We start from the raw sequence: 87,363 nt of genomic DNA on the forward strand, positions 1-87,363 counted from the left end.
GACATCAAGGTTGTCGTTGACCCGCGGATCATCCCCGCTCGCGCGGGGTTTACGTCTGGGTGAAGAAGAATCCACGGCCGGGTGAGGGATCATCCCCGCTCGCGCGGGGTTTACTCAGACAGGTGTGACGGACTGCTCGGGGTTCTGGGATCATCCCCGCTCGCGCGGGGTTTACGCAGGCCCAGACCGCGACCGACATGACGAATGCGGATCATCCCCGCTCGCGCGGGGTTTACTACCTGCCCGATGAGGTCACCAGGTTCCTTGACGGATCATCCCCGCTCGCGCGGGGTTTACCCAATACGCGTCATAGAACCAATATCCAGAACCGGATCATCCCCGCTCGCGCGGGGTTTACACCCAAGGGAGGGCCTACGACCTCCTCTCCAAGGGATCATCCCCGCTCGCGCGGGGTTTACTCGCCGTCGATGCCGTCGGCGCCTTTTTCGCCCGGATCATCCCCGCTCGCGCGGGGTTTACGGTTCATCACGGCGCTGGTGATGGAGCGGGCGAGGATCATCCCCGCTCGCGCGGGGTTTACCGCCGGCAGGATTCTGTCCCGCGACGCCATGCCGGATCATCCCCGCTCGCGCGGGGTTTACCACTTCCTGTCCCCTTTCACGCGCTTAACCGCCGGATCATCCCCGCTCGCGCGGGGTTTACCAGTCTCCGGACTCCGACAGCGAGTGAGTGATAGGATCATCCCCGCTCGCGCGGGGTTTACTCCTGGATGGCCTTGAGGCGCTCTGCGTTCTGGGGATCATCCCCGCTCGCGCGGGGTTTACTTGTGCCGATTAATGGTGAACATAATCCTTGGGGGATCATCCCCGCTCGCGCGGGGTTTACAGGTCAGCGCAGTGCTCGTGCCAGAAGCCTCCGGGATCATCCCCGCTCGCGCGGGGTTTACCCCTCAGGGCACGTCAGGTACTTCTGGCCGTAAGGATCATCCCCGCTCGCGCGGGGTTTACTTGGTGGTACGCCTGTGCCGGGTATGGGTGATAGGATCATCCCCGCTCGCGCGGGGTTTACGTATTCGGCCACTGAGCGGCAGCAGCCTTGTCAGGATCATCCCCGCTCGCGCGGGGTTTACTCCTCTTGACACTACTCCACTATTCTCCTACTCGGATCATCCCCGCTCGCGCGGGGTTTACACGAGAAGAAGTGACTTTATATGGGTAATGAGGGGATCATCCCCGCTCGCGCGGGGTTTACGGGACGCAATTATTGGGCATGAGGTTGTGGAAGGGATCATCCCCGCTCGCGCGGGGTTTACGTGGCTCCACTGCGTCACCTCAAGGTTATTGTCGGATCATCCCCGCTCGCGCGGGGTTTACCATGAATAATCGACATCAGATGGGCGCCCATGGGATCATCCCCGCTCGCGCGGGGTTTACGTGCGAGGGGTCCATGTGGGTGCGCGGATTTCCGGATCATCCCCGCTCGCGCGGGGTTTACCATGAATAATCGACATCAGATGGGCGCCCATGGGATCATCCCCGCTCGCGCGGGGTTTACGTGCGAGGGGTCCATGTGGGTGCGCGGATATCCGGATCATCCCCGCTCGCGCGGGGTTTACCCCGAATGGCTGGAATGATGCGAGTTCCCATTGGGATCATCCCCGCTCGCGCGGGGTTTACAGGTAGCGGTACATAGAGTTCCGACGCGTCGCCGGATCATCCCCGCTCGCGCGGGGTTTACATATGGAGACCTACGCGAACCCAGACGATCTCGGGATCATCCCCGCTCGCGCGGGGTTTACCGTCCATAAAAACCAGAGCCGCTCATCATTAAGGGATCATCCCCGCTCGCGCGGGGTTTACCTGTACCCGTTATAAGCGGCCGCCATCGCCCGCGGATCATCCCCGCTCGCGCGGGGTTTACTTGTTGACGGCGGCATCTTGGAGGTGCTGGTCGGGATCATCCCCGCTCGCGCGGGGTTTACACTTGGCGATCCTTGGAATCCCAACGATCGTCCACCCTACCAGACGGCTTCCGCCTTCACTGCTGACCTAGCGCCCGCTCGGAGGCGTTGCGGTAGCGCCGCCGTCGAGCGGCGATCGACCATGACTCCTTCGGCGGCTTGACGGCACCGGGGATCGCCCGTGATCCTTCGATCTGCCGGTATGGCGTGCGCATGACCAGGCAGCCCTCAACGTCGACCGGCTCGCGCTCATGCCCCAGCGACGCGATCGCGAAGCGCTGCTCGGAGCGCACCGACCAGATCAGCAGGGCGCGCCCCTCGCCGATGTAGGCGCGGACCAGCTCCCACAGTTGCTCGCGCACGCGGGCCGAAAGGCGCCCGACGAAGACTCCGGGGGAGACCTCGAGCAGCCAGCGGGTCATGGAGCCGCGCAAGGAGGCTGGGGCGGCCGAAAGGATCAGCACTACCATCCTCCCACGTCCTCTCCGGCGTAGTTCGAGCCACCGGCAACAGCGTTCCGCTGGTAGTCCCACAGGGAGACCACATTGACACCCAGGTCCTCTGCGTCCTCGACCTCGAACAGCCGGTAGATGTCCCTGACCGTCCGCTCGATGATCTTCAGCTCGAAGACCTTGTCCCTCACGCGCCGCCTGGTCGTCCCGGTGAGGTCGTCCATCCTCTCGGCGACCACGTCGAAGGCGATCGGGATCGTGGTCTCGGCCTTGTACAGGTCCGCGACGTCGTACACGAAGGAGCGCTCGTGTCCGGTGTGGACGAAACCGAGGCCCGGCGAGCAGCCCAGGGAGACGATCACGCCGTGGACGATCCCGTACAGTGCGGCATGCGCGGCTGACAGCGCCTGGTTGATCGGGTCCGAGGCCTCGAAGTTGTCGGGGCGGTAGTCCCGCCGCGTCCACGGGACGCCGGTGCGCCGGGAGTTCTCCCGGTACACCTGGCGAACCCGGGCGCCCTCCCGGCCTCTGAGCTGCTGCATGGTCAGCCCGTCGACGTCCTCGCCGCTGAACCGCATGCAGTACATCTCGCGCGCCACGCGCAGACGCTTCTGAGGCGAGGAGACACGGGTCGCCTGCTCCACAAGCAGCCGGGTGGAGGTCGCCAGCGACCGGCCGTGCGCGTAGTAGCGCACGCCGCGCTCACCGACCCAGACCGCCGTCGTCCCGCACTCACCGAGCAGACTCATCGCCTGGTGGCTCACTGACGTCCCCGGCCCGAGGAAGACCGCCACTAGCGACGCCGCCGGGACGTGGACGGTGCCCTTGTCATCGCGGGCGGTCAGGGCACCATCCTGCCGGTGGACGACGCAGTGCTCCAGGTAGAGGAAGGACATCCGGTCCTGGACGCGGGGGAGCGCCGTCACGGGGACCGGCAGCATCCTGGCCATCGTCAGTCCTGCCTCACCCGAGCCAGCGTCATGAGCCCGCAGCCGTAGGCCTTGGACCGGCCGATCCCGGCCACGAGCGCGCGACGCAGCGCCTCGGCGTCGGTGACGCGCAGAACGCCCTCGTAGACGGTCCGGTTGATCGTGACGCGGTCGCGCGCGCGACGGGTCGGATTCTCCCGCCTGAAGACGGGCCGCTCCCGGCGGACGACGACGACCGAGGTGTCGGCGCCCTCGTCATCGACCGGCGCGAGCTCGAATCCGTACCCCGGGGCACGGGCGACCAGCCACTGCCGCTGCTGCTCGACCGTGACGTGTCCGAACCGCTTCCCGCGTGCGCCCGGCCCTCGGGAGGCCGAGTAGGAGGGGTTGGCCGCCAGGCGGAAGGCCCACTGCTGCCCGGCTCCCAGCCGCTCCAGGAACGGCGAGTAGTCGAGGGTGCGCGCTTGCTCGCCGGCGGTCCCCGCCTCCTGGATGATCTGGGAGCAGTCGGGCTCCGACGGCGAGAGCAGGTACAGCGACGCCGTCGTGCCCCGGGCCCTTCCGTCCACCCTCCACAGGACGCGTCCGGGCCCGTCCCCGTCGTCGCCCCCGGTGGCCTTCAGGACGACGGCGTGCATGACCTGGGGCGAGCCCAGGTACTTGCGTGCGAGGCGGCGAGCCGGATCGAGCTCGATCTTCGTCAGAAACACAGGCCCGCCTCCTCCAGCTCAGCCATGGGATCGTGCGCGTCCGGCTCGGGGGCTCCGACCCGCACCATGAGCCGTTCGACCTCCCGGAAGCCGTAGTCGCGACGCCGGGGGTCGAAGGACAGCGGGACGTCCCGACTGCCCCGGGCGTCACCCGCCCGCTCCTCGACGGGCACGGCCTCCTGGTCGATGAGGATCTCCGCGTTGAGGCCCTCGCGGCGCCGACGACGGAACCACTCTGAGGCGAGCCACGGCTCGGCCCGCAGAGCGTCGAGCAGCGCCGCCTCCCGCAGCCCCAGGGACACCGGGTGCGTCGGCGGGCAGGAGCGCCTGCCGAGGTACAGCGGGAAGGCCGGGTGCCGCAGGGCCTCGTCAATGCCCTCCAGGAGCGCCCGGTCGCCCTCGATGCCGGCGAGGAAGACGGCGTCGGCCAGGTAGTAGCGGTTGGACAGCGGCATGGGCTTGCGGCCGTCGGTGGGCACGGCGGTGTGGAAGTCCCGGATGACGCTGCCGGGCTGGTCCTTGCGCACGCCGAAGCGCAGGGCGAGGAGGTCCTCGATCGGATCGATTCTGCGCCGCCCGACGGCGGAGGCCAGCATGCCGATGACGCCGCTCTTGGTCGGTGCGAGCTCGGTGGCCCTCACTGTGAACCGGGACTTCACCCCCCACGCCTGCATGGGGCCCGCGAGCCGCAGGAGGAGGACAGCCATCAGGCCTGCTCCTGACCGGGCAGGCGCGGAGCCACGACCTCGCGGACCCGCTCCGGCAGGTCGGTGAAGGACACCCGCTCCCCGAGCGAGGCGACGGCGTTGCTGTCGGTGAGCGCGACGACGAAGCTGCGCAGCGGCTCCAGGCCGTAGTTGTCCTCGATCGTTGCCGCGTGCCGGGCCAGCGCCTCCACCGAGCGGGCCACGTATCCGTGGGCCGCGTCCGCGGGGACCGCCTCCTCGAAGGCCCCTGCGAGGGAGACGGGCTGGTCCTCGCGCACAGCGACGACGACGGCCTCCGGCACCGTGCGGTTGGCGAAGGTGTTCTGCTTGCCGGTGGGCATGGACAGGCAGAAGCCCCTGATGAAGACCTCCAGCGCCCGCAGCGCGGCCTGCCCGTCCCCGAGGTTGTGCCGCAGCATGTCGACATTGACGGTGGCGTACCGGTACATGGTCGCCGAGGAGAACTCGACCGTGCCCATCATGCCGGCGCCGGCGTCCTCCTCCTCGGAGCGGCTCTTCTCGTCGTCGACGGCGGTGAAGAAGTCGTACTCGTTCTGCGCGGCGTGCGTGGAGATGGCGTGGGCCACCTGGCAGGCGGCGTCGATATTGAGGTCGGTGTTGTCGGCGACCATGCGGCCGAACAGGGCGATATCGACGGCGTGCGCCTCCTTGAAGATCTTCTTGACCGCCTTGGCGTCGAGCGCCTCGCCACTGCGCGCGGCGGCGATGGCGAGCTCGGCCAGGCGTGCGATCTGGCTGGTGGACAGGAACAGGAGGTAGCCGGACTCCAGCGGCCCGTCCTTCTTACGTGGGGCCGAGAGCTTGATCTTGGCCAGCTTGAAAACTTCTCCGACCAGGTCGGGGGCGCTCTCCGCGAGGTCGGGGGCGTCCTCAGCGATCTGGGCGGCGAGCAGCTCGGCAACCCGCTTGGTGCGCACGCCGACGTCGGAGGCGTCCAGGAGGTTGTTGAAGTACAGGCGGGCGGCCCGCTTCCAGGACTGGCTGGAGACCCGCAGGCGCCGCACGCCCCCGTAGACGGCGGACTTGGGGGAGCCCGAGTCGTCCCGGTTGACGCAGGAGGGGGGAAGGCTCTGGATGACGTGGATATCGACGTAGGTGCTCATAATCAGTTCTCCGGGGTCGGTGTGGTGGTGTTGTGGTCGGTGCGGGGCGCCGCGTCGGCGTCGTCGGCTGGGGACAGGGAGTAGTACTGGCGGGCCCAGGCGAGGCGGACCTGTTTGGCCCCGTTCGGACGCTGGAAGCGGACGATGCTGTCGGCGAGCATGGCGTGGTCCAGGGCGATGTCCCGGGCCCTCAGCAGCGAGACGAAACCCCGCAGGTGGTGGCGCAGCTCGGCGACGGTGGTCGAGGTGACCAGGGCGTTGAAGCGCTTCTGGGCGGACGGGTTCTCCTCGTCCCATCCCACCAGCTCTCGAGCGGCCCGGCCCAGCCCGACGCCGGGGCGGAACATGGGTATGGTCCGGGACTGCTGGTGCACGGCGTAGAGGGTCATGGCGGTGTGGACGGCGATCTCCTCCCGGGTGGGGGCGTCGCCCGCATAGTCCGGGACCTCCACCTGGGTGAGCTCCCAGGTATCGGGCACCTCGCCGGGCTCTCTGGCCACGGCGCCGCGCAGCGCTGCCAGCTCCCCGCGGGCCCGGGCCTCGTTGTGAAGGTAGCGGTTCTGCAGGCCGCTCTCGCCGCTGAGGCGGCTGTCCACGAGGCGGCCAGTATCTTCCAGGCGGGGCCGCCGGGGCCTGGGCGGTGCGGCGCCCGCAGTGTCTGGGGGCGTGCTGGTGTCCGGCGTCGTCATGCTGATGTCCTTTCTCCGTTCTCGACGGCTGCGTCCTGCGGTTCGGGTGGCGGCACCGCCTTATTGAGGGCGGCGCGGAAGTAGAGCAGAGCGCGACCGATGTCCATGCGCCCCTTGCCCTCCCCTCGCCCGGCGAAGGCGGTGTCGGAGGCGGCGGAGGCGAGCGCCTCCTGCTGCCTCCAGGCCTCGGAGCGCAGCAGGGTGCGCCACTGGTCGCGGGCCACAGCGGGGTCGGCGCCGTCGAGGGAGGCCAGCCAGGTGGGGAAGCTCTCGTCAATGACCTGGTAGAAGGCGGCCCCGGCGCGACCCCGTGCGGCCGAGGCCGTGTCCGGGCTCCCGCCCCGCGCCCTGTCCAGGTTCGCGGCCAGGTTCCGCAGCGCGGAGGCGACGCCCTCCGTCTCCTCCATGGCGTCGTGGACAACCCCGACCAGCCGCCTGCTGCCCGGATCCAGCAGGCCGGCCGGCAGCGAGAGAGCGTCATCGACGAGCTCGGTGACGACCGCTTCCTGGGCGCCATACTCCATGCCGACGGCGTGCAGGGGGATGAGGCCGGTCAGCGGCACAATGCCTTGGAGCATGAGCTCCTGGTAGAAGGAGACGACACCGGGGGAGCGGTACCGGGGCACGTCCCCGGCGCCCTTGACCGTGACCCGGGGGCTCAGCTGGGCGACGAGCGTGGACAGCCCTCGCCAGAAGGCCCGGTCCGTCGGCAGCTTACGGGGCATGTAGACGGTGGCCTTGAGCTTCCTGGTCTGCGGCTCGGAGTAGCGCCATGCGGTCATGGGCTCGACCAGGTAGCGGTTCTGGGGGGTCGCCTTGTCCCCGTTGCCCAGGAACAGGCTGGTGACACGGGTATCGCCGTGGAGGAGGACGCGGCGTGTCTGCCACGTGTAGCAGGACACCGGACCGGTGGGCCCCAGGGTGAGCGAGCCCGCGGGGGTGTCCGGCTCACACTCCCACGGAGGCAGGTCCGTGGCCGGGTCCACGTCGAGGCCGTCGGCCACCTCGCAGACGACGGTATTGAGCAGCAGGGTGCGCTCCAGATCCTGCCCGGTCACGGACACGACACCGATCTGCCCCGTCCAGCCGGGACCAATGGGGTAGGTCCTGCCGCCCTTGGTCTGTGGGTTGCCAACAGCGCCTGTGCGTATGCCGGAGGGATCGAAGGCGTGGACGTGCACCAGCCACCGGGCCGCTTCCGCCCAGTTGACGGACTCCAGGCCCTGGGCGATCCGGGTGGTGAAGAAGGGGTCCCCGTTGGGGACGTCCGCAATGAGGGACTCCAGGCCGGAGGTCTTCCCCGAGGCGGCGTGGATCCCCGCCACCTGGAAGAAGGGGCGCTCCGGGTCGCGCAGGTCGAAGCGGTCCCGGTAGCTCTCGAGGTAGGCGACGGCGTCGCGCCCGAGCCTGCCGGGGTCGTTCCAGTACTCCTCCCAGGTGTCCATGTTCTCCGGCCCGCCCATGGTGCGGTGGCAGATGGCCAGGAGCAGGCGCAGGATGGCCACGTCCTGGCTGGCGATCTCGCCGTGGATGCCGGAGATGTCCGCCGCCTCGCGGAAGACGGCCAGCAGCGAGACCTCGTCGGACGCGCCGTCGAGCCGGGTCACCCGTATCCAGGGCTCGTCCAGAAGATTGAAGCTGGGCCTCATGGGTGTCATTGGGAACGGACCTCCTTCAGTCCGGTGAATGGGGAGTACTCGAGCGTGGTGCCGGCCAGCTGTGCCCGGCCGTCCTCCAGGAGAAGGAACAGCTGCCCCTGAAGGTCGCGGTCATCCTGCCAGGCGGGTACGACACGAATCTCGAGCTCTTGGATGACCTTGTCGATGGCGCGCGCGTTGGACAGGCTCGCGGGCAGCCTCACCGCGGACATCACCATGGCTCGCACGACCTTCGGGTCCGGGACGCGGTCGGTCGGGATAATGAGCCCCGGTTCGCCAGACCGGCGCGGCAGGGTGCGCAGCTCCTCCTGGCCGCCCACCCGGCGCAGCTCCAGGAGGATGACCTCCAGGGAGTCCTCGCCGTCGCGGACCTGAGCACGCCCCTTGTCCTCACTGTCGGAGGCGGTCGTGTGCAGCCAGCCGATCAGCGAGGTGCTCCTCCCCGCTTGCTCCGGCTCGTTCAGGAGGAAGCCCTGAGCGGCGTCGTGCTTCTTCCGCCCCTCCTCGGCATGGGCCTCCCGGGCCCGGGCGACGGCCCCCTGCCAGCGCGGCGGCACCGGGGCGTCGGCTCCGTAGACGGCCTCGATGAGGTCGTGGACGTCGTCGGGCACGGTCACGACGCCGGGGCCGCCGAGCACCCGGTCCAGGGCGGCCGCGCTCATGAGCATGTCCTGCTCCCCGTAGATCGCCTTGGCGCCAGCCTCCACGACCGGGTCGTCCGAGGCGGTGGCGGGCAGCCAGTCCACGTAGCAGGTCGGCGTGGTGAGCCGGACGGGCCGCTGCCGCTCATGGCGGTGAAGGCGCCCCATGCGCTGGAGGACCAGGTCAATGGGGGCCAGGTCACTCACCAGCAGGTCGAAGTCGACGTCGAGGGACTGCTCCACCACCTGCGTGGCCACAACGATCGCCCGGCGCGGCCGGCTGGGGCGGGCGCGCGGCGGCCCGAAGCGGCGGAGGAGGTCGTCGTCCTTGGCGAGGCGGTCGCGGATGGTGAAGCGGGCGTGGTTGAGGCTCACGTCCTCGCCGAAGGTCTCGCGCAGCACCTCGTAGGTCTCCTGGGCGCGCCGCACCGTGTTGCGGACCACGAGCGCGCACCCGCCGTCGGCGAGCGACTCCGTCAGGAGCGGGACCAGGGCGTCCCTCGTGAGTCGCCTGACGCGCACCGTGCTGCGACGTCCCGACGCCGACGTCGGGACGACCTCGGTGCGCTCGCGCCCCGCGGCGACCAGGCAGGGGAAGGGGGTGCGCACGGTCTCGGGGGCGGGCCGCCTGGGCACCCGCTCGCCCGCGGCCAGGCGCAGGCCGCGCCGGTAGGCGTCGACCAGGGCGGTGCAGCGCGCCTCGGACAGGGTGGCCGACAGGAGCACCACGGGCACCCCGTAGGAGGCGAGCCAGGTCAGGACCCGGTCCAGGTAGACGTTCATGTAGGTGGAGTAGGAGTGCACCTCATCGACGACGACCACCTTGCGGCTCAGCCCCAGGTGCCGCATGGCCAGGTGCGGGGAGCGCATGGCCCCGAAGAGCAGGTGGTCCACCGTGGTGACGACGAAGTCGGAGAGCATCGCCTTCTTGCGCCCGTTGAACCAGGACAGGATGGCCAGGTCGGCGCGACGGTGCCTCTCGGCGCCGGCTGCCTGACCACTGCGAGCCTCCTCCTCGTCCCAGCCGATTCCGGTGGGGCGCGGGACGTCGTAGTCCTGGCCGCCCAGCGCCCCCAGGAGCCGGTCTCGGATCTCGTAGCCGCGCCGCCGCAGCGGTCGGGTCTCCTCGTTGAGCCGGGCGCGGCCGTGCAGGAGCTGGACTGCGAAGTCCGACGGCGCGCCCCCGGCGGCGTAGGCCTCCTCGATCCGTTCCAGCCAGGACAGCTCTCGGGAGAACATGGCGTCCGTCGTCGCCTGGGTGGGCAGGGCGAAGAGCACCCCGGCCCGGCCGGTCCGGGCGGCGAGCACCTCGGCGGCCATGAGGGCGGCCTCGGTCTTGCCCCCTCCCGTGGACTCCTCGACGACGAGCAGCCCCGGCAGCTCCATGGCGCGGGCCGCCGCCAGGGTGCGCGCCTGCACGTCGGTGGCGCGGGCGCCGGCGGGCAGGTCGAAGCGCTGGGCGAGCAGCGAGTCGGGGTCGGCGCCGTCGTCCCGGGGCCGCCACGGCGCGGGAATCTCCAGGCGGGACAGGCCGGCGTCCGCGCGTCGGGCGTGGGCGTCGGGGTCGAGCAGGTGCGCGCCGTCGTCGTCCAGGGGAAGAAGAGGGAAGTACGCCTCCGTGGAGGCGATCCAGTCCGCCACGATGACCAGGCCCGAGAGCTCGACGAGGAAGGGCTGGGACCACCGCCGCTGCGCCCAGCCGGGCAGCAGGGGCCCCGCACCGGTGCGGGCGGTGACCAGGTCGAGGAGCTCGCGCTGGGCGGCGGCCCACGCCTCGCCGCCCAGGAGGTGCTCGTGCCCGCTGAGTTCGTTGGTGAGGGCCGCCCTCGTGGGCGGGATGCCGTGGTGGGCGCCGACGACGGATGCCAGCGCGTTGGCGGGTCCGTGCCCCCAGCCGTGCTCGCCTGTCAGCCAGGACCTCAGGATCAGGTGGCCCGCCAGGGCGTGCGGGACCTTGCGGCGCTCGAGGGGGTCGATCTGCTCGTGCCTCAGTCCCGCCTCCTTCATGCGGTCATCCAGCTTCCCGACCTGGCAGGAGAAGGCCGGGGTGCACTTGCCGATGTCGTGGACGCCGGCGACCCAGGAAGCGAGGAGGCGGAACTCCTCCGTTGGGCTCAGGTCTGAGGCGGAGTCCGCGAGCTCGCGCTCAATGAGGTCCCGGGTGGTGGGCGCCAGCCAGCGCCCGGCGAGGTGCTCGGCGAGAGCGGCGGCGTCGAGCAGGTGCAGCCAGAGCGGGAGCCAGTGGTCGCTCTCCGGGTCGTAGCCGAATTTGGCCCATACGGACCGCGCGCGTGCTGAGAGCGCCACGGGGGCTCCTCTCTGGGAGTTTCCTTGGGATGGGGACCGGGCAAGATTATTACTTGGGTCACACCCGCGTACATACTGTGACTGAATCGTTACGTGGAGGTGCGGACGCGGACCGATCTCGACGCGGAACCGGACCGATCTCGGCGAGAGGAGGAGGACGGAGGGGTCCGGACAGGCGGGGCGGTCAGCTGGACTGGAGGACGGCCTTGAGCGGGGCGTAGTGCTCCTTGACCGCCGCGCGGTAGGCGTCGCGGTCGCCCGCGCGGGCGGCCTCGAGCATGGCGCGGTGCGCGCTGGCCGTGCGCATGATGTCCTCGGGGCGCGGCGCGTCCAGCATTGGCACCGTCAGCGTGTGCACGGCCCAGAACGCGTCCGTGAGGTGGCCGAAGAGGTGGTTGGGCAGGGCCTTCAGGAGCATGGAGTGGAAACGGTGATCCTGCTCGGTGAAGGTCTTGCCCGCGGCGGCGAGCTGCTCCATCTGCTCGACGACGGCGTCGATCGCGCGGTTCCTGCGCCCCTTCCAGACCCTGATCACCTGCTCGGCGAGCGAGTCGTCCAGGGTGGCGCGCACCTCGACGACCTCGCGCAGGGCCTGGTAGTCGTCCCCGGGCTTGAGCAGGCCGCGGAAGACGAGCGACTCCACCATGGGGCGCATCGATATCTGGCCGACGAACATCCCGTGCCCGTGGCGCACCTCGACGATGTCGAGCGCCACCAGCGTGCGGACGGCCTCGCGGACGGACGAGCGGGACATGCCCAGATCGGTGCACAGCTGTGACTCGGTGGGCAGCGGGTCCCCGGGGTGGAGGTGGGACTGGAGGATGTAGTCCTTGATGGCGTTGATCGCGGTCGAGGCCTGCGTCGTTGCAGTCCCGTTCATGGAGGCGTAGGCGCCTCGCTTCGTTTTCATGGCAGTCATTGTGGCCAGAATTCCATCGTTGTGCTCGCTTGTCCTGTGTCCGGACCCTGGGCCGGGCCTCCGCCCGGAGGGTGTCACGACACGAAAGCGTAAACGATGTGGTCAGATGTCCTCCGAGCTGCTACAGTCAGCCTATCAACGTCAGACAACAGACGTCAGACTTCAGGAGAACATCAATGGCGATCTCAACTCCGCGTACTTCCCGCCGCGACTTCATCCGCCTCACGTCCACCATGGGGATGGCCGCGGGTTTCGCCGCAGCCCTGGCCGCGTGCGGCGGCTCGTCCGGCGGCTCGGGCTCAGGCTCCGGGAGCGTCAACCCCGACGGCACCATCACGGCGGGCATCTCCTACGAGCTGGGGACGAGCGGCTACGACCCGATGACCACGACGGCCGGTCTGACCGTCGCCGCCAACTGGCACACCATGGAGGGGCTGACCGAGCTCGACGCGGTCAGCCGCGAGGCCTACGCCGCCCTCGGCAAGGACCTGCCCGCAAAGGTCGATGACACGACCTATGAGGTTACCCTGCGTGAGGGCGCCAAGTTCTCCGACGGCAGTGACGTGACCGTCGATGACGTCGTCTTCTCCTTCGAGCGCGTTCTCGACCCGGCGAACAACTCGCTCTACAGCCAGTTCCTCACCTTCCTGGACTCGGTGAAGGCCAAGGACGACGCCACGGTCACCATCAAGACCAAGCACCCCTACTCCCTGGTCGCGGAGCGGCTCAGCACCGTCAAGATCGTTCCCAGGGCGGCGGTCGAGGCCGACCCCAAGGCCTTCGACATGAACCCGATCGGCTCCGGGCCGTACAAGATGACCGACAACAGCGCCGCGTCCCAGACCGTCGTCTTCGAGCGCAACGACAGCTACAACGGCTCCCACCCCGCGCTCGCCAAGAAGATGACATGGCAGGTCCTCGCCGACGACACCACGCGCACCAACGCGATCACCTCCGGCACCGTTCAGGCCATTGACACCGTGCCGGCGACGAACCTCGGCGCGATGACGGAGCCGATCACGGTCTCCGCGGACAAGGGGTTCAGCCTCGTGTTCGTCATGTTCAACCACCAGGGCGCCTTCGCCGACGTCAAGGCGCGCCAGGCCATCATGTACGCCCTGGACTACGAGAAGATCTGCTCCACGGGTATGGGCACGCTGGCCACCGCGGCCACGTGCTTCGTGCAGGAGGACCACCCCGCCTACAAGCAGGCCTCGACGGTCTACACCTACGACGCCGCCAAGGCCAAGTCGCTGCTGGCGGAGGCCGGCATCACCTCCATCGAGGCCATTGCCACGGACCACGGCTTCTTCTCCGGGGCTCGTCCGATTATCAAGGAGAACCTTGAGGCGCTCGGCGTGTCCGCGACCTTCACCGAGAAGAAGTCCAAGGAGCTGTACGACTACATCAAGGCCGGGGACAAGTGGGACATCGCCATCGCGCCCGGCGACCCCTCGGTCTTCGGCAACGACGCGGACCTCCTCATGCGGTGGTGGTACAGCGCCGACCTGTGGGCCAACGACCGCATGCACTGGAAGGGCACAGAGGCCTACACCAAGCTGCAGACGATCCTCGACGCCGCCGTCCAGGTCGAGGGTGAGGCGCAGATCTCCAAGTGGCAGGAGGCGTTCGACCTCATCTCGCAGAACGTGCCGCTCTACCCGATCTTCCACCGCACGACGCCGACGGCCTACAACAGCCAGACCCTCGTGTCGTTCCGCAGCGTCAACTACCCCGGCCTGTCCTTCGTGGACGTCGGCTCAACGCAGGCCTGACCGGTCGTCCCCATCCCTTCAACCGTCTTCCTCACCCGGCCGCGCGCCTCAGGGACGCCGCGGCCGGGCGCAAGGACAAAGGAGCACTACAGTGTCCAACCTCCTCCGCCTGATCGGACGGCGCCTGCTCGCGCTACCGATCATGGTGCTGGGCGTGACGCTGCTCGTCTTCGTCGTCATGTCGTTCTCCACCGCGGACCCCGCGGTCCTCGCACTCGGAGAATCGGCCACGCCGGAGGCCCTCGAGCAGTATCGCGAAGCCCACCATCTCAACGACCCGCTGCTCACACGTTTCTGGGACTATCTCGTCGGCCTGGCCCACGGCGACCTCGGCACGTCCTTCACCGGCGTGAGGATCTCCGACATGGTGTCGACCGCCTTCCCGATCACCCTCCAGCTGACATTCATCGGCATCCTCGTCGCAGTCGTGGCCGCCACCGTCCTGGGCGTTGTCGCCGCCCTGTACCGGGACAGGACGCCGGACCAGGTCATCCGCGTCATCTCCATCCTGTGCCTGGCCACGCCCTCGTTCTGGCTGGCGCTCCTGCTCATCCAGTGGTTCGGCGACATCCCCGGCGCAGCGGGCGCCTTCCCCTCGGTGGTGACCAGGTGGACTCCCTTCAGCGACGACCCGGCCGCCTACGTGCGCCAGATCTTCCTGCCCGCTGTCGCCATCGCCGTGCCGAACACCGGGACGCTGACCCGTGTGGTGCGCACGGCCATGGTCGAGGAGCTCGACCGCGACTACGTGCGCACGGCCATCGGCGCCGGCATCCCCAAGCGGGTCGTCGTGGCCCGCAACGTGCTGCGCAACGCCCTCATCACTCCGCTGACGGTGCTCGGCCTGCGTCTGGGCTACGCCATGGGCGGGGCGGTCGTCATCGAGATGATCTTCAACATCCAGGGCATGGGGCAGCTCATCTTCCAGGGCGTCACCCGCAACGACGTCAACATCGTCCAGGGCGTGTCCATCACCGTGGCGCTGGCATTCATCATTATCAACATCGTCGTTGACATGCTCTATGTGCTGGTCAACCCGAGGATCAGGAGCGTCTGATGCTGCACAGCCGCACACTCGACAAGGTCTCCAGGCCCGGAATGCGCTTCCAGGGCTGGAGGAACCTGCCCATCGGCAGCAAGATCGCCGTCGTCGTCCTGCTCGTGATCGTCGCCATGGCGGTCTTCGCCCCGATCGTGGCTCCCTACGACCCCGGCGCCACCGGCCTGGCGACCGCGGAGACGACCGTCCACGTGCAGGGCGGCCCGGACATCGTCACCTACGACCCCGCCGTGCGCCCCTCGCCGGACCACCTCTTCGGGACCGACAAGCCCAGCCGCGACATCTTCTCCCGCGCCGTCTACGGCGCCAGGGTCTCACTCGTCGTCGGCCTGAGCGCCACGGGCATCGCCCTGGCCCTGGCCTCCGTCCTCGGAGCCATCGCCGCCACCAGCCGCAAGTGGATCGGCGAGCTCGTCATGCGCGTTCTCGACGTCCTCATGTCCTTCCCCGGCATCGCCCTGGCCGCCGTCCTGGTCCTGGCCATGTCCTCCCGCCTGCCGATCGTGCCCGTCATCATCCTGGCGACCGCCGTCGTCTACACCCCGCAGCTCACGCGCGTGGTCCGTGCGAACATCCTGGCCCAGTTCGGTGAGGACTACGTCGCCGCCTCCAAGGTCATGGGCGCGCGCGTGCCCTGGATCCTGGCCAAGCACGTGGTGCGCAACTGCATCGCCCCGATCATGGTCTACGCCACGGTGCTCGTGGCCGACGCGATCGTCTTCGAGGCCTCGCTGTCCTTCATCGGCGCCGGCATCACGTCGGTCAACACCCCCACCTGGGGCAATATGCTCTCCGAGGGCAAGGAGCTCCTGCTGTCGGGCCACTGGTGGCCGACCTTCTTCCCCGGCCTGATGATCCTCATCACGACCCTGTGCCTCAACGTCCTGGCCGAGGGGCTGACCGACGCCATGGCCTCCCCGCGCATCCGCGCCCGCGTCGACGTCGAGGCCGACGAGGAGGCCATGAGCACCGAGAAGGCGTGGGACGACGCGGACTCGGCCGTGCGCGACAACGCCGACGACGCCGACTCCGCGATCCCCGGGGGCCAGAAGAGCGCGCTGACCGGCCTGATCGAGCCGGCCGCCGAGGAGGTCCCGCTGGTCGAGCGCCTGGCCGCCCTGCGCGCCGCCGAGCTCGCCCGGGACGACCGGCTCGTCTACGCTGATGCGCAGGCCGAGCCCGTCCTGGAGGTCAGGAACCTGTCCATCGCCTTCCCGGTCCAGCACGGCGACGTCAACATCGTCGACAACGTCTCCTTCTCGGTGCGCCCGGGCGAGACCATGGGCCTGGTGGGAGAGTCCGGCTGCGGCAAGTCGATCACCTCCATGGCCGTCATGGGGCTGCTGCCCCCGACGGCGCGCATCACCGGCGAGATCCTGTTCAAGGGCAAGAACATCCTCCAGATGACTCCCGAGGAGCACAACGCCCTGCGCGGCCACGAGATGAGCATGATCTACCAGGACGCCCTGAGCTCCCTGAACCCCTCCATGCTCATCCGCTCCCAGATGAAGCAGCTCACCTCCCGCGGCGGGACCCGCAGCGCCGAGGAGCTCCTCGAGCTCGTCGGCCTGGATCCGGTGCGCACCCTGAAGAGCTACCCGCACGAGCTCTCCGGCGGCCAGCGCCAGCGCGTGCTCATCGCCATGGCCCTGACCCGCGACCCGGGCCTGGTCATCGCTGACGAGCCCACCACGGCCCTGGACGTGACCGTCCAGAAGCAGGTTGTGGACCTCCTCAACGAGCTGCGCGAGAGGCTCGGCTTCGCCATGGTCTTCGTCAGCCACGACCTGGCCCTGGTCGCCAAGGTCGCCCACCGCGTCACCGTCATGTACGCCGGACAGGTCGTCGAGCAGGCCGGGACCTCCGAGCTGCTGACCAACCCCGTCCACGAGTACACCCGCGGCCTGCTGGGAGCGGTCCTGTCCATCGAGGCGGGCTCCAAGCGCCTGCACCAGGTGCGCGGCACCGTCCCGAGCCCGAAGGAGTTCGTCAAGGGCGACCGCTTCGCCCCCAGGTCCTCCCACCCCGAGGTCGGTCTGGAGAGCCGGCCCGTCCTCAAGCCGGTGGCCGGAAGCACCGAGCACTACTACGCCATCACGCCCGAGCTCGAGGCGGTCCTCGAGAAGGAGGCCCACTGATGCCCGACGACACCGCCAGCACCTGGAACCCCGAGACCGACCCGGTCATCGAGCTGCGCCATGCGCACGTCATTCACAAGTCCCGCACCGGCAGGCTCTTGCGCCCCGACACGGTCCACGCCGTCAACGACGTCTCGCTGAGCGTCAGACGCGGCGAGACCCTCGGCCTGGTGGGGGAGTCCGGCTGCGGGAAGTCGACCACCGCCCGCGTCATGGTCGGCCTGCAGCCCCTGACCCGCGGCGAGGTCTACTTCAAGGGGCGCGCTCTGGGGCGCACCGCCGCGGACCGCAGGACCCTGGGGCGCTCCGTCTCGGTCGTCTTCCAGGACCCGGCCACGGCGCTGAACCCCCGCATGATCGTGCACGACACCCTCATCGACCCGCTCAACGTCCACGGCATCGGCTCGCCCAGGGAGCGCGAGGCCAAGGTCAAGGACCTCCTCCACCTGGTCGGCCTGCCTCCCAGCGCCCTGGACGTCCTGCCCAGGCAGATCTCGGGCGGCCAGCGCCAGCGCGTGGCCATCGCCCGCTCCCTGGCGCTGGATCCCGACATCATCGTCGCCGACGAGCCCACCAGCGCCCTGGACGTGTCGGTGCGCGCCCAGGTGCTCAACCTCCTCCAGGATCTCAAGGCCGCCCTCGGCCTGGGGCTAGTGTTCATCAGTCACGACATCAACACCGTGCGCTACGTCTCCGACCGGATCGCCGTCATGTACCTCGGAGAGATCCTCGAGCTGGGCGCTGCCGAGGAGATCTTCAACAACCCCCGGCAGGAGTACACGCGCACCCTGCTCGGCGCCGTTCCCTCGCTCCTCGAGGCCTGAGCCCCGCACCGACCCGCCCGCACCGAACTCAGGGAAATACTTAAGGGAACTCAAAGGAAAACCGCACATGGATACTCGTTTCACCGGAGTCATTCCACCGCTCATCACTCCGTTCACCCGGGACGGCGCCGTCGATCTCGATGGCCTCGACCGCGTTATCGAGCACCTGATCGCAGGAGGGGTCAACGGGCTGTTCGTCCTGGGCTCCTCCGGTGAGACTGCCTACCTCACCGACGCCGAGCGCGGCGCCGTCGTCGAGCGCGCCGTCGCCACGACGGCCGGTCGCGTGCAGGTCCTGGCCGGGGTGATCGACACCACGGCGCGCCGCGTCATCGAGCAGGCCCGCCGAGCCCAGGGCCTGGGGGCGGACGCGGTCGTCGCCGCGTGCCCCTTCTACGCCATCAACGACGCCGCCGAGATCGCCGACCACTTCCGCGCCATCGCCGCCGCCGTCGACGTCCCGCTGTTCGCCTACGACGTCCCGGTCCGTCTCAACGGCGTCAAGCTCGGCTGCGACATGCTCGTCCGGCTCGGCGTCGAGGGCGTCCTGGCCGGGGTCAAGGACTCCTCGGGCGACGACGTCGGCTTCCGCCGCCTGGTCGCCGCCAACGAGGCCGCCGGCCACCCGCTGGCCCTGCTGACCGGGCACGAGTGCGTCGTGGACGGCATGCTCCTGCTGGGCGCCGACGGGGCCGTGCCCGGGTACGCCAATGTCGAACCGCGGCCCTACACCGACATGTGGCAGGCCGCCCGCAACGGCGACTGGGCCGAGGCCCGCCGCATCCAGGACCGGATCTGCGCCGGCTTCGAGGTCGTCCACGTTCCCCAGGGGCGCTCCGGGGACGCCAGCGGCATCGGAGCCTTCAAGACCGCCATGCAGGCCATCGGCGTCATCGGCACCAACACCATGGCCTTCCCCGTCAAGGCGCTCCAGGGCGAGACCAGGGACAGGATCGTGGCGATCGTGCGCGAGCAGGGTCTGGTCTGAGATGGCGGCACCGACTGACGCGGCCCCGGTCGTCGGCGTCGACCTGGGCGGCACGAAGATCGCGACCGCCCTCGTGGCCGCCGACGGCGCCCTGCTCGGTCCCGTCCTGGAGGCTCCCACCCCGGCGCGCGAGGGGCCGCGGGCCGTGCTGGACGCCGTCGCCTCCCTGGTGGCCGACCTCGTCGATGCCGGCGCCCATACGGCGTCCGGGGCGCTCCCGGCGCCGACGGCGGTCGGGATCGGCTCGGCGGGTGTCATCGACTCGGGCCGAGGCGTGGTCGTCTCGGCCACCGACGCCATCGCCGACTGGCCCGGCACCGACATCGCCTCCGCAGTGGCCGGACGGCTCCTGGCCGCGGGCACTGCGCCGCAGGGCGTGCTCGTGCACGTCGACAACGACGTCAACGCCTACGCCGCGGGCGAGGCCTGGATCGGCGCCGGTGCCGGCGCGGCCGGCGTCCTCGTGGTCGCTGTGGGCACGGGTGTCGGCGGAGCGGTCGTCCTGGACGGCCGCGTCCACCACGGCGCCCACTTCCTGGCCGGGGAGATGGGGCACATGCCCTCCGGCCCGGCGGGCGCCGAGCCCTGCACCTGCGGGCGCACCGGCCACCTGGAGGCTGTCGCGGCCGGGCCCCAGATAGCCCGCCGCTACCGCGAGGCCACCGGTGCCGGCGTCACTGGCGCCCAGGAGGTCGAGAGGCTCGCCGACGCCGGCGACGCCGTCGCCCGACGCGTCTACCGCGAGGCCGCTGTGGCCCTGGGCGAGGCGATCGCCGCCGTCGTCACCGTCCTGGACCCCGAGCGCGTCATCGTCTCCGGCGGCCTGGCCCGCTCCGGCGAGCTGTGGTGGGGGCCGCTGCGCGAGACGGTGCGCGCCGAGGTCCTCGATCTCGTGGCCGGGGACCTCGAGATCGTCCCCGCCGCCCTGGGCGCCGCCGCCCCGATCGTGGGCGCCGCCCACCAGGCCCGACTGCGCCTGGCGGCGCATCTCGCCGCGGGCGCCTGAGGCCGTGGCGGCCCGGGCGCCGGTCCACCCACCCGACCATTGGAGGAAGCACCCATGACCGCACTCGACCCCGTGCTCGAAAAGCTGCGCGGCGGCCTTATCGCCTCCGCCCAAGCCTACCCGGGAGAGCCCATGCGCGACCCGCGCACCATGGACCAGGTCGCTCAGGCCTGCGTCGCCGGGGGCGCCGTCGGCATCCGCGCCCAGGGGCTGGCCGATCTCGCCCTGATCAACCAGCACGTTGAGGTCCCCGTGATCGGCCTGTGGAAGGACGGCCATGACGGCGTCTTCATCACCCCGACCCTCACTCACGCCATCGCCGTGGCCGCCACCGGCTCGCCCATTGTCGCCATCGACGCCACGCGCCGCCCCCGGCCGGACGGCCTCACCTTCGCGCGGACGGTGGCCGGTCTCAAGGAGGCGTTCCCCGGCGTCCTGGTCATGGCCGACTGCGGATCCCTGGACGACGCCCGCACGGCGCAGGATGCCGGCGCCGACGTGCTCGGAACCACGCTCGCCGGCTACACCGGGGAGCGCCCCAGGACCGAGGGCCCCGACATCGAGCTCATCGACCAGGTGGCGGCCATCGCCGAGGTCCCGCTCGTCGTCGAGGGCCGCGTGCACACCCCGGCCCAGGCGGCCCTGGCCGTGGACCACGGGGCCTTCGCCGTCGTCGTCGGCACCGCCATCACCCATCCCACGACCATCACGTGCTGGTTCGTCCGGGCCGTCAGTGCCGGCTCCCGCTGAGCGCCTGCCGACGGCCCGGTGCCCTGTTCCCGGGCGCCGTGGTGACTGTGACTCGTGTGACCAACGAGGTGGCGAAAGATCACAAAGTGGCGCGCCACGCCGAGAAAGCACCGTCATATCTGACAAAACGACCCATTTATGCATAGCGTTGCCGTCAGCGGCACCGCATCCCGGTGCCCACCAACGACCGAGAGGCAGATATATGTCCGTCAACCGTACCGAGCTCATCGCCGCCATCGCCGAGGAGGCCGAACTCACCAAGGTCCAGGCTGATGCTTTCCTTGCTGCTTTCCAGAAGGTTCTCGTGGAGAACATCGCCAAGGGTGAGGCCGTCAAGATCACCGGCCTGATGGGTGTTGAGCGTGTCGAGCGTGCTGCTCGTACCGGCCGTAACCCCCGCACCGGTGAGGAGATCCAGATTCCCGCCGGCTACGGTGTCAAGCTGACGGTCGGCTCGGCCTTGAAGAAGGCCGTTGCCAAGTGACCTCAGCGTGAGGACCCGGTGCCGCTGAGTGCGGCCGGACCGCAGACGTCAAGGCGCGTCGCCTCTGGGGGTGCCGCGCCTTCGTCATGCCCGTCGTTCGGCGCCTCGGCCGGGCGGGGGCCCGGCCCCGCGTGTGGCTCGTTCCCGGGGAGGATGGTCGCGCGGGCCGACCCGCATAGCCTCGGTCGCATGGACTCCTCACCTTCTCCCCGGGCCGGAGGCGCCACAGCTCCGGCGCTGGCTCTGGACGGACTGTGCAAGGCCTTCGGGCAGAAGGTCGCCGTCAACATGCTCTCCCTGGCCGTCCCGGCCAGCTCCATCTACGGCGTGGTCGGCCCCAACGGGGCTGGCAAGACCACGACCCTGTCCATGGCCACGGGACTGCTGCCGCCCGACGCCGGCCGCGCCGTCGTCCACGGCATCGACGTGTGGGGTCGGCCGGCCGACGCCAAGGCGCGGCTCGGCGTCCTGCCCGACGGCCTGCGCACCTTCGACCGCCTGACCGGGCTGGAGCTGGTCACCTACGCCGGGCTGCTGCGCGGCCTGGAGCGCGACGTCGTGGTCGCCCGCGCGAGCCAGCTCCTCGATGTCCTGGACCTCAGGAGCGCGGGCCGTACGCTCGTGACCGACTACTCCGCCGGCATGCGCAAGAAGATCAACCTCGCCTGCGCCCTCGTCCACGCGCCCGCCATCCTCGTCCTGGACGAGCCCTTCGAGGCCGTGGACCCGGTGTCCGCCCAGACGATCCAGTCGATCCTGGCCGCCTTCGCCGCCGACGGCGGCACCGTCATCATCTCCAGCCACGTCATGGCGACCGTGCAGCGCTTCTGCACCCACGTGGCCATTATCGCCGCTGGCCGGGTCGTGGCGGCGGGCACCACCGCGCAGGTGGCCGCGGGCGGGGACCTGGAGGACCGCTTCACCGAGCTGGTCGGGGCCCCGGAAGCAAGGGAGGACCTGTCGTGGTTGCGACCCTCGTCCGCCTGAGGTGGAGGCTCACCCTCAACGCCCTGAGCCGCAGCGTGTGGATCCTGCTGGCCTCCCTGCTCGGCGCCGCCTGGGCGCTCGGCACCATTATCTCGGTGGCCGCCGGCGCCGTGGCACTCGGTCTGCGAGCCCCGGTGCCGCTCACCGCCACCCTCATCGGCGCCCTGGGGGCGCTGACCACCCTGGGCTGGGTCCTGGTGCCGCTGCTGCTCACGGGCGTGGATTCCACGCTCGACCCTCGGGCGCTCGCGCCGTGGATCGCGCCCTCGCGGTCCCTGTCGGCGGGGCTCGCAGTGGCCGGGGCGGCGGGGGTCCCCGGCCTCGCCACCGGCGTCTGCCTCGCCCTGCCCGCCCTGGCGTGGGCTGCGGGCGGCCACTGGGGCGCCGCCGGTCTCGCCCTGCTCCTGGCCCCGGTCGCCCTGGCGACCTGTGTTCTCGTCTCGCGCGTCGTCGTGATCGGTCTCGGCGCCTCGACCACGCGCCGGGGGCGGGACCTCGTCGGCGTCATCGGGGGACTGGCCCTCATCGGGGTCGCCCTCCTGCCGAGCCTGCTCAACCTGGTCGCGGCGCGCTCGGCGGGGCTCGGCGGCTCCGCGCTCATGACGCTCATGAGACTCGGCAGGGTGCTGTCGCTGAGCCCCTTCGGGTGGGCCTTCGCGGCCCCCGGCTACCTGGCGCAGGGACGGGCCGGGGCGGCGCTGGCCCTGGCGGTCGGGGCGCTGGCGCTCCCGGTCGCGCTGGCGCCGCTGTGGAACAGGATCGTGCGGCGCGTCATGTCCGGCGGCCGGGCGGCCGGGCGGCGCTCACGCCCGGAGCGGGCGGCCGCGCTCGGACGGACGCGGGCTGCCGCCGCCGACGCGGACGCTGCGGACGCTGCGACGGCTGCGCTCCTGCCGTGGCACCGCCGGCTGTCACGGGTCATCCCCTCGCCGGCCGCCGCGATCGCGGCGCGGTGCCTGCGCTACTGGCGGACCGACCCGCGCTATCTGGTGCTCGGGGTCTCCACCGTGCTCGTCATGCTCGTCGTGGGCGTCGTGACGGTGCTGGGCTTCCGGCAGGGGGTCGAGGAGAACGTGGCCTTCGAGACGGCTCCGGCCGGCGCGGCGCTCGGCCGGGCCCCGGCGGCGCTGCTCGGGGTGCCGGTCGCGATCGCTCTGATGTCCGGCTGGGTGCTGCACGACGACCTGGGCTACGACTCCACCGCCCAGTGGATGCATCTGAGCGCCGGGGTGCGCGGTCTCGACGACCGCCTGGGGCGCGTGGTCGCAGCCGCCCTGTGGCAGCTGCCCGTCCTGGCGGTCGTCACCCTCGCCCTCGGCGTGTGGACAGGGCGCTGGGAGATCGTTCCCGCCGTCGTCGGGGCCCAGCTCGGCCTGTACGGCGCCGCCGCGGCCTGGTCGAGCGTGATGAGCGCGGTCCTGCCCTATGAGGTCAACGCGCCGGGGGAGAGCCCACTGAGGTCGCGGTCCTCGGGAATGATCCTGGTCGCCTCCTTGGTGCAGATGGCCGGCCTGGCGGTGATCGCCGGGCTCGCGCTGCCGGTCGCCGTCGGGCTCGGCGCCCTGATGGCCACCGGTGCCTGGCAGTGGGGCTGGGCGCTCCTGGCAGGTGGAGCGCTCTGGGGCGCGGGGCTCGCCCGGGCCGGCATCGTCGTCGGCGGGCGGGTGCTGGACCGGCACTGGGTCCGGGTCCTCGCCGTCGTGCGCACCTGGTCCGGGCACGCCGAGACCCGTTAGGTGAGTGGTTCCGATGGGGCGCGGGCCGGGCCCGCGGCGCCCCTTCACCGATCTCGGCGCGGAGGTGAGCCGATTCCGAGCCGGAGTACGACCGATCTCGGCGAAGGGTGACAAGGCGTTAGCCGCTGTCTTAAGGTTCTGGGGCCGGAGCGCGCCCTCGTGCCGCCCGGCGCCGAGGGCCCGCTCGGGCCGAGATCGTCCCGCACCGCCGAAGAGGAACAACCTATGAAGCTCGTCATCCTGGACACCGCCGAGGCCATCGCTGAGCGCGCCGCCGACGCGATCGAGGACCTTCTGACCTCCAAGCCCGCCGCTGTCCTGGGAACCGCCACGGGATCGAGCCCGCTGCCCCTCTACGACGAGCTCGCCCGCCGCTGCGAGGCCGGGCGCATCTCCTTCAAGGAGGTCACCGGCTTCATGCTCGACGAGTACGTCGGCCTGCCCGAGGGCCACCCCGAGCGCTACGCCACCTTCATGGAGCGCAACCTGCGCTCCCGCGTGGACATGCGCCCCGGCGCCCTGCACGGTCCCGACGCCCTGAGCGAGGACCTCCAGGCCGCCTGCGACGCCTACGAGGCCGCCATGGCGGCCGCCGGCTACTGCGACCTGCAGATCCTGGGCATCGGCGCCGACGGTCACATCGGCTTCAACGAGCCGGGCGGCCCGCTGGACTCCACCACGCACATCGACGAGCTCACCGAGCAGACCCGCCGTGACAACGCCCGTTTCTTCGACGGCGACATCGACGCCGTCCCCACCCGCTGCATCACCCAGGGGCTGGGCACGATCATGAGGGCGCGCAGACTCGTGCTCATCGCCACCGGCGAGAACAAGGCCGAGGCCATTGCTCACCTCGTCGAGGGAGACATCGACGCCCAGTGGCCCGCCTCCGTCATGCAGAACCATGCCGACGCCCTCGTGCTCGTCGACCACGCTGCCGCGAGCCTGCTCAAGAAGCAGCACTGAGTGCCTGAAGCCCTCTGCGCCCGTCCGACCGTGGCGCGGTTCACAACGGCATCCGCTGTCATCGGATGCCGTGGGACCGTCGTGGGCCGCGGGCGCCCGACTTAGACTGACCCCATGAGCGAGATCTCTGCATCCACGGGCGGAGTCCCCAGCGACCCGGAGGAGCGGCCGAGCCAGTCGGCCGGGACGGCAGTCCTCGAGCGCGAGGAGCTCCAGTCCACCGACGACGGCGACGCCGACCGCTTCGCCCACTACGTGCGCAAGGACAAGATCGCCGCGGCCTCCGCCACCGGGCGCCCGGTCGTCGCCCTGTGCGGCAAGGTGTGGACTCCCGGGCGGGACCCCTCGAAGTACCCGGTGTGCCCGACCTGCAAGCAGATCTACGAGCAGATGAGGCCCGGCGGCGGCAATGGCGACGGCCCCCGCTTCCCGCGCTTCCCCTTCTCCAGAGGCGGTCGGTGACTCCCGCACGGGGTCCCCGGGCGCGGCACCGCCCGACCCAGCCGTCCATCTTCGCCGCCGAGAACCTTCCGCCCGCCTACCCGCAGCGCGCCGCCTGGGGCACCTCGCGGCCGCTGCGGGCCTGGCAGGAGGCCGCGCTGAAGAAGTACCTGGCCGACCTGCCCGAGGACTTCCTGGCCGTGGCCACGCCCGGGGCGGGCAAGACCACCTTCGCCCTGCGCATCGCCACCGAGCTGCTCGCCGCCGGCGACGTTCACCGGGTCACCGTCGTGTGCCCCACCGAGCACCTGAAGTACCAGTGGGCCGAGGCCGCCGCCCGCGTGGGAATCCGCCTGGACCCCTCGTACACGAACTCCCAGGGGGCGCTGGGCTCGCGCTTCGACGGCGCGGCCCTGACCTACGCCCAGGTCGCCGCCAACGTCAGCCTTCACCGCAGTCGCACCGACTCGATCCGCACCCTGGTGGTTCTCGACGAGATCCACCACGGCGGGGACGCGCGGAGCTGGGGCGACGCCATCCGCGAGGCCTTCACGCCGGCGCGCCGCCGTCTGGCCCTGACCGGCACGCCCTTCCGCTCCGACGAGTCGGCCATCCCGTTCGTGCGCTACGTCGAGGAGACCGGCGGCGCCAGGCGGTCCCGGGCCGACTACTCCTACGACTACGCCGACGCCCTGCGCGACGGGGTCGTGCGCCCGGTCATGTTCATGACCTACTCCGGCCAGATGCGCTGGCGCACCAGGGCCGGCGACGAGGTGGCCGCACGGCTGGGGGAGCCGCTGACCAAGGACCTGGAGGCCCAGGCCTGGCGCACGGCCCTGGACCCCGCAGGGGAGTGGATCCCCGCGGTCCTGGCGGCCGCCGACCAGCGGCTGAGCGAGGTGCGCCGCCAGGTGCCCGACGCCGGCGGGCTCGTCATCGCCTCGGACCAGGGCTCGGCCCGCGCCTATGCGGGGCGGCTCCGCGCCATCACCGGACAGGCCCCCACCGTGGTCCTGTCCGACGACGCCGGCGCCTCCAGCCGCATCGAGACCTTCGCCGCGAGCCAGGACCGCTGGATGGTGGCGGTGCGCATGGTCTCCGAGGGCGTGGACGTGCCGCGCCTGGCGGTGGGGGTGTACGCGACCTCCGCCTCGACCCCGTTGTTCTTCGCCCAAGCCGTCGGGCGCTTCGTCCGTTCGCGCGCCCGCGGCGAGACCGCCTCGGTGTTCCTGCCCTCCGTCACGCCCCTGCTGGGGTTGGCGGGTGAGATCGAGGTCGCCCGCGACCACGTCCTGGGCGGGGCCGGGCGCGCCGACGAGGACGCGCTCTTCGCCCCCGAGGAGCGTCTCCTGGCCGAGGCCAACAAGGCGGAGAAGGCCTCGGACGACCTGCTGGGCTCCTTCGAGGCCATGGACTCCACCGCCGAGTTCGACCGGGTCCTGTTCGACGGCGGGGAGTTCGGCACCGGTGCTGTGGTCGGCAGCGTCGAGGAGCAGGAGTACCTGGGTCTGCCCGGCCTGCTCGAGCCCGAGCAGGTGACGGCCCTGCTGCGTCAGCGACAGGACAAGCAGATCGAGGCCCAGAAGAAGCAGGCGGCCGCGGCCGCCAAGCGCCGGGCCGACTCCGGCGTCGACGACGCCCGGCGCCGGGCCGCCGCCCGCAAGGAGCTGAGCCGACTCGTTGCCGCATGGGCGCGTCGCTCCGGCCAGCCCCACGGCGTCATCCACAACGACCTGCGGCGCGTGTGCGGCGGTCCTGAGGTGGCCCAGGCCTCCACCGAGGAGATCGTCAGGCGCGTGGAGACCCTGCGCCGCTGGTTCGTCGGCAAGCGGTGAGAGGGCTGAGAGGGCTGAGAGGGCTCGGTCTTCGGCTCACCGGCTCCGCGCGGGCCGCCCTCGGTGCGCTGCGCGCTCAGCCCCTCAGGGGCCGGCGGCCGTCGAGGTCCACGTGGCGCGTGGGCACCGCCGGCTCTCCCTCGCTCAGGCGCCAGGCGTCGTAGGGCAGCTCGGCGCGCGAGGCCCGGTGCCGCTCGGCGGCGGCGGCCAGTGCGTGTGGGCCGCGGTGCTCCTCGACGACGACGCCGTCGTGCACCAGCTGGACCTGCAGCGGGCGGGCCCCGGCCTCGGCCAGGGCCGCCAGCGCCTCGTCCTGGTCCTGGGCCGACACGACGAGCTCCTCGGTGGCGGAGCCGGTGCCGTCCATCACGCGGCCGGCCCACTTGCGCCCGCCGACGGTCGCCTTGCCGCCCTCGGAGAACTTGGCGACCTCGTGCATCTCGCCGTCGGCGCCCGCCCGCTCGACGAGCTTGTAGATCAGGGCGGCGGTCGGTCGGCCGGAGCCGGTGACCAGCTTGGTGCCCACGCCGTAGGAGTCCACCGGCGCGGCCCCCAGGCCCGCGATCGCGTACTCGTCCAGGTCGTTGGTCACTGTGATCCTCGTCGTCGTCGCCCCCAGGGCGTCGAGCTGGGCGCGTACCTTGAACGCCTCGGCGACCAGGTCGCCGGAGTCGAGGCGCACCGCGCCGAGCTCGCCGCCGCCGTCGCGGGCCGCCCTGACGGCCCGCTCCACGCCGCGGGCGATGTCGTAGGTGTCGACCAGGATCGTGGTGCCCGGCCCGAGGCTGACCACCTGGGCCGCGAAGGCCTCCTCCTCCGAGTCGTGCAGCAGGGTGAAGGAGTGCGCGGCGGTGCCGACCGTGGGGATCCCGTAGCGCATGCCGGCCTCCAGGTCGCTGGTGCCCACGAAGCCGCCGACGACGGAGGCGCGGGCCGCCGCCACCGCCGCCTGCTCGTGGGCCCGCCTGGCCCCGAAGTCCACGCAGGGCCGGCCGTGCGCGGCGATCGTCATGCGGGAGGCCGCCGAGGCGACGGCGCAGTCGTAGTTGTAGATCGACAGGGCCAGGGTCTCCAGGATGCAGGCCTCGGCGAAGGTGCCCTCGACGGTGAGCAGCGGTGAGCCCTCGAAGTAGCACTCGCCCTCGGCGTAGCCGCGGATGGTGCCGGAGAAGTGGTACTCGCGCAGGTAGTCCAGGGTGGCGTCGTCGACCACCTGCGTGCGGTGCAGGAAGTCGATCTGCCTGCCGGTGAAGGCGAAGGCCTCCACGGCGTCCAGGAGGCGGCCCGTGCCGGCCACGACGCCGAAGCGCCGGGAGGCGGGCAGCCGCCGACCGAACAGCTCGAAGACACTGGCCCGCTCGGCGGTCCCCGAGCGAAGCGCCCCCTGGAGCATGGTGAGCTCGTACATGTCGGTGAGCAGGGACGTGGTGGGAGCGGTCGGGTCTGCGATGCGCTGCGTGGGTGTCATGACTCTTAACCTATCCCGAAACTCGGATTGCGGTGCAGCGTGTCTGCCCCAGTCTTCTCCCGGCCGCTACGCTGGTGGTCATGTCCAACGCACTGCACGTCGTCGAGCCCGACGTCCAGGAGCGTGCACGCAGCGCCGCCCAGTCCCAGTGGCGCACGGTCGTCCACGACGACCCGATCAACACCATGGACTACGTCACCTGGGTCTTCCGCACCTACTTCGGCTTCCCGCTGCAGCTGGCGCGCCGTCGCATGCTGGAGGTCCACACCCGCGGGCGCGCCACGGTGTCCACCGGGGCGCGCGAGCGCATGGAGGTCGACGTCACCGCCATGCACTCCTACGGCCTGCGCGCCACTCTCGAGCCGGTGGGGGACGACGCCGCGGACCGGGGCGGGGCCTGATGCGCGGCTTCGCCAAGGCGGTCGGCGGCTGGGAGAGCCGCCTGGAGGCCTGGGAGCGGGAGTACCTCGCGGGCCTGCTCGAGCAGGTCGCCGTGCTGCTGGCGGCCGATGACCCCGGCGGCCGTCAGGACGGCGGGACGACGCCCCCGCAGCCCGAGCTGCGACAGGGGGAGAGCACTCATGACGGTGACGTCCTCGCGGCGCTGGACTTCGACCCGGACCCGCAGGAGCCCCCGGCCCCGCTACCGCCGACGTCGGCCCCGCCAGCGCTCGCACCCGTGATCGATGTGCTCCTGCCCGACGCCTCCGAGGACCCCGAGGTCGCGCTCGAGGTGGCGGACCTGACCCGTGCGCGCCTGCGCGGCCTCAAGCACGAGCGCCTCAAGGCCGCCATCGTCGAGCTGCTGGAGCCCACGGGCGCCGACGGCGCCGTCCGCGTCGTCCGCGGGCACGAGCAGGAGTGGCTCGGCGCGCTCAACGACGTGCGCCTTGTGCTCGCGCAGCGGCTTGACATCGACGGGCCGCAGGCCGCCGAGGCGACCCACGCCATCGCCCGGCAGGAGGCCCCCCGGGACGAGGACGACGACGCCCGCTGGCGCCGCGGACTCGCCCTGTCCTACGACATGCTCACCTGGTGGCAGGAATCACTGGTGACCGTGCTGCTTTACGGCTGAGCCGCCGCCTAGTCTCGGATGCGTGAACGACGCGCCGATTGGGATGTTCGACTCCGGGGTCGGAGGCCTGACCGTTGCGAGGGCCGTACTCAACCAGCTGCCCGGCGAGCAGATCCTCTACATCGGGGACACCGCTCACACCCCGTACGGCCCCAAGTCCATCGACGAGGTCCGCTCCCTGGCGCTCGGAGTCATGGACGAGCTCGTCGAGGCCGGCGTCAAGATGCTCGTCATCGCCTGCAACACCGCCTCGGCGGCGGTTCTGCACGACGCCCGGCGCCGCTACACCCAGGGCCGGGGCGTCCCCGTGATCGAGGTCATCCACCCCGCCGCCCGGGCGGCCGCCCGCGTCACCCGCAACGGCCGTATCGGCCTAATCGCCACCCAGGGAACCGTCGACTCGCACGCCTACGACGACGCCCTGGGGGCCGTGCCCGGCGTCGAGCTGTTCTCCGAGGCGTGCCCGCGCTTCGTCGACCTGGCCGAGCGCGGCGTGACCACCGGCCCCGAGGCGCTCACCACCGCCGAGGACTACCTCGCCCCGGTCAAGGCCGCCGGCGTGGACACCCTCATCCTGGGCTGCACCCACTACCCGCTGCTCATCGGCCCGATCTCCTACGTCATGGGGGAGGATGTCACTCTGGTCACCTCGAGCCTGGAGACCGCCAAGGACGTCTACCGCGAGCTCGCCCGGCGCGACCTGCTGCGCGATCCCGGCGCCGCCGCGCCGCAGCACGAGTTCCGCTCCACCGGGGACCCCGAGTCCTTCGTGGTGCTGGCCCGGCGCTTCCTGGGCCCCGAGGTCAGGCGCGTCCTGCGGGCCGGCCCGGCGTCAGGGGCGGGGACGGCGCCCCCGCCCGGCGACGCCGTCCCCGGCGCCGTCGCCCACGTCCCCCTGCCCCCACAGATCTGACCCCACAGGACTGAGTCAAGGATCCCGTATGAAGCTCACGATCATCGGCTGCACCGGAAGCATGTCCGGTCCCGACTCCGCCGCCTCCTCCTACCTGGTGCAGGCCGATGGCGCGGACCCCGGCGGCGAGGTGCGGACGTGGTCGGTGGTGCTGGACCTGGGGCCGGGCGCGATGGGGCAGATGCTGCACTATCTCGACCCGGCCGACCTGGATGCGATCGCGATCTCCCACTGTCACGCGGACCACATTGTCGACCTCGTGGGGATGCACGTCTTCCGCCGGTGGAACCCGACCGGGGCGCTGGGGCCCGTGCTCGCGCTGGGGCCCGGCGAGCTGCCGAGCCGCCTCAACGGCGTGGACGGCACACCGCCGGAGGAGACCTACGCCTCCGAGTTCACCTTCCGCACCGCCGTCGTCGGCGAGACGGTGCAGGTCGGGCCGATGACGATCACGCCCTACGAGGCGCTCCACCCGGTCGAGGCCTACGGCTACCGCGTGGAGGGGCCCGGGAGGGACGGCCAGAGGCGCGTCAGCCTCGCCTTCACCGGCGACACGGACCTGTGCGACGGCGTGGAGGCCATGGCCGACGGCGTCGACCTGCTGCTGTCCGAGGCCGCCTTCCTGGAGGGGCGCGACACCTACCGCGGGATGCACCTGACCGGCAGACGCGCCGGCGAGCTCGCCGCGGGCACGAGCGGCAAGGGCGGTCGGATACCCGCGGGCCGCCTCGTGCTGACCCACATCCAGCCGTGGACCGACCCCGCCGACACCCTCAAGGAGGCCGCCGAGGCCTACTCCGGCCCCCTCGAGGCCGCCACCGCGGGCGCGAGCTGGGAGATCTGAGCGAGACCGGCACCGGCCGTCCGCGCCCTGCCGGCCTGCGCGGCCCGGAGCGGCGGTAGGCTGAGCCGGTGGCTGCGCAGCGCGGGGACCGTCGACCGGGGCTGACCTACAGCCCGTCGGTCCCTGACGGGCCGGATCGCCCCTGGACCCGGGGGCGCCGCACCCGGTGGTGGCTCGTCGTGCCGGCAGACCTGGCCGCGGCGCTGCTCGTGGCCCTCTTCGCCGCCGCCTCGCTGCACGACGCCTCTCAGGCCCCGGCGCTGGCGGCGCGCACCGCGGGCGCCACCGCCCTGGCGTGGGCGGTCGCATGGGGCGCGCGGCGCGGACGCGACCACCTGGAGGTCCTGTGGCCCGAGGGGGCGATTATCGTCGGCGTCACCTGGGGCGCGTGCGCGGCGACGCGCGGCCTGACCGGTGGGGAGATCGTCTCCTTCTCCTTCATGACGCTGGCCTTCCTGGTCGTGTTCCAGGGCGGGTGGCGCTGCCTGTACGGCTTCGCCAAGGCCCACGACTCGCTCGTGCCCAAGGCGGTGCAGCGCCGGCTCGATGCCCAGGAGGCCCGGGGCGGGCCGGGCGGGCCCGTAGCTGCATCGGCGGCGGACGTACCCCTCCCTCTCGAGCGCGGTCAGCTGCTTGGACAGGGCCGAGTCGGGCGTCCCGACGGCCTCGCGGAGCTCGGCGAAGCGCATCTGGGCCCGGCCCTGCACCGCCCCGACGGATCGCAGCGCGGCGCAGACCCGCAGCCTGCCCAGCGGGTGGATGACGGGGTCAAGCACGGGGACGAGCCGCGCCGAGAAGCGTCCAGGCGCACAGGGCGCCCGCCGCGGGCGCGATCACGGCTGCGGCCGCGGGCAGCCACGAGGCGGGAAGGGCGTCACGAGCTGCGATGACGACCAGAGGCAGGGCCCCGGCGGCCAGCACCCTGACCCAGTGGCTGCGGGGCTGCGCGAGCGGATCAGCCCACGGATCCTGGCGGAGGCCGGGACGGGTCAGGCGGGACCGCAGCATGACGCCGAGGACGAGCGTCAGTGCCCGCCTGCTCCCTCCGCCCGCGCCGGGCCGCCGCTCATCGCGCGATGCTGCCCGCATTCGGCGACGACGGCACGAGCAGGGCGGCGAGCACCGGCGCCAGGGCGCGCAGAGCCCGGCCGCGGTGGGAGATCGCGTTCTTCTCCGCCGGGTTCATCTGCGCCGTCGTCCGCCCCGCGCCGCCCGGCGCGTCCTCCTGGACGGGCACGAAGACCGGGTCGTAGCCGAAGCCGCCCTCGCCCCGGGGCTCGCCCAGGAGGCGGCCCTCCATCGAGCGCTCGATCCTCGTGACCGTCGGCCGGTTATCCGGGCCGGGGGCGGCCAGTACCGCCGCGCAGGTGAAGCGGGCGGTGCGGTGGGGGTCCGTCACGTCGGCGATCTGGTCCAGCAGGAGGCGCAGGTTCGCCGCGTCGTCACCGTGGCGGCCGCACCAGCGGGCGGAGAAGATGCCGGGTGCGCCGCCGAGCACGTCCACGCACAGGCCCGAGTCGTCGGCGACGGCGGGCAGGCCGGTGACCCGCACCAGGGCGCGGGCCTTGATCTCCGCGTTGGCCGCGAAGCTGAGCCCGTTCTCCACGGGCTCGGGCGCGCCCAGGGAGCCGGCCGAGACGATCGAGCGCGGGTCCAGCCCGGGCACGAGCGGCGCGAGGACCGCCCGCAGCTCGGAGAGCTTGCCGGGGTTGTGGGTGGCCAGGACCAGCACGGCCCCGTCGGGCGCGGTCACGGCCGACGCCGACACGCTCACGGGGTCTCCTGACCGGCGTCGTCGCTGGTCGAGACCGTGAACGGCTGCCGCCCCGGACCGGCCAGCGCCCGGGCCTGCAGCGCCGTCAGCTCGGCATTGCCCTTGGCGGCCAGGTCCAGAAGGGCGCACAGCTCGTCGCGGTTGAAGGGGACGTGCTCGGCCGTGCCCTGCACCTCGACGAAGTGCCCGTCTCCGGTCTGGACGACATTCATGTCGGTGTGGGCGCGCACGTCCTCCTCATAGGGCAGGTCCAGGCAGGGGACGCCATCGACAATGCCGACACTGACGGCCGACAGGGAGTCCGACAGAACCGGCCTGACCGCCCGCGGCCTGATGTGCCCCTTGTCGGCGCCCCAGGCGACGGCGTCGGCCAGCGCCACGTAGGCGCCGGTGATGGCGGCGGTGCGGGTGCCGCCATCGGCCTGGAGGACGTCGCAGTCCAGGGCGATGGTGTTCTCGCCCAGCGCGGCGACGTCGATAATGCCGCGCAGGGAGCGCCCGATGAGGCGGGAGATCTCGTGGGTGCGCCCGCCCACCCTGCCGCGCACCGACTCCCGGCTGCTGCGCTCGGAGCCGGCGCGGGGGAGCATGGCGTACTCGGCGGTCACCCAGCCCTCGCCGCCGCCCTTGCGCCAGCGCGGCACTCCCTCGGTGAAGGAGGCCACGCACAGCACCCGGGTGCGGCCGAACTCGATGAGCGCCGAGCCCTCCCCGTGGTCCAGCCAGTTGCGGGTGATGGTCACGGGGCGCAGCTCGTCGGCCGCGCGCCCGTCCTTGCGGGTCGTCTCGGGGGACTCGGTGTCTGTCACGGCGTCAGGCTACCGCTGCGCGGGCGCGCGGAGCGCCCCGATCCGGCCCCCTTCCGGCGGCTTCGGGAGCCGGGGCGGTCCCGCTGGCCGCGGAGGGTCACAGTATGGTCAAGAATGCGGATCTCCGGCCGCTTCCGCGGGCCGCGGGGGTATACCGGAGGGGTCCTTGCACACTTCCCACCCCCGAGGATCCCGTCATTATGATCGTCTCCCAGATCGGTTCGCGTCGCCCGAGCAGGCTGCTGTCCGCCGGCGGCTGGCTCATCGCCCTGGTCATCGTCCTCGCCCCGGCGGCTGCCGGGTGCGACGACTCCGCCGCGCATGAGGCCGCCCCGGCCAGCGCCGCCGCCACGACCCCGGCCGCGGTCGAGGTCCCGGACGTCGTCGGCATGAAGGGCGACGACGCGGCCGATGCCCTCAAGAAGGCGGGGCTCTCCAAGGGCCCGAGCTATACGGACACCGATGGCGAGGAGTCCGTGTGGGATCCGGGAAACTGGTCCGTGACCGCGCAGAACCCGGCGGCGGGCGAGCAGGTCCCGGCCGACCAGGTGATCACGCTCACGGTCAACCACGACTCCGCCGATGCGGCGGCCTCGGCATCCGCGTCCGCGTCCGCGGCGGCGGCGTCCGCTGCGGCTGAGGCGGCGGCGTCCGCTGCGGCGGAGCAGCCCGCCCAGGAGCAGCCTGCCCAGGAGCCCCAGTCGGAGCCGGAGGAGCAGGCCCGCACGTACTACGCGAACTGCACGGAGGCGAAGGCCGCCGGCGCGGCACCGCTGTACCGGGGCGAGCCCGGCTATCGGGATAAGCTGGACCGCGACCACGACGGGATCGCCTGCGAGAAGTGAGCCGTCGTCGGTCCTGTGCGCAAGAAGGGACTCGAACCCTCACGCCCGAAGGCACCAGAACCTAAATCTGGCGCGTCTACCAGTTCCGCCACTCGCGCTTGTGCGACTCACCCTACCGCCTCGAGGTCCGCAGTGCTCACGCGCAGCCCGCGCCTTCAGGGAGTCCCGGAAGTCGCAGGCCTCCCTGGTGCAGCCGGGCGCGGAGGCCCTGGGGCAGAAGCGGACGACGACGCCGTGCTCGGCTGCGTCTGAGATCGGCCAGGGAGGCCTCGGCGCCGGCCGCGTCGGGAAGGGCGAAGTCGGGGGCCTCGTCGCCGATGGCGAGCTGGGGCACAGCGTCCTCCTCTGCTGGTGCGACGGGCGCTGAACGGACTTGCGGACAGAGCGGGACCGCTCGGCGCGCCGGGCGGTCCCGCTCATTGCCATAATCCGGGACCGGACTTCCGATTGCGACTCGTCCTAGGCCGCCGGCGCCAGCGCCTCCTGCGCGGCCTGGACGCGTTCGAGAGCGCGCTCGAAGCGCGAGGGCGACACGGCGGCGCTCAGCGAGCTCAGCTCGGCGCGCGCGGCCGTGAGCTCGCGCTCGGCGGCCTCTCGGCGAGCCGGGGCGGTCGTGGTGCTGTGCGTACTCATCTGCGTACTCATCTGTTCTCCTTCTCCTCATAGCCCCCGCGGGGGCTCCTCGACGCCGGGCGGAGTGCAGGTGGATCCTGCGGCCCGGCGGTGCTGTGGCTGCGGGGCGCCGCCGCATGAGTCGGGCGGCGGCGATCCCCCGGTGGTCGGGGCCGCAGAGAATCGCTGCGGCGCCCACGACCGACGCACGGATGAGCGATGTCGCGAGCTGCGGTCGATGAGGGCATCCTCCGGACCGTCGACGAACTACGATGCCGTAGAGGGCCAGCGGCCTCCGGGCCGCGCGAACTGCCCGCCCACCAGGTGCGAGACCGCAGGTGCACTCCTGCGACCTCCGCCCGGCCCGTGCGTGGTACCCCCTCAGGGACTCGAACCCTGGACACCCTGATTAAGAGTCAGGTGCTCTGACCAGCTGAGCTAAGGGGGAATGCCTTGTTGTCTGATGATCACCGCCGCGCCCGTGCAGGAGCCCGGTAGTGGTACCCCCTCAGGGACTCGAACCCTGGACACCCTGATTAAGAGTCAGGTGCTCTGACCAACTGAGCTAAGGAGGCGCGCACCAGACTGCATGTGCCTGGCGACGGTGGAACACTTTACTTCCCGACGGCGGGGCTGTCCAATCCCGAAAGCGCTGAATCGCCCCATTGTGCGGGAAGTCTCAGGGACGGTCGTGGCGTCCGCGGGGTCCGAGCTCGACCGCGAAGCGGTCGGTGGCGGTGATGAGCGCGGACAGGGTCTCCGGCTCGCTGTAGGAGTGCCCCGACGCCGGCGAGATGCGCAGCTCGGCCTCCGGCCAGGCGCGGTGCAGGGCCCAGGCCGTTCCGATGGGGCAGCACATGTCGTAGCGGCCCTGGACAATCACCCCGGGGATGCCGTGATCGGCCAGCACGCGGGCGCCGTGGAGGAGCCGGTCCTCCTCAAGCCATCCGCGATGGATGAAGAAGTGGTTCTCGATGCGGGCGAAGGCGAGGGCGAAGGCCGGGTCCTGAACCTCGTCGATATGGGCCTGGTCGCGCAGGAGCGTGGAGGTCGCCGCCTCCCAGGTCGTCCAGGCGACGGCCGCCGGGCCGTGGACGGCGGGGTCGGGGTCGGCCAGCAGCTCGTGATAGCGCTCGATGTAGCCGCCCGGCCCCACGTCCCGGCCGGCGGCGGCGACGTAGCGCTCCCACTCGTCGGGCCAGACCATGTCGGCGCCGCCCGCCTCGTAGTACCAGTCGAGCTCGCGCTTGCGCAGGGTGAACACGCCGCGCAGCACCAGGGCCAGCACCCGCCCCGGGTGGGCCTGGGCGTAGGCGAGCCCCAGGGTGGATCCCCACGACCCGCCGAAGACGAGCCAGCGCTCGACCCCCAGGTGCTCCCGCAGTGCCTCCATGTCCGCCACCAGGTGCCAGGTCGTGTTCGTTGACAGGTCGGCGTCCGGCTCCCAGGCGTGGGGCAGGGAGCGCCCGCACCCGCGCTGGTCGAACAGGATGATGCGGTAGCGCTCGGGGTCGAAGACCCGGCGGTAGTCCGCCGAGCAGCCCGCGCCAGGCCCTCCGTGGACGAAGACCGCCGGAACTCCTTCAGGGTTGCCGCAGGTCTCCCAGTACACCCGCTGGCCGTCGCCGACGTCGAGCAGGCCCGAGGCCGTCGGCTCGATGGGCGGGTAGAAGCCGCGCGGCGATGGCGGGGCCGGGGACGCGGGGGCTGCGGGAGATTCCGAGGGTCCGGTCGTGTCTGCCATGGGCGCATTGTGGCACCGATGGCGCGGGCTGGGGGGACGACCGGCATCACGGTCCCCTCCGGCGTCGAGGACCTACCGATGGCTCGGGCTGGGGGAGACGACCGCGGGGCTGGGCCCGGCCGAGCCGCGGCTGATTCACGCCGGCAGGATGCGCCGCGGTACCGTGGGGCCCGTGACCACCCCCATCGTGACGCTCGCGACCTGCGCCGACTATCCCATGCTCGACGACGACGACCGCGGTCTGCCCGACGCCCTGCGGGAGCGGGGCATCGAACCGCGGGTGGCCGTGTGGAACGACCCGTCTGTCAGCTGGGACGACGCCGGCGTCGTCGTGCTGCGCTCGGTGCGCGACTACGCCAAGAGGCGCAATTACTCCAAGTTCCTGTCCTGGTCCCGGTCGGTGCCGTGCCTGGCCAACCACCCCGACGTCGTGAAGTGGAACTCCGACAAGCACTACCTGTCCCGCCTGGCCGAGCTCGGGGTCCCCATGATCCCGACCACCTGGCTCGAGCCGAGCGCCGGCTACTCCAAGCATCAGGTCCACACGCGCTTCCCGGCGCACGGCGACTTCGTCGTCAAGCCCGCCGTCTCCTCCGGCGGGCGGGGGACCGGCCGCTACACCGCGACGAACGCGCGGTCGCGCGCCGAGGCGATCAACGACACCATGCACCACATCGGACGAGGCCGGTCGGTCATGGTCCAGCGCTACCTGGAGGAGGTGGACCGCAAGGGCGAGTTCTCCCTGGTCTACTTCAACGGCGTCCTGTCCCACGCGGTGGAGAAGGCGCCCATGCTCCACCCGTCCTTCCGCTCCGTCGACGAGGTGCACGAGGAGATCGTCACTGCCCGGGAGCCCAGCGAGCAGGAGTGGCTGTGGGGCGAGCGGGTGCGCAAGGCCATTCACGGCCTGATCAAGGAGCGCTCGGGGCGCGACATCCAGCTCCTGTTCAACCGCGTCGACGTCGTCGCAGACGGTCAGGGGAGCTTCTACCTCATGGAGGTCTCGCTCATTGACGCGGGCCTCTACCTCGGCTCCACGCCGGGCGCCCTGGACAACTTCGCCGACGCCATCGCCCAGCGCGTCTTCTGGTGAGTCGCGAGGGGGCGCGATGACGCCATCGCGCCACGTACGTGCTCACCATCAACCAGGTGCACAGCCGTCGCTCCCCGGACCGAGTCCCCGAGCTGCTCGTCGCGCTTGCCGATGTCGGCGTCTTAGCGCCTTTTGAGCGCACCGTGGGGGACAAGGTGCAGGGCGTGCCCGCTGATGCGGCGGCAGCGCTGGCGGCCGGCTGCTCTCATCGAGGCCCTGAGTCATGGGCCGGAAGGAGTCCCGTCGTCCCGTCATGAGCCTGTCCTCGCTCGGCACGGCCCTGTGGGCGCTGCTGATCTCGCGCGGGCCTCCGGGAGGCTCCCCCCGCAGGATGAGGACGTCGGGCGTGCCGTGGTGTAGACAGTCCCCATGCGCACACTGCTCAACCTCATCTGGGTGGTCCTCGGCGGCTTCTGGCTCTGGCTGGGGTACGTCTTCTTCGGCATCATCGCCTGCGTCTTCATCATCACGATCCCGGCGGGGGTCGCCTCCTTCCGCATCGCCGGCTACGCCCTGTGGCCCTTCGGGCGCACCGTCGTCACCAAGCCCGGGGCGGGTGCCGTGAGCTGCCTGAGCAACGTGATCTGGTTCCTGGTCGCCGGCGTCTGGCTGGCGATCGGCCACCTGACGACGGCGGCCGCGCAGGCCGTCACCATTATCGGGATCCCGCTGGCGATCGCCAATGTCAAGATGATCCCCGTGACCTGCTTCCCCTTCGGCAAGGAGGTCGTCCCGGGCGACGGCCTCCTGTGAGGCTCCGACCGGCGAGACGGGCCCGCACGGGCCCCGGACCGTCAGGCGGTCAACGGTGCGAACGCGGCGCCCGTGACCGCCGCGAGGCGGTCCGGGGCGAGCGCCACGCTCATGCCCCGCTTTCCGCCGGAGACCAGCACGCGGTCGAGCGCCTCGGCCGAGTCGTCGATGACCGTCGGCAGGCGCCTCCTCTGGCCGAGCGGTGAGATGCCGCCGACGACGTAGCCGGTGATCCGCTCGGCGGCGGACGGCTCGATGAGAGCCGCCCGCTTCATCCCCAGCGCGTGCGCGGCCGCCTTGAGGTCCAGGCGATGGTCGGCGGGGATGACGCACACGCCGACGTCGCGGCCCTCACCCACCAGCAGCGTCTTGAGCACGACGGCGGGGTCCTCGCCGAGCGCCCGGGCCGCCTCGAGCCCGAAGCCGAGCCCGGAGCGCTCGTCGTGAGCGTAGGTCACCATCTCGTAGGGCACGCAGGCCTCCTCGAGCGCCCTGATCGCCGGAGTCGCCCCCGCGTGCCTGCTCCTGGTCTTCCTGCTCATGACGGCGACCCTACTCGCGCCGGGGAGGGGCGGGCGGCCCCGACCGGCGGGGCGAGTCCCTCAGGGGACGGCCGTGAGAGGGAGGCCATCGATGCCCGGTGCGGGCTTCGGTTAGCGTGTCGCCATGCGAACTCATTCGACTAAAACCGGCCCCCCGCGCGATCACGTCGGCCTGTCCGGGCTGCTGACCGGCGGCCCCGTGGTCCTGGACGGCGCCATGGGGACCGAGCTCGGCGCCCGGGGGGTCCGCACGGCTCAGGAGCTGTGGTCCGCCGTCGCCCTGACCGAGGCGCCCGAGGCCGTCACCGCCGTTCACACGGACTATCTCTTCGCCGGCGCCCGGGTCATCTGCACCAACTCCTACCAGGCCACCGTCCCCGCCCTCATGCGCACCGGGCTCACCGAGGCGGAGGCCCGCGGAGCCATCGCGACATCCGCGCGCCTGGCCCTCGACGCCCGAGACCTGCACGTGAGCGCCCACCCGCGGGAGACCGTGCTGGTGGCGGGCAGCCTCGGCCCCTACGGCGCCTACCTGGCGGACGGGGCCGAGTACACCGGCGCCTACACCACCAGCGACAGCGACTTCGAGGCGGTCCACATCCCTCGCCTTCAGGTCCTGGCCGAGGCGGGGCTGCATCTCTTCGCCATCGAGACCCAGCCGCGCCTGGACGAGGCCCGCTGGCTCGTCGCGCGGCTCCGGCACATCGCCCCCGAGGCGGAGTGCTGGGTGTCCTTCCAGGTCCGCCCCGACGGCGAGCACCTGGCCGACGGTACCCCGCTGGCGCGCGCCGTGGCGTGGGCCGACGCCGAGGACGCCGTCGTCGCCGTCGGCCTGAACTGCGTGGCCCCGGCGGTCGTGGACCGGGCCCTGCCGGTGCTGCGCTCGGCGACCGGCAAGCCCCTGGTCGCCTACCCGAACTCCGGGGACGCCTACGACCCGGCCGCCAAGACCTGGCACTGTGTCCGCGGGCCGGAGCGGTTCACGCGGTTCACGGCGTCGGCCCCCGCATGGCTCGACGCCGGCGTGCGGCTCATCGGCGGCTGCTGCCGCACGACGCCGGTGGACACGGCGGTGCTCCACGACCTCGTCGTCGGCGACTGAGGAGGAGCCGTCCGGGGCGTCAAGAGCCCTCCAGGGACCGGGCAGTGCGCAGAAGCCCGCGCAGGGCGCGCAGGACGGCGTCGCGGTGCTTGCGACTGAGGATCCAGGCGGGCAGCCGGTGGCCCAGCTCGCGTCCCGCCGGCCGCAGGCGGGCCCCTACAAAGCCGAGGAGGTACTCGGCGTGCTCGCTGTTGGCGACCCACAGCGTGTGCCCGGCGCACGGGACGCTGAGGTAGAAGGGCAGGCCGTACAGGGCGTCGACGCCGTCGGAGACCCTCACCAGGCTCGTGCGCCCGGTCAGGACCATGGGCCTCCCGCACGGGCAGCGCCGTGCGGGACGCGAGCCCAGGGACAGGTGCAGTACCACCGCCTGGCGACGGCCGCAGGCGGGGCAGCGCCACGTCGTGCGGACCTGGACGGGCCGTGCGGGACGGGGGCGGTCGCCCTCCCACCTCCAGCAGCACCCGCAGAAGTAGCCCGACCCGGCTCCGTGGGCGCTCCAGGTGCAGCGGGTGCAGAACACCCCGCGCCTCACCACGTGCGCGGGGCCCGAGCAGGCCGGGCACACCACCCACGTGTCGAGGCGCGGCACCGCATAGAGGACCGCTGAACGTACTGGACTCGCTGGACGTGCCGGGCTCATCGCGCCAATCCTCTCACCATGCGCCGCGGACCCGCGCTCAGTCCTGCGGACCGACCGACAGCAGGTGCACCACGGCCCGCTCCTCCCGGTCGCACTCGGCCAGGTCCACCAGGGCCACAAGACGCCAGTCGTGGTCGCCGTCGGGGTCCTCGACGACCTGGGTCGCCAACCAGACCTTCCGGCCAGCGGCCTCGAGCGCCTCGATGAGCCGTTCGGAGACGCCCGCGGCGGCCAGGGCCACGGCGTCGGGGGCCTCGTCCAGCGGCGCCAGGGAGGACGCCCGGGCGGCGGTGTCGGTGCCGATCCAGTCGTACTCGTCCCAGTACCGGGCGAGTACGCCGTCCCAGCGCCCCTCGCCCCAGCCGGAGGGGGCGTCGAGCCGCCCCAGGCCCTCAACGTCATCGCGCGCCATGAGCTCGACCCGCCGGAACATCTCGCGGCGCACCGCCACCCGGAAGGCGTGGAGGTTGCGGGTCAGGGCCACCCTGCCGTCGGCGCCGGCCCCGAAGGCGCGCTCGACGCCCACTGAGTCCCCTGAGCCCGTCGAGTCGTCCGTCTTCGGGCGGTTGCCCTCCATCAGGTCGGCGGCCTCCTCGGTCCGACCGGACTGCGCCGCTCCCAGGGCCTCCCACTCGTCCAGCAGCGAGGAGTCCACCGCGCGCACCAGGGCACCGAGCCAGTCGATGAGCTCATCGACCTCGGGCGTGCGGTGCTCGTCGGGCACCACCTGCCGCAGGGCCCGGTAGGCGTCGGTGAGGTAGCGCAGGACGACCCCCTCGCTGCGGCCCAGCTCGTAGCGGGAGATGAGGTCGGAGAAGGTCATGGCGTTCTCCACCATGTCGCGGACCACCGACTTCGGGCGAAGCTCGTGCTCGGCGATCCAGGGGTTCGCCTGCTTGTACATCTCCAGGGCCGGGGCCAGCAGGTCCGCCAGCGGCCGGGGCCAGGTGATCTCCTCCAGGGCCGCCATGCGCTCCTCGTAGTCGAGCCCCTCGGCCTTCATGGCGGCGACGGCCTCCCCGCGGGCGGCCCGCTGCTGGGCGTACAGCAGGGGGCGCGGGTCATCGAGCGTGGCCTCCACCACGGAGACGACGTCGAGGGTGTGCTCGGGGGAGTCCGCGTTCAGCAGGTCCATGGCCGCCAGGGCGAAGGGGGCCAGCGGCTGGTTGAGGGCGAAGTCGCCGGGCAGGTCGACCGCCAGTCGCAGGCGGGGGCGCCCGTCGGCGGCCGCCCGGGCGGACGAGACGTGCTCGACGACGCCGGCCGTGCGCAGCGACTGGTAGATCCTGATGGCGCGCCGCACGTGCCTGCGCCGCTCGGTCTCGCTGTCGTGGACGCGGGAGAGCAGTTCGGCCATGGCGGCCACCGGGTCACCGTCGCGCTCCATGAGATTCAGAACCATGGTCGTGGTGACTCGGAACTGGCTGGTCAGGGTCTCCGGGGCGGCGTCGCGCAGGCGCTCAAAGGTCTTGTCGGTCCAGCTGATGCGCCCCTCGGGGGCCTTCTTGCGCACGATCCTGCGGCGCTTGCGCTCGTCGTCGCCCGCCTTGGCCAGGGCCCGCGCGTTCTCGATGACGTGCTCGGGGGCCTGGACCTCCACATAGCCGCGCGTGTCGAAGCCGGCCCTCCCGGCCCGGCCGGCGATCTGGTGGAACTCGCGGGCGGTCAGGTGGCGCTCCCTGGCTCCGTCGAACTTGACCAGGGAGGTCAGCACCACCGAGCGGATCGGCACATTGATGCCCACCCCGAGGGTGTCGGTGCCGCAGATGACCGACAGCAGGCCGAGCCTCGCCAGCCTCTCGACCAGCCGCCGGTAGCGCGGCAGCATGCCGGCGTGGTGGACGCCGATGCCGCGCCGCAGCAGCCGCGACAGGGTCGCCCCGAAGCCGCCGCCGAAGCGGAAGCTGCCGAGCGCCGCGGCCAGCTCGGCCTTGCGCGCCTTGGCGCCCAGGTCCACGCTCAGCAGCGAGGTGGCCCGCTCGATCGCCTCCCTCTGGGAGAAGTGGACGACGTAGGCCGGTGCCTTGCCCTGCTGCACCAGGCGCTGGAGGAGCTCGCCGATGGGCTCGACGACGTAGTCCATCTCCAGAGGGACGGGCCGCACGGCGTCATCGACGACGGCGACCTCGCGGCCCGTGCGCTCCCGCATGTCGGCGGCGAGGAAGGACACGTCCCCCAGTGTCGCGGACATGAGCACCATCTGCGCCTGGGGCAGCTCCAGGAGCGGCACCTGCCAGGCCCAGCCGCGCTGCGGGTCGGCGTAGTAGTGGAACTCGTCCATGACGACGCTGTCCACGTCCAGGGCCCCGCCCTCGCGCAGCGACTGGTTGGCCAGGATCTCCGCGGTGCAGCAGATAATGGGGGCGGCGGCGTTGATGGAGGTGTCGCCGGTGACCATGCCGACGTTGTCCGCCCCGAACAGGCGCACCAGCTCGAAGAACTTCTCGCTCACCAGGGCCTTGAGCGGCGCGGTGTAGTAGGAGCGGCCGCCGCGGGCCAGGCTCGCCGTGTGGGCCGCGAGCGCGATCATGGACTTGCCCGAGCCGGTGGGGGTGGCGGCGATGACGTGGCGCTCCTGGAGGATCTCGGACAGGGCCTCATCCTGGTGGGGGTAGAGGGGGCGGCCGGTGGACTCGGCCCACTCGGAGAAAGCGAGGTAGACCTCGTCGGGCTCGGGCACCCGGTCCGGGTCGTCGACGGGGATCAGGGAGTCCAGGAGCGCGTTGAGCGCGGGCGTCGGGCGGGGCGCTGCGGCGGAGGACATGCCCGCATGGTCTCACGGTCGGGTCGTTGCGACCGGCCGACGGGCGCGCGATCGCCCGGCGGCCGGCCGGCACCCGGACCGGGAGAGGACCGGGGCGTGACATGCTTGCTGGCGCTCGAGCCACCTCTTGCCGCATAGGGGCTCGACGCCGCAGTAGCCTCGGGCTCGCTGTACGCTTGCGCCACCTCTTGCCGCATAGGGGCTCGACGGCGGCGACCGGCCCGTCCGGCTCGTCATCGACTACGGGGTGCTGGGCCAGGCACCCGTTCCCTTTCCTCCCCCTCCTCTCCCCTCTCCCTCTTCGCCCCCCTTCGTCGAGATCGGTGCGGAACTCGACCGATCTCGGCGCGCCCGGCGCCTCCCGGACCCGACGGCTGCGCGGTCCTAGAGTGGCGGTGCCCGCACCGGCCCGACTCTCGCCGCGCCGGCGTTCACGGACACAGTCACATCCGGCACATCCGGCTGCTCCCAGGAGGAGACCATGACCAGAACCGAGCGCGCCTACCAGCGGACCTGCCCCGTCTCGCCCGACGGCAACCCCTTCGTCCACAACAACCTCGGCCTGTACACCCACAACCACCCGACCCCGCCGGCGGATGTCGCCGAGCGCAGGGCCTACCTTGTGGGCTCGGGCATCGGCGCCCTGCTCGCCGCCGCCTTCCTCGTCCGCGACGGGCGCATGCCCGGGGAGAACATCACTGTCCTGGAACAGCTCACCGTCCCCGGCGGCTCCTTCGACGGCGCCGGCGACACCGAGCGGGGCTTCATCGCCCGCGGCGGACGCGAGATGGGCCAGCACTTCGAGTGCTTCTGGGACATTATGCGCGAGATCCCCGCCCTGGAGATGCCCGCCCCCTACACCGTCCTCGACGAGTTCCGCACCGTCAACGAGAACGACCCCAATATCGACCCCTGCCGCGTCATCCACCACCGCGGGCACCGCCGGGACACCTACAAGATGGGGATCAACAAGAAGGGGCAGCGCGCCGTCGTCAAGCTCCTCATGGCCAAGGAGGAGGAGACCTACAGCAGGACCATCGAGGACTGGTTCGACGCCGACTTCCTGGCCTCGAACTTCTACACGCTGTTCAAGACGATGTTCGCCTTCCAGCAGTACGAGTCGCTGACCGAGATGAAGCGGTACATGCACCGCTTCCTCCAGTACTTCCCCGGCTTCTCCGACCTGTCCTGCCTGCGCTTCTCCCGCTACAACCAGTTCGAGTCCTTCATCGTGCCGCTGACCGGCTGGCTGAAGGACCGGGGCGTGGTCTTCCAGTACGACACGTGTGTGGACGACCTGGAGATGACCATCACCTCCGGCCGCAAGACCGTCACCGCCATCCGCCTTCACCGCGGCGACGGCCAGGAGGAGCGGGTCGAGGTCGGCGAGAGGGACCTGGTCCTGGCCACCATCGGCTCGTGCACCGAGTCCACCGGCTACGGCGACATGGACACCGTCCCGCCCTTCCACACCGACCGGCCCGGCGGGGCATGGACCCTGTGGCGCAATCTCGCCAGGAAGTCCGCGGTCTTCGGCCGCCCGGACGTGTTCTGCTCCGACCCGCGCAAGACCGTGTGGGAGTCCGCCTCCTTCAGCTTCATGGGCGCCGACCACCCCTTTCTGCGCAAGATCCGCGACCTCACCGGCAACGACCCCCTGTCCGGGCGCACGGTGACCGGAGGGATCATCACCGCCGAGGACTCCGGCTGGTGCCTGTCGCTGACCATGAACCGCCAGCCCCAGTTCCGCGCCCAGCCGGCCGACTGGGGCGTGGCCTGGGCCTACGGCCTGCACCCGCACGCCCTGGGCGACTGCGTGCGCAAGCCCATGATCGAGTGCACGGGCGAGGAGGTCCTCAAGGAGCTCTGCTACCACTTCGGCCTCATCGACCAGTTCGGCCGGATCAAGGAGCGCACCAAGGTGCGCCTGGCCACCATGCCCTACATCACGTCCTTCTTCATGCCGCGCCGTGCCGGCGACCGCCCCGAGGTCATCCCGGACGGCTGCGTCAACCTCGGGCTGCTCGGCCAGTTCGTCGAGACTCCCGACGACTGCGTCTTCACCACGGAGGGCTCGGCGCGCACGGCCATGATGGCCGTCTACGGGCTGCTCGACCTGGACCGCGACGTCCCGCCGATCTGGCCCGCCCAGTACGACATCCGCGCCCTGCTGGCAGCCGCCAAGACCATGAACGACGGCAGGCTGCCCGGGGAGAAGATGCTCAACCGCTTCCTGCGCGGCACCTACTACGAGGACATCCTGCCCTGAGGAGGGGCGGGCCGGGGCGCGATCGACAGCAGGGGCGTTCCACGAAGGGACCCTCCGCGAGGCGACGGGCGTCAAGTATGAGACGATGCCGCGCGTTCCCATCGTCGTCAGCGCAAAGGTCCCCTTATGGACTCCCTCGCCGCCTCCCTCCAGGCCATTGCCGACTGGATCACAGTCCACATCACCATGTGGGTCCTCATCGCCACCGGCCTGTTCCTCACCGTCGCCACCCGCGGCGTCCAGCTGCGCCACCTGGGCGGCATGGTCCGGCAGGTCGGCGGCTCGCGGGGCGGGGCCCGGGGCGGCATCTCCTCCTTCCAGGCCTTCGCCATCTCGCTGGCCGCCCGCGTGGGCGTCGGCAACGTCTTCGGCGTCGCCGCCGCCCTGCTCATGGGCGGCCCCGGCGCCATCTTCTGGATGTGGGTGGTCGCCCTGGTGGGCATGGCCACCGCCTTCTTCGAGGCGACCCTCGCCCAGATCTTCAAGGTCCGCGCCGACGACGGCTCCTTCCGCGGCGGCCCCGCCTTCTACATGGCCCGGGGCATGAGGAGCAGGGCCCTGGCCGGCGTCTTCGCCGCCATCACCCTGGTCACCTGCGGCTTCGTCATCACCTCGGTGCAGTCCAACGCCGTGGCCGGGACCCTGGTGGCGGCCCTCGGCGGCGGGCAGGAGTCCGCCCTGCCCGGGTTCGGGGGCCTGACCGCCGCCCAGCTGGTGGTCGCCGGCCTCGTCTTCGTGCTCACCGCTGTCGTCGTCTTCGGCGGCATCCGCGCCGTGGCCCGCGTCACCGAGTGGATGGCCCCGATTATGGCCCTGGTCTACATCGTCCTGGTCCTCATCATCTGCCTGGCGAACCTGGGCGACTTCATCCGCGTCATCGGCCAGATCCTCTCCTCGGCCTTCGCCGTCGAGCCAATGGTGGGAGGCCTGGGCGGCGGCGTCCTCGCCGCCGTCATCAACGGCACCAAGCGCGGCCTGTTCTCCAACGAGGCCGGTCAGGGCACCGCCCCCAACGCCGCGGCCACCGCCACCGTCGCCCACCCCGTCCAGCAGGGATTCATCCAGTCCCTGGGCGTGTTCGTCGACACGGTCATCGTGTGCACCGCCACCGCCTTCGTCATCCTCATCGCCGGGCCCGAGACCTGGGGCGCCGAGGGCGCCGACCCCTCCACGCTGACCACCCTGGCCATCTCCCACGAGCTGGGCGGCTGGACGGTCCTGCCCATGGCGATCCTCGTCTTCGTCCTGGCCTACTCCTCGATCATCGCCGCCTACGTCTACACCGACGTGAACATGGACTACCTCACCGGTGGCAGGCGCTGGGCGAGCTGGACCGTGCGCGTGGTCTCGGTCGTCTCCGCCACCGCCGGCGCGGTCCTGTCCCTCGACGTCGTGTGGAACGCCGTCGACATCGCCATGGCCGTGATGACCCTGACCAACCTCGTCGCCCTGCTGCGGCTGTTCCGGTGGGGCGCGGGCGCGCTGCGGGACTACGAGGCCCAGCGCGCCCGCGGCGTCGCCGAACCGGTCTTCCGCGGCCGCGGCAACCCGCACCTGCCCGCCGACGTGCCCGGCGACGTCTGGGACTGACACTCCCCGCCCGCCCCGTCACACCCCGCACCCTCCGCACAGCGGTGCGACCCCACCAAGGAGAAACCTCATGAACCCAGTAGTGACAAGACTCCCGCAGACCAACCAGCCGGCCGCCGCGACAGGAGCAGAACGATGAGCGCCGCCTCCGTCGCCGAGCTCGCCGCCCTCGCCCCCGCGCCCCGGGCCCTGTCCGCGGCCGACGTCGAGGCCGTCCTGGGCGCCGTCGACGACGGCTTCTACACCTATGTGCTCTCAGCCCTGCTGATCGCCGTCGGCCTGTACTTCACCGCGCGCACCCGCGGCATCCAGGTGCGCCACTTCGGCACCATGATGCGCAGCATCACCGTCTCCCGCTCCGGCGCGCACGGCGGCATCTCCTCCTTCCAGGCCTTCGCCGTCGGGCTGGCCGCGCGCGTCGGCATCGGCAATGTCGCGGGAGTGGCCCTGGCCGTCGTCGCCGGCGGGCCGGGCGCCCTGTTCTGGATGTGGGTGGTCGCCGTCATCGGCATGGCCACCGCCTTCACGGAGTCCACCCTCGCCCAGATCTTCAAGCAGCGCGGCAGGGACTTCACCTTCCAGGGCGGGCCCGCCTACTACATCACGAACGGCCTGGGGTCCAGGGCCTGGGGGGCGGTCTTCGCCGGCCTGTGCATCGTCAGCGTCGGGGTGACCGTCGTCATGGTGCAGACCAACTCCCTGGCGGGCGTCGTCAGCGCCACCGTGCCCGAGGTCGCCCCCTGGATGGTCGGCGTCGCCCTCGTGCTCCTGACCGCTCCGATCGTGCTGGGCGGACTGAAGTCCGTCGCCCGCGTCACCGAGGTCGTGGCGCCGCTCATGGCCCTGGCCTACGTGCTGGTCGCCCTGCTGGTCCTGCTGATCAACATCGACGAGCTCCCGCGCGTCCTGTCCGAGATCGTCCGGGGGGCCTTCGGCGTGGACCAGGCCCTGTTCGGCACCGCCGGGGGGATTATGGCCGCCGTCCTCAACGGGGTGCGGCGCGGCCTGTTCTCCAACGAGGCCGGCCTGGGCACCGTCCCCAACGCCGCCGGGACCGCCACCGTGGCCCATCCCGTGCGCCAGGGCCTCATTCAGTCCTTCGGGGTCTTCGTGGACACGATCCTGGTGTGCACCGCCACCGGCCTCATCATCCTGCTGGCCGCCGACACCTACCGGCCCGGCGACGACAGCCTCGTCGGCGCCGTCCTGACCCAGCAGGCCGTCGTGGAGCACCTCGGGGCCTGGACCACCTGGCCCATGGTGGTGCTCATCTTCGTCCTCGTCTTCTCCACCGTCCTGGGCTGCTACTCCTACTCCCAGGTCAACGTGAACTTCCTGGGGGGCGAGCGCCGCGCCGAGCAGCTCTTCGGCGTCGTGCTCACCGCCGCCGCCTTCGCCGGCACCGTCCTGACCCTGCCGATCGTGTGGGCGCTGACCGACATCGCCCTGGGGCTGCTCGGCGTGCTCAACCTCGTCGTCATCGTGCGCCTGACCCCCTGGGCCCTCGGCGCCCTGCGCGACTTCGAGGCCCAGGTCGCCGCCGGCCGGGAGCCGGTCTTCATCGGCCACTCCAACCCGCACCTGCCCGGCGACGTCCTGGACGGCGTGTGGGAGGCGCCGCGGCCCGGGGACGACGGCGGCCGCCGCTCGGGCGCCCCGCGGCCGCAGCCCGAGGGAGGGGAGTGAGCCGTGGGGGCCATGGACGCGGTCGACTCGGTCCTGGCCACCCTGTCGAACTGGCTGTTCGGCACCGCCCTGGTGTGGGTGCTGCTCGGAGCCGGCATATGGTTCACGTACGGCACGCGCGCAGTCCAGCTGCGGCACATGGGCTCCATCGCGCGGGCCGTCGCGGGCTCGCGCAGCGGCGCCGGGGGCGGCATCTCCTCCTTCCAGGCCTTCGCCGTGGGGCTGGCCTGCCGGGTGGGGACCGGCAACATCGTCGGCGTCGCCCTCGCCCTGGTCCTGGGCGGTCCCGGCGCCGTGTTCTGGATGTGGCTCGTGGCCCTGCTGGGCACGGCCACGGCCTTCACCGAGGCGACCCTGGGCCAGCTGTTCAAGGTGGACCGCGGCGACGGCACCTACCGCGGCGGACCGGCCTACTACATCGCCCGCGGACTGCACCTGCCGGCGCTCGGCGCCGTCTTCGCGGTCCTGTTCATGATCGCCAACGGCCTGGCCATGCCGATGGTCCAGGCCAACGCGATCACGGCGGCCCTGGGCGACTCGGCGGGTCTGAGCCTGTGGTGGGGGGCCGCGATCGTCGTCGTGCTGGTCGCACCGGTGCTGCTCGGCGGGCTGCGGTCCATCGCCCGCGTCACCGAGTGGATGGCGCCGGCCATGGCTGTCGTCTACCTGCTCCTGGTCGCCGTGATCATAGTCCTGCACCCCGTGCAGGCCGCCTCCGCCGTGGGCGACATCGTCGCGGGCGCCCTGAGCCTGCGCGCCGGTCTGGCCGGTACCGCCGGGGGCGTGGCGATGGCCGTCCTCAACGGGGTGCGGCGCGGCCTGTTCTCCAACGAGGCGGGACTGGGCGGCGCGGCCTGCGCCGCCGGGTCCGCCACCGTCGCCCACCCGGCGCAGCAGGGCTTCATCCAGGCCTTCGGCGTGCTGGTCGACACCATCGTCGTGTGCACCGCCACCGCCCTGGCCATCCTCGTCGCCGGGCGCATCGACGGCGCGGCGTACACCCCCGGCGTGACCGGGGCCGACGGCGCCGACGTGTCGGGCACCCTGACGCAGAACGCGATCGCCTCCGTCCTGGGGCGGTGGACCGCCTGGCCCATGACCATCCTCATCGTGGTGCTGGCCTACTCCACGATCCTGGGCGCCTTCTCCTACGCCGAGGTCTGCCTGGACTACCTCACCCGGGCCCCGGCGGCCGCCCGGGCGCTGCGCGCGGCCGCCGTGGCGTGCGCCTTCGTCGGCGGGGGAGCGGCGCTGACCACCGTGTGGACCCTGGCCGACGTCCTGCTGGGGGCGGGGGCGCTGATCAACCTGGTCGCCCTGGTCCTGCTGAGCCGGTGGGCGCGCGGCGCCCTGCGCGACTGGGAGGCGCAGCGCGCCGAGGTGGCCGCAGGCGTGCGGGACACCGGCTCCGTCCGCTTCCTCGCCACGGGCAACCCCCACCTCCCCGGGCCGCTGCCCGGGGGCGTCTGGGACGCCGGGGCGGGCGGCGCGACGATATCTTCCTGAAACGCGGGCGGCCTACGTTGAGGGCATGTTGGCCGCCCATGACCCCGCGGGCGGTGTGTGTCCCCGTCAAGACCGGAGATCCATATGCTTCCCGCAGTGCTTCCACCGACCGCAGGCCTCTTCGACGGCCCAGCCGAGCTGCTCGACCAGGTCTCGGGCCACCTGTACGGCGACTTCCTCGCCTGGCTGCTCATCGCGGCCGGAATCTGGTTCACAATCCGCACGCGCGGCGTCCAGGTGCGCCTGTTCGGACAGATGCTGCGCGCGATCGCGGGCTCCCGCGGCGGTGACGGGGGCATCTCCTCCTTCCAGGCCTTCACCATCGGCCTGGCGTCGCGGGTGGGCACCGGCAACATCGTGGGCGTCGCCCTGGCCATCACCATGGGAGGCCCCGGGGCCGTGTTCTGGATGTGGGTCGTGGCGATCGTGGGCATGGCCACCGGATTCATCGAGGCGACCCTGGCCCAGATGTACAAGATCCGCCACCCCGAGGGCACCTTCCGCGGCGGCCCCGCCTACTACATCAGCCGCGGCCTGGGATCGAAGTGGTGGGCGGGCGTCTTCGCCGTCGTCATCACCTTCGTCTTCGGCTTCGCCTACGAGGCCACCCAGGCCAATGCCATCTCCGGGGTCATGAAGGGCACCTTCGGCGTGCCGCCCTGGTGCACCGCGGTCATCCTGATCCTCATGACGGCCCCCATCGTCTTCGGGGGCATCACGGTCGTGGCGAGGATCGCCGAGTGGATGGCCCCGATCATGGCCGGCGTCTACGCCCTTCTGGCGGTCACTGTGCTCCTGCTCAACGCGCACGCCATCCCCGCCGCGCTGGCGAGCATTGTCGAGGGCGCCTTCGGGCTCAACCAGGCCTTCGCGGGCCTCGCGGGCGGGTTCACCGCCGCGGCGCTCAACGGCATCAAGCGGGGCCTGTTCTCCAACGAGGCGGGCGAGGGCTCGGTCCCCAACGCCGCGGCCACCGCCACCGTCGCCCACCCGGTCCAGCAGGGCCTCGTGCAGTCCCTGGGCGTGTTCGTCGACACCATCGTCGTGTGCACCGCGACCGCCCTCATCGTGCTGCTCTCCGGGGTCTACACGCCCGAGGGCACGCTCGAGATGGGCGAGGGCCCCGCCAAGGACGCCGCATCGACCCTGACGTCCTCCTCGATCGGCGCGGTCCTGGGCGGCTGGACCGAGTACCTCATGGCCGTCATCATCTTCGTCTTCGCCTACTCCTCCCTGCTGGGCAACTACACCTACGCCCAGGTCAACATGGACTTTCTGCGGGGCACGGGGCACAGGCACTACGCCCTGCGCGCCATGATCGTGGTGGCCACTGGGATCGGGGCGGTGGCGTCGCTGACCTTCGTGTGGAACCTGTCCGACGTCGTCATGGGCCTCATGGCGATCATCAACATCGTGGCGATCATTGTGCTGGGCAGGTGGGCCTTCGGGGCCCTGGCCGACTGGGAGGACCAGAAACGGCGTCTGGACGCCGGGGAGATCAGCGAGATCCGGTTCGTCGCCGAGAACAACCCGCACCTGCCGGGCGCCCTGCCCGGCGACGTGTGGAGCAGGGCCGGCGCCGGGCGGATCGAGCCGGCGGCCGACGGCGGGCAGCGGGACCCGCAGTACGTCCAGCAGTAGCGTGCAGAGGCGCCCGCCCCGCGCCGTCTCGGCCGTCCGGCGCCGCGGCGCCGATCCTCTACGCTTCCCCCATGAAGATCGCGCGCTTCTCCACCGGCGACGAGTTCCGCTACGGGATCGTCGAGGGCCTGCCGGACGATGACCCCGCTCCCTCGGGGGGCAGCCGGGGGCACCTCATCGTCCTGAGGGGCGACCCCCTCTACACCCCGCCCGAGGCCATGGGCGAGGTCGTGCCCCTCGACGAGGCCCGGCTCGTCTCACCGGTCATCCCGCGCTCCAAGGTGGTGGGCATCGGCAAGAACTATGCCGCCCACGCCGAGGAGATGGGGGGCCGGCCACCGGCCGAGCCGATCGTCTTCCTCAAGCCCAACACGGCCGTCGTCGGCCCCGACTCGCCGATCCTCCTGCCGCCCTGGTCCGAGGAGGTCCACTACGAGGCCGAGCTGGCCGTCGTCATCAAGTCGGTGGCCAAGGACCTCGCCCCCGCCGAGGCGCCCCGCGTGATCCTGGGGTACACGGCCGCCAACGACGTCTCCGCCCGGGACCGCCAGCGCGAGGACGCCACCTGGACCCGGGCCAAGGCCTTCGACACCTCCTGCCCCCTGGGGCCGTGGATCGAGGTCCTTGAGCCCGGTGACGGCGGCTTCGACCCGGACGACACGATGGTGCGCGCCCGCGTCGACGGCGCCGTCGTCCAGGAGGGCTCGACGCGCGACATGATCCGCTCAGCGCCCGAGCTCGTCGCCTACGTGTCGGGGATCTTCACCCTCCTGCCGGGCGACGTCGTCCTGACCGGCACGCCCGCGGGCGTTGGCGAGATCCGGGCCGGGCAGCGCGTCGAGGTCGAGGTCGAGGGCATCGGCTCCTTCTCCAACCCCGTCATGCGCCGCTGAGGCCGGCGGGTCCGGCGGCCTCAGGCCCGGAGCGCGCCGACCGCCCCGGCCAGGCGCCGGGCGATCTGGACGGCGATGCCCCGGCCCGTGGCCAGGTTGAGGCGGCAGAAGCGCTCGTACCCCCGCCCGAAGGCGGCGCCCGGACTCATGGCGACGCCCGGCTCCCGGCGGAAGAACCGCGCCGGCGCCTCCCCCTCCAGATCCAGGCCCGAGCAGTCCAGCCAGCCCAGGTAGGTGCCCGTGGGCGCGGTCAGCTCCACCCCCTCGACGCCCGACAGCGCCTCGGCCACCAGCTCGGCATTGCCCCGGACGTAGTCGCGGACCGCCCGGTTCCAGGCCATGCCCCCGGGCGTCAGGGCGGCGACGGCCGCCCGCGCCCCCAGGGCCGCCGCCTCGTCGGCCAGGTGCGCGCTGAGGGCGGATGCCTCCCACGCCGCCCTGGCGCCGCCGGAGGCGATGAGCTGGGCGCACATGAGACCCGGGATGTTCCAGCCCTTGGACACGGCGGTCGCCGTGAAGGTCAGGTCGGCCTCGGCCGCCGGCCGCGAGGCGTAGGGCGTGTGGGCCGCCGCGGGATCCAGGACGAGCGGGGAGTGGATCTCGTCGGCGAAGACCGGCACCCGGTAGCGGGACGACAGCGCCGCCACGGCGTCGAGCTCGGCCGGGGGCAGGACCCGCCCCACCGGGTTCCACGGGTTGCACAGCACCAGCAGGCCCGCGCCGCCGGCCATGGCCGCCTCGATGCGGCCCAGGTCGAGCTCCCAGACAGGGCGCCCCGCGGCGTCGCGCCCGCGGCGCGCCGGGACCTGGACGCACTCGCGGCCGTGGCGGCCCGGGATCGACAGGAACGGCATGTAGGCCGGAGTCGGGACGATCACCGCGGACCCCGGCCGGGTATGGTGCTCGACGACGGCCCCCAGCGCCGAGAGGACGTTGGGCAGCAGGCTCACGTCCTCCACCGGCACCCGCCAGCCGAAGGCCTGCTCGTGGAAGGCGGCGACGGCCTCGCGGGCCGCCTCGCCCACGCCCGTCGGCATGTAGCCCAGGGTGCCGTCCTCGACGGCGCGGCGCAGGACCTCCGCCACGGCGGGCGCGGTGCCCAGGTCCATCTCGGCCACCCACGCCCCGATGACGTCGCCGTCGTACTGCGTCCACTTCAGCGAGCCGCGGCTGCGCATGACCTCGGGCGTCAGGGCGTCGAAGGCGCGGACGAGGTCGTCGTGCGGGGCGGCGGAGGCGGTCGGGGCGGCGTCGGTCATGGGCGCCAGCCTATCCGGGCCGTGGAGCGCCGCCCGCCCGGAGGGAGCGGGGCCGCGGGCCCGGCCCCGCGGGTCGCGGTCCCGTTCGCCGAGATCGGTCCGAGGAGTCCGACGGGGTGCCCGCCGAGCGCCTGCTGGGCGGGACGATCACTTCTCCCGCCCCGGAGCCAGTCGGTCAGCCGGCGAGACGATCGGCTCCGGCCTGGCAGGCACGGCCGCCGGGCACTGCGGGCCGGAGCGCGCCGGAACGCCCACGGCGTCAACCGCGGTTGACGCCAGTTTGCTCCACGCTCCGTTGGAATCACTCATCTAGGGTATTCACCCGATGTCATGCGGGTGTGAGCCGCGTAACGTCATGGGTGTCCGCCACGTGACGACAAAGGAGTGATTCCCATGGCCGGCACCATCTGCTTGACCTTCCACTTCGACGCGGTGAGCCTCTACCCGGGCATGTTCGGGGTGACCTCGCCCTCGACGGCCTCCCGGGGCGAGTTCGGCGCACGCGTCGGCGTCCCGCGAATCCTCAAGGTTCTGCGCCGCGAGCGAGTCCGGGCGACCTTCTTCACCCCGGGTCTGACGGTCGACACCTTCCCCGAGGTCTGCAAGGAGATCCGCGGGGACGGGCACGAGTTCGCCCACCACGGGTACCGTCACGTCAGCCCCGTGCCGATGACCGAGGCGGAGGAGCGCGAGGAGCTTCTGCGCGGCATCGACGCGATGGAGCGCCACCTCGACGGCTACCGGCCCTACGGCTACTGCTCGCCCGCCTCGGACCTGTCCCCGAACTCGATCCGCCTGCTCAGGGAGGAGGGCTTCGTCTACGACGCGACCATGTGCGCCGACGACTTCACGCCCTACTGGTGCCGTGAGAACGACGAGCTGGGGGCCGACGGCTCCATCACGTTCGGCACCAGGGTCCCCCTTGTCGGCCTCCCCTTCTCCTGGACGCTCGACGACTTCCCGCAGATGGAGTTCGTCCTGGGCAGAGGACTGACCATCGAGGGCCTCAACGACCCCAGGAAGTGCGAGTCCATGTGGCTGGCCGACATGGACTTCATGGCCGAGGAGGTCGAGGACGGCGTCTACGTCATGTGCTTCCACCCGCAGGTCATCGGCCGCGGGGCGCGCATCCGCGTGGTCGAGCGCATGATTCGCCGCGCCCGCGAGCACGGCTTCGCGTTCACGACCTGCCTCGAGGCCGCGCAGAACTGGAAGGCCAGGAACCCGTTCCAGGCCGCCTGACCGACACGACCAGCCGTGCGGGGAGGCGGATCCGGTCCGCCTCCCCGCCATCCCCGAGGAGGAACCATGGCGCTACCGCCCATCATCACCGTGGACGAGGCCGACCCCTACCGGCGGGGCCGGGCCATCGGATACAAGGCCCGGGAGTGGATCGACCGTTCCCTCCGGCTCTACGGGCGCATCTTCGAGCACTACGCCAGCCTGGAGTGGCCGCGCGTCGTCAAGCACGCAGAGGCGTTCCGGCCCGTCATCGGCGGCTTCGACCCCGACATTCTCGCCGAGATCGACGGCATCGCCGACGGCGCAGGCACCGGCCGAGACGACATCCTCGCCCTCAACGTCCGCTCCGAGATCATGTTCGGGCTCAAGGCCGCACCCGCGGCCGAGTGCACGTCCTTCTTCGCCGGGCCGCAGGCCGCCCGTGGGGGCAGGGTCCTGCTCGGGCAGAACTGGGACTGGAAGCCCGACTGCCTGAGCACCACCGTCCTCCTGGACGTCAGGCAGGGGCCGGACGCGCCCGCCTACATCACGATCGTCGAGGCGGGGCTCCTGGCGAAGACGGGACTCAGCTCCGCCGGCATCGGCCTGACCACGAACACCCTGATCTCCCCCTACGACAGGGGGGAGGCCGGGGTCCCCTACCACGTCCTGCTCCGCAGCATCCTGAGCTGCGCCGCCCTCGAGGAGGTCGAGGACCTTCTCGCCCGGGCGCGGCGCTCCGCGTCGGCGAACTACATGGTGGCCGACGCCGCCGGGCGCGGCCTGTCGATCGAGACCTGGCCGGGGTCGCCGGGCGGGGTCTCGCGCATCGATCCCGTCCGCGGCGTCATCGGGCACTCCAACTGCTTCGTCTGCGAGGTCCCCTTCGAGGACCTCGGGGCCGTCGAGATCCCCGACGGCCCCGAGCGCGTGCGAGTCCTGTCCGGGATGCTCCAGGAGGCCTCCGGCTCGTTGGACGTCGCCTCTCTGCACCGCATCTCCCAGACCCATGGGCTCCTGCACCCCAACGGCATCTGCCGGCATCCGGACGAGAGTCAGGAGCCCATGGCCCGCCTGATGACGGTCGCCTCTGTGATCTACGACCTCAAGGACCTCACGGCGCACGTCTGCCTCGGCAACCCCTGCACCAACGATCTCGAGGTCTACCACCCGACCTTCGCCGGGGAGGCGCCGTGAGCGCGCCTCGCGTCATCCCGCTCGCCGTCCGCGCGCCCTGCGGGCGCCGTCGCCCAGCCGGTCGATATGCTCGCTCCCGAGACGCTGCGGCCAGCGGGAGCCGACGTCGGCCCCGTGACGGCGCGGCGCTCGGGCGGATCGGCGGCGGCCCACGCGAACGGCTGCTTGAGGATCGACGAGGATGAAGGACGATGGGCGTCGGCGCATCGGCTCCCTCCGGGGCGAGGGGAGGAGCGGGCCACCCGGAGCGGCGCGGCGAGGCCCTGGTCCGCGAGGACTCGTGCACGGTGCTCTGCGACCCTCATCGTCTTGTCCGTCCCGTTGTCGTGGACATCGCCCGCGCTGCGCTGAGGCTCGATCTCGGCCCGGTGAGCTTCATGTGCCGATGCGGGCCGTCGGGGGCGCTCGCGGTCCGAGTCGGCGAGGCCGACTGCGCTGAGGGGGTCAGGGAGCTGACGGTCCGCGACGCTCCGATCCCCTGGGGACTGACCCCGAGGCAGCTCGAGGTCCTCACGCTGCTGTCCTTCGGCCTGACGAACCAGGAGATCGGTGCCGGGCTCGGCATCCGCCTCAAGACGGTGGGCGCCCATGTCGAGGACCTCTTCACCCGGCTGGGCGTGACGAACCGGACTCTGGCCACCGTCGTGGCGGTCGAGCACGGCCTGCGGCTCATCGACGTCGTTCCGGGGGACGACGAGCTCCCCGGCCTCGACATCTGCCGGCTCAGGAGCCAGTGGGACCGGCAGCGGCGCGGGGCCGGGCCCGCCGGCGGGAGGGGGCGGGCCGTGTCCGGTCGGGGCGTCCCGCCCCCGACCCGTGAACGCCCCTGGGAGAGGACGCCTCTGCGCATCGGCTCGATCATTCCCCAGCAGCTGCCGGGGGAGGCCCTCGACATGCTCCAGGGCGCCGAGCTGGCCATCCGCAGCCGCAACGCCCGCGGAGGAGTGCACGGCACCCCGATCGAGCACCTGGTCGTCAGCTGCGACGTCTTCGACAGCGCCAGCATGACCGAGGCGCTTGCGAGGCTGCGGGGGATGGGGGTTGACGCCGTGCTGCTGGGCTACAACCTCGACTACCCCAATACCGAGAGGTTCCTCAGGGCCGCAGGGGAGACCGAGGTGCCCGTGATCCACGCGTCGACCTCCCGGCTGGCCATCGACAACGTCGCGGACAACCCGGGGCTGCTCGGGAACATCTTCCACATATGCGCGGGCGACGAGCTCTACGGGCCGGGGATCCTGAGCCTTCTCGACCACGTGGAGGCCGCTCACGGCGTCGGCCTGCGGGGACGGCGGCTCGCTCTCATCGAGCCGCCCCCGGGGATGGACGTCTTGGGGCCGTACACTGCCGACCGCCTGTGCGACAGGGGCATCGGCCTCCTCACCGTCGGGCGGGGGCAGTCCCTCTGCGACGCCGCGGAGCGCTCCCACATCGTCGCGGAGCTTGACCGGCTCGATCCGGACATTGTGGTCTGCGCCTCCTTCCTCGACGAGCAGCTCCTGGTGGATGTGCTGACGTCGTTCACCGGTGAGGCGCGACGGCCTCTCGTGTTCTCCCTCTTCACGCCCTCGCTCGCCGGATTCGTCGAGGACAACGCCGCCCTGGTCGAGGGACTGGTCTGGTCGACTCAGACGGGGACCTACCACGATGCGCTCGGGCAGCGGTTCCGCAGGGAGATGATGTCCTCCTACGGGCGGTGGCCCGGCCACTCCCAGGCCGGGGTCCACTTCGACGCGGTGAGCATGCTCGTGCGCTCATGGCTCGACGCCGGGCACCCGCGCGACTACGCCGACGTGACCCGGCGGATGAGGGAGCACCCCTACCGCGGGGTCAACGGCAGCTACTGGCTGGCCGGAGCCGGTCAGTCCCCGCTGAGCTATCCCTACGAGAGCCTGGACGGGTCCCTGGCGCAGGCGCAGCTCATCTACCAGGTCCGCGGGGGCCGGAACGCGGTGATCCTCCCCGATGCGTACGCCGAGGCAGGCGTCAGCATCAAGGGGACTCGACTGGCGGGCCCCTCCGGGGCGTGAGCCCCCGCCGGGCTCCGTGAACCGATCTCGGCGCGGAAGTGAACCGATCTCGGTGAAAGGGGCGGCGCCGCCCACCACGGCGGGGCGGGTCGCCGGAGCGGAGGGATCCTGCCGTTAGGCTTGCGCCACTATGAGTGAGAACACCCCCTCCGCCGCAGCCACGGCGGCCGCCCCGCCCGCCCCCGGGTCCAGCCCGGTGCGCGTCCGCTTCTGCCCCTCGCCCACGGGCGCCCCGCACGTGGGCATGGTCCGCACCTGCCTGTTCAACTGGGCCTGGGCCCGCCACACCGGGGGCACCTTCGTCTTCCGCATCGAGGACACCGACGCGGCCCGCGACTCCGAGGAGTCCTTCGACGCCATTATCGACTCCCTGACCTGGCTCGGCCTGGACTGGGACGAGGGAGTCGGCAGGGGCGGACCCCACGAGCCCTACCGTCAGTCCCAGCGCATGGACCTGTACAGGCAGATCGCCTCCGAGCTGCTTCAGGCCGGCTACCTGTACGAGTCCTTCTCCACCCCCGAGGAGATCGAGGCCCGTCACCGGGCCAAGGGCGAGCCCCCCCGGCTCGGCTACGACGGGTACGACCGCCACCTCACCGACGAGCAGAGGGACGCCTTCCGCGCCGAGGGCCGCCGCCCCGTGCTGCGCATGCGCATGCCGGAGGAGGACATCGCCTTCACCGACCTGGTGCGCGGCCCCATCACCTTCAGGGCCGGCAGCGTGCCCGACTACGTCGTCGTGCGCGCCGGCGGGGACCCGCTCTACACCCTGGTCAACCCCGTCGACGACGCCGCCATGGGCATCACCCACGTGCTGCGCGGGGAGGACCTGCTGTCCTCCACACCGCGCCAGATCGCCCTGTACCGCGCCCTGATCGCCATCGGCCGCGCGCGGGCCGTGCCCGAGTTCGGCCACCTGCCCTACGTCATGGGGGAGGGCAACAAGAAGCTCTCCAAGCGCGACCCGCAGTCCAACCTCCTCATCCACCGCTACCGCGGCATGATCCCCGAGGGCCTGCTGAACTACCTGGCGCTGCTGGGCTGGTCCCTGAGCGCCGACCGGGACGTTTTCTCCGCCGCCGAGATGGTCGAGGCCTTCGACGTGACGCACGTCAACCCCAACCCGGCTCGATTCGATCCCCGCAAGTGCGAGGCCATCAACGCCGAGCAGGTGCGCGCGCTGGCAGAGGCCGACTTCCGTGACCGCCTGGTGCCCTACCTCGCCGACGCCCTCCCCGACCCCACCGGCCGGGCGCCCGCCGAGCCCCTGGTCTCGGCCGCCTCCTTCGAGGCGCTCACCGCCCGGGAGCAGGAGATCCTGTCCGCCGCCGCGCCCCTCATCCAGACCCGCATCCAGCTGCTGCGCGAGAGCCGGGACATGCTCGGCTTCCTCTTCGTGGCCGACGACGACCTCGTCATCGACGACAGGGCCGTGCGCAGGCTCAAGGACTCGGCCGCCGACGTCCTGGAGGCGGGCATCGGGGCCCTGGAGGGGCTCGCCGAGGACCAGTGGAGGGCGGCCGGGCTGGAGGAGGTCCTGCGGGCCGCCATCGTCGAGGGCCGGGGAATGCCCGGCGGCGAGGGCATCAAGCCCCGCCTCGCCTTCGGTCCGCTGCGCGTGGCGATCACCGGGCGCCAGGTCTCCCCGCCCCTGTTCGAGTCCATGGAGATCCTGGGGGGCCCCGCCTCGCTGACGCGGCTGCGCGCCCTGCGGGACCAGCTGGGCTGATCCGCCGGTGAGCGGCTCGACCGGGGCCGCCGCACTCGGGGCGGGGCGATCCGGCCGCTCGGCCGCCGAGACCGGCGAGCGCTGGTGTGGGCGCACTCACGCCGTCCGGGTTTGTCGGCGGGAGGGCCTGCGTGTAGATTGTCTCCCGCTGCTCCGGGGCCCCGGCGTCTCGAAGCGCGCCAGCACTGGGGTATGGTGTAATTGGCAACACAGGTGATTCTGGTTCATCCATTCTAGGTTCGAGTCCTGGTACCCCAGCGGAGAGCCGGACGGTTCGGTTCATCTCCCGGTCCGGGCTCGGCCGGCCGAGTGGTCTCTCCCATTACAAGTGCATACACCGCGCCCCGTTCGTCTAGCGGCCCAGGACACCGCCCTCTCACGGCGGCAGCACCGGTTCAAATCCGGTACGGGGTACGAGTCAGGAAGATGCTTCGCATCCTCACTGATCGGGCCCCGTTCGTCTAGCGGCCCAGGACACCGCCCTCTCACGGCGGCAGCACCGGTTCAAATCCGGTACGGGGTACTTATCGCTGCTCTCGCTTTCCGTGCCCGGCCGCTGCTGCGGTCGGGCACTCGTCGTCTGCGCCCGCCTGCCGCCGCACCCGCTCAGGGGGCGCACCGGGCTCCGGTTCCACTCATCTAGAATGCGTGGCGTGACGAACTTCCCGACGCTCAAGGCTCCCGGTCCGGTTCCCGACGGCGCGATGCGCATCGTGCCCTTGGGGGGACTGGGAGAGGTCGGCCGCAACATGACCGTCTTCGAGGTCGATGGCGAGCTGCTCATTGTCGACTGCGGCGTTCTGTTCCCCGAGGAGGACCAGCCCGGTGTCGATCTCATCCTGCCCGACTTCAGCTACATCGAGGACCGTCTCGACGACGTCGTCGCCCTGGTCCTGACCCACGGCCACGAGGACCACATCGGGGGCGTGCCCTACCTGCTGCGGCTGCGCGACGACATCCCGCTGGTCGGCTCCGCGCTCACCCTCGCCTTTGTCGAGGCCAAGCTCAAGGAGCACCGCATCCGCCCCGCCCTGCGCGTGGTCGCCGAGCACGAGGCGGTCTCCTACGGCCCCTTCGACCTGGAGTTCGTCGCCGTCAACCACTCCATTCCCGACGCCATGGCGGTCATGATCCGCACCGACGCGGGCAACGCGCTGATCACCGGGGACTTCAAGATCGACTCCCTTCCCATCGACGGGCGCATCACCGACCTGCGGTCCTTCGCGCGCTTCGGCGACGAGGGCGTGGACCTGTTCTGCGTGGACTCCACCAACGCCGAGGTCCCCGGCATGATCGGCCACGAGAACCAGATCGGTCCCGTGCTCGACAGCGTCTTCGCCGAGTCGGACCAGCAGATCATCGTGGCCTCGTTCTCCAGCCACGTCCACCGCGTCCAGCAGGTCCTGGACGCCGCCGCGCTCCACGGGCGCCGCGTGGCCCTCGTGGGCCGCTCGATGGTGCGCAACATGAGCATCGCAGCCGAGCGCGGCTACCTCAAGGTCCCCGACGGCGTGCTCATCGACGCCAAGGACGTGTCCTCCCTGCCCCCCGACGGGCGCGTCCTCATGGCCACAGGGTCCCAGGGCGAGCCCATGGCGGCCCTGTCGCGCATGGCCCACGGCGAGCACCGCAGCATCACCCTGGAGCCCGGCGACACCGTCATCTTCGCCTCATCCCTCATCCCGGGCAACGAGAACTCCGTCAACCGCGTCATCAACCAGCTCATGCGCCTGGGCGCGCGCGTCGTCCACCAGGGCAACGCCAAGGTCCACGTCTCCGGCCACGCCTCGAGCGAGGAGCTGCTGCACGTCTACAACATTGTGGGGCCCCGCAACGTCATGCCGATCCACGGGGAGGTCCGCCACCTCGTGGCCAACGGTGCCCTGGCCGTCAAGACCGGGATCGCCCCCGAGAGCATTATGCTCGCCGAGGACGGCGTCGTCGTCGACCTGCTCGACGGGCGCGCCCGCATCGCCGGGGCGGTGCCCTGCGGCTACGTCTACGTCGACGGGGCCTCTGTCGGGGAGATCGACGAGACCGAGCTCAAGGACCGCCGCATCCTGGCGGAGGAGGGCTTCGTGTCCGTCTACGCCGTCGTCGAGACCAAGACCGGCACCATCCTCGCCGGTCCGGACATCCAGGCCCGGGGCATGGCCGAGGACGACTCCGTCTTCGAGGACGTCCTGCCCGACGTCACCACCGCGCTCCAGGCGGCCCTCGACAAGGGCAACGCCGACGCCCGCTCCCTCCAGCAGGCCATGCGCCGCGCGCTGGGGCGGTGGATCGGGCGCCGCCTGCGCCGCCGGCCCATGATCGTGCCCGTCGTCATCGAGGCCTGATGAGGGGATGAGGGTATGAGCCCGCCGAGCATGCGCCGCCCGCCGTGCTTCATCTCCACCGGGAGCGTCCTGATGGACCTTCCGCTCCGCGTCGGCCGCGTCCCCGCGCCCGGCGGCGCCGTCACCGCCACGTCCTCCGGCCCCGCCGTCGGCGGGGGGTACACGGTCGTGTCCGCCGTCGCCCGCCAGGGCGTGCCCGCCGCCCTGGCCGCCACGCTGGGCACCGGCCCGAACTCCGCCCAGGTGCGCGAGACCATGATGACCGACGGAGTCGAGCTCGTCGTCGAGGAGCTCGTCGGCGACATCGGCACCTGCACCACCCTCATCGAGCCCTCCGGGCGGCGCACCTTCATCACCACCGAGGGGGTCGAGGCCGAGCCCCAGCGGGAGGACCTGGACCGTCTCGAGCTCATACCGGGCGACTGGGTCTACACCACGGGCTACGACCTGGCCCACTCCACCTCCCGGGACGTGCTCGCCGAGTGGCTCCTCGCCCTGCCCACCGGCGTCAGCCTCATTGCGGATCTGGGGCCCGTCGAGCCCGAGATCCCGGGCCCCATCATTGATCCGCTTCTGCGACGCACCAACCTGCTGACCGGCAACCACCTCGAGATCACGCAGCTGTCCGCTCGTCTCGGCAGCCCGGCGGCCATGCGCCGGGCCGCCCCCGACGCCCTGATCGTGCGGCGCACCGGGGTGCACGGCTGCGTCCTGTGGCCCGCGCGCGGCGACATGATCGAGGTGCCCGGATTCGCCCGGGACGTCCTGGACACCACCGGCGCCGGCGACACCCACACCGGCGTCCTGGTCGCCGGCCTCATGGACGGGCTCGACGTCGTCGCCGCCGCCCGCCGCGCCAACGCCGCCGCGGCCGAGGCCGTCAGCCGCCTGGGCCCGGCGCGCTCGCCGCGGCGCGACGAGATCGATGCGCTGCTGTCCGTCCAGGTCGCCCCGGGACCCGAGTCGCCCCCGGGGGTGACGCACACGTGAGGATCTCACTGGCGTGGTTGGCTGCCGAAACGCCGCCAGTTCGATAATGTCGCAGGCACCATGGCCACTTCCCCCTCATCCTCCGCCCGCTCCGGCGCCCGGGGCCCCCGCGGACGCGCTTCGAAGCAGCCCACGCAGCAGATGGAGCCGTCTCCGTCGGGGAGCCGGTACCGCCGCACCGCATGGGCCTTCGTCATTCTCGCCCTGGCCGTCGTCACCGGCCTGCGCGAGTGGCTGGGCGTGTCCGGCGCCGCCGGGGGCGTCCTGCACCACCTGGCTGCCGGACCCGTCGGCGTCCTGGGCATCGCCGTCCCCCTCCTGCTGGGAGCGCTGGGAGTGGCCATGCTGCGGGTCCGCCGCCTGGGCACGGTGCACGCGCGCATCAGCGTCGGCACCCTCGGCGTGCTCGCGGGGGTGACGGGCATCATCCAGGTCGTCTCCGGCAACCCCTCCCTGGCACACGGCATGGCTCCGCTGGAGGAGGCCGGTGGGCTGCTCGGCTGGGCCGTCGGGTACCCGCTGGTCGTGCTGTTCTCCTCCGTGGCCGCCGTCATCCTGTTCGTCCTGCTCATCGCCTTCTCCGCCCTGGTGATCTCCGGACGCACCATCGCGGACCTGCGCGAGCAGCTCGCCGAGCGCCGCGGCTCCGCCTGCAGGGAGGACGGCGGCGAGCCCGGCGACAACCTGGCTACGCGCGTCCTGGGGGCGATGCGCCGCACCGCGGGCGGCCGCAGGGCCCAGGACGAGGCCCAGACCCGCACCCTGGGGTCCTACGACGGCGACGAGCCCTTCCGCACCGCGCTGGAGACCGAGAAGCGGCGCCGGGGCAGCGGACGCCGCAAGCGCACGCAGCCCCCCTCCGTGGAGGCGGCCGACACGGGGGCCCAGCCCGCCCTCGACGACGACACCCGCGACCGGACGGCGACCTCCGTGCTGTCGACCCCGGCCGCGGGCGTGCCCCTGGACGACGAGCCCGACTCGCCCCCCGCCGTGCGCCCGGGGCGCTCCGCCGCGGCGCGCTCTCGGGGGCCGCGTCCGGTCCCGCCGGCCGAGCCCAACGCCGTCACCGAGGAGACTCCGTCGCTTGAGACCGACCCGGCCGACGAGCCCTCCATGACGGACATGACGGACATGTCAGGGATGCCGGGGATGGTGCCGATGGCGCTGCCCGACGGCACGACCTACACCCTGCCCAGCGAGAGCCTGCTGGAGCCCGGGGCCGGCCACGCCACCCGCACCGAGGCCAATGACGCGATCGTCGAGAAGCTCCAGGACGTCTTCACCGAGTTCAATGTCGACGCCACCGTCACCGGCTACACCCGCGGCCCCCAGGTCACCCGCTACGAGGTCCACCTGGGCCGTGGCGTCAACGTCTCCCGGGTGACGGGCCAGGAGAAGAACATCGCCTACGCGGTGGGCAGCGACGAGATCCGGCTGCTGACCCCCATCCCCGGCAAGAGCGCCATCGGCGTGGAGATCCCCAACTCCGACCGGGAGATGGTCAAGCTCGGCGACGTCCTGCGCTCGGGCGCCGCCAAGAAGCAGACGCACCCCCTGGTGGTGGGCCTGGGCAAGGACGTCGAGGGCGACTACGTGGTGACCAACCTCGCCAAGACGCCCCACATGCTCGTGGCCGGTCAAACCGGATCGGGTAAGTCCTCGTTCGTGAACTCCATGATCACCTCGATCATGATGCGGGCCACCCCCGAGGAGGTCCGCATGGTGCTGGTGGACCCCAAGCGCGTGGAGCTGACGATCTACGAGGGCATCCCGCACCTGATCACGCCCATTATCACCAGCCCCAAGAAGGCGGCCGAGGCCCTGGAGTGGGTGGTCCGCGAGATGGACGCACGCTACGACGACCTCGCCTCCTTCGGCTTCAAGCACATCGACGACTTCAACCGGGCGGTGCGCGCGGGGCAGGTCGCGCCCCTGCCCGGCTCGCAGCGCGTCATCTCGCCCTACCCCTACCTGCTGGTGGTGGTCGACGAGCTCGCCGACCTCATGATGACCGCGCCCAAGGACGTCGAGGCCTCCATCCAGCGCATCACCCAGCTGGCCCGCGCCGCCGGAATCCACCTGGTGCTGGCCACCCAGCGGCCCGTAGCCCAGGTCGTCACGGGCCTGATCAAGTCCAATGTGCCCTCGCGCCTGGCCTTCGCCACCGCCTCCCAGCTGGACTCCCGCGTCATCCTGGACCAGAACGGCGCCGAGACCCTGACCGGCCAGGGCGACGCCCTCTACCTGGGCCCAGGCACCTCGGCCCCCGTGCGCGTCCAGGGCTCGTGGGTCGATGAGTCCGAGATCCGCGCCGTCGTCGAGCACGTCAAGCGCCAGCTCACCCCGGAGTACCGCGACGACGTCACCGTCCCGGAGGTCAAGAAGCAGATCGACGAGGAGATCGGCGACGACATGGACCTGCTGCTGCAGGCCGCCGAGCTCATTATCTCCAGCCAGTTCGGCTCGACATCCATGCTCCAGCGCAAGCTGCGGGTCGGCTTCGCCAAGGCGGGCAGGCTCATGGACCTCCTCGAGTCCCGCGAGGTCGTGGGCCCCTCCGAGGGCTCCAAGGCCCGCGACGTCCTGGTGGCCCCCGAGCAGCTCGAGGAGACGCTGGCCTGGATCAAGGGCGAGGGCGGCGCCCCCGGCGGCGAGCCCGAGCAGCCCCAGCAGGCGGGGCAGGCGCAGCAGGCCGGTGCCCCCCAGCCGGCCCGGTCGGCGGGCTCGGCCGACGCGGCCGGCGCGGGCGACCGCCGGCCGGCAGCCGCTCCGCCCGCCTCCCGGACCCCCGACTCCGGAACCGATGCGGATCGGCGGGTCCCGCAGCCGTGGGGCGGCGACACCGCCTCCGACGGGGCAGGAGACGCGGGGGACGCGACAGACTCGGAGGACGCCTGGAGCCTGACCGGGCGCGGCCCCTCCTGGTGAGGCGGCCAGCGCCGGGCGGGGGCCGCCCAAGGCTCCCGGACCCGGGCGGACGGGGAGCGGCCCGTCCCGCCGGGCCTCAGCCGCGCGGCACCACCGTCGGCTCCGGCCCGGTCATGGCGGGCACGTCATCGGAGTAGGTCTCCATGTTGAGGAAGGTCGTCGCCGCGTCCCACCGGTTGGCGAGCTCCTCCTCGCTCAGGGTGCAGCCCTCGGGGACGCTGCCGGCATGGGCGGCCGCCAAGTCTATCATGTGGTGGCCGTTGTTGTCGACGGTGAAGGGGTGCCAGTGCAGGGCGTCCACGTGCACCTCACTCGCGCCGTCGGCGGCCTGACCGACGGTGACATCGACCCACACGAAGGTGCCGGTGCCCGCCAGCGCGTTGCCCAGCTCGGGCGACTGGTTGGAGATGAAGTTGCCGGCCGAGTACGACACCCACATGCCTGCGCCGCCAGGGCCGCCCTTGAGGAGCTCGTTGGTCTGCGGCACGTGAGGGTGCGCGCTGAACAGGACGTCGATCTCGCCGGTGTCGGCGATGGCCTGGGCGTACTCGGTCTGCTCGGCCACCGGGTCGGAGGTGTACTCCTCGCCGATCTGGGAGTGCAGGACGACGATGTCGGCTCCCGCCTCGCGGGCCGCCCGCGCCTGCTTGGCGGCCCAGTCGACGTCATTGAGGTTGACCGCCCACTGCGGGTCGGCGGTGAAGCCGTTGAGCCCGTAGGTGGTGGACAGCTCGGCGACCCTCACTGTGCGGCCCTCGCGCTGGAGCTCGTAGATCTGGTAGGGCCTGTCCGCCTCCGCCTGGGTGCGGTTGGTCCCGCTCCAGCCCATGCCGGCGTCCTGGAGCGCGTCGGCGGTGGCGATGACGCCGTCCATCCCCTGGTCCCAGGAGTGGTTGGAGGCGGTCGCGCACCCGTCCCAGCCCGTGCTCTTCAGGGCGGTGACGACGCCCGGCAGGGTGCCGAAGGTGGGGAATCCGGAGACGACGCCGGTCGGGGAGACGGGGACCTCCATGCCGCACAGGGCCAGGTCGACCCCGCTGGTCCAGGGCCGGGCCGCCGCGGTCAGCGGTGCGATGTCGCCCTGCCCGTCCTCGGTGTCGTCCATGACGGGCACGTGCATGAGCACGTCGCCGCCGTATCCGATCGTCAGGTGCGCGTCGGGCGGCGGCGTGGGGGAGGGGCTCGCCGCGGGCTCCTCGGACGCCGTGGCCGCCGCCGGGTCGGTGGCGGAGCGGGCGCAGCCGGTCAGGAGCCAGGCGCTGGCGGCACCGGTCCACACCAGGGCGACGACGGCGACCACCGCGAGCGGCCCGGTGCGCCGTCGGCGCGCCCCAGGGATCGAGGGCCGCGCGGGGTCGCCGAGCCGAGAGGATTCAGAAGTGTGAGAAAACATACGTCTCAGGGTAGGGGCTCGGCCACGCCGTTGAAAGGACTTCGAGCGGAAGACTATGTCCTGGCCCACACCCGGCATCGCCCGTGCGCAACCGCCGTCGTGCCGCGCCTGGGCTGAAGAGGGCGCTCACACCGTTAGGCTTGTCCCGATGAACGCCACTCCGACGCCCCCCGACCGTGAGGGCTGCGAGGGCTGCGAGGGCTGCGAGGACCATGGCGATCGTGATGGCGCTGCCGCCGGAGTCCCGGCCCCGCAGGGCCCCTCAGCGCCGGGCCGCGCGCCCCTGCTCAATGTCGCCAACGCCCTGACCGTGCTGCGGCTCATTCTGGTGCCGGTCTTCATCTGGCTCATGCTGAGCCCCGGCGAGGCGACGAGGCTGACGGCGACCCTCGTCTTCATTGTCGCGGCCTTCACCGATCGCCTCGACGGGCAGCTGGCCCGCTCGTGGGGCCTGGTGACCAGCTTCGGCAAGATCGCCGACCCGATCGCGGACAAGGCCCTGACCCTGTCAGCCTTCCTCCTGCTCTCGGTCGCAGGCGGCCTGTGGTGGTGGGTCACCATCGTCATCATTGTGCGCGAGCTGGGCATTACGGTGCTGCGCTTTGTCATGCTGCGGCGCGCCGTCATGGCGGCCTCCCGCGGCGGCAAGCTCAAGACGGTGCTGCAGATGTTCGGCATCGTCGGTCTGCTGATGCCCTGGGGCATGCTCCTGCCCGACGCCATCGCCGGCGGGATCACCGCGCTCGCCTACGTCATCATCGCCGGCGCGCTGGTCGTCACCGTGGTCACCGGCGGCGACTATGCCGCTCAGGCCTGGCGCATCGCTCGGCGGACGGCGGACGGAGCTGGACGATGAGCCCCGCCGATGGCGCCCCCCGGGCCTCCACCCTGGTCGAGGCGGCCCGCTGGCTCCTGTCGAGCGCCGAGAGCCGCGGCCTGACCGTTGCGGTCGCCGAGTCCCTCACGGGCGGCGAGGTCGTCTCGACCCTCGTGAGCGTCCCGGGCGCGTCGGCCGTCGTCGTCGGGGGCGTGGTCGCCTACGCCACGCGGATCAAGGCCCAGGTGCTCGGGGTCGACGAGCGCCGCCTGAAGCGCACCGGCCCGGTGGACGGCGAGGTCGCCAGGCAGATGGCGAGCGGCGTGGCCGCGCTCATGGGAGCCGACCTCGGGCTGGCTACCACGGGCGTGGCGGGCCCCGGGCCGGCCGACGGCCACCGCGCGGGCACCGTGCATGTGGCGGTGGTCTCGCCGTGGGGCGAGGTCTCGCGCGAGCTCCACCTGGACGGGGACCGCATGCAGGTGCGCGACGGGGCGACCACGGCGGTCCTCGCGCTCGCCGCTGCCCTGCTCGGTGCGGCCGAGACCTGATTCCTCAGCAGGGAACCTGTCGGATACCCAGGTTTCTTCCAGGATCCTCGGCTTTGATGATCCTGCCGCCGGCGAGGCGCACAGCCCCACGGCGGCGGGAATGAATCTCCGCAGTGAATGGTTGCACCACACGATGAATAACGCGACTCACCCCCGCACAACCCGACCCGCTCGACCGGTCGGACGCGCGCCGATGCGCCCGGCCGTCAAGGCTGGACGCGGTGCGGCTGCGGACGCCACCGCCAGCAAGCACGAGAACGTCCTCCTGCGCCGTGAGATCGGCGAGGTCCTGCGCTCGGTGCGTCAGCACCAGGGCCGTACGCTCCGCGAGGTCTCCGGCCAGGCCAGGGTCTCGCTCGGATACCTCTCGGAGGTCGAGCGCGGCCAGAAGGAGGCCTCCTCCGAGCTGCTCGCCTCCATCTGCCAGGCCCTGGAGGCCCCGCTGTCCGTGGTTCTGCGCGAAGTCTCCGACCGCATCGCCGTGACCGAGGGCGTGACCATCCCGGACACGGTCCCCGACGAGCTGGTGCGCCAGCAGGGCGTGCCCCTGCGCTGATCGCGCACTGCGCGCGACCAGGTGACCAGGCAGTTCTGCCTCCGGTGCCGTCCGCGGCGCCGGAGACGGCTGGGCCTTCGCGCTGCAGGAGGGCGCGGGGCGCGGCCCGCCTCTTCGCCCCACGGGCGCCTGCGCGCACGCGACAGGGATCCCACATGAAGCACTCCGAGTTCTGGAAGGCAGTGGAGACCGTGCACGGCTCGGCCTACGGGCGCTCTCTCGCGCAGGACCTCGTGGTGCCGGGCCTGGGGGCCACCTGCGTGGAGGCGCTGGCGGCAGGGGTGCCTCCACGCGAGGTCTGGCACGCCCTGTGCGATGAGACGCAGGCTGGCGACGCGGACCGCTGGGTCTTCCGGGAGGATGTTCGACGGCGACCATCCCGGCGGTGAGCGACACGTCATCATCCCGGCTGGGATTCGAACACGTGTTCGGCTACACTGGTCCACAGACGACGTTCGCGCGCCCGGTGCCCACAGGGCTCGATAGGGAGCGGTGAAACATGTCGGTGGTCCGGCATAACGTCGTTCGTGAGCCCCGGAGAGGGGACCTCACCACAGGACCAGCCATGACCGCCGCGGCGTCGAGCCGCCCGAGAACCCGAGGTAGACCCATGCCCGTCGCCACCCAGACCAAGGACCGGTCCAAGGCCCTGGCCACCGCACTCGCCCAGATCGACAAGTCCTTCGGCAAGGGGTCGGTCATGCGCCTGGGGGATGACACCCGCCCGCCCGTGGCCGTCATCCCCACCGGCTCGACCGCCCTCGACATCGCCCTGGGGATCGGCGGCCTCCCGCGCGGCCGCATTGTCGAGATCTACGGGCCGGAGTCCTCCGGCAAGACCACCGTCGCGCTCCACGCCGTCGCCAGCGCCCAGAGGGCCGGGGGCAACGCCGCCTTCATTGACGCCGAGCACGCCCTCGACCCGGTCTACGCCAAGGCTCTGGGCGTGGACACCGACAACCTCCTCGTCTCCCAGCCGGACACCGGCGAGCAGGCCCTGGAGATCACCGACATGCTCATCCGCTCCGGCGGCCTGGACATCATTGTCATCGACTCCGTTGCCGCGCTCGTTCCCAAGGCGGAGATCGAGGGGGAGATGGGCGACTCCCACGTCGGCCTGCAGGCCCGCCTCATGAGCCAGGCGCTGCGCAAGATCACCGGAGCGCTCTCGTCCACCGGCACCACCGCCATCTTCATCAACCAGCTGCGGGAGAAGATCGGCGTCTTCTTCGGCAGCCCGGAGACCACCACCGGCGGCAAGGCCCTGAAGTTCTACGCCTCGGTGCGCATCGACGTGCGTCGCACCCTGACCCTCAAGGACGGCGACCAGCCCGTGGGCAACCGCACCAAGGCCAAGGTCGTCAAGAACAAGATGGCTCCGCCCTTCAAGCAGGCCGAGTTCGACATCCTCTACGGCCAGGGGATCTCCCGGGAGGGCGGCCTGCTGGACCTCGGCGTCGACAACGGCATCATCCGCAAGTCGGGGGCCTGGTACACCTATGGCACCGACCAGCTCGGGCAGGGCAAGGAGAACGCCCGGACCTTCCTGAAGGACAACCCCGAGCTCGCCGAGGAGATCGAGAACAAGATCCTGGCCGCCCTGGGCGTGGGCGAGCCGGGGCGCAGGGCCAAGGAGGAGGCCGCTGCCGCCGCCGCGCAGGCCGATGCCAAGGCCAAGGGCCCCTCCAAGGACGACTCCGCCGGTTCCGCCGGCCCGGCCAAGGACAGGGACTCGGCCGCGAAGGGCGCCGTCAAGACCGCCAAGAGGCGCACCAAGAAGAACGCCGCCGAGCTGGACATCGACTCCGCCTTCGGCGAGGACGCCGGCGGCTTCTAGTGCCCTGGCTCACCGCCGATGAGCACCAGGAGGAGGTAGAGGCTGCACGGGACGTCGTCCTGCGGCGCCTCGACCGCTCGCCCGCTCCGCGCGCGGCGCTGGCCGACCTGCTGGCGCGCAAGGAGGTCGCCCCGGACATCGCCGAGGAGGTCCTCGATCGGCTCGAGTCCGTCGGACTCGTCGACGACGCCGCCTACGCCGCCGCCCTGGCGCGCACCCGCTTCGCCGAGAAGGGCGCCGCGCGCCGGGCCATCGCCGAGGAGCTGCGGCGCAAGGGCCTGGGGGAGGACGACATCCGTGCGGCCCTGGGCCAGATCGACTCCGACGACGAGGCGACCGCGGCCCTGGCCCTGGCGCGCAAGAAGCTCGCGGCCACCCGGGGGCTCGAGCCCGCGGTCCGCCGGCGCCGCGCCCTGGCGCTGCTGGGCCGCAAGGGCTACTCCCGCGAGGCCGCCCTGCGCGCCCTCGACCGGGCCCTGGCGGAGCAGGGCTGAGGGGTCGCCGGCGCGCAGGGCCGCGGGTCAGGCCCGGCGGCCTGGACCGCCGCTCGCCTCCTCATCCAGGGCGGCGCGCACGCGCCGGTGCGCCTCCCAGATCTCCTCGGGCAGGCCGTCGAACTGGGCGAGGTGCTCCTCGCGCAGATCCATCTCCCGGCGCCAGCGGTCGGCGTCGATCTCGAGCAGGCGCTCCAGGTCGCCGCGGTCCCCATCGAATCCGTCGAGGTTGAGCTCCTCGACGCGCGGGACCAGCCCCACCGGGGTGCGCACGCCCTGGGCCCGGCCCTCCTTGACGTCGATGAGCCACAGCAGGGCGCGCAGGTTCTCCCCGTAGCCGGGCCACAGGAAGCGCCCGTCGTCGGGGTCGCGCTGGAACCAGTTGACGTGGGCGAAGATCGGCGTGTGCTCGGCGGCGCCCAGCACGTCCAGCCAGTGGCGGGCGTAGGCGCCTTCGGGGAAGGACATGAAGGGGCGCATGGACATGGGGTCGTAGCGCAGGCGCCCCTCGGTTCCCTCCGCGGCGAAGGTCGCCTCGGCGCCCAGCGTCAGGCCGTCGTAGACGCCCTCGGCCAGGTCCGTGATGGCGCGGATGAGCGGCTCACGGTCGCGGCAGCGCCCGCCGAAGATAATGGCGTCGATCGGCACGCCCTCGCTCCGCTCGTAGTCCTCGGCGATGTTCGGCACCACGGACAGGCGGGCGGTGAAGCGAGAGTTCTTCTGGGACCACAGGTCCTCGTCGGCGCCGGAGCGCTGGTGGTCGGCGGGGCGCTCGGAGACGAGCTCGTTCTTCCAGTCGCGCCAGCCGGTCACGTCGTCGGGGTAGTCGGGGGTCTTGCCCTCCCACCACAGGTCCTTCGTGCCCTCATGGTGGGCGACGTTGACGAACAGGGTGCCGGTGCCCTCGGCGATCGCCCTCATGGCGTTGGGGTTGGACTCCCAGCTGGTGTCCTTGGCCACCCCGAAGGTCCCGTACTCGGGGTTCATGCCGTAGACGCGCCCGTCCTCGCCCACGCGCAGCCAGACGATGTCGTCGCCGTAGAAGTCGACCTCGTAGCGGTCGCTGAGCGCGGCCGGCGGCAGCATCATGGCCAGGTTGGTCTTGCCCGAGGCCGAGGGCATGCCCCCGCAGACGTGGTAGGTGCGGCCGGTGACCCTGTCCCGGATGCCGATGAGCATGAACTGCTCGCCCATGAAGCGGCCCGAGGCCCAGCCGTCGTAGGAGCCCTGGCGCAGGCCGTGGGCGATCTTGCCCAGCAGGGCGTTGCCGCCGTAGGCGGAGCCGAAGTGCAGGATGGTGCGGTCGTCGGCGATGGTGGCGAACAGCCGGCGGTCCTCCTCGGTGCCCTGGCCCAGGGCCTCCAGGTCCCCGGTGGCGTGGACGGCGCGCACGAAGAAGCCTGGGTCGTCCAGGTCGTTGAGGTAGCCGGTGCCCACGCGCGCCATGCGCAGCATCTGGAGGACGACGACGCGGTTGTCGGAGAGCTGGACGCCGACGGCCCAGCGGGCCAGGGGCGAGCCGGGGGGCGCCATGAGGTAGGGGACGACGTACATCGTCCGGCCGGTCATGGCGCCGCTCATGCGCTCGACCTGCTGGGCGCGGACCTCGTCGGCGTCGCGCCAGTTGTTGTAGACGCCCCTGTCAGCGGGGTCGTGGGTGGCCACAACCGTGCGCTCCTCGGAGCGCGCGGTGTCCTTGGGGTGGCTGTGGGCCAGGTAGCGGCCGGAGCCGGCCTCCATGATCTCCCCGGCGTCGAGCGCCTCGGCGAGAAGGCGCTCGTCGGCATCCGAGTCCACGACCTCGATGCGGTCGGGGGTGAGGATCTGGGCCCATTCGGTGACGAACTCGTGGACTGAGGGGTTGGTGATCCCCGCTCGGGCGAGGACCTCGGTGGGATGCGTCATGAGAACTCCAATCGTTGAGCGGGTCCCGTCGGGCATCGTCGCCCAGGTGCCCGACGGGCCCGTGCCCGATCCTATGCAAAGTTTCGGGTATGCGAAAATCTGAACGCAGCCTGTGCATTGCCGCCAGCGGGCTCCGGGAGCCGCGTCGCTTGCACCACCCGCCCCACCGCCGAGATCGGTCCGGTTCCGGCTCGAGATCGGTTCACATGACCGATCTCGGCGCGGAACTCGACCGATCTCGACGCGCCCGGAGCCTCCCGGAACCACTCCTCTACGCTTGGTCCATGAGCGAATCCGACCGGGACGGCGCCCGGACCGCCCCCGACCTCCGCGACCTCGCCGCTCGGGCCGGCATCGGGGCCGAGCACGTCATCCCCTACGGCCGCGACGTCGCCAAGATCGACCTGGGGGTCCTGCGGTCCGGCGAGGCCACGGCGCCCCGGGGCGCGGGCCACTACGTCGTCGTCACCGGCATGACCCCGACGCCCTTCGGCGAGGGCAAGACGACCGTCGCCATCGGAGTGGCCCAGGCCCTCGCCCGCCGCGGCGAGCGCCCCGTGCTCACCCTGCGCCAGTCGGCGATGGGCCCGACCTTCGGCATCAAGGGCGGGGCGGGCGGCTCCGGCAGGGCGCGCATCCTGCCCGCCGAGCGCATGAACCTGCACCTGACCGGCGACTTCCACGCCGTCACCGCCGCCCACAACCTCCTGGCCGCCGTCATCGACAACCACCTCCACCACGGCAACGAGCTGCGCATCGACGAGCGGACCATTACCTGGCCGCGCGTCCTGGACGTCAACGACCGCGCCCTGCGCCACATCGTCACCGGCCTGGGCACCCGCGCCGACGGCGTCACCCGGCAGTCCTCGTTCGACATCACCCCGGCCAGCGAGGTCATGGTCATCATGTCCCTGGCGACGTCCCTGGCCGACCTGCGCGAGCGGCTCGGCCGCATCGTCATCGGCCGTGACGCCGACGACCGGTGGGTGACCGCCGAGGACCTCCGGGCGGCGGGGGCCATGTCCGCGATCCTGCGCGACGCTCTGGCCCCCAACCTCCTGCGCACCGGCGAGGGCGCACCGGCCCTGGTCCACACCGGGCCCTTCGGCAATATCGCCACCGGCTGCTCCTCGGTCCTGGCCGACCTTGTCGCGGCCCGGGGCACGGCCGGGACCGCGCAGCGTGCGCCGGGCTACGTCCTCACCGAGGCCGGCTTCGGGGCGGACATGGGCCTGGAGCGCTTCATCGACCTCAAGTGCGCCGTCTCCGGCATGCGGCCCGAGGCCGCAGTCCTGGTCGTCACCGTGCGCGCCCTCAAGGCCCACTCCGGCCGCTACCGCCTCGCCAGCGGCAGGGACCTGCCCGCCGAGATGCTGGCTGAGAGCGTAGAGGACGTGCGGGCGGGCGCGCCGAACCTGCTGCACCACCTGGGGATCGTGCGCGGCTTCGGCCTGACCCCGGTCGTGGCCGTCAACATCTTCCCCACCGACCACGACGCCGAGGTCGCCGAGGCCCTGCGGATCGTCCGCGAGACCGGCGCCCGGGCGGCCGCCGTCCGCCCCGTGACCGACGGCGGCGCCGGCTGCCGCGAGCTCGCCGACGCCGTCGTCGAGGCCTGCGACCGGGCCCGCCGGGCCGGGGCGCCGCCGGTCCGGGCGCTGTATGGCCCCGAGGACGACCTGCGCACCAGGATCGGCAGGGTCGCCGCCATGTACGGGGCCGACGGCGTGGACTACGCGCCCGCTGCCGCGCGCTTCCTTAAGCGCTGCGAGCGCGACGGCTTCGGCCGCCTGGCGGTCGTGGTGGCCAAGACCCCGCTGTCGCTGTCGCACGAGGCGACCCGCAGGGGCGTGCCGACCGGCTGGCGGCTGCCGGTGCGCGAGGTGCGGCTGGCCGCCGGCGCAGGCTACGTCTACGCCCTGTGCGGCGCGGTCTCGACCATGCCCGGGCTGCCGAGCCGGCCCGCAGCCGAGCGCATCGACATCGACGCCGCCACGGGGGAGATCCTCAACCTGCGCTGAGTCCGGGCGCGCAGCAGGGGCGCGGCCGCGCATGCGAGTCGCCCCGAGCCCCGGCCGGGACTCGCCGAGATCGGTCGTATTCCGGCTCGAGATCGGTTCACATGACCGATCTCGACGCGGAAGTGAACCGATCTCGACGAAAGGGGAGGCGCGGGCGGCTGCAGGGCTCAGGCGGGGGCGATCTCGGCGTCGAAGCGCTCGGCGTACTCCTCGGGGCTGAGCAGCTCGCCCTCCCCGGTGACCTCGACGGCGAACAGCCAGCCCTCTCCGTAGGGGTCGGTGTTGATGACGCTGGGGTCGTCCACGACCGCATCATTGCGGGAGGCGACCGTGCCGGTCACCGGGGAGTAGAGGTCCGAGACGGCCTTGGTCGACTCCAGCTCGCCGCAGACCTGGCCGGCCTCGACCTCGGCGCCGACCTCGGGCAGCTCGACGAAGACCACCTCGCCCAGGGCGTCGGCGGCCACCGCCGTAATGCCGACGCGGGCGGGCGCGCCGGCGTCGATCCACTCGTGCTCGGCCGAGTACCGCAGGTGGAGTCTAATGTGCTGACGGGGCATATCGGTTTCCTTTCCTCTCAGGACGGCTGGCGGCGTCAGCGCGCGCGCCGGTAGAAGGGCGCGGCGACCACCCTCATGGGGTGGGTCCGGCCGCGCACGTCGACATCGAGGGCCGTGCCCTCCGGCCACCCCGGCTCCTCCGGGGAGGCGGGCACCAGCAGCGCCAGGGCGATCGGGTGGCCGAGGGTGGGGGACAGCAGGCCGGAGGTGACGACTCCGACGCGCCGGCCCTCATGGTCGCGGACCTCGCAGCCGGCGCGGGCCGCGCGGCGCCCCTCGCCCGCCAGGGCCACGAGCCGCCGCGTGCCCTCGGAGCCCTCGCGCGCGGCGCGGGCCGCCAGCGCCTGCCTGCCGACGAACTCGGGCTTGTCCAGCTTGACGACGGCGCCCAGCGAGGCGTCGTACGGCGTGGTCTCCTCGGTCAGCTCGTGGCCGTACAGCGGCATCCCCGCCTCCAGGCGCAGCGAGTCGCGCGCCGCCAGGCCGCAGGGCGTCAGCGCCGGGAGCGGCCTCCCGCCGGCGTCGTCGTCCCCGGGCGGCAGGGCCGCGGCGCGCCCGGCGATGACGGTCCACAGGTCGACGGCGTCCTCGGCGCCGCAGAACAGCTCGAAGCCGTCCTCGCCCGTGTAGCCCGTGCGCGCCAGCAGGATCGAGTGCCCGGCGGCAGCGGCCCGCACCGCGGCGTAGTAGCGCAGGCGCCGCAGGATCGTGGGCCCGCACAGCACATCGGGCCCGCAGTCCCCGCCGTCGTCGGGGGCGCCCTCCTCGGGGCGCAGCGCCGCGGGCATCCCGGCGCCGGAGCCGATGACGCCGCGCAGGATCTCCTCCGCGCGCGGGCCCTGGACGGCGATCAGCGCCATGGTCAGCGAGATATCGGCGACCTCGCAGTCGAAACCGGCGCAGCGCGCCGCCAGCTCGGCGGCCACGCGCTCCCGGTTCCCGGCGTTGGGCACGACGAGGTACTCCTGGTCGCCCACGTGGTAGACGATGAGGTCGTCGATGATCCCGCCGTCCTCGGCCACGATCATGGTGTAACGGGCCCGGCCGAGTGCCACCTTCGAGATCCACCCCACCAGGGCGTGGTCGAGCGCGGCGGCGGCGCCGGGGCCGGTCACCTTGACCTCGCCCATGTGGGACAGGTCGAAGATGCCGGCGCTGCGGCGCACGGCATGGTGCTCGGCGAGGTCGGAGGCGTAGCGCAGAGGCATCTGCCAGCCTCCGAAGTCGGTGAAGGAGGCGCCCGCTGCGGCGTGCACGGAGTGCAGGGGCGTGGTGCGCACCGTACGCACCGTGCGCGCGGTGGCGGACTCCCGGGTCTCCTCTGGGGGCCTGTGCTCGGTCATCGTTCCTCCTCTGATGTCAGGACGGCGGTGGGCCGGGCGGTCAGCGCGGCCGATACGGCCGGGGCGGCATTGTCGGGCGCGGGGCAGGTGCACCTCAGGTGACGGTCCCCCCAGGCGTTGTCAATGCGCGAGACCGGCGGGAAGTACTTGTCCCGCACCAGTGACGGCTCCGGGAACGCGGCCCGGCTGCGGGGATAGGGGCGGTCCCACTCGTCGGAGGCGACCTGCGCGAGCGTGTGCGGGCTGCGGCGCAGCGCGGAGTCCTCGACGGCGGTCCGGCCGGCGATGACCTCGTCGATCTCGCCGCGGATGGAGCGCATGGCCTCAACGAAGCGGTCCAGCTCCTCGAGCGGCTCGGACTCGGTGGGCTCGACCATGAGCGTGCCCGCGACCGGGAAGGACAGGGTGGGGGCGTGGAAGCCGTAGTCGATGAGCCGCTTGGCCACGTCCTCGGCGCTCACCCCGGAGCGCGCCGTCAGTTCGCGCAGGTCGAGGATGCACTCGTGGGCGACGTACCCGCCCGGGCCCGAGTACAGGGGCGGGAAGCAGTCCCGGAGCCGGCGCGAGAGGTAGTTCGCGTTGGCGACCGCGGACAGGGTCGCCCTGCGCAGGTCGGCGTCATCCAGCAGCGCCAGGTAGCTCCAGGCCAGCGGCATGACGCCGGCCGAGCCGAAGCGCGCCCCCATGACCGGGGCGCCGCGGAAGCCGTGGTCCGCGTCGGCCGCCTCGGGGGCGGGGGAGCCCGACGGGCCCGCCGGCAGGTAGGGCGCCAGGTGCTCCTTGACGGCCACCGGCCCCACACCCGGCCCGCCGCCGCCGTGCGGGACGGCGAAGGTCTTGTGCAGGTTGAGGTGGGAGACGTCCCCGCCCAGGTCGCCGGGCCGCAGCAGCCCGGCCAGAGCATTGAGGTTGGCGCCGTCGATGTAGACCTGGCCGCCGGCCTCGTGGACCAGGCGGGTGACCTCGCCGACCTGCGGCTCGAACACGCCGTGCGTCGAGGGGTAGGTCAGCATGATCGCGGCGAGGCGGTCGCCGTGCTCGGCCAGCGTAGCCCTGAGGTCGTCGACGTCGATGGAGCCGTCGGGCGCGGTGGCGACCACCTTGACGGCCAGGCCCGCCCCGGCCGCGGAGGCGGCGTTGGTGCCGTGGGCGCTCGCGGGCACCAGGCACAGGTCGCGCCGGCCCTCGCCCTTGTCGCGCAGGTAGTGCCTGATGGCCAGCAGGCCGGTCAGCTCGCCCTGGGCGCCCGAGGCGGGCTGGAGGCTGACGCGGTCGTAGCCGGTCAGGGCCGCCAGGCGCTGCGAGAGCTGGGCGAGCAGCAGCCGCCAGCCCGCCGTCTGGGCGGCGGGAGCGTAGGGGTGGATGCCCGCCAGCTCGGGGACGAGCCAGAGCGCGGACTCCGCCGCCGCGTTGAGCTTGAGGGTGCACGAGCCCAGCGGGATCATAGTGCGGTCCAGGGCGAGGTCGCGGTCGGCCAGGCGGCGCAGGTAGCGCACGAGCGCGGGCTCGCTGCGGTAGTCGTGGAAGGCCGGGTGGGTCAGGAAGGCGCTCTCGCGCACCAGGGCCGGCGGCAGGGGGAGGGCCCGGGCCGGTGCGCCGTCGTCGGGGTCGGCGGGCCTCCGGCCGGTGAGGGCCCCGACGACGACGGCGACGTCCTCATCGGTCGTGGTCTCGTTGGTGGACAGGCCCACGTGATCGGCGTCGAGCAGGCGGAGGTTGTAGCCGAGCTCCTCGGCGCGGGCGACCGCCCGCTCGGCGGCGCCCGGCACGACGACGCTGAGGGTGTCGAAGAAGCTCTCGTGCTCGATGCAGAGCCCCGCCGCGCGCACCCCGGCGGCGATGCGCGCGGCCTGGGCGTGAGCGTGGCCGGCGATCGCCCTGAGTCCCTCGGGGCCGTGGTGGACGGCGTAGAAGGCGGCGACGACCGCGAGCAGCGCCTGGGCGGTGCAGATGTTGGAGGTCGCCCTCTCCCGCCGGATGTGCTGCTCACGGGTCTGGAGGGCCAGACGGTAGGCCTCGCGGCCCTCGCTGTCCCGGGAGACGCCGACGATTCGGCCGGGGACCTGCCTGCGGAGACTGTCGGCCACAGCCATGAAGCCGGGGTGCGGGCCGCCGTAGAACAGGGGCACGCCGAGCCGCTGGGCGCTGCCGACAGCGACATCGGCGCCGACGGCGCCGGGCTCCCTCAAGACGGTCAGGGCCAGGGGGTCGGCGTCGACGGCCGCCAGGCCGCCGCGCTCGTGGACCGCGGCGATCGCCCCGGCCAGGTCCCGGATCGCTCCGCGCGTGGTCGTGTGGGCCAGGACGGCGCCCAGGAGCTGCTCCCCGGGAGCCGCCGAGCCGTCCTCAATGGCCGCTGGCCCGGCGGTCAGCGCTCGGATCCCGAGCGCCTCGCAGCGGGCCAGCGCCACCTCGATGCACTGGGGGTGCAGGCCGCAGTCCAGGACGACCGGGCGCCCGGCGGCCCTGCGGGACGCCCGCGCCATGAGCAGGACCGCCTCGGCGACCGCGGTGGCCTCGTCCAGCAGCGAGGCGCAGGCCACCGGCAGGCCGGTCAGGTCGCTGATGAGCGTCTGGAAGAGCAGCTGGGCCTCGAGCCGGCCCTGGCTGATCTCCGCCTGGTAGGGCGTGTAGGCCGTGGTCCAGGCCGGGTTGCCCAGCACGTCGCGGGAGATGACGGCGGGTGTGAAGGCGGGGTGGTAGCCGCGGCCGATCATCTCGGTGTGCGGCTCGTTGAGGGCGGCCACTGCCCGCAGGGCCTCAATGGCCTCGGGCTCGGACAGGCCGCCGGTGGCGGTGGAGGGCTCGCTGCCGCCGGGCGGGGGCAGGGCCGGCAGGCCGGCGGGGACGACGGCGGTGGCCAGATCCTCGAGCTCGTGCAGGCCCAGGGTGGCCAGCACGGGATCCTGGCGGTCGCCCGTGGCGCCGATGTGGCGCAGGACGAAGGGGACGTGGGGAACGGCGTGTCGTCGAGCCATGAGGACCTCCGGTCGGAGCATGAACCGGCCCACATCCTAGGGGACGAGCCGGGGCCCTCGTGAACGGATGCGCCAGCGCGCCGTGGCGCCCCGGCACCCGTTAGGCGCACGCGCATCGGAGTGCGCGGTCTCAACCCTCTCCGGCCCGAGATCGGTTGTTCTCCGGCCCGAGATCGGTTCAAGGGGCTCAGCGGGGCCCGTCGCCGGGCCTCCATCAATCCTTCGGGGCGCTCCGGGACACCCGAGAGGCGGACATCAGTCGGAAAAGGTGGCTCCCACGCACTTTTAGCACCGGCCCCCGCCCCGCTCTCGCCGCAGAACCGCGGAATCACGCCGTTCCCCGCTGCGCCCAGGATCGGCGAACGCCTTAAAAGTGCGTGGGAGCCACCTTTTTGAGGGGTCGCAGCCCGCGGCGGACGTCAGGCGGGCCCTCGACCTCGGCCGGCCGGGCCTGTTGCGGGCCGCGTACTGAACGACTACGCGGGAGGGCGCGAGCGCGGGTCGGGAGACTCTGCTCGGCGCGGTTGCGCTCCGCCGCGTGTGGTCGCAGTCGGTGCTGCCCGAGGTCGCGCGCCTGTCCCTGGAAGCGGTTGGGAGCTTCGGATCCGCGCCGCGTTGGAACCAGTCGTCCGGGCCCTGGATGGGGAAGCGCCCCTCGTTGGCGAGCCTGAGGTCAGGTATCGTCCGTATCATGAGTACTGACGCTGGCCGTCAGCCTGTCCCGGGCCGTTCTCATGACGGGCCCTCCCACAGGCCTGGACGTACCGGCGCGTCTCGGGTGGGTCGACGCGCCGCCCTGGTCGGCGGCGTGGCCCTCCTCGGGGCTGCGGGGGTCGGGGCGGTCGCCGTGAGCCAGGGGATTCTCCGACCCCCGTGGCATCGAGGGTGCGGGTGCGTCATGCCGCCGCCGCCTTCGCCTGCTGCCGGCGTTGAGTCCTTGCGGGACGCCGTTGAGGCCTATGCCCGTTCTCGGAGCCTTGCTGCCACAACCAGACTCGAAGGCGCCGGTGTTGCTTCCAAGGTCGTCCTCTACCGCAGTTCCGAGGAGGGCGACGCCGATGCGGAGGATATGGGCGCCTTCCTCACCGGGCTCCACGCGGAGGTCTCTGACGAGATCGCCGGCGGGCAGGGCCTGTCCGTCGATGTCGATCTGCGATGGACCAGCGGGGGCGAGGACCAGGCCCTCACAGCCGGCCTCACAGGCGCCACGGACTCGGCTCGTCTTGGGGCGTGCGTGGCAATCGCCGTCCCCGTGCTCGTCGATGGAGCGGGCCAGGCTGACATTACCGACGACACCCTGTCCTGCTACCTCGGGGGAGATCCTGCTCCTCAGGCGGTGCCGGACGGCAGGGGCCGGCGCGTCGGCTGGATGCTCGCAGCGCCTGCGAGCCTGCCCGAGAGCGTGCTCTTCAAGCAGGTCGCCTTGAGCCGCCTCACGGCCACTATTGAGATGCGGGCCGGTGGGGACCTGTCCGCCCTGCCGATCGACGGCCTCTCCGACAAGGCCTGGGAGGCCGGCTGGACAGATCTCACGGTGCAGGACCTGGCCCCCGGTGCGTCCGTCCTGGTCGAGAGCAGCTCCCAGGGGCGCAGCGGCCCCCTTCAGGTCGCCGATGTCCGCGGCGTCCTGGAGCAGGCGCGATCGGGGAGCTGGGCGCGTCGCATCATCTTCAGGGGCGACGTCGGCACCGACGACCCGGGGGCCGCCTTCGACTGCGACGACGGCGCCCTGTCTGTGCCGGATCCGATGCCTACGATCGACGGCATGCCCCTGTCCGCCGAGCTGTCCGAGGGGCTCCTCCGCGATCTCGGCTAGGGCGTGGGAGGCGAGTGCTCTTCAGGTTCTGGGGGCGAGCCGCCCAGGTGAACCGCGTGTCGCATCAGCCCCAGATGGTGAGTGCGATGAAAGCGACTGCTGAGCCCAGGATGGTCGTCCATAAGAGGGCGATCTTGCCGATCTGCTTGATCACTCCATGGCTATTCTTGAAGGCGGAGCGCCAGGGGTGCTCTCCGAGCGACGCCGCTTGGACGGACGAGGTGATATATCTCATTCCGGAGTGCGCCGAGAGGCCGAAGACGATCAGGAGGGCCACGACCAGACACCAGATCGGGAGTGCGGACTTCGTGAATGTGAACAGCAGCCTCGCCAGGACGAGGACTGGCATGACGATCACCATGAATAACGTGAGCGTGTTCTTGCAGGCCTTGCTGAGAACCTCCGAGAGGTACTGATCCGGCGTCTTGGGCTCTCGGGCCGCAGCCTGTGCAGCCTCCATGGCCTCCATAGCCTCCGTATTGAGCCTGCCCAGCTCCAGCCGAGACTTCTCGTGGTCCGGGTCGAGCTCGAGCGCCCTCTCGAACGCGTGCCTCGCCGCCGCAGGGTTCACGGTCCGGTAGACCATGCCGCGCACGTGGTGGGCCCAACGGCTGTCGGGGGCCTCGGACACGGCAATGTCTGCCGCGCTCGTCGCGGGCCCGGTCTCACCCAGGCTCAGATAGGACAGGGCGAGCAGACCGAAGAGCGTCTCATTCCTGGGGTGGATCCGGATGGCGTCGAACGCGCACTGGACGGCCTCGGCCTCGCGGCCCATCCGGTGCAGAAGCCTGGTGCGCGCGATCAGCCCGTCCAGGCCCTCGGGGCGGAGGGACACGGTGCGGTCCGCACTGTCCAGGGCACGATCCAGGTCGCCGGTCAGCGTGAGCGCCGCAGCCAGCGCCGTCCACCGGTCGTAGTCCTGGTCGGGGCTCTCGGGCTTGACGGTGATGAGCAGCTCGGCGGCGAGGTCGGGGCGGCCCGAGTCGATGAGCCCCCGCGCGCGCCGAATCGTGGGGTGACCCACTCGCTCCTCCTCTTCAGCACTGGACCGCGGGCCGTCACGCAGGCGATGGCCCTCGCGCCGCCCGCCCGGGCGCCGCGGAGGAGGGTAGCACGAGGAGCCGCAGCAGGCGGCCTCCTTCGCCTCCTCTACACTGCCAGGCGATGACCACTCTTGACGCCACACCCCGGCTCGACGCCCGAGGAGCCGCGCCGCGCACCTACCACGTGCGCACGCTCGGCTGCCAGATGAACGTCCACGACTCCGAGCACATGGCCGGCCTCCTCGAGGACGCAGGCTACCTGCGCGTCGAGGACGTGCCCGAGGCCGCGGCCCGCGCCACCGAGGCGGGCGACGGCGGTGCCGACGTCGTCATCCTCAACACCTGCTCGGTGCGCCAGAACGCCGCCAACCGGCTCTTCGGCAACCTTGGCCAGCTCGCCGCCGTCAAGCGCCGGCGCCCCGGCATGCAGATCGCCGTGGCCGGGTGCCTGGCCCAGCAGATGGGGCAGGGGATCGTCGAACGCGCCCCCTGGGTCGACGTCGTCTTCGGCACCCACAATATCGACGTTCTGCCCGCCCTGCTGGAGCGCGCCCGCCACAACGCCGAGGCTGCCGTCGAGCTCGAGGAGTCCCTCAAGGTCTTCCCCTCCACCCTGCCCACCCGCCGCGAGTCCGCCTACGCCGCCTGGGTGTCCATCGCCGTCGGCTGCAACAACACCTGCACTTTCTGCATCGTGCCTTCCCTGCGCGGCAGGCAGCGCGACCGCCGGCCCGGGGAGGTCCTGGCCGAGATTGAGGCGGTCGCCGCCGACGGGGTCACCGAGGTGACCCTGCTGGGGCAGAACGTCAACTCCTACGGGGTCGGCTTCGGGGACAGGGGCGCCTTCGCCAAGCTGCTGCGCGCCGCTGGCGGCGTCGAAGGCATTGAGCGGGTGCGCTTCACCAGCCCCCACCCGGCGGCCTTCACCAGCGACGTCATCGACGCCATGGCCGCCACGCCCGCCGTCATGCCCAGCCTGCACATGCCGCTCCAGTCCGGGTCCGACCGGATCCTGCGGGCCATGCGCCGCTCTTACCGCAGCGCGAAGTTCCTGCGGATCCTCGACGAGGTGCGAGCCAGGCTGCCCGAGGCCGCGATCACCACCGATATTATCGTCGGCTTCCCCGGGGAGACCGAGGAGGACTTCGCCGCCACCCTCGACGTCGTTGAGAAGGCCCGCTTCGCCTCCGCCTACACCTTCGAGTACTCGCCCCGCCCGGGCACGCCCGCCGCGGACCTGCCCGCGGTCCCCGTCGAGGTGGTCAAGGACCGCTACCGGCGTCTGGACGAGCTGGTCCGCCGCATCACCCATGAGGAGAACGTCAAGCAGGAGGGGCGGGTCGTCGAGCTGCTCGTCGCCGAGGGGGAGGGGCGCCGGGACGCGGCGACCGCCCGCGTCTCGGGGCGCGCGGCGGACAACCGGCTCGTCCACGCCGCCCTGCCGGCCGGTCTCGCGGCCGGCGACTACGCCGCGGGCGCTCCGCGGCCCGGGGACATGGCGATAGTGCGGGTGACCCACGGCGCCCCGCACAACCTCATCGCCGACTCCGCTCGCTGCGGGGAGGTGCTCAGCACCCGGGAGCGGGTCGCCAACGACGCGCTGGGCGCCGGGGACCGCGTCTGGTACGACGACGGTCCGGCGCTGTTCCGGGTGCGCCGCACCCGGGCAGGGGACGCCTGGGAGCGGCGCCGCAGCCAGGCGCACACCGCCCCCGAGTCCGACACCGCCCCGGTGAGCCTGGGCATGCCCGCCCTGCGCGTGGGGGCCCCGGCCTGACGGCCTCCGGGGCCCGCAGGGACCCGACCTGCTAGCATCGCGCCGTCGGCGGCAGACGGTGCCGTCCAGAGCGCAATCGAGGCCTCATGGAGACTGCGGCGATCACGGCGTGGACGTTCCATGCGGAGGTGCCGATCCCTCAGGACGTCGGCCAGCTGCTCGTGCAGGGCGAGCGGCCCTGGGCGGCCTTCCGGACCTTCCGCGACACCGCCATCTTCACCTCCAAGCGGCTCATTGTGAAGGACTCCCAGGGCCTGACCGGCAGGAAGGTCGAGATGTACTCCCTGCCCTACTCCGCCATCAACATGTGGTCCTCGGAGAATGCGGGGACCCTCGACCTCAACGCCGAGATCGAGCTGTGGACGCGAGCCGGTCACATCAAGATCAAGCTCGGCAGGGGAGTCGACGTCCGGCGCATCGACCAGCTGATCGGTCACGCCGTCCTCAACAACGGGAACTGAAACGGGCACTGAGGTCGACGACGAGATCCTGGCGGCGGTGCGGGCCCGCCTGTCCTGATCGTTCCGGTCCGGGTCCTCTCGTGCCCTTCTCCCTATGCGGCTGCGGCCGTCGGGGGCGACGTCGTTCTGGGTGGTGGGTGTCTGGGGGTCTGGTGGGGTCTGGCGTCGTTGTTGCCTGGCTGTGACTGGAGATCTTTGGACTGCTGGGCGTGTCTCGGACAGCCCTGAAAGCGGTCTTTCAGGCTGCTTGTCTTACTGCTCGGTGCTCCTGGTCGACCTCGCCCTGCGTCCTGTGCCCCAGGGCGGAGTGGAGTCGTTTCTGCGTGTGTACCGGGCTCGACCTGGGAGGCAATATCCCGGACGGCCTTGCTTCTTGTGGGATACACCATCTGATAGACCCTCTCGTTCTTCAGGGTCGCATTGAACGACTCCGCCCAGGCATTGTCCCAGCACACCCCGGTCCTGCCCACCGAAGGGCGAATGCCGTAGCTCTCCAGGTGCCTGG

The 87,363-nt window shown here is 71.8% G+C and carries 71 protein-coding genes, 5 tRNA genes, 1 pseudogene and 1 CRISPR repeat array; of the genes and pseudogenes, 47 read left to right on the plus strand and 30 right to left on the minus strand.

What is annotated here, in order from left to right; genetic code table 11:
- Positions 1-25: 25 nt before the first annotated feature.
- Positions 26-1,942: a CRISPR direct-repeat array (repeat unit 28 nt; unit sequence GGATCATCCCCGCTCGCGCGGGGTTTAC).
- A gap of 56 nt (positions 1,943-1,998) precedes the next feature.
- The 9 genes from cas2e to O145_RS15410 all read right to left on the minus strand — a co-directional run bounded on the left by cas2e (position 1,999) and on the right by O145_RS15410 (position 12,048).
- Positions 1,999-2,391 carry a type I-E CRISPR-associated endoribonuclease Cas2e gene (cas2e, locus tag O145_RS15370; protein WP_043564574.1) on the minus strand — a complete coding sequence of 131 codons (393 nt, stop codon included), beginning with the start codon at positions 2,389-2,391 and terminating at the stop codon, positions 1,999-2,001.
- Positions 2,385-3,323, minus strand: coding sequence for a type I-E CRISPR-associated endonuclease Cas1e (gene cas1e, locus O145_RS15375; protein ID WP_043564575.1), 939 nt, complete (start codon positions 3,321-3,323; stop codon positions 2,385-2,387). The genes cas2e and cas1e overlap by 7 nt, the downstream gene beginning before the upstream one ends.
- Before the next feature lie 2 nt (positions 3,324-3,325).
- On the minus strand, positions 3,326-4,012 hold the full coding sequence (gene cas6e / locus O145_RS15380; protein ID WP_043564577.1) for a type I-E CRISPR-associated protein Cas6/Cse3/CasE: 687 nt from the start codon (positions 4,010-4,012) through the stop codon (positions 3,326-3,328).
- Positions 4,003-4,719 (minus strand): type I-E CRISPR-associated protein Cas5/CasD, encoded by a 717-nt coding sequence (gene cas5e, locus O145_RS15385; RefSeq protein WP_043564579.1) that lies wholly within the window; start codon positions 4,717-4,719, stop codon positions 4,003-4,005. Before cas5e ends, cas6e begins: the two co-directional genes overlap by 10 nt.
- On the minus strand, positions 4,719-5,843 hold the full coding sequence (gene cas7e / locus O145_RS15390; RefSeq protein WP_043564581.1) for a type I-E CRISPR-associated protein Cas7/Cse4/CasC: 1,125 nt from the start codon (positions 5,841-5,843) through the stop codon (positions 4,719-4,721). The genes cas5e and cas7e overlap by 1 nt, the downstream gene beginning before the upstream one ends.
- 2 nt (positions 5,844-5,845) lie before the next feature.
- Positions 5,846-6,532 carry a type I-E CRISPR-associated protein Cse2/CasB gene (gene casB, locus O145_RS15395; protein WP_043564582.1) on the minus strand — a complete coding sequence of 229 codons (687 nt, stop codon included), beginning with the start codon at positions 6,530-6,532 and terminating at the stop codon, positions 5,846-5,848.
- Entirely contained in the window at positions 6,529-8,181 is a 1,653-nt protein-coding gene (casA, locus tag O145_RS15400) for a type I-E CRISPR-associated protein Cse1/CasA (RefSeq protein ID WP_043564584.1), read from the minus strand. The genes casB and casA overlap by 4 nt, the downstream gene beginning before the upstream one ends.
- A gap of 5 nt (positions 8,182-8,186) precedes the next feature.
- On the minus strand, positions 8,187-11,138 hold the full coding sequence (locus O145_RS15405) for a CRISPR-associated helicase/endonuclease Cas3 (protein ID WP_043564586.1): 2,952 nt from the start codon (positions 11,136-11,138) through the stop codon (positions 8,187-8,189).
- A 184-nt stretch (positions 11,139-11,322) separates the two neighbouring features.
- The gene (locus tag O145_RS15410; RefSeq protein WP_043564588.1) at positions 11,323-12,048 is read right to left on the minus strand and encodes a FadR/GntR family transcriptional regulator; all 726 of its coding nucleotides are present in this window, start codon (positions 12,046-12,048) and stop codon (positions 11,323-11,325) included.
- Positions 12,049-12,233: 185 nt separating this feature from the next.
- On the opposite strand from O145_RS15410, the gene O145_RS15415 reads away from it, so the two are divergent.
- From O145_RS15415 to O145_RS15475, 13 genes are all read left to right on the plus strand, one after another.
- Entirely contained in the window at positions 12,234-13,832 is a 1,599-nt protein-coding gene (locus tag O145_RS15415; protein ID WP_043564589.1) for an ABC transporter substrate-binding protein, read from the plus strand.
- 91 nt (positions 13,833-13,923) lie between these two features.
- The gene (locus O145_RS15420; protein WP_043564591.1) at positions 13,924-14,889 is read left to right on the plus strand and encodes an ABC transporter permease; all 966 of its coding nucleotides are present in this window, start codon (positions 13,924-13,926) and stop codon (positions 14,887-14,889) included.
- The gene (locus tag O145_RS15425; RefSeq protein WP_043564592.1) at positions 14,889-17,030 is read left to right on the plus strand and encodes a dipeptide/oligopeptide/nickel ABC transporter permease/ATP-binding protein; all 2,142 of its coding nucleotides are present in this window, start codon (positions 14,889-14,891) and stop codon (positions 17,028-17,030) included. Before O145_RS15420 ends, O145_RS15425 begins: the two co-directional genes overlap by 1 nt.
- Positions 17,030-17,854 (plus strand): ATP-binding cassette domain-containing protein, encoded by an 825-nt coding sequence (locus tag O145_RS15430; protein ID WP_043564595.1) that lies wholly within the window; start codon positions 17,030-17,032, stop codon positions 17,852-17,854. Before O145_RS15425 ends, O145_RS15430 begins: the two co-directional genes overlap by 1 nt.
- A 67-nt stretch (positions 17,855-17,921) precedes the next feature.
- The gene (locus O145_RS15435; RefSeq protein WP_043564597.1) at positions 17,922-18,842 is read left to right on the plus strand and encodes a dihydrodipicolinate synthase family protein; all 921 of its coding nucleotides are present in this window, start codon (positions 17,922-17,924) and stop codon (positions 18,840-18,842) included.
- Between the two features lies 1 nt (position 18,843).
- Positions 18,844-19,848, plus strand: a complete 1,005-nt coding sequence (locus tag O145_RS15440) for an ROK family protein (RefSeq protein WP_043564598.1) — start codon at positions 18,844-18,846, stop codon at positions 19,846-19,848.
- 54 nt (positions 19,849-19,902) lie between these two features.
- Positions 19,903-20,598: an N-acetylmannosamine-6-phosphate 2-epimerase gene (locus O145_RS16780; protein WP_052375285.1), complete on the plus strand. Its 696-nt coding sequence runs from the start codon at positions 19,903-19,905 to the stop codon at positions 20,596-20,598.
- 202 nt (positions 20,599-20,800) lie between these two features.
- Complete coding sequence (locus tag O145_RS15450; protein ID WP_043564601.1) at positions 20,801-21,082, plus strand: HU family DNA-binding protein; 282 nt, start codon at positions 20,801-20,803, stop codon at positions 21,080-21,082.
- Between the two features lie 189 nt (positions 21,083-21,271).
- Positions 21,272-22,069, plus strand: coding sequence for an ABC transporter ATP-binding protein (locus tag O145_RS15455; protein WP_043564603.1), 798 nt, complete (start codon positions 21,272-21,274; stop codon positions 22,067-22,069).
- Positions 22,045-23,805: a hypothetical protein gene (locus O145_RS15460; protein ID WP_043564605.1), complete on the plus strand. Its 1,761-nt coding sequence runs from the start codon at positions 22,045-22,047 to the stop codon at positions 23,803-23,805. Before O145_RS15455 ends, O145_RS15460 begins: the two co-directional genes overlap by 25 nt.
- Positions 23,806-24,030: 225 nt before the next feature.
- Positions 24,031-24,771, plus strand: coding sequence for a glucosamine-6-phosphate deaminase (gene nagB, locus O145_RS15465; protein ID WP_043564606.1), 741 nt, complete (start codon positions 24,031-24,033; stop codon positions 24,769-24,771).
- A gap of 114 nt (positions 24,772-24,885) precedes the next feature.
- Positions 24,886-25,233, plus strand: coding sequence for a DUF3039 domain-containing protein (locus tag O145_RS15470; protein WP_043564608.1), 348 nt, complete (start codon positions 24,886-24,888; stop codon positions 25,231-25,233).
- Positions 25,230-27,047, plus strand: coding sequence for a DEAD/DEAH box helicase (locus tag O145_RS15475; protein ID WP_043564610.1), 1,818 nt, complete (start codon positions 25,230-25,232; stop codon positions 27,045-27,047). Before O145_RS15470 ends, O145_RS15475 begins: the two co-directional genes overlap by 4 nt.
- A gap of 76 nt (positions 27,048-27,123) precedes the next feature.
- Here O145_RS15475 and O145_RS15480 read toward each other — a convergent pair whose 3' ends face one another.
- Positions 27,124-28,515, minus strand: a complete 1,392-nt coding sequence (locus O145_RS15480) for a nicotinate phosphoribosyltransferase (protein ID WP_043564612.1) — start codon at positions 28,513-28,515, stop codon at positions 27,124-27,126.
- An 80-nt stretch (positions 28,516-28,595) separates the two neighbouring features.
- Here O145_RS15480 and clpS point away from each other — a divergent pair, with 80 nt between their 5' ends.
- The 4 genes from clpS to O145_RS15500 are packed head-to-tail and all read left to right on the plus strand — an operon-like array spanning position 28,596 to position 31,347.
- Positions 28,596-28,916 carry an ATP-dependent Clp protease adapter ClpS gene (clpS, locus tag O145_RS15485; RefSeq protein WP_043564614.1) on the plus strand — a complete coding sequence of 107 codons (321 nt, stop codon included), beginning with the start codon at positions 28,596-28,598 and terminating at the stop codon, positions 28,914-28,916.
- Complete coding sequence (locus O145_RS15490; protein WP_043564616.1) at positions 28,916-29,590, plus strand: DUF2017 family protein; 675 nt, start codon at positions 28,916-28,918, stop codon at positions 29,588-29,590. Before clpS ends, O145_RS15490 begins: the two co-directional genes overlap by 1 nt.
- 43 nt (positions 29,591-29,633) lie before the next feature.
- Positions 29,634-30,503, plus strand: coding sequence for a glutamate racemase (murI, locus tag O145_RS15495; protein WP_043564618.1), 870 nt, complete (start codon positions 29,634-29,636; stop codon positions 30,501-30,503).
- A gap of 28 nt (positions 30,504-30,531) precedes the next feature.
- Positions 30,532-31,347, plus strand: a complete 816-nt coding sequence (locus O145_RS15500; protein ID WP_043564619.1) for an MBL fold metallo-hydrolase — start codon at positions 30,532-30,534, stop codon at positions 31,345-31,347.
- Here the strand turns inward: O145_RS15500 and O145_RS19985 are convergent.
- The 4 genes from O145_RS19985 to rph form a co-directional block, all read right to left on the minus strand.
- The gene (locus O145_RS19985) at positions 31,296-32,036 is read right to left on the minus strand and encodes a hypothetical protein (RefSeq protein ID WP_411265973.1); all 741 of its coding nucleotides are present in this window, start codon (positions 32,034-32,036) and stop codon (positions 31,296-31,298) included. The two genes, O145_RS15500 and O145_RS19985, sit on opposite strands and share 52 nt — an antisense overlap.
- A gap of 79 nt (positions 32,037-32,115) precedes the next feature.
- On the minus strand, positions 32,116-32,436 hold the full coding sequence (locus tag O145_RS19990; RefSeq protein WP_411265970.1) for a hypothetical protein: 321 nt from the start codon (positions 32,434-32,436) through the stop codon (positions 32,116-32,118).
- Entirely contained in the window at positions 32,414-33,121 is a 708-nt protein-coding gene (locus O145_RS15510) for a non-canonical purine NTP pyrophosphatase (protein ID WP_052375288.1), read from the minus strand. The genes O145_RS19990 and O145_RS15510 overlap by 23 nt, the downstream gene beginning before the upstream one ends.
- Positions 33,118-33,930, minus strand: coding sequence for a ribonuclease PH (rph, locus tag O145_RS15515; protein WP_043564621.1), 813 nt, complete (start codon positions 33,928-33,930; stop codon positions 33,118-33,120). Before rph ends, O145_RS15510 begins: the two co-directional genes overlap by 4 nt.
- Positions 33,931-34,130: 200 nt before the next feature.
- Between rph and O145_RS19480 the strand changes: the two genes are divergently transcribed.
- Entirely contained in the window at positions 34,131-34,775 is a 645-nt protein-coding gene (locus O145_RS19480) for an excalibur calcium-binding domain-containing protein (RefSeq protein ID WP_052375289.1), read from the plus strand.
- A 16-nt stretch (positions 34,776-34,791) separates the two neighbouring features.
- Here O145_RS19480 and O145_RS15525 read toward each other — a convergent pair.
- The 5 genes from O145_RS15525 to pip form a co-directional block, all read right to left on the minus strand.
- A tRNA-Leu gene (locus O145_RS15525) sits at positions 34,792-34,873 on the minus strand.
- Between the two features lie 38 nt (positions 34,874-34,911).
- Positions 34,912-35,109 (minus strand): hypothetical protein, encoded by a 198-nt coding sequence (locus tag O145_RS17805; protein WP_411265971.1) that lies wholly within the window; start codon positions 35,107-35,109, stop codon positions 34,912-34,914.
- 125 nt (positions 35,110-35,234) lie between these two features.
- Positions 35,235-35,420: a hypothetical protein gene (locus O145_RS15535; protein WP_043564624.1), complete on the minus strand. Its 186-nt coding sequence runs from the start codon at positions 35,418-35,420 to the stop codon at positions 35,235-35,237.
- 465 nt (positions 35,421-35,885) lie between these two features.
- Positions 35,886-35,962: transfer RNA gene (locus tag O145_RS15545), tRNA-Lys, on the minus strand.
- Between the two features lie 104 nt (positions 35,963-36,066).
- Positions 36,067-37,131, minus strand: a complete 1,065-nt coding sequence (gene pip / locus O145_RS15550; RefSeq protein ID WP_084682680.1) for a prolyl aminopeptidase — start codon at positions 37,129-37,131, stop codon at positions 36,067-36,069.
- Between the two features lie 172 nt (positions 37,132-37,303).
- Between pip and O145_RS15555 the strand changes: the two genes are divergently transcribed.
- Entirely contained in the window at positions 37,304-38,224 is a 921-nt protein-coding gene (locus tag O145_RS15555; protein WP_043564625.1) for an ATP-grasp domain-containing protein, read from the plus strand.
- 369 nt (positions 38,225-38,593) lie between these two features.
- Entirely contained in the window at positions 38,594-38,977 is a 384-nt protein-coding gene (locus tag O145_RS15560; RefSeq protein WP_043564627.1) for a YccF domain-containing protein, read from the plus strand.
- A 41-nt stretch (positions 38,978-39,018) separates the two neighbouring features.
- Here O145_RS15560 and ybaK read toward each other — a convergent pair whose 3' ends face one another.
- Positions 39,019-39,519, minus strand: coding sequence for a Cys-tRNA(Pro) deacylase (gene ybaK / locus O145_RS15565; protein ID WP_043564629.1), 501 nt, complete (start codon positions 39,517-39,519; stop codon positions 39,019-39,021).
- Positions 39,520-39,643: 124 nt separating this feature from the next.
- On the opposite strand from ybaK, the gene mmuM reads away from it, so the two are divergent.
- Positions 39,644-40,621 carry a homocysteine S-methyltransferase gene (gene mmuM, locus O145_RS15570; protein ID WP_043564631.1) on the plus strand — a complete coding sequence of 326 codons (978 nt, stop codon included), beginning with the start codon at positions 39,644-39,646 and terminating at the stop codon, positions 40,619-40,621.
- A 19-nt stretch (positions 40,622-40,640) separates the two neighbouring features.
- Here mmuM and O145_RS19485 read toward each other — a convergent pair whose 3' ends face one another.
- Both O145_RS19485 and O145_RS15580 read right to left on the minus strand, forming a co-directional pair.
- Positions 40,641-41,264, minus strand: a complete 624-nt coding sequence (locus tag O145_RS19485) for a hypothetical protein (RefSeq protein ID WP_229118635.1) — start codon at positions 41,262-41,264, stop codon at positions 40,641-40,643.
- 37 nt (positions 41,265-41,301) lie between these two features.
- On the minus strand, positions 41,302-44,028 hold the full coding sequence (locus tag O145_RS15580) for a DEAD/DEAH box helicase (protein ID WP_043564634.1): 2,727 nt from the start codon (positions 44,026-44,028) through the stop codon (positions 41,302-41,304).
- Positions 44,029-44,509: 481 nt separating this feature from the next.
- Here O145_RS15580 and O145_RS15585 point away from each other — a divergent pair, with 481 nt between their 5' ends.
- The 6 genes from O145_RS15585 (at position 44,510) to O145_RS15610 (ending at position 53,613) form a co-directional block, all read left to right on the plus strand.
- Positions 44,510-46,297 carry an oleate hydratase gene (locus O145_RS15585; RefSeq protein ID WP_043564636.1) on the plus strand — a complete coding sequence of 596 codons (1,788 nt, stop codon included), beginning with the start codon at positions 44,510-44,512 and terminating at the stop codon, positions 46,295-46,297.
- Between the two features lie 126 nt (positions 46,298-46,423).
- A complete protein-coding gene (locus O145_RS15590) occupies positions 46,424-47,887 on the plus strand; it encodes an alanine/glycine:cation symporter family protein (RefSeq protein WP_043564638.1) in 1,464 nt (487 codons plus the stop codon).
- A gap of 135 nt (positions 47,888-48,022) precedes the next feature.
- Positions 48,023-49,573, plus strand: a complete 1,551-nt coding sequence (locus O145_RS15595; protein ID WP_052375291.1) for an alanine/glycine:cation symporter family protein — start codon at positions 48,023-48,025, stop codon at positions 49,571-49,573.
- A 12-nt stretch (positions 49,574-49,585) separates the two neighbouring features.
- Entirely contained in the window at positions 49,586-51,079 is a 1,494-nt protein-coding gene (locus O145_RS15600) for an alanine/glycine:cation symporter family protein (RefSeq protein WP_043564711.1), read from the plus strand.
- An 84-nt stretch (positions 51,080-51,163) separates the two neighbouring features.
- Complete coding sequence (locus tag O145_RS15605) at positions 51,164-52,720, plus strand: alanine/glycine:cation symporter family protein (RefSeq protein ID WP_043564640.1); 1,557 nt, start codon at positions 51,164-51,166, stop codon at positions 52,718-52,720.
- A 71-nt stretch (positions 52,721-52,791) separates the two neighbouring features.
- Positions 52,792-53,613, plus strand: a complete 822-nt coding sequence (locus O145_RS15610; protein ID WP_043564642.1) for a fumarylacetoacetate hydrolase family protein — start codon at positions 52,792-52,794, stop codon at positions 53,611-53,613.
- A 20-nt stretch (positions 53,614-53,633) separates the two neighbouring features.
- Here the strand turns inward: O145_RS15610 and O145_RS15615 are convergent, their stop codons facing one another.
- On the minus strand, positions 53,634-54,872 hold the full coding sequence (locus O145_RS15615) for a MalY/PatB family protein (RefSeq protein WP_043564644.1): 1,239 nt from the start codon (positions 54,870-54,872) through the stop codon (positions 53,634-53,636).
- A 393-nt stretch (positions 54,873-55,265) separates the two neighbouring features.
- On the opposite strand from O145_RS15615, the gene O145_RS15620 reads away from it, so the two are divergent.
- The 10 genes from O145_RS15620 (at position 55,266) to O145_RS15665 (ending at position 67,306) form a co-directional block, all read left to right on the plus strand.
- A complete protein-coding gene (locus O145_RS15620; protein WP_043564646.1) occupies positions 55,266-56,114 on the plus strand; it encodes a polysaccharide deacetylase family protein in 849 nt (282 codons plus the stop codon).
- Between the two features lie 66 nt (positions 56,115-56,180).
- Positions 56,181-57,290 carry a C45 family autoproteolytic acyltransferase/hydolase gene (locus tag O145_RS15625; protein WP_052375294.1) on the plus strand — a complete coding sequence of 370 codons (1,110 nt, stop codon included), beginning with the start codon at positions 56,181-56,183 and terminating at the stop codon, positions 57,288-57,290.
- A gap of 191 nt (positions 57,291-57,481) precedes the next feature.
- Positions 57,482-59,320, plus strand: coding sequence for a LuxR C-terminal-related transcriptional regulator (locus tag O145_RS15630; protein ID WP_043564647.1), 1,839 nt, complete (start codon positions 57,482-57,484; stop codon positions 59,318-59,320).
- 130 nt (positions 59,321-59,450) lie between these two features.
- The gene (gene gltX, locus O145_RS15635; RefSeq protein ID WP_043564650.1) at positions 59,451-61,049 is read left to right on the plus strand and encodes a glutamate--tRNA ligase; all 1,599 of its coding nucleotides are present in this window, start codon (positions 59,451-59,453) and stop codon (positions 61,047-61,049) included.
- Positions 61,050-61,235: 186 nt separating this feature from the next.
- A tRNA-Gln gene (locus tag O145_RS15640) sits at positions 61,236-61,307 on the plus strand.
- Between the two features lie 83 nt (positions 61,308-61,390).
- A tRNA-Glu gene (locus tag O145_RS15645) sits at positions 61,391-61,463 on the plus strand.
- A gap of 36 nt (positions 61,464-61,499) precedes the next feature.
- A tRNA-Glu gene (locus tag O145_RS15650) sits at positions 61,500-61,572 on the plus strand.
- A 181-nt stretch (positions 61,573-61,753) separates the two neighbouring features.
- Positions 61,754-63,388: a ribonuclease J gene (locus tag O145_RS15655; protein ID WP_084682687.1), complete on the plus strand. Its 1,635-nt coding sequence runs from the start codon at positions 61,754-61,756 to the stop codon at positions 63,386-63,388.
- Between the two features lie 30 nt (positions 63,389-63,418).
- Positions 63,419-64,378, plus strand: a complete 960-nt coding sequence (locus O145_RS15660) for a PfkB family carbohydrate kinase (protein WP_043564713.1) — start codon at positions 63,419-63,421, stop codon at positions 64,376-64,378.
- Between the two features lie 60 nt (positions 64,379-64,438).
- Positions 64,439-67,306 carry an FtsK/SpoIIIE family DNA translocase gene (locus tag O145_RS15665; protein ID WP_052375295.1) on the plus strand — a complete coding sequence of 956 codons (2,868 nt, stop codon included), beginning with the start codon at positions 64,439-64,441 and terminating at the stop codon, positions 67,304-67,306.
- A gap of 76 nt (positions 67,307-67,382) precedes the next feature.
- On the opposite strand, the gene O145_RS15670 is transcribed toward O145_RS15665, so the two are convergent.
- Positions 67,383-68,699: a CapA family protein gene (locus O145_RS15670; protein WP_084682682.1), complete on the minus strand. Its 1,317-nt coding sequence runs from the start codon at positions 68,697-68,699 to the stop codon at positions 67,383-67,385.
- Positions 68,700-68,847: 148 nt separating this feature from the next.
- On the opposite strand from O145_RS15670, the gene pgsA reads away from it, so the two are divergent.
- From pgsA to O145_RS15700, 6 genes are all read left to right on the plus strand, one after another.
- Positions 68,848-69,555: a CDP-diacylglycerol--glycerol-3-phosphate 3-phosphatidyltransferase gene (gene pgsA, locus O145_RS15675; RefSeq protein WP_043564660.1), complete on the plus strand. Its 708-nt coding sequence runs from the start codon at positions 68,848-68,850 to the stop codon at positions 69,553-69,555.
- A complete protein-coding gene (locus O145_RS15680; protein WP_043564661.1) occupies positions 69,552-70,067 on the plus strand; it encodes a CinA family protein in 516 nt (171 codons plus the stop codon). Before pgsA ends, O145_RS15680 begins: the two co-directional genes overlap by 4 nt.
- Before the next feature lie 133 nt (positions 70,068-70,200).
- On the plus strand, positions 70,201-70,623 hold the full coding sequence (locus O145_RS15685) for a helix-turn-helix domain-containing protein (RefSeq protein ID WP_404975981.1): 423 nt from the start codon (positions 70,201-70,203) through the stop codon (positions 70,621-70,623).
- 155 nt (positions 70,624-70,778) lie between these two features.
- On the plus strand, positions 70,779-71,012 hold the full coding sequence (locus tag O145_RS15690; RefSeq protein ID WP_043564664.1) for a DUF3046 domain-containing protein: 234 nt from the start codon (positions 70,779-70,781) through the stop codon (positions 71,010-71,012).
- 221 nt (positions 71,013-71,233) lie between these two features.
- A complete protein-coding gene (recA, locus tag O145_RS15695) occupies positions 71,234-72,460 on the plus strand; it encodes a recombinase RecA (protein WP_043564666.1) in 1,227 nt (408 codons plus the stop codon).
- Positions 72,460-72,954 (plus strand): regulatory protein RecX, encoded by a 495-nt coding sequence (locus O145_RS15700; protein ID WP_043564668.1) that lies wholly within the window; start codon positions 72,460-72,462, stop codon positions 72,952-72,954. Before recA ends, O145_RS15700 begins: the two co-directional genes overlap by 1 nt.
- A gap of 27 nt (positions 72,955-72,981) precedes the next feature.
- On the opposite strand, the gene O145_RS15705 is transcribed toward O145_RS15700, so the two are convergent.
- Positions 72,982-74,859 carry a phosphoenolpyruvate carboxykinase (GTP) gene (locus O145_RS15705; protein ID WP_043564669.1) on the minus strand — a complete coding sequence of 626 codons (1,878 nt, stop codon included), beginning with the start codon at positions 74,857-74,859 and terminating at the stop codon, positions 72,982-72,984.
- Positions 74,860-75,143: 284 nt separating this feature from the next.
- Between O145_RS15705 and O145_RS15710 the strand changes: the two genes are divergently transcribed.
- Positions 75,144-76,880 carry a formate--tetrahydrofolate ligase gene (locus O145_RS15710; RefSeq protein ID WP_043564671.1) on the plus strand — a complete coding sequence of 579 codons (1,737 nt, stop codon included), beginning with the start codon at positions 75,144-75,146 and terminating at the stop codon, positions 76,878-76,880.
- A gap of 167 nt (positions 76,881-77,047) precedes the next feature.
- On the opposite strand, the gene gcvH is transcribed toward O145_RS15710, so the two are convergent.
- Genes gcvH through gcvP form a run of 3 tightly spaced genes read right to left on the minus strand, consistent with a single transcriptional unit; the run spans position 77,048 to position 81,782 of the window.
- Positions 77,048-77,440, minus strand: coding sequence for a glycine cleavage system protein GcvH (gene gcvH, locus O145_RS15715; protein ID WP_043564673.1), 393 nt, complete (start codon positions 77,438-77,440; stop codon positions 77,048-77,050).
- Between the two features lie 35 nt (positions 77,441-77,475).
- Positions 77,476-78,783 carry a glycine cleavage system aminomethyltransferase GcvT gene (locus tag O145_RS15720; protein WP_043564675.1) on the minus strand — a complete coding sequence of 436 codons (1,308 nt, stop codon included), beginning with the start codon at positions 78,781-78,783 and terminating at the stop codon, positions 77,476-77,478.
- Positions 78,780-81,782: an aminomethyl-transferring glycine dehydrogenase gene (gcvP, locus tag O145_RS15725; RefSeq protein ID WP_229118636.1), complete on the minus strand. Its 3,003-nt coding sequence runs from the start codon at positions 81,780-81,782 to the stop codon at positions 78,780-78,782. The genes O145_RS15720 and gcvP overlap by 4 nt, the downstream gene beginning before the upstream one ends.
- Positions 81,783-82,830: 1,048 nt before the next feature.
- Between gcvP and O145_RS15730 the strand changes: the two genes are divergently transcribed.
- A complete protein-coding gene (locus O145_RS15730) occupies positions 82,831-83,577 on the plus strand; it encodes a hypothetical protein (protein WP_043564677.1) in 747 nt (248 codons plus the stop codon).
- A 64-nt stretch (positions 83,578-83,641) separates the two neighbouring features.
- Here O145_RS15730 and O145_RS15735 read toward each other — a convergent pair whose 3' ends face one another.
- Entirely contained in the window at positions 83,642-84,601 is a 960-nt protein-coding gene (locus tag O145_RS15735) for a tetratricopeptide repeat protein (RefSeq protein WP_043564679.1), read from the minus strand.
- Positions 84,602-84,741: 140 nt separating this feature from the next.
- Between O145_RS15735 and miaB the strand changes: the two genes are divergently transcribed.
- Together miaB and O145_RS15745 are read left to right on the plus strand one after the other, a co-directional pair.
- Positions 84,742-86,397: a tRNA (N6-isopentenyl adenosine(37)-C2)-methylthiotransferase MiaB gene (gene miaB / locus O145_RS15740; protein WP_043564681.1), complete on the plus strand. Its 1,656-nt coding sequence runs from the start codon at positions 84,742-84,744 to the stop codon at positions 86,395-86,397.
- Between the two features lie 86 nt (positions 86,398-86,483).
- Positions 86,484-86,858, plus strand: a complete 375-nt coding sequence (locus O145_RS15745; RefSeq protein ID WP_043564683.1) for a PH domain-containing protein — start codon at positions 86,484-86,486, stop codon at positions 86,856-86,858.
- A gap of 397 nt (positions 86,859-87,255) precedes the next feature.
- On the opposite strand, the pseudogene O145_RS19995 reads toward O145_RS15745, so the two are convergent.
- Positions 87,256-87,363: pseudogene (locus O145_RS19995) on the minus strand (integrase core domain-containing protein); the annotation flags it as partial.

The sequence above is a fragment of the Actinomyces israelii DSM 43320 genome, from assembly GCF_000711965.1.
Lineage (GTDB): Bacteria > Actinomycetota > Actinomycetes > Actinomycetales > Actinomycetaceae > Actinomyces > Actinomyces israelii.

What these genes read in the sequence shown, in the direction of transcription:
- O145_RS15560 (WP_043564627.1), top strand. Translation starts at nt 38,594, where the DNA reads ATGCGCACACTGCTCAACCTCATCTGGGTGGTCCTCGGCGGCTTCTGG.
- O145_RS15665 (WP_052375295.1), top strand. Translation starts at nt 64,439, where the DNA reads ATGGCCACTTCCCCCTCATCCTCCGCCCGCTCCGGCGCCCGGGGCCCC.
- O145_RS15610 (WP_043564642.1), top strand. Translation starts at nt 52,792, where the DNA reads ATGAAGATCGCGCGCTTCTCCACCGGCGACGAGTTCCGCTACGGGATC.
- pgsA (WP_043564660.1), top strand. Translation starts at nt 68,848, where the DNA reads ATGAACGCCACTCCGACGCCCCCCGACCGTGAGGGCTGCGAGGGCTGC.
- gcvP (WP_229118636.1), bottom strand. Translation starts at nt 81,782, where the DNA reads ATGCTCCGACCGGAGGTCCTCATGGCTCGACGACACGCCGTTCCCCAC.
- O145_RS15415 (WP_043564589.1), top strand. Translation starts at nt 12,234, where the DNA reads ATGGCGATCTCAACTCCGCGTACTTCCCGCCGCGACTTCATCCGCCTC.
- O145_RS15625 (WP_052375294.1), top strand. Translation starts at nt 56,181, where the DNA reads ATGGCGCTACCGCCCATCATCACCGTGGACGAGGCCGACCCCTACCGG.
- ybaK (WP_043564629.1), bottom strand. Translation starts at nt 39,519, where the DNA reads ATGAGCAGGAAGACCAGGAGCAGGCACGCGGGGGCGACTCCGGCGATC.
- O145_RS15680 (WP_043564661.1), top strand. Translation starts at nt 69,552, where the DNA reads ATGAGCCCCGCCGATGGCGCCCCCCGGGCCTCCACCCTGGTCGAGGCG.
- O145_RS15430 (WP_043564595.1), top strand. Translation starts at nt 17,030, where the DNA reads ATGCCCGACGACACCGCCAGCACCTGGAACCCCGAGACCGACCCGGTC.
- mmuM (WP_043564631.1), top strand. Translation starts at nt 39,644, where the DNA reads ATGCGAACTCATTCGACTAAAACCGGCCCCCCGCGCGATCACGTCGGC.
- casB (WP_043564582.1), bottom strand. Translation starts at nt 6,532, where the DNA reads ATGACGACGCCGGACACCAGCACGCCCCCAGACACTGCGGGCGCCGCA.
- O145_RS15535 (WP_043564624.1), bottom strand. Translation starts at nt 35,420, where the DNA reads ATGAGTACGCAGATGAGTACGCACAGCACCACGACCGCCCCGGCTCGC.
- cas7e (WP_043564581.1), bottom strand. Translation starts at nt 5,843, where the DNA reads ATGAGCACCTACGTCGATATCCACGTCATCCAGAGCCTTCCCCCCTCC.
- nagB (WP_043564606.1), top strand. Translation starts at nt 24,031, where the DNA reads ATGAAGCTCGTCATCCTGGACACCGCCGAGGCCATCGCTGAGCGCGCC.
- O145_RS15470 (WP_043564608.1), top strand. Translation starts at nt 24,886, where the DNA reads ATGAGCGAGATCTCTGCATCCACGGGCGGAGTCCCCAGCGACCCGGAG.
- O145_RS16780 (WP_052375285.1), top strand. Translation starts at nt 19,903, where the DNA reads ATGACCGCACTCGACCCCGTGCTCGAAAAGCTGCGCGGCGGCCTTATC.
- O145_RS15450 (WP_043564601.1), top strand. Translation starts at nt 20,801, where the DNA reads ATGTCCGTCAACCGTACCGAGCTCATCGCCGCCATCGCCGAGGAGGCC.
- gcvH (WP_043564673.1), bottom strand. Translation starts at nt 77,440, where the DNA reads ATGCCCCGTCAGCACATTAGACTCCACCTGCGGTACTCGGCCGAGCAC.
- casA (WP_043564584.1), bottom strand. Translation starts at nt 8,181, where the DNA reads ATGAGGCCCAGCTTCAATCTTCTGGACGAGCCCTGGATACGGGTGACC.
- recA (WP_043564666.1), top strand. Translation starts at nt 71,234, where the DNA reads ATGCCCGTCGCCACCCAGACCAAGGACCGGTCCAAGGCCCTGGCCACC.
- gltX (WP_043564650.1), top strand. Translation starts at nt 59,451, where the DNA reads ATGAGTGAGAACACCCCCTCCGCCGCAGCCACGGCGGCCGCCCCGCCC.
- miaB (WP_043564681.1), top strand. Translation starts at nt 84,742, where the DNA reads ATGACCACTCTTGACGCCACACCCCGGCTCGACGCCCGAGGAGCCGCG.
- cas5e (WP_043564579.1), bottom strand. Translation starts at nt 4,719, where the DNA reads ATGGCTGTCCTCCTCCTGCGGCTCGCGGGCCCCATGCAGGCGTGGGGG.
- O145_RS15710 (WP_043564671.1), top strand. Translation starts at nt 75,144, where the DNA reads ATGAGCGAATCCGACCGGGACGGCGCCCGGACCGCCCCCGACCTCCGC.
- O145_RS15660 (WP_043564713.1), top strand. Translation starts at nt 63,419, where the DNA reads ATGCGCCGCCCGCCGTGCTTCATCTCCACCGGGAGCGTCCTGATGGAC.
- O145_RS15425 (WP_043564592.1), top strand. Translation starts at nt 14,889, where the DNA reads ATGCTGCACAGCCGCACACTCGACAAGGTCTCCAGGCCCGGAATGCGC.
- O145_RS15655 (WP_084682687.1), top strand. Translation starts at nt 61,754, where the DNA reads ATGCGCATCGTGCCCTTGGGGGGACTGGGAGAGGTCGGCCGCAACATG.
- O145_RS15730 (WP_043564677.1), top strand. Translation starts at nt 82,831, where the DNA reads ATGGGCGCCTTCCTCACCGGGCTCCACGCGGAGGTCTCTGACGAGATC.
- O145_RS15685 (WP_404975981.1), top strand. Translation starts at nt 70,201, where the DNA reads ATGAATAACGCGACTCACCCCCGCACAACCCGACCCGCTCGACCGGTC.
- O145_RS15490 (WP_043564616.1), top strand. Translation starts at nt 28,916, where the DNA reads ATGCGCGGCTTCGCCAAGGCGGTCGGCGGCTGGGAGAGCCGCCTGGAG.
- O145_RS15720 (WP_043564675.1), bottom strand. Translation starts at nt 78,783, where the DNA reads ATGACCGAGCACAGGCCCCCAGAGGAGACCCGGGAGTCCGCCACCGCG.
- O145_RS15435 (WP_043564597.1), top strand. Translation starts at nt 17,922, where the DNA reads ATGGATACTCGTTTCACCGGAGTCATTCCACCGCTCATCACTCCGTTC.
- clpS (WP_043564614.1), top strand. Translation starts at nt 28,596, where the DNA reads ATGTCCAACGCACTGCACGTCGTCGAGCCCGACGTCCAGGAGCGTGCA.
- O145_RS15745 (WP_043564683.1), top strand. Translation starts at nt 86,484, where the DNA reads ATGGAGACTGCGGCGATCACGGCGTGGACGTTCCATGCGGAGGTGCCG.
- O145_RS15500 (WP_043564619.1), top strand. Translation starts at nt 30,532, where the DNA reads ATGAAGCTCACGATCATCGGCTGCACCGGAAGCATGTCCGGTCCCGAC.
- O145_RS15590 (WP_043564638.1), top strand. Translation starts at nt 46,424, where the DNA reads ATGGACTCCCTCGCCGCCTCCCTCCAGGCCATTGCCGACTGGATCACA.
- O145_RS19480 (WP_052375289.1), top strand. Translation starts at nt 34,131, where the DNA reads ATGATCGTCTCCCAGATCGGTTCGCGTCGCCCGAGCAGGCTGCTGTCC.
- O145_RS15620 (WP_043564646.1), top strand. Translation starts at nt 55,266, where the DNA reads ATGGCCGGCACCATCTGCTTGACCTTCCACTTCGACGCGGTGAGCCTC.
- O145_RS15480 (WP_043564612.1), bottom strand. Translation starts at nt 28,515, where the DNA reads ATGACACCCACGCAGCGCATCGCAGACCCGACCGCTCCCACCACGTCC.
- O145_RS15670 (WP_084682682.1), bottom strand. Translation starts at nt 68,699, where the DNA reads ATGTTTTCTCACACTTCTGAATCCTCTCGGCTCGGCGACCCCGCGCGG.
- O145_RS15455 (WP_043564603.1), top strand. Translation starts at nt 21,272, where the DNA reads ATGGACTCCTCACCTTCTCCCCGGGCCGGAGGCGCCACAGCTCCGGCG.
- cas2e (WP_043564574.1), bottom strand. Translation starts at nt 2,391, where the DNA reads ATGGTAGTGCTGATCCTTTCGGCCGCCCCAGCCTCCTTGCGCGGCTCC.
- O145_RS15630 (WP_043564647.1), top strand. Translation starts at nt 57,482, where the DNA reads ATGGGCGTCGGCGCATCGGCTCCCTCCGGGGCGAGGGGAGGAGCGGGC.
- O145_RS15585 (WP_043564636.1), top strand. Translation starts at nt 44,510, where the DNA reads ATGACCAGAACCGAGCGCGCCTACCAGCGGACCTGCCCCGTCTCGCCC.
- O145_RS15440 (WP_043564598.1), top strand. Translation starts at nt 18,844, where the DNA reads ATGGCGGCACCGACTGACGCGGCCCCGGTCGTCGGCGTCGACCTGGGC.
- O145_RS15580 (WP_043564634.1), bottom strand. Translation starts at nt 44,028, where the DNA reads ATGTCCTCCGCCGCAGCGCCCCGCCCGACGCCCGCGCTCAACGCGCTC.
- O145_RS15410 (WP_043564588.1), bottom strand. Translation starts at nt 12,048, where the DNA reads ATGAAAACGAAGCGAGGCGCCTACGCCTCCATGAACGGGACTGCAACG.
- O145_RS15705 (WP_043564669.1), bottom strand. Translation starts at nt 74,859, where the DNA reads ATGACGCATCCCACCGAGGTCCTCGCCCGAGCGGGGATCACCAACCCC.
- O145_RS19990 (WP_411265970.1), bottom strand. Translation starts at nt 32,436, where the DNA reads ATGCGGGCAGCATCGCGCGATGAGCGGCGGCCCGGCGCGGGCGGAGGG.
- cas1e (WP_043564575.1), bottom strand. Translation starts at nt 3,323, where the DNA reads ATGGCCAGGATGCTGCCGGTCCCCGTGACGGCGCTCCCCCGCGTCCAG.
- murI (WP_043564618.1), top strand. Translation starts at nt 29,634, where the DNA reads ATGTTCGACTCCGGGGTCGGAGGCCTGACCGTTGCGAGGGCCGTACTC.
- O145_RS15615 (WP_043564644.1), bottom strand. Translation starts at nt 54,872, where the DNA reads ATGACCGACGCCGCCCCGACCGCCTCCGCCGCCCCGCACGACGACCTC.
- O145_RS15690 (WP_043564664.1), top strand. Translation starts at nt 70,779, where the DNA reads ATGAAGCACTCCGAGTTCTGGAAGGCAGTGGAGACCGTGCACGGCTCG.
- O145_RS15605 (WP_043564640.1), top strand. Translation starts at nt 51,164, where the DNA reads ATGCTTCCCGCAGTGCTTCCACCGACCGCAGGCCTCTTCGACGGCCCA.
- O145_RS15595 (WP_052375291.1), top strand. Translation starts at nt 48,023, where the DNA reads ATGAGCGCCGCCTCCGTCGCCGAGCTCGCCGCCCTCGCCCCCGCGCCC.
- O145_RS15600 (WP_043564711.1), top strand. Translation starts at nt 49,586, where the DNA reads ATGGACGCGGTCGACTCGGTCCTGGCCACCCTGTCGAACTGGCTGTTC.
- O145_RS19985 (WP_411265973.1), bottom strand. Translation starts at nt 32,036, where the DNA reads ATGCGCTTCGCCGAGCTCCGCGAGGCCGTCGGGACGCCCGACTCGGCC.
- pip (WP_084682680.1), bottom strand. Translation starts at nt 37,131, where the DNA reads ATGGCAGACACGACCGGACCCTCGGAATCTCCCGCAGCCCCCGCGTCC.
- O145_RS19485 (WP_229118635.1), bottom strand. Translation starts at nt 41,264, where the DNA reads ATGAGCCCGGCACGTCCAGCGAGTCCAGTACGTTCAGCGGTCCTCTAT.